The sequence below is a fragment of the Wolbachia endosymbiont of Drosophila mauritiana genome, assembly GCF_004795975.1.
In the GTDB taxonomy this organism is placed as follows: Bacteria; Pseudomonadota; Alphaproteobacteria; order Rickettsiales; family Anaplasmataceae; genus Wolbachia.
The window spans coordinates 576,432-691,774 of sequence record NZ_CP034335.1 but is presented as its reverse complement, the minus strand read 5'-3'; the positions used below and the strand labels follow the sequence as shown (position 1 = coordinate 691,774).

Below are 115,343 nucleotides of genomic sequence, written 5' to 3'. Positions count from 1 at the left end.
GTTTTAACCCCAAAATTATTGAATATCTCATAGATATTTTGAGATTCATCTGTTTGCAATAAACCAACAATTATATTATAATTTACTGCATTTTCTGCTGTCAAAGCAGATAATTCTTTGTTTACTTTTTCACTATAAGCGATATTACTTAATAGTAGAAATGTAATTAATAGTATATTAAATACTCTATTGTAACATTTATGCATTATTTCCTAAATAATTATATTAATATTGTAATATATTATAGAACATTAAGAAAAAGAATGTGGCCTGAGCAGGAATCGAACCAGCGACACAAGGATTTTCAGTCCTTTGCTCTACCAACTGAGCTATCAGGCCAACTACGTACTTTTATTTTTAGACAAAAAACGTTATTATGTCCATCAAAAGTTTTTGAAGTATAGAAACAAAAAATGAACATTAATAACAAAATAGGAATTTATCCTGGTACGTTTGATCCTATAACTTTTGGGCACCTTGACATAATAAAAAGAGCATGTAAGCTAGTCGATAAGTTGATAGTCGGTGTTGCAGAAAATGTTAACAAACATACTACCTTTAACATAAAGCTACGCACAAGCATGGCTGAAAATGAAGTTAAAGGAGCAGAAATTAATGCAGATGTTATATCTTTTAATGGGTTGCTCGTGAAGTTTGCCAAAGAGCAAAATGCCTCTGTTATTATCAGAGGACTGAGGGCAGTATCAGATTTTGATTATGAATTTCAAATGAGTTGGGTAAATTATAAGCTCTCCCATGAAATCGAAACCATATTTCTTCCTGCATCTGAAGACACTCAATTTATCTCATCAAGTTTTGTGAAAGAAATAGCGAGATTAGGAGAAGATGTTAGCAGCTTTGTATCACAAAATGTCCAAACCGAATTGATTAATCTAAATAGGGTAAAAAATGGAGAATAAATATTTGTTGTTTTCTCCACTTCAAAGCGGTTATGCTCGATGTACAAAATACTATAAAATAAAGGAGCAGTATGTCAGAAGTGAGGGATAATAATCTAATAGTTTGCTGCCGTGGTGATGAGAATGATGATGGTTCTGGTCATCCAGTAGTATATTTACATAAAGAAGGAGAAATGTATTGTCCTTATTGCAGTAAGCCCATGAGTGAAATAGTAAACTCCGAAGAATTTCAATCTGTTGAGGTGAAAGCAGTGAACAAAAAGGAAAGGACCAAAGGTTAATAGCACTTCATTCTTTAGCTTATGTAAATAGCAATAAAGGGGGCAGTAAAGATCAAACTGTCCATACGGTCAAGTACTCCTCCATGGCCAGGTATTATACCTCCACTATCTTTAACATTGTAAACTCTTTTTATGAGTGATTCAGTAAAATCTCCAAGTTGGGCTAGAATAGCAATTGTAAAGCCAATTATTGGGGAATAGAAAATTGGAAATAAACTCAAAAATATTGAACCAAAAATTGTACAAAATACTCCAGCTAAAACTGCACCTAAAAGCCCTGACCAAGTCTTTCCAGGACTAATAATTGGGCAAATTTTAGCACCACCAAAGTTTTTACCAAATAGGTAAGCGGTAATATCGATGCTCCAAATGGTTAAGATAAGCCATATTAATTCATATTTTCCCTGTGGTAGATTATATAAGTATATCAGCGATGCATTTGGTAGTGCAATGAGTAGTAATGCGAAAATGTATAAGATTCTATTGCCCTGAGTTAGATTATACCATTCAAAAGAAGATAAAACTGCAATTGAGAAAATTAGTAGATAAAACGATAAATCACTGAAATATGTGGCAAAAGAAAATATAAGTAATATGACTATTGAGGACAGTGTTCTCACCATAAAATTATTATCTACCATATTTTTTCTCTCTCTTTGTATAATCTGCTAATGCTTTACTCAAATCTTGACAAGAAAAATCAGGCCATAAAGTATCACAAAAATACAATTCAGCATAAGCTGCTTGCCATAGTAAAAAATTGCTTAACCTTTTCTCGCCACCAGTGCGAATTAATAAATCCAATTTTGGTAAATCTTTAGTATACAGAAATTTTTCAAATTCCTCTTCCAATACGCAATCAATATTTCCTTTTATGACGTTGTTGATAGCATGTATAATTTCCTGCTTTGCTCCATAACTAACTGCAACAGTGAGTAATAGACCATCGTTCTTATGTGTCACTTCTTCTGCTTTTTTGATTTGATCGAATATTTTACTGGGCAATAGACTTAAATTGCCAATAAAATTTAACTTAATGTTACAATTGTAAATGAATTTCATTTTATCTTCATTAATTAAAGTGGAGTAAAATAAATTAAATAGGTAGTCTGTTTCGTTTTCAGATCTGAGCCAATTTTCCATGGAAAATGCATACAAAGTTAAGTAAGATATGGCTAAGGTTGTGCAATGTTTAGCAATATCAAATGCAACTTCACTGCCTTTTCTATAACCATCAATTTTTACCATTCCTTGATTCTTTGCCCACCTACCATTACCATCCATAATAATTGCTAGATGTTTTGGTAGAGATTCTAGATTTAACATTTCAATTCAACCTGTTATTCGGTTTTACCAATATTACCCATATTAGGTTAGCTTAATTTCTATGTAAAACGTTCACTATATTCACCTGAACTACATTATTACTGAAAAATCATTGATAGTCTATACTCTACTCTATGAATAAAGTTTTCTGAACCTCGGTGTCAGCTACCAGTGATTTTACTAAGAAAATATGGCAAAAATGGTCTAAATTGAGCGTGTTTTCTTAATTTGATGCGTATGGTTTATTTAACACCCTCTTAAATTTATAAAGCAAAACCTTGGATACAAACACTTTTTAAGCTATGTCATGATATGTAACTGACTTGCATTTTTTCTTTCCGTGTCCCACTTAAGACATTACTAGGCCCATTTTTATCTTCTAGTAGTTTTATAATATCGCTAAGACTAGAATGACTACACATGGATTTTAACTCTTCAAAAGGAGTAAAACCGATTCTATTAACAACTTCCTGATTTCTTAGTAATTCTATTGTATCTACGTAGTTAAGATTATCACGATAAAATATGAGTCGAAATTTTTTAATGTTAAAAGAAATGATATTCTCAACAACCCCCTGATTTTTTAGTAGTCTTACAATATCGCTAAAGAGTAACTTATCATTACAAAGTATGAATTTAAGTTTTTCATAATCAATAAAATTGATGTGCTCAACAACTTGTTGATTTTCTAGCAACCTTATAATCTTGTAACTGCTACTAGTATAATTGCTACTATTAAACTTATCGCTATTATGAATGAGTTCAAATTTTTCATAATCAATAAAACAGAGGTATTCAACAACTTTTTGATTTCCTAATAACTCCATAATATTTTCACCACTAAACTTATTACTCTTGAGTATAAGTTGAAGCTTTTTATCACCAATAGAGTTAATTCGATCAATAGAACTCTGATCTTTTAGTAATTCTGTAACATTTTGCTCACTAAGCTTACCATCACTCTCAACTATCATCCATTGAATAAGACGGATATTCCTAATATCATTTTGATTTTTTGGTGGTATTTCCACATCTGCATCGTTGTAAAACTGAACATCATCAACACGTTTTTCATTAATTCCTTTATTTCCTAGTGCTTCTTTAGCAAAGTTATTCGGATCATTTTTTTCATCTTCCTCGTAATCAAAATTATCATAATATCCATAATCTTCTTCATTCTTTTCGTTACCACTACTTTCGAATTCATTATTGGTATTGCAAACCTCTTCACCTTTTAGTATTTCTAGAATATTGCGCTCCGAAGGTGCATCATTTAGCATGGAACTAAACATTTCATCATCGTAATCGTTGATGTGATTAACAATGCTCTCATCTGATAGTAATTCTTCAATACCTTTGTAACTAAACTTATTATTATACTTGCATAAGATTTCAAGTTTACTGTAATTCATTGAATTGATGCCATCAACAACTCTTTGACTTGATCGTAATCTTATGTCATAAGCCTTACATATCAGTTGAAGTTTTTTGTTATCTAAATCCTCTGCATTGTCTGCTTTATCAAAATCCATAATCTTATTTCAATTTACTTAGTATTTTAATTTTAAACATATAAAAAGAAATAATCAAGCATAAGGCCTAATGAATTTATTAGTTTATTACATGTCTCTTTTCATGTATAAATTTATAGAAAGTTTTATGTAGAAGTTATTTTATGAGCAAAATTATAGAAATAAGAGCGCCAAAAACTCTTGGTGGTGAATCGGTTACGGAGGGTATAGTAAAAATAAAGAAAAATATCGGTGAAGCAATAAAAGTAGATGACTTGATCTTTGAAATTGAGACTGACAAAACAGCACTCGAATTAACTGCAGAAGCTTCAGGACAAATAACCGAATTTTTTGTGAAAGAAGATGATGTAATTAGCCCTGATCAGTTACTGGCAAAACTTGCTGTAGGAGAAATAAAAGAAGAAGTGAAAGAAGAAAATAAGGGCGAAAGCGCTGCTAAAAAAGATGCCCCTTCAGCTCGTAAAATTATGGAAGAAAATGCAATCAGTGCAGAAAGTGTAAAAGGAACTGGCATGGGAGGCAGAGTAACCAAAGCAGATGTGATAGACCATATGAGTAAGGCTGAACAACCTGCGGTAAAACAATATGAATCGCCAAAAAGCGTAGCAAGTGGAGAGAGAAGAGAAGAACGAGTGAAAATGAGCAAAATAAGGCAAGTCATTGCTGCTCGTTTGAAGGCATCACAAAATACTGCTGCAATACTGACCACGTTCAATGAAATTGACATGAAAAATGTCATGGATCTCAGGGCAAAGTATAAAGAAACTTTCGAAAAGAAATACGGAATAAAACTTGGTTTTATGTCGTTTTTTATAAAGGCAGCAGTGCAAGCGCTGAAAGAAATTCGTGAGATTAACGCTGAAATTTCAGGTGATGAAATCATATATAAAAATTACTATGACATAGGCGTTGCTGTTGGCACTGACAAAGGTCTTGTTGTACCAGTTATTCGTGATGCTGATCAAATGTCATTTGCTAAAATTGAACTAACTTTAGTTGCCCTTGGCAAAAAAGCACGAGAAGGTAAGCTGCAAGTATCGGAAATGGAAGGTGCAACATTTACTATCTCAAACGGTGGCGTATACGGTTCACTTCTCTCTACTCCAATAATAAACCCTCCGCAATCTGGAATACTTGGCATGCATACTATACAAAACAGGCCAGTTGCTGTGAGTAGCTCAATTGAAATCAGACCTATGATGTACATTGCTCTCTCTTACGATCACAGAATAGTTGATGGTAAAGGGGCAGTTACTTTCCTTGTTAAAATCAAAAATTACATAGAAGATCCAAATAGATTAGTTTTAGAAATTTAAGCAGGTTAAAAGCGACAAGTAAGTTTTTCTGAAGTTTTCAAGGTGGGTGTTACAGTTGTACAAACATTTGCAAAGGTAACTTATACGAAAAATGGTCAGTGTTTACTGTACGGACATTGTAATCTATGCCGGCTTTGTTGCATGGCTACTAATGTGAAGGAGTGATGGAAGAGATTTATGAGATAAGTTCGAAAATAGGCATACCGATATCAGAAAATTTGTTAATCAAGTAGCATTGTAAGAGCATCTCTTGAGAGCGGTTTATCTCAGATTTATTCTTAAAACTAAATCCAAATGTTTTTTTGAGTCTAAAGAAAGAACTCTCAATACGTGACCGTATTCCATACCCTGTCTGCCTTTTCCATTGAGTTAAATTGCATCTTTTTCTTATATTAATGTTGTTATTTCTTTCCGAGAAGTGGTCTATATTGTCACAGATTTTTGCATTCTTTCTTGGCTTTATAATTGGTTTCAAATTATATTTATTGCATAATTGATATAAACTTGTTGTATCATAAGCTCCATCTGCACAAAGAGACTTAATCTTATAGATATCGCATCAACTATGTTTTTTAAAAATTTTTTATTTGTGTAATTCTGTAACTTTGTTCAATCATGTGGGCAATAAAAATCCGTGTGTCATAGAAATAAAATTTTATATCAAACAGCTGCCATAACAATTTCTGCTTAGCTAATGAATATGTGCTTTAAGTCTGTGTGGACGCACATATTCATTAGCCAATTTCAGTTACCATTGTGAAAGTATGCAAATTAATTGCTTCTTTAAGTCTTGCATTAGCAATTACTATAATTTTTCGCATTAGAGCTGTTATAGCTACCATTTTCTTCTTACCACTTTCAACAAGCTTGAAATAAAAGGCACCAAGTACAGATTTGGACCTTGCAGCAGACATGGCAGCTGTAAAAAGCTTTTTACGGACACTACTTCTACCACCTATAATCCTTCGATAACCAACAGCTTTACCACTTTCCCTAGGATTAGATGCAACTCCGTCAAGACTTGCTACTTCTCTTCTGTTTAAGTAACCAAGCTCCGGTATTAAACACAGAAAATCTTGTGATAACTTTTTACCTATTCCAGGAACTGTTTTAAGGATTTTTTGATGTTCTTGTAACTCATGGATTTCATCAATGATTTTTTGTATAGTATTATTGAGTTCATCTATTTGGCTATTAAAGAATTCAATAGTTTTTTGACAACTTTCTCTTATATGGTCGTTTTCAGGTGCTTCCAGTCTACATTTTTCCTGAGTTCTCATTTGCGTGATGTCATCACGACGTTGACAAAGTGCAACCAAGGTTGATTGTTTTTCAGAAGTAGGTACAAATAGAGAGAGTTCTATGGCATTCAAATCCATATTGAGCAAGAACTCTTGCATCTGATTTATCGGATTTTGCTAAAGTTCCGTGAGATAAAATAAAACTTTTTACTTTGCGGGTATTAGCTCGATGTACGGTGATATTCTTGTCAATAAGAAAATTCGACAAACCAAGCTCATATTTTCCTGTATTTTCTAAAGTCACTAAAGAATTAGGTAAGATATCTGAGAATTTTTGACACAATCGTTGCCAACCAGAAGTATTATTGTCAAATTCGACAGCATTCTTCTGCTTGTGAACTGCAACAATATTCTTGAATTTTCCGATGTCAATGCCAATAAAATTTTGATAAGATCTAACCATGATAACCTCGATAGTTTTATTAATTTAAGATTGTAAACGGGTGCATATATATGTCCCACACAACTATTCAAACGTATCGAGAGATGGGCTAGTGTACCTTGATGCGAACAGTTGTAATACCAACTTCCTCTCGGTCGCACACGCCCGTGATAACCCTATTCCTATAGTGAGTAGGGTTATCTTTCCCTCTTATCTCTTTTATATCACATTTTTAACTTACAATCTTCATCAGAATTAATAATGTATTCTACCTTTTTATCTAGTTGTTTTTGCATTTTAGCTTTTTCTTTGGCATTTTGAGCATCTAAACAAGAAGAAGTAATTGTTAGCTCTTTGCACTGCAGCTGAAAGCGCAAAAACTAGAGCAGAAAATACAGCACTACCAATAATAAATGGAAGGCCAACACTTAACGCTGCAACTGGAACTAAGAAACTAACATAAGGAGCTGCAGCAAACACTCCTGATGCTAACAAAGTTGCTATAGCTAAAGTACTACCCCTTTTTTACAGTAAAGGTAGCAAAAAAAGCTACAAATCTATGTAGTATTTAAACTCGCTTCTACTGGGACCTGAACCTAATCCACTACAACATATCAGAAAACATTATCTCTATTTTTTCTGATTACACACTGAATTTTTTCTCAGCATAATGATTATGAGATTGCTTTTTAGCTTGGTTTTACTCAACTAAAGCTAAGTTATTAGAAATTACCTGGTTTATTTGAGCGTTAGCAATATGAGTATCTTGTTGTTTACATTTAGTACAATACATAATAGATGCAGCTCCAATAGCAGCTCCAACACAAGCAGCTCCAGCAATTAAGGCAATTTGATTAAAGTCTTTGTTATAACCTTGGTTAAATCCTTCACTGTAGCCTTTTTTGTAGCCCTCCATATAACCATCTTCATAACTTTTTTGTTGTGCAAAAAACCCATAAGCGTATGTAAATAATGCTCCTCCTGCAGCGTAAAATATACCCTGTATTCCAGGTTTGATTATGTCTGGAACAAGCCTGACGCCATTCTTTATTTCTTGTACTATAGAAATTGTTGTTAAGTTCTTTATGTTAAAATCATTGATATTCATTGCTTTTTTGTAAAAAAATTAAGCTATATGCTTTATATCTTAACATTAATTTGGTTTTAAAACAAATTAATATTTTAATATAGGTTTTCTCTTTTGTAAGAATCTGCTTTTCCTTGTTTTGTATGAACTTAGAAAATTTTTATTAATAAATGACTTTAGGTTTAAAATTGAGGAAGTGGTTGCTATATATATCAGCAAATATGAGTTAAATTTATATTATGGACTTGAATAAATTTACTGAAAAAGGAAAAAGCCTAATTCAAAGTGCTCAAATGAAAGCATTGGGAGCTGGGCATCAGATTTTTATGCCTGAACATTTACTTAAAGTAATGCTTGAAGATGAATCAGGTTTTGTTCAGGATCTGATAGGCTCTTGCGATGGGAATGTACAGAATATTTCTGATGCTGCGAATAATGCAATTAAAAAATTCCCAGTAGTTGAAGGGCCAGGGAGTGGTGGCCTTCAGCTTTCAAGAGAGGTAGCAAAAGTTTTTGAGGATTCAATCGGTATTGCGAGGAGGAATAAAGATACATTTGTTACTGTTGAGCGTTTACTGCAGGGTCTTGCTGCACAAAAAGATGATACTGTAGGTAAAATTTTAGCAGAAGGTGGTGTCACACCATACAAATTGAACTCGGTTATTGCAGAAATGAGAAAAGGTAGCAGTGCAGACTCGCCAAATAGCGAGGAAAAATTAAATGCGGCAAAGAGATATACAAAAGATATTACAGAGCTTGCTATGCAAGGTAAGCTTGACCCTGTAATTGGTCGTGATGAGGAGATCAGAAGAACTATGCAGGTATCGCTAAGGCGAACAAAAAATAATCCAGTGCTGATCGGTGAGCCTGGTGTTGGAAAAACTGCAATAGTTGAGGGTTTGGCAAACAGAATTGTTGCAAATGACGTACCACTTGGTTTGCGTGATGCAAAAGTTTTAGCTTTGGATCTGGGTAGCTTAATTGCTGGAACAAAATTTAGAGGAGAGTTTGAAGAAAGGCTAAAAGCAGTGATTAATGAGATTTCAAAAGCAGAGGGAAAAGTTATTTTGTTTATAGATGAGCTTCATACTTTAGTGGGGGCAGGAGCGACAAGTGGTGCAATGGATGCTTCAAATTTGCTAAAACCAGCTCTTGCGCGTGGAGAAATTCGCTGTATAGGAGCTACAACTTTGGATGAGTATCGTCAGCATATAGAGAAAGACCCTGCACTTGCGAGGCGTTTTCAGCCTGTGTTTATTTCTCAACCAACTGAAACTGATACTATTTCAATACTGAGGGGCTTGAAGGAAAGATATGAGGTACACCACGGCATTAGGATCACAGATGGTGCAATAATCGCTGCTGCAACGCTCTCTAATAGATATATAACAGATAGATTTTTGCCTGATAAGGCAATTGATTTAATTGATGAGGCAGCAAGTAGGGTTAGAATTGAAATGGATAGCAAGCCTGAGGTTATTGATGAGCTTGAAAGAAAGATTATACAACTAAAAATTGAATCAGAAGCTTTAAAAAAAGAACGTGATGAAAACTCTAAGCAACGTTTAAAAAAGATAAATGAGGAAATTGAAAGTCTAAACAGTAAATTTGCTGACTTAAGCAGTAAATGGCAGATAGAGAAGAATAAAATAGCTAAAATACAAGAAACTGCTGAAAAATTGGATAGCGCGAGGAAAGAGCTGGAGTTAGCTCAGCGTAATGGAAATTTAGGAAGGGCAGGGGAGTTGATGTATGGTGTGATTCCTCAATTTGAAAATGAGTTAAAAAATCAGGAAAAAGTTACTGATAATTTCCTAAAGAAAGAAGTTACTGAGAGTGATATTGCAAATATTGTTTCAAAATGGACAGGCATTCCAGTTGATAACATGATGCATAGTGAAAAGGAAAAGCTCCTTAACATGGAAAATGAAATAGGAAAAAGAGTAATAGGGCAGAGAGATGCAATTGAAGCGATAAGTAATGCAGTAAGGCGCTCCCGTTCTGGTGTTCAGGATACTAATCGACCTTTTGGTTCATTTTTATTCTTAGGTCCAACCGGAGTTGGAAAAACAGAGTTAGCAAAATCTCTTGCCGAATTTTTGTTTAATGATCAATCAGCACTTCTACGCTTTGATATGTCAGAGTATATGGAAAAACACTCCGTTTCAAAGTTAATTGGTGCGCCTCCAGGATATGTTGGTTATGAACAAGGTGGCAGATTAACCGAAGCAGTAAGGAGAAGACCATATCAGGTAATTTTGTTTGATGAGATAGAAAAGGCAAATCCAGATATATTTAATATACTACTGCAGATTTTGGATGAAGGTAGACTCACCGATAGCCATGGCAAATTAATTGATTTTCGTAATACCATACTAATTTTAACTTCTAACCTTGGAGCTGAGATGATGCTAAGAGGAGCTACCGAATCTGTGAAAGATGAGGTGATGAAAATAGTTAAGTTAGCGTTTCGTCCAGAATTTTTAAATAGACTGGATGAAATTATTATATTCCACAGCTTAACCAAAGATGAAATTGATAAAATTATAGATGTTCAATTCTCTTATTTACAAAAGATGCTTGCTAAGCGTAAACTGAGTATTAGTTTATCGCAAGAAGCTAAAGAACTAATAGCACAAACTGGATATGACTCTGAATATGGAGCGCGGCCTCTGAAAAGGGTAATACAAGAATGCATTCAAAATAATCTAGCTAAGTTAGTTTTATCGGGGAAAATAGTAGAAGGAGATGAGCTAATAGTGTATACTTCTGGTAACGAAATCTTAGTTAAAAAGATCTAGATTCGCTGTGTATTTTTGTTTTGAAAAATGTGTATAAATCATAATGTTAATGTTGAGTCTTTATTTAAGCTAGTTGATCAAGGGAATAAAAAAGAGAAAGAAAAAATTAAAGAGTTTATACAGTACTTTTATAATTTTGTTTATAATAGTGACCTAAAAGTCAACGATAAATTTCTTTTATACATTGCAGAAGATGCATACAACTTCATTCTTAAAAAAGAAAAAGAAGAAAGTAAATTGGCAGTAAGTAATGTAAATGATATTTCAGGAATAGAAGGCAATTTCACTATAATTAAAATCACAAATTATGACATGCCCTTTTTAGTGGATTCTGTCATTTCCACTATTAAGTCACACGGTTTAACTATATGCTATTATAGTAACAGCATAATTAATGTTCAAAGAAAAAATAGCCTAATAGATAAAATTCATCTTTTGGAAGAAAGTAATGGAATCAAAGAGTCAGTAATATATGTAATTATTAAAGGCATAAGTGGTAGCTTTGTTGATACACTAGAAGAATCTCTACGAAAGACGCTAAAAGCAGTTAACTGCGTTGTAAAGGACTGGCAATTGATGCTCAAGAAGCTTCTTGAGCATCCGGCATTGGATGCTGGAGGCAGAGATTTTCTAGCTTGGTTGAAAAATAACAATTTTGTATTTTTAGGTTATCAAGAATACATTACTAATAAAGAAGGAAAGCTTGCTATAAGTGGTAAGGAGAGCCTCGGGTTAATGAGAGCAAGTGAAGAGTACCAAAATTCATCAAATTCTTCTGAAAGCTTGAATTCTTTATACATACTAAGATCAGACCTAATCTCAATAGTTCATCGGCGTACCTATATGAATTGTATAGGAGTGAAAGAATTTAATGATCAGGGTGATGTAATAAGGGAACAGCATTTTTTTGGGCTATTTACTTCTATAGCAGAAGTGCAAGATATTCGAACTATTCCGGTAATAAAGGATAAGGTTACAACAATAGAAAAAAAGGCAGGATTTGTTCCTGGTGGCCATAACAATAAAGCTTTAATTTCCATTTTACAGGCATTTTCTTGTGACGAATTATTCCAATCAAATGAAGACGAGTTATTTGAAGCTTGCACCTCGATCATGTCTCTTGCGATTAGACCAAGAGTCAAGTTATTTTTGAGAAAGCTAGGGAACTTTATTAGTTGCATAGTACTGATACCGATGCGTTATGCTAGCGCTAGGCTAATGTTTAAGATACGTGATATATTGAAGGATGAAACAAGTGCAGGAAGTTCAGATATTTATAGCAATCACATTATCAATGAATATGATCTGATGAAATTACATGTAGTACTAAAGGCCAAAAATGCTAGCGTTCTTGATGATGAGGTTTTGCATATCGAAAACAAATTAAGAAACATTACGGAAAAGTGGGAAGATCGTTTTATAGACAATTTATATAATACTTTTAGCACTGTTGAGGATGTATTCATCCGCTATTCCAATGCATTTCCGGTAAGCTATCAAGAGAATTTTGAACCTCATGATGCATATTACGACATGAAAAAATTGGAGATAGTAAGGAAGAAAGGAGTAAGTGAGGTTGATTTGAGACTTACTTGTGACAATCTTAACTATCAGTTAAAAGTTTACACTCCAAGCAATGGTGGTCTTGAATTATCAAAGATATTAAAAATTACTAAGAATTTAGGAGCAAAAATTCTATCTCATAATGGTTATTATATAGAAATCAATGGTGGAATATGGATACACCACTTTGTGTTGTCAAGAGTCGATGAGTTAATAAGTGACATTACTCTGAAAGAGCAATTTGAAATAACGCTTGCAAAAGTGTTCAACAAGGAAATTAAAAATGACTATTTCAACAGTTTGATCATTATTGCTGGGCTCAAATGGAAGGAAGTGCTTCTTATTAGGGTGTTAAGTGCCTATCTAAAGCAGACGTTATTTAACTATAACCCAGAATATATCCAAAAAGTGGTCTCAGAGTACCCAAAAATAGTGAAATATCTGATACAGCTATTTCGTGCAAGATTCAATCCTAATATAGATATTGATAGAGCAGAAACTACTAACATTTTCCAAGAAAAAATTGAAGAACTACTAAAAGAGATCAGCAACGTTTCACATGATTACGTTTTGCGTTCGATATTTAGCTTGATAATGGCAATTTTGAGAACCAGTTATTATCAAGATGATAAGCCATACTTATCTATCAAATTTGATTCAAATAAAATAAATGGGTTACCTGACCCGCGCCCATACCGTGAATTGTATGTTTATTCAAACCTTTTTGAGGGAATACATCTAAGAGGAGGGAGGTTAGCTCGTGGTGGTTTGAGATGGTCGGATAGAACGGAAGATTTTCGCACTGAAGTTTTGGGACTCATGAAAGCCCAGATGACAAAAAATGCGGTCATTGTACCTGTTGGCGCAAAGGGTGGGTTTGTAATAAAGCAAGTTTATAAAGACAAAAACATTTTAAGGGAGAAAGGTGTTGAATGCTATAAGAATTTCATCAGAGGAATGCTTGATATTACTGATAATGTAGTTGATGGCAAAATAACTCCACCAGAAAATGTGATTAGGTATGACGAAGATGATCCATATTTGGTAGTTGCAGCAGATAAAGGCACTGCTTCATTTTCTGATTATGCAAACGAAATATCCTCTGAATATAACTTTTGGCTCGAAGATGCATTTGCATCTGGTGGATCAGCAGGTTATGACCACAAAAAGATGGGTATTACAGCCAGAGGTGCATGGATTGCAGCGCAGAGGCATTTTTGGAAAATGAATAAGGATATTTACCAGGATGCAACTGTTATTGGAATTGGGGATATGGCTGGCGACTTATTTGGAAATGGTATGCTGCTTTCAAAAAATATACATTTAATCGGCGCATTTAACCATATGCATATTTTTATTGACCCAAACCCTGATGCAGAAAAGAGTTTCACAGAGCGTAAACGCCTCTTTGAGTTACCATTTTCAACTTGGATGGATTATAACAAAGATTTGATTTCTAAGGGTGGAGGAGTATTTGAGCGTAGTAGCAAACAAGTAGAAATTTCTCAAGAAATGAAAAAGTGCTTTGATATAACGGAAGATACATTATCTCCAAATGATTTGATTCGATATTTGCTCAAGGCAAAAGTGGATTTCATATGGAATGGAGGAATTGGCACCTTTGTTAAGGCAAAAAGTGAAAGCCATGGCATGGTTGGCGATAAAGCAAATGATGAATTAAGAGTAAACGGTCATGATATTAGAGCTTCTATGTTTATAGAGGGTGGCAACCTTGGTTGCACGCAGCTTGGAAGGGTAGAATACGCTAAAATAGGTGGGTATATCAATGCAGATTTTATTGATAATTCAGCAGGAGTAATATGTTCTGATCTTGAAGTTAACATCAAGATTGCTTTTGTTGCAATTATGAAAGAAGGGGGAATTTCCTTGGAAAAAAGGAATGAAATACTGGCTAGCATGATAGATGAAGTTGCATCTAAGGTACTTGAAACCCATAACAGGATTGAAACAAAAGCATTGCTTCTTGAGTGCTTGCAAGCTAAAGAAAAGTTGGAGCAGCACCATAAATTATTACTTAGTTTAGAAAAATCTGGGCTGTTAAACCGAAGCGTAGAATTTCTTCCAACTGAAGAAGAGATAGCAAGGATGTTAACTGGTGCAGAAGGTTTCAGTTCTCCTCAGCTCTCTGTTCTAATGTCTTATGCTAGAACAGCAATAAAAAATGAAATTATACATTCCGATCTGTCTGAAAAAGATCTTATATCTCATGACTACTTGCTAGGTTATTTTCCTAAAAAGATGGTAACAAAGTTTAAGGATTCCATATTGAAACACCAACTTTGCAGGGAAATTATTTCTACTTGCATTGCAAATGATGTAATAAATAAGATGGGCTGTATATTTATTAATAACTTGGTTGAGAGTACTGGAATTAGAGTACATGAAGCAGTTAACATATATATTGTTGTGAATCACCTATATAATTTAAATAGCCTTTGGCATGAAATTGATGAATTGGATGGCAAAATTGATGCCGATTTGTATTTACAAATAGTGAGAAATGTACAAAAATTTATTGGTAGAGTGTCATTTTGGTTAGTAAAAAATCTTGGTGAACTTAATCTTACAGAACTAGATGATGTTACAAAATTTAGGGGTACAATTGAAACTTTAGGCCATGATGTTTTAGATGATCGCCTGTTAAAGATCTATAATCATGAATTAATCTCTTTGGTAGAGCTTAACATAAATAAAGATCTAGCAAAAAAGGTTGCTGATTTACGTATTCTTATTTATGCGCTGGACGTTATATCTATTGCTGAACAGACATCTTTATCAATCTTTGAAGCTGGTAGAATATACTTTAAATTAAAGTCGCTGCTAAGGTTTGATATGATTAGAACAATTGCTGTCAAGATTAAAAGCCATTCTTCTTATTGGGATCGCAGCTTAGTTAATGATTTATTGGACGATTTAAGCAATTACCATCACAAGCTAGCTGTTAAAGTCATAAAAGCTACTGATAATCATGTAGATAAGGTTCAAACTTGGGTTCTTAATGATAAGGATGATATAGAACGTTACAATAGTTTTTTAGATGAGATGGTTGCTTCTAAACTTGATTTAAGTAAATTAATACTCATAATCAGGAGAGTTAAAGTACTTGCTTCATAGGAAAAATGTTTAATATAGGTCTTTCAGAAATTTTAGTTGTAGCTTTAGTGAGTATAATTGTTCTTGATAAAAGTAAAGTACCTGTATTTCTTAATCTTATTAAAAATATATATAGGTATTTCTGGGTTGTAAAATCAAGAGTTAGGAAATTGTTGAAGGATACCGGAATTAAAGAATTATATGAAGAGCATAACGTTGAAAAAGTCAATTACATAATTGGTGAAGATGGCAAGCTTTATCCTACTTACAATGTAGATAGTAAAAAAAATGACAGCAAAAATCCTAGTAGTAGATGATATACCATCTAATGTTAAGCTTTTGGAGGCTCAGCTAAAAGCAGAGTACTATACAGTTATTGTAGCTTATGATGGCGAGGAGGCGATAGATTTAGTAGCGGAACAGCAGCCAGATATTATCTTACTTGATGTCATGATGCCAAAAATGAGTGGTTTTGAGGTTTGTAAGAAGCTAAAGAATGATCCCTTAACGACTTATATTCCAATAATTATGGTAACTGCGCTGCATGACACTCATGATAGAGTGGAAGGAATTAATGCTGGTGCAGATGACTTTCTAACTAAGCCGATAGATGAAACTGCTTTATCTGCAAGAATTAAGTCTCTTGTGCGCTTAAAGATGATAATAGATGAGTTGTGCTTGAGAGGAGAAACTAATGCTGAGATTGGTGGAGTAGCAGAAAGCAGTATTATGGATTATTCTAATCAGATTTTTGATGCTAACATACTTGTTGTAGATGAGGACACCTTTCAAGCAGAGCAGATACACAATGTTCTAAAGCAACGCTTCAGATCAATTAAAATACTGCACGATCCAAAAGAAGCATTAAAGGTTGGTATTAAGGATAATTACGACCTGATTATTTCTGACATGCAGTTTTCAAAAACTGACGGCCTACGGTTGTGTTCTAAGTTTCGTAGTAAAGTAGAAACACGTTATACACCAATTCTGATCCTTTCTGAAGATTATGATAAAAGCAATTTAGTAAAGGCACTTGATGTAGGTGCTAATGATTATTTAACAGTACCTTTAGATGAGAGTGAATTAATAGCTAGGGTTAATTTGCAAGTGAAACGCAAAAGGTATCAAGATGCCTTGAGAATGAATTTATTTAATAATATGGAAATGTCTATAAAGGATCCATTAACTAACTGTTATAATAGAAGATATTTTGATGCACACTTAAGAAATATTGTTAAGGATTCTGTGGAAAAAGATAGAAGTTTATCTCTTATGATACTTGATATAGATTATTTTAAGATGGTGAATGATAACTTTGGGCATAATGCTGGAGATGAACTTTTAAAGGAAATACAGAAAAGAATTTCTGAAAATATCAGAGTGACAGATTTATTAGCTAGGTTTGGTGGTGAGGAATTTGTTGTTGTAATGCCAGATACCAATGTATCAGATGCGTATACTATCGCAGAGAGAATAAGGAAAATTATTGCCAAAGAACCTTTTATACTTGTGGGTAAAAATACAACCCATAATGTAACTGTGAGCATTGGAATTTCAGCAATGCAAAGATCTGACCTCGATGATGTTAAAAAATTTATAGTACGTGCTGACAAATATTTATATAAAGCAAAAAACAGTGGTAGAAATAGAGTGGTTACTGGTTGAAGTTCTTTCAAATAAGTAGTAACTAAGATTCAAATGATAGCATAAAATTTCTCAACTCCGGAAATTTCGCATTTAACTGCAGAAATAGATATTTATTTAAAAAATACCCTGTAATTTTTAACCCTAGTCTGAATTCTTGATATGAGTAGCTATTTTGTAGGTTGTTATTGTATACATCATGCAACATCTGTGGAAAAGGTAGTAATTTATCTGCATAACAGTCACCTACTTTTTTTGACACTGCTCTACCAGTTTTTGGAGAAATAAATTGTAGATTTTCTTTCACACCTGTTACAGCACATTTTGATAGGTCTAACTTAAATCCAAGTTGCGTAAGAAGCAGAAGCTCTAAGTTAAGGTAATGACTTTGCCAAAACTGGCTATTATGTTTTATTACATCGATGAAGTGTCTAAAATTATCATACAACTTGATGCAGGATTCACTTTCTGGAAGCACTTTTTCTAATATAGACGAGAAAGAAACAATAGCAATGCTTTTTAACCTATCTTGAAAGAAATGATGAAATGGAGATTCAATCAATTCGCACTTTAAAAAACCTAGATTTTCAGGTAGCTTAGCACTCCATTCTGCATGTAATAGATTACTTACTTGAAACTTATAATTGCTATTGTTTGTTAACCTAGTTAATCCTCTGCACTTTCCATGATTTTTTGTAAATAGAGAAAGAATTAAATTTTTATCACCGTATTTTTTAACAGCTATAATAACACCTTCATCTTTCCATCTCATTTAGAGTATATTGACCATATGATATTATAGAGATAATAAAATTAGTGTAGCAAATTTGAGTTTAAGTCAACTGAAATATATTGACTTTATGTGCAATATTAGCTTTAAACCAGTAAAACAAGCTGCTTAACATATGCGCCCTCTCTATTTTAATTATATTCTTTTTTTGTCTCTATGTTGTTTTTTGCTTTTTTCAATGAAAGCCCAAACGGATGATTCGTCAGTTATTCCTATACCACAAAGAAAAAAAGAATTAGTTGAGTTAGTACAACCGAGGCAAATTATTGAAATACAGGAATTTGATGAGGGTATTCCAATTCCCAAAAGAAAAAAGGGTGTAGAAAGAAAACTAAGAGAAGACATCAAAGAGGTGAAAAATGAAATAAGAGATAAGAAAAATATTGAGAACAAAGATGATGAATTGGCTGTAACAGAAATTATTAATTCTATAAGGGATAAACTGACAGAGTGTTGGAGCATTCCTGAGGGCATAGTTTATAAAGAAAATTTTAGTATAAAAATTAACTTATTATTATCCAGTAAAGGCGAGATCGTTGTAGCCAACGTAGCAGATAGTAGTTCTTATCAAAATAATCCTCTTTTTAGATCAGCAGCAGATAATGCAATGCGTGCAGTGTATAAATGTAGCCCGTTAATTGGCTTACCTGCTGAGCATCATCACATTTGGCGCGAAGTCACGTTAGATTTTATTCTAAATAGGTGAATTTACGTTACCTAAATTAGTTACTTGTGATAAAAAATAGATCAGCAAATTTTCAATCAACAACAGCTAAAGACCTTTCTGCAACGTTGATTTCTCTTATATCTGTAACTTCGTCATTCTGATTAAACGAAATTTGCAGAGACTTACTACTGTACTTCCTTTTTCCCAAGAAGTTAGCTTGTTTAATTTTATATGAGACATAGTACCAAACATTTTCGTCGAATTTTGATACTAATGTTGGCGATCCTAAAGTATGAACCACTTTTTCTCTATCATCACCTACTTTTATTTTGCTCCACAGTTCAACATTAATGCCAGGAACTCCGTGATTATGGATAGTGTGCATGCAGCCTACTGAAAACAGCAAAACAGAAAATATTAATACTCGCATTTTGTCAATTAATTATTTGAAATCATAATACACTGATAAACTATCTGTCGTCAAATTTCAAAAAAGTTAAATTGACTGATTCTCAATATCATTTAATATAATATTTACTTCAAAATAATTAGGTACCTTATGTCATTGCTAGAAGCAGATCCAATATACAAGCCTTTTAATTATCCTTGGGCATATGATGCATGGTTGCAGCAACAAAGGATACACTGGATACCTGAAGAAGTTCCGCTTGCTGATGATGTGAAAGATTGGAAGACTAAACTTTCGAATGTAGAGAAAAATTTATTGACCCAGATTTTTAGGTTTTTTACTCAAGCAGATATTGAAGTAAATAACTGCTATATGAGGCATTATTCAAATATATTTAAGCCAACAGAAATATGTATGATGCTTGCAAGCTTTTCCAATATGGAGACTATACACATTGCAGCCTATTCATACCTTCTAGATACGATTGGCATGCCAGAAAGTGAATATCAAGCATTCTTAAAATATGATGCTATGAGAAAGAAGTATGAATACATGTTAGAATTTGAGGAAAGTAAAAAGCACGATAAAAAACATGTTGCTAAAACTTTAGCAGTATTTGGTGCCTTCACTGAAGGATTGCAGTTATTTGCATCATTTGCAATTTTGCTCAATTTTCAACGATTTGGAAAAATGAAAGGTATGGGGCAAATAATTGCTTGGTCAGCACGTGACGAAACCTTGCACACCAATTCAATTATCAATTTGTTCAATACATTTATTAAAGAGAATAATGAAATTTGGAATGACGAGTTCAAAGAAGAATTATATTCTGCATGTCGCACTATTGTTGAACTTGAAGATGAATTTATAAGTCTTGCTTTTGATTTAGGAGATGTTGAAGGGCTATCTGCAGAGGAAGTGCGCAATTATATACGTTACATAGCAAACAGAAGGTTAACGCAATTAGGTCTTAAATCTATATATAATGTTAAAGATAACCCTATTCCGTGGCTTGATGAAATACTAAATGGCGTGGAACATACAAATTTCTTTGAAAATAGAGTAACAGAGTATAGCCGTGCAGCGACTCAAGGCACTTGGGAGGAAGCTTTTGCTAAAAACGATACAAAAAGTGAATAGCAGTAACTTCGGTTCTGTCGCATTTGTAGGGAAGTAGAAAGAAGAATGATATAATTGTCTAAAAATAAAGCAAAGATGTTTCGTATCAATCAAAAATTATTGCCATACTTCAAAGGATTTAGCTTTTCAGCGATGTTATCTGTATACATGAAATGTCGATTCTCTTTGAGCTATCGAGATTTGGAAGAAATTATGAGTATAAGGGGAGCAAAAATTGACCATGCTACGTTACAAAGTGGTTTATTACCACTGATAGATTAGGCAGTAAGGAAAAGAAAGAAGCAGGTTGGTAGTAGTTGGAGAGACCTACATTAAATTAAACGGTAAATGGGTTTATTTATATAGAGCACTATTGGTAATACTGTAGACTTCCTCTTGTGTGTTAGTAGAGACAAGTCTGCAGCACTTGCATTCTTTCGTAAAGCCTTCAGGAGTAACTATCTTCCTGAGAAAATTGTCATTGATAAAAGCGGCAGTAATACTGCTGCTCTTGATGATTTGAATGCAGAAATTTGAGCAATGTATAACTTCAAGGCGCAACACTGCTGATACACCATTTTTAGTGATTGGGCAGAGAATCTCTGTTTACGACATCTTTGGTTATTTGGATAAAAAGTCAGAGAGGCAGTTTGAAAAGATCATCATTCCAGCAGTGCTAGAAGATGGCACCAGCATTGATGAAAACAGACTGCCGATGGAGGAGCTAAGAATTAAGGAAAAGGCAGAGCCTTATGTCTATCAATCGCAATATATGCAGGATCCTCCAGAGCCTAAATGGCAAATATTTAATGAAAAATATTTTCAAAAGATTGATTTTGCTTATGAGAAGATTGGCGAAAAAGATCTGGTGGCGTTCATCGATCTCAACAGTGGTTCGCTTAAAACACTTGATAGAACAGCGGTAGGAGTGTTTCAGCCGTTCTTTACGAAAAGTGAGTTTCAGCCAAAAAGATGTGGAGTATGGGTGGATTTATTGGCAAGAAAGCTTGACCCGAGTACAGTTGAACACGATATTCATGAGTTTCTAAGTAAATACGAAGATAGGCTACATGGAGTAGTCGTGGAAGAACACGATATAGGGTTTAAGGTGATAGCAGATCTAAGGACGTTACTGCCAAACACACTCATTTTAGGCTCAAGAAGAACGAGGTCAAAGATGGAAGTGTTTCAATCTTGTAGTCAGTTTGTTGAGCAAGGTCATATCTTTCTTGAGAAAGCGGAAAGAGATTTTCATTATTTAATCTTCGACGAATTTGAAAAGATTCATACTGAAACTGAGTTTACCGATGATATAGCTGATGTCCTCAGTGAGTTCATCATGTGGTTCCCCGAAAAAAACCGTCTTGGGATACCTTGTCCTGATGACATGTATAATCATAAAGTGTTAAAGAACGACGCTGTCTCTGTGCGAGCAAAAGCACCTTTTTCTTGTTTGAGTGTTTGTGATACTTAGTTAGATTATTGACTTTATTATTAAAATATATAATAATTAAAGTATATTATTATTTTCAGTAGGAGAGAGTTTGATATGCCATTAACAGAAAAACAAATGGGAGATTTATTTTCAAAATTACATAAAAAATTCAGAGAGGCTGATGATGTTGATCAATCTTTAAGAGAAATAGAAAACGAAAAAGATTTTCTTCGTGTCCTTTCAAGATTTTATGTGAAAGATGGAGATACAATTCTTGGATCTTACGAATCATTAAAGGTAAAGCAAGTTCAAGCAGTTTTAAATCGTGCGAAAGAACTAGATATTTCTCTTGCAGAAATTTTAAATGCGCGAGTTTTTTTATTAAGTTTTAATAGTGAAAATAAAAAAAGAGAAAATATCTCACTATATCAATGCTTTCTTAGAAATGATTTTAAATTTCTGCCAGAAGTTTTAAAGGCAATTCATGAAAGTTACAAATTAGAATCACTTTGGAGAGATATAACCTTAGAGAATTGTGAAAAGATTAAAACTAAATTAGATGGAGATGAGCATAAAGACGTGCTAGGTAAAATCGATCGAATTGAAAATATCATGGCAGAAGAAGAACGATCTGAAACAAGTAGCTTATTTAGTAGTGATGGAAGTGATTTAATTCTCATAAATGATGATGATATGGAAGATAAAAATAAGCCAGTTAGTAAAGCAATTGTTGCTGGTGCTATTTGTGGTGTTATAGCTGGATTAGCAGTTGGTGGTGGGCTTTTTGCTGCTGGTGTTGCATTACTAATACTGGCTCTAATTGGCATAGCGGTAGCTGCTGCTCTAGTAACAGGACTTGTTGCTGGTGGTATTACATATGTAATATCTAGTAAGATAGAAAATCCTGACACATCAAGGTTGGAAAAAGAACAAGATTTGCAGCCAAATTAAGTAAAAGGAAGAAAAGACTTCTTCCTTTTCTCCAAATTTTTTAAGGTATCTAGATACCCTTAACAGGATTTTAGATACCTTATCTTACGATATATATAACCATAAACTCGCACAAAAGCACCTTTTGCTTGTTTTAGTTATTCACAGAATTGTTAATAACTAAGTTGATAACCTAGTAGAGTACATAATTTTACATTTCTGAGTACTTTGGAGATCTATAATAAATATGATCTCCAAGTACTAATATATATATAATTGAGAACAAAAAAACTGTGGATAACTCTGAAAAAGATCAAAAAAGGCATCAAAAAGAATATGATTAGATTGAAATATTTACAGAAAAACTTACCTAATTGGTAAATATCTCAATACTTTTTAAAAAAAGACAAATAAAGGGCTATGTTAGAACTAAAAATTGAAATTTTAAGTGTTTTTAAAGTAGCAGTTTAATCTTAAAGAGGTACTTTAATAGTTCCTTTTAAGTACTAATCCGGAGGTTCGACAGGTTGTTGTTTAAAAGATTGGTGAATGTTTTTATTAGTATTGAAAATTACATAATGTGTATTATGGAAAATATAAGAAACACACGCTTTCAGCAAGAGAAAATTCAATTTTTGCTCTTCTCAAACAGCATAAAAAAGTGCCTGTTGAACTCCCAGATTAGCATCCAAAAACACTCAAGTATTACTTTAAGAGTATTTAAAATCTTAACTTAAAGACCATTCCTTATCACAACTAAAAAAGATTAAAATTGATATAATTTTTTAGAGTTGTCCACTTTATTATGAATCTCCGAAGTACTCATAATGCGTAAAATATGTATTTCTCTGGGTTATCAACTGAGTTATTCACAATATTGTGGATAACTATCACAAACATTTAAACAAGAAAAAGGGGCTTTTACTCGAATAGATATTTTATAACGTCTTAATGCTAACTCCACCGACATATAAATTTGCGTGGCTTTTTCCAGTATTAAGCAATGCAAGTCCAATATTGTCGACACTAGAGCGTAGTTCTCCTACTTCTTCATTATGTTCACTGATTACTTTAGTGCCAATATTTGGAAGTGCATTTTTTCCCTCAACAAGGTAAAGTTTCCTTCTGAATTTTTCTTGTCTGCTCATTCGATTTACAACTTCCTGACCTATATAGCACCCTTTATTAAAGCTTATACCATTTATCTTATCGATTAAATATTGCAGCGGAAATGATGAATTTTGCACCATATCTTTTGCTCCATCTGGGACAAGGTTTTTAATTCTAACTTTTTCATACTGAATAAAATCTCCAACCGGTTCTTTTATTTCATCTTCATGTATGATCCTCATTCCTAGTAGCTTGTGCCTTGGATCTTGAAAAATAACTTGTGACTTACTACTACACTCCGCCAACTTAGCATCAAACAAAACTCCAACCTTATATAGTGCACTAATGTCTTTAATCTTCACTCTAAGGTAAGTTTTGAGCAAGTCTAATTTTTCAATTATTTGCTGTAGATGGGCATTTTCACACTCCAAATAAATATATTTATCATGCTCAATGAGGAAAAAATCGTACAGATATTTTCCCTGAGGGTTGAGTAATAAAGAGTAAATTGCCTGCTGGCTACTTAATTTATTAATATCATTTGTTATAACACCCTGAAGAAAATCTCTCGTATCTGGTCCGTATAAAGATATTAGACTACGGTTTGCTAGCGGTATGTAACCCATAAAACTTCTGTTCAAACCTTAAATTATACACTTTTACTAACTCCAACCCTTGAAATGTAACCTTTAGATGACTACATAGAATTGTAGGTTAATCTATTAATGAGGAAACATAAATGTCAAGTGTAAATTTAAATGTATTAGATGATAACGTGCTAATAAAGCCTATTACTGAAGAAAAACAAGGTGGAATTGTACTACCATCAAGTGCTGAAAAGAAGCCTACTAAAGGTGAAGTTATAGCAATTGGTGGTGGTTCACGCAACTCAAGCGGAGAGCGTATAGCTTTAACTGTAAAAACTGGTGATAAGGTTTTCTACAGGCAGTGGGCTGGAACAGAAGTAGAGCATGATAATGAAAAGTATGTCGTGATGAAGGAATCAGACCTACTTGCTGTTATCAAGTAGGTATTTCTATTTTACTAAACTAATGCGCTATATAGTGCATTATGTATTTTAATATTCTAAATTTTTTATTAATTTAAGGAGTGATAAAAATGGCTAACATAGTAGTATCAGGCGAACAGTTGCAAGGAGCCTTTCGTGAAGTTGCAGCAATGGTTGACTCAACGGTGGGAGCAACTGCAGGGCCTAGGGGAAATACAATAGGAATTAGCAAGCCATATGGTGGACCAGAGGTCACAAAGGATGGCTATAAGGTAATGAAAGGTATAAAGCCTGAAAAACCATTACACTCTGCGATAGTAAGCACCATTGCTCAAAGTGCTTCTCAGTGTAATGACAAAGTTGGTGATGGTACCACAACATGCTCAATACTGACTAGCAATATGATAATGGAAGCTTCAAAGTCAATTGCAGCTGGAAATGATCGTATTTGTATCAAAAATGGAATACAGAAGGCAAAAGATGTGATATTAAAGGAAATTACATCAATGTCTCGCACAATTTCTTTAGAGAAAATGGATGAAGTTGCACAAGTTGCAATAATTTCTGCAAATGGTGATAAAGATATTGGTAATAGCATTGCTGACGCTGTTAAAAAGGTTGGAAAAGAAGGCGTCATCACTGTTGAAGAGAGTAAGGGTTCAAAAGAATTAGAAGTTGAACTTACAACTGGTATGCAGTTTGACCGTGGTTATCTCTCTCCATACTTTGTTACAAATAATGAAAAGATGAGCGTGGAGCTTGATGATCCATATTTGCTGATTACAGAAAAAAAACTTAATATTATTCAACCTTTACTTCCTATTCTTGAGGCTATTTTTAAGTCTGGTAAACCTTTGTTTATCATTGCAGAAGATGTTGAAGGTGAAGCATTAAGCACTTTAGTGATCAACAAATTACGTGGTCTAAAAGTTGCTGCAGTAAAAGCTCCAGGTTTTGGTGATAGGAGAAAGGAGATGCTCGAAGATATAGCAGCTTTAACAGGTGCTAAGTATGTCATAAAAGATGAGCTTGGAATCAAGATGGAAGATTTGACTCTTGAAGATCTTGGTACTGCTAAAAATGTTAAAATCACTAAAGACAATACCACAATTGTTAGTGAAGACAATAACTATGACAAACAAAACAGAGTAAATGCTAGAATCAACCAAATTAAATCTCAGATTGAAACTTCAACCTCTGATTATGATAAAGAAAAGCTGAGAGAGCGTTTAGCGAAATTATCAGGCGGCGTTGCTGTGCTGAAAGTTGGTGGAGCAACCGAAGTAGAAGTAAAAGAACGCAGAGATAGAGTTGAAGATGCACTTCATGCAACAAGAGCTGCAATTGAAGAAGGGATAGTTCCAGGTGGAGGAGTTGCACTTCTTTACGCTGCATCTGCTCTTGATAAGCTAAAAGCTTCAAGCGATGAAGAGCAAATAGGTATCAACATTGTCAAAAAAGTTCTCAGTGCTCCAATCAAAAGATTGGTTAAAAATGCTGGTCTTGAATCTGCTGTTATAATTGACTATTTGATTAAGCAGAATGATAAAGAGCTTATATACAACGTTGAGGCTATGAACTACGCTAATGCATCAACAGCTGGTGTAATTGATCCGGCAAAAGTAGTTCGTATTGCTTTCGAAACGGCAGTTTCTGTAGCAAGCGCACTTATTACTACTGAATCTATGATAATTGATCTACCAAACAAAGAAGAAAATGCTTCATCACCTATGGGTGCAGGAGCAATGGGCGGAATGGGTGGATTCTAAGTAAACAAGAGCCTTGGAGCAACTTGCTCCAAGGTATCTTTCTAGTTCTAAAAAGTCTTACATTTATAAAGGAAATAAATTTGTGATTTTCTATGCAAAGCCACTACTATTTATATTTGTTACGTCTCTTTAATATTATAACTGCTTAAAAATAAAAAAATAATATATGAAAGTTATACTTGCTAGTATATTTGTATTAGCATAATATTATATTAACAAATGATTTATATAATATTTTTATTATAATAGATAGAACTTAAATTATTTTCTTCATAAATAGAGTATTTATGAAAATACGTATATACTCAATCCTACTTTTACTTTTTTCTTGCACTCAATTGTGCGCTGAAGAAGAAGTTGCAAAATTTGATCTGCTCATTGGTAAGGTAAATAAAGCAAACCTTACCATTGAAGGCGCAATAAAGGTTACAATAAAACCAAGTTGGCATATATATTACAAAGACCCTGGAGATTTCGGCCTTCCTACTTCCTTTGACTGTCAGGGTAACATATCAAATATAGATATTCATTGGCCTACTCCCAAGGAACATGAAGATAAAGTTGGGGAAGTTACATTTGTTAGTAACATATATGAAGATATGGTGTTATTTCCCCTTAAAACTAATATCATTCCAAATAAAGAATATGTTGATATTAACTTTCATATAAAGTACGCAATATGTAAAGATAGGTGTATCCCTAAAAATGCCGAGATAAAAACCAGTCGACCACTAAAGGATTTTATAGATCCCGATATCAATAAACTCATAAATGAGTGGTATGAAAAATAGGGTTCTCATGGGGTAGGTGTTATTCCAGTCTGGAATCTCATTTACTTTTTTGTTCACTATGTGAGGAACTTGGGCCTACAAGTATAATGGTTTCGCATAAAAAATTTAGATCCCAGTGTCACGCACTGGGATGACAAGAAAGGAGCGCTAGGATGACAGAAAGGGGTGCTAGAATGACGGAAACGAAGTCATACATAGAAAATAGGTTAGGTATTTTCAACTTTTGCTATATACTCGAGTAAAAATCTCTCTTTTACAGATGGATACAGTAAAGTTTGTTTTATTACTGCCAACAATACTACTCATACTAGTTGCTGGTGTTTACCTATCGGTTAAACTAAAATGGTTACAGGTGTTTAGACTACCGTATGCCGTTTCACTTATTGGAGCTAAAAGAGGAGAAAATAAATTTTCTTCTATAGCCGCCCTGTTTACAATCTTAGGAGGAAATTTAGGAGTAGGAAACGTTTCAGGCACTGCTGTTGCTCTAAAAACCGGAGGACCGGGCTCTATTTTATGGATGGCAATAATTATTGTTATCACTTCTGTAATAAAATATGTTACTTGTTACCTAAGTATAAAAGCTAGAAAAGAAAAAAATGGAAGGTTTATAGGTGGACCTGTAGCCTACATGACTGATGCATTTAACTCTAGAAAAGCTACAATTGTGTTTCTAGCGATTATGATCATGGCTTCAATAACAGTTGGTAACCTTGTTCAGGTAAACTCTCTATCAATACCACTCAGCATGGTAGATATACCTGTAGTCATCGGCGGCATTGTAATGGCCATAATATTTTTTGTTGTTGCAGCTCTTAGCTTAAAAAAAATTAAAATTTTTATATCGGCTATGATACCGATAATGACGGTAAGTTACCTTACACTTTGTGGTATCATATTATTTAAGTTTAGCGAAAATATTCTTCCTTCTCTAAAACTAATAACAAGCAGTTTTTTTACAACTAGTAGCTTTACATCTGGTTTATCTTTAGGTTTTATTTTAGAAATGTTGACTATTATTCAAGTAGGAACTTTGCGAGGTATTTTTGCAACAGATATAGGGCTTGGTCTTGAAGGGATTGTGCACTCTTCAATTGTTCCTAAGAAAAACAACAATAAATTTATCATTGAACAGAGCCTCATTACAATAATATCTCCTTTTATAGTTGCACTTATAGTGTTCATTACAACAATGGTACTGCTTGTCACGGATTCTTGGATTACTGATTTAGAGAGCACTAATATGTGCATTTTTGCTTTTAGAAAAGCTATGAATTGGCCCTATACTGACTATTTAATTATGGCTATAATGTTTTGTTTTGCCTTTACTACTATCTTTACTTGGTTTTTTTGTTCAAAACAAACAATACGCTATGTATCTATGGATAATAAATACACTAAAATCTGGACTGTAGTTTTTACCTTAATCATTCCACTTGGTGCAATCGGTGGAGTTAAGTTACTCTGGGATATCGCTGATATTTCAATTGCTGCTTTGCTGCTCATAAACATACTTGCTATACTCAAGCTCACTTCTCAAGATCCAGAAGTATTTACTATGAGTAGCAAATACTCGAAGTTGCAAAAACAGAGCTAAAGCAATATTTTAAGTTGTCATCCCAGTCTGTAATCCAGCCTTTCATGAACTTCATCAAAAATGTTATGTTTTAACATAATACTTTTATGCTCACTAACTGAGTGCCACTGGATCCCAGTGTCAGCTACTCAAATGACATACTTTTTGGTGAAAATTACTCTTATATTACAACGTTTGTAGTTATGAATTTGACTATAGGATCAAGTCTAGAAAAATCTAGATTCCAGACTGGGATGACAACTTAAATTGCTTGATGTGAACATAAAATAGCTCATGTCATCACGTTATCAATACAACTTCTTTAATAAAAACTAAATCAATTCCCGTAATAATTGTACTAGCTAAGGCTAAAAGGCAGAGGGTTATTAGTGAGGGAAAATATGAATACTCAAAGCACACAACAATATCATGAATTCATTCGAGGATTTTTTACCTTATTCGATGAAATAAAAAAGGAAGACGACCCAATTTATAATTCCAGAGTTGGTTTTAATGCAGTAAAGTTTCTAATAAAGCACCCTATCTGGAATTTGGAGACAGATGAAGACAAAAATAAAGCTTATGAAATTATTCTTCCAGAGCAGAACAAGATAAAGAAAGCTGAACAAAAGCTTGAAAGTGAAGTTAAAGCAAGGTTAAAAGAGTATGTTGATGATATCGTAGGAGTTTCAATATATGGCGATCACGCAAGTATTACACTGGTAGATGACAAAAAAGAGTTTAAAATCAGCGAGTTTTTAAATAGTGACTTTTGTCAGAAGAAAGGAATTTCGGGATTTTCAACGCTGCATAGTGATGGAAAGAGCGGAATGCACGGTTTTGTTGCCGAAGAAGGAGAAAAAAGAATAAGGCATTATGTTGTAACCGATGGTTCATATGAAATGACTTTGAATTGGTATGACAAAAATGGAAAAAAATGTACTATCAAAATCAAGATTGATAAAGATGGTATAGATCTCACTGAACGTAATGGTGTTACTGAGGAACAATTAAAAGCAAATACAGATGTAAAAATAGGTGGCTTATTCCTATATCAAATACAATTCAAGGAGAAAGGACAAGAACAAGAGAATCAACAATCATCTGAAACTTTCATAGAAAGTGATATTACTAAAGGTATTGGCGTTCAAGCTACTCAAGATCAAGAAGTTGAGTTTAAGCATGCAACGACTAGCACTACAAATTCTAATAACGCATCTGCTAAAAAGATTCCACCGTCACTGCCACCTAGAGCTAGTTCATTACCTAATAATCAGAAAAAAGATGAGTATCAGCCAATACGGATTAATAGTAGAAATAACTACAATTCTCCATATTCTGATGCTTCTTCAAGCAGTACTATTTTCACCAAGTCTGTAATCTACAATCAAGATAATATACAAGAGGATGAACGGTATGACAATCCTACATTTGCTACATTTGGACATGCTGTACCTGGAAGCCGAAAATCAGATGAAAGTGAGCAAATATCTAATAATCGACAAAAAGGTGCAATTTTTGATCCTACAGCTACTGAAAGCGCTGCACCAGCACAAGACGTTGCATTCAAAAAAGTTAAAGAATCACGCAATACTGGAAATAAGCAACCACTAAATGATGTAGCTTCGATTCTTGCATGGAAAGCAAAAAATGAGTTATTACGTAGTGAAAGTGAGTATGATGAAGAATTTTCTGACTTCGAAGATGGTTGGAGCGATAACGAAGATGAGTATATAACGCTTTCAAATCCTCAATCAGATTATAAACAAGAAAAAGATTATCTTAGCACTAAGGAAAACGAAGAAAGAGGAAACGATAAACAAAAAGAAACCGAACAAGAAAATGAATCTCTAGAATACAGCTCAACAGACATAAAAACAAACGATTCGGGCTATTCATCTCCAACTCACTCTAATCATGAAAAATCTCGAGTAAATTCTGGACAGTTAAAAGCGAGCCTAATGAATGTTGAACAAAGAGATGATACCCTACTTACGGAATTTACCAGTAAGTTGGGTAAAGAAACTCAGAAATTCCTGCTAAAACCAGTAAATCAAAAGAAAATGAGTGGGCAAACAAAAGAACATTTATTAGCAGCTGGATTGCTAAAAGACAATGCAGCGGAGAAAGAAATAAACGACTCAGGTTACTCATCTCCAACTTACACTAGCCACGATAATTTTCAGGTAAATCCTGAACAATTAGAGAGGAAATTAGAAACCATTGAACCAAAAGATACATTGGAAAAATTGAATAAAGGATTGAGAGAACCTTCACACCAGGCTACTAAAGATTTATTCTCAGAAAGTATGTTGAAAGAAATAAAAGAAGGTAAAAAATATGACCCTGTACGTAAGTTATTAGAAAGAAAAGTGGCAGAACAAGAAAATGATAATACTAATCTGACTATAGACAAAAATAGTGAACTATATAAATTGCTAGAAAAAGATGCAGTACAACTGAAAGCTGGAATAGTAGAAGAGGAAAGAAAAGATACTTTAACAGAACGCAATGATAGTCCTGATCGCAATAGAATTGCATTAGCAAACAAGAATAAAAAATTACTTTGGATTAAACGTATTGCTGAGCAACAGGAAAAAGATGATGGTATTTCAATATAGGCAAAAATAATTACTTAGCAAGCAATGGGTTTCATGTAATGGTAACCCTATTACAGAAGAGTATGAGCCACGTAAAAATAATACAAACATTCCTGCAAGACCTTGTATGTTGCACCCCCCTGCCCTGTTTTTCCACTCTTCTGATGCTAAATAATATTTAATTTCTTGTTCGCTGAGACGCTTAAATTTCACTATTGTAACTACAGTCCTAATATGCTGTTTAGATTGATCAGGAGTTAATAAACACACACTGGTGTATACTCTATGCCTTCTTCCTGATAACAAGCGAACGCATTTTTCTGCTTGCTCAACGTTTTCAGCTTTGAGCAGTATCCTTCTACCACAAGCAACAACTGTATCAACACCAAGCACAAAGTAATTTGGATTTGCACTTTGTATTTTCTCGGCTTTACTTTTTGCCATACGGATTGAGTAATCTTTTGGCAGCTCTTTCTTCAAAGGTGATTCATCTGTATCTGCTGGCAAAACCAAACCTGGCTTAATATTTATTTGTTTTAGTAAGGCTACTCGCCTTTCTGATGATGAAGCAAGAATAAGATTATCTAGAGATTGTTCTATCACTTGAGCCTTTTTATTATCCTACCCTTTCTTGCATTCCTATCATAAATACTCATCTCAACTAACACTCTATCGCCTATAATGATACGTATTTTACTTCTTCTCACTCTTCCTGATACATGACAGATAATCTCATGTTCATTGTCCAGCTTCACTCTAAATTCTGCTGCAGGTAGTAAAGCAGTTACTGCCCCTCCCACTTCAAAAATTGTTTTTGATTTGTCTTCTTTTATCATTGTCGTATTATAATTTAATAATCTTTTTCAGTCTACTATAGATTTTAAATTATTATCAATACAAGAGATTTTTATACTCTACTTGAGTATTGCTCTTGCAACTTAACTCCAATCATCTCCTTAACAATGCAAGAGGAAAGCGAGCTACCTACGCTTCTACTCTCTGCTACCTTCTCAATAGAACTTATGTTAGAAGATGAATCATTATCACAATTTTCCTCATCGCTATCAAGTCCACTATCAAAACTTGAAGATCTGGATAACTCTGTCTTCTTTTGTGAGGCACTATCAGGCTCACTAAAAACGTTTCCTGCTAGAGTATAAAATTGATGATTGAAGCTTCTTTGTTCAATAGAACTCATGTTAGAAGATAAACCATTATCACTACCATATCCGCCATCAGAGCTTGAAGATCTGAGTAACGTCATCTTTTCTTCCAGTGGAACACAAGACTCATTATTAGTCTCATTAAAAATATTTCTTGTTGGAGTATAAAATTGATTATTTAGGCTTCTTTGTTCATCAGCATGAATTTTTTCTTCCAGTCCATCAGCTATTTCTACAACTTTATCATCCCATTCATTCTCACACTCTAGCTTGCTTCTTAACTCTTCAACTTCCCATGCTAGTTTGCATATCCCTTGTTCATAAGATTCCAGTTGTGCTTTATGCTCATCTTTCAACTCTTGCACTTGAAGTTTTAAATTGCTTATATACTGCTCCTTTTCCTTCATTATGTGTGCTGCTTCTTTTAACTTGTCTTCTAACTCCTTCTTTTCTGTATTAACATCTTTTAGCTTACCCTCTAGCTTTCCTTTTGCTTCACATACATTTTTAAGTTCTTGTGCTTTCTCTTGTAACTCTGCTAACACACTTGCTAACTTTTCATCTTTTTGTGCCAGTTCAGTTTGCAATTCTGTGTTTTTTCGCTCTTCTTTTCCAAAACTGTTTTGTAAATCAGTTATTTGTTGTGAAGCAACTTCTGGTTTTTCAGTGTGCTGTAAATTGACTTCCAATGCATTGCTATTAATAGAAGGAGAAGAAGGAAGGCTATTATCAGCATCAACTTTATGATCTAACTTCCCCTCTGGTTCCTTACCTTGATAAGCCACCATAGATTCATTGTAAAAATTAATAGGAGTAGCCCTATCCTCTTCTAGTGATTCCATTACAGCATCATATAAGGAGAGGAGAGATGGTATGAATAAGTATTGCTTGGTTGTAAGCAAGAGAAGATAATAACTTCTCAGAGTGGACTAGGTGGCAGGTTGGATATTTTTCTGAAGCACTTTCTGCTCTTATATGAAGAATAGAAAGAAGACTTCGTAGGAGAGATTAACTGCCCCTGCCACCGAAAATCATCGTGAGGCTCACAAAATGTGATGTGATGACCTCGTATAGGAGTTTGGAACAACTGGCAATATTCTACTCTGATATATTGAAATATGCAATTGGAGGAAAAAATATGCGTCACATTGGAGTTGATTTACATACCAATAGTTTTACTGCTTGTTACTTACAGGAAGGGAAACCTGAGCATATTCAAACGTTTCGCTTAAAAGACTTGGATAATTTCACCAAAGATCTTCAAGAAACAGATGAAGTAGCCATAGAAGCAACAGGTAATAGCTGTTTCTTTTATGATGCAGTTTCACCTTACGTTAAATGCATAGTAATAATTGCTCCTGGGCAGTTTGAAGTTGTTCGTCGCTCTGTGAACAAAACAGATAAGCATGATGCACGAGCTATTGCTTTCTTTCTCAGCAAAGATATGTTGCCTGAGGCAAGGTGCAAAAACAAACAATGCCAGCAGTTAGCTTCTCTTCTTCAAACGAGAGATCAGTTAGTAAAGTCACGGGTATCTTTAATCAATAAAGTTCATGGTCTTTTTAATTACCATGGAATAAAAATTAAAAAAGAAGTACTTACAACTAAAGTAGGATTTGAACGTGCTACTCAAAAGCATAATTGGGATCCTTTAGAAAAAGTTGAAATTGAAGTGATTAGCTATCATTTAGAAGCTATCCGAGAAAGCCTTAAAAAGCTTGAAAAGGAAATTATAGCTTTCGCTAAACAACTTCCTGGGTTCAGCAATCTTATCAGCATAAAGGGAATAGGTCCAATTTCTGCAGCTGTTTTTATTGTAACAATTGGAGACATTAATGATTTCCGTAGACCTGAGAAACTTACTGCATATTTTGGAGTTGTACCAAGAGTTTCTCAATCTAATCAGCAATGTACAATTGGAAGAATTACCAAACGAGGGTCAAAAATAGCGCGTACTTCTTTAGTTCAATGTACTTGGATTGCTGTACGTTACAGTCCTTACTTGAAAAGCTTTTATGAACATATAAAAAAGAAGCGTGGTTCTGCTAAGGCTATAACTGCTACTGCTAGAAAATTTCTTATAACTATTTTCTACACTCTTAAAAATAACTGGGTTTTTAAAGATTTTACAAAATTTGAAATTTCTATTGGACAATAATCATAGGAGTTGAACATGACAAAGGAATTATGTGATGAGTTAAGAGATGAAATAGAAAAAGGAAAAAACAGTAATGTTGCTCCTATTCTTAAGAAAATTGAACAAGAAGGTGTATTAAAAGAAGTTCTTACCACTGCAAATATAATTAAAAAGTTCCAAAGTGGTAGTAAGTGGACTTTCACACCGCTTGGCTATGCTATAGATACTCAAAATCAGGAAAGCATTAGAGCTATTCTAGACGTAGCTGAAAAAGATAAAGAGGTGCTAAAAGAAGTTCTTACCACTGCAAATATAATTAAAAAGTTCCAAAGTGGTAGTAAGTGGACTTTCACACCGCTTGGCTATGCTATAGATACTCAAAATCAGGAAGGTACTAGAGCTATTCTAGACGTAGCTGAAAAAGATAAAGAGGTACTAAAAGAAGTTCTTACTACTGCAAATCTGATTGTAAAGTTATCCGGTTGTCTAGAATATATTCTAACACCGCTTGGCTATGCTATAGATAATATAAATAATGAAAATCAGGAAGGTACTAGAGCTATTCTAGACGTAGCTGAAAAAAATAATATATTAAAAGAAGTTTTTGTTGGTATAGAAGAAGAATATGATCATAAAAGACTTAAGGAGATTTTAGAAACATTAAAAAATCAAGAGCAGAATGAAGAGCAAAAAACTAAAATTGATGGTTGGCTAGAAATACTTGCAAAGAACGTACCTAGTAATCACAAAAGTGATAAACATCCTTTAGCGCCCGAAAGTAGCATACCTAAAGCTGAAGAAAATATAGCTAATAATGAAGGTATGTTTAAAATTGAAAGTAATATATCTAAAATAGAGAATAGTGATAAATATCCTCAGAAAGACACAGTAAAAACTATTAATAGATCAATAATGATTGGTAGTGTTTGTGGTGTTGTAGCTGCATTAGCAGCTGGTGGTGGATGTTTTGCTGCTGGTGTTGCATTACCAATATTGGCTTTAATTGGCATAGCTGTAGCAGCTGCGTTAGTAATAGGAGTTATTGCTGGTGGTATTACATATTCAGTATTAAAGCCTTGTAGTGAATTAGATAAGCCTAGTTCAGAAGCAGCTAGACAGCAAGTGGATGGAATTTGCTAACAAAAGCTCTAGTTAATCTTAAAAATCTTACTGAACTGCACTTGTGTGATAATGGAATCGGTGATGAAGGAGCGAAAGCTTTAGCTAATCTCATAAATCTTACTAGACTTAATTTAAGTGAGAACAACATTGGTGATGAATGAGCAAGAGCTTTAGCTAATCTTACCAATCTTGCTAAATTCTATTTGATGTCAAACAAAATTGGTAATGAAGGGATAAAAGCTTTAGCTAATTTTCAAATGCTATTTGCCTTTGTTTATGCGGTAACGATATTAGTGGTGAGGATATATATAGTAGAGGGAGCTATAGACCTGCTGCAAAAGGTGATTGAAAAAATGATGAGAGAGAGGTAAAAGAAGAATCAGCAGATTGAGTAAGGTAAAAAATGAGCTTTAGTTACTATAATATGAGGAAACACCCAAGAAACTTTCGTAATATAACAGGTTTAACTAAAGAGGAGTTTGAAAAAGTAGTGGAAAAAGTGAGGTCTGGATGGGAAAAACTTGAAAAACAGAAAAAGTGCCATGGTAGAAGATCAAAACTACCAACTCTGGAAGATAAGTTGTTTTGCGTAATTTTGTACTATCGCACTTACATAACACATAGATTTTTAGGATGCCTATTCAATGTGCACAACGCAAATGTATGTAGGTTACTTAAGAGAATAGAGCCATTACTCGCCAAAAAAGTTACTATAAAAAAAGATAGAAGTATGACACCAGAAAAAATACTGAAAATTCTGGCTGATGTTACAGAACAGCAAATACAGAGACCAGAAGATAGTAAAAAACGGAAGAAATCATATTCAGGAAAAAAAAGAACCAACACTATGAAAACTGAGATTATTATCGAAGAAGGAGGAAGAATTTTATCAGTGTCAAAGTCATATCGTGGTAGAATTAGTGATTTTCGCATAAGGAAACAAGGAAAATATCTACCACTCGATAGTATAAAATATGCCGATTCTGGATATCAAGGTTGGCAAAAATTGCAAAGTAATGTCATATAAAAAGTATCGTAAAAAGCCATTAACTCCAGAGCAGAAAGAGCATAATAGAAGATTAGCATCATTTAGAATGAGAGTAGAAAATAAGATCCGAGAGATAAAGATATTTAAGATTATGTCGAATGTTTATCGCAATTTTCAGAAAAAATATAACCTGAGGTTCAATATTATTGCTGGTATTGTGAATCTTAAGCACTCCTTTTAGTTAACCTTGATTTTACTCACCCTCCTTTCCTTTTTTTATCGCTTGATTCGCAGCAGGTCTTTAGATGGTTTGAGCAGTTTCTGACACCGATTTTGAAACCTGGACAAACTGTTATCCTTGATAATGCTACTTTTCATAAGTCTAATAAGATTACTGAACTTGCTAAAGGAGTTGGTGCTGAAATTTTGTATCTTCCTGCGTATTCCCCAGATTTCAATAAAATTGAGCATCATTGGTTTGCTATAAAAAATAGAGCTAGGAAAAACATCCCTCTATTCACATCTTTTCGTCATGCTGTTGATTCTGCTTTTCTATGAACTTTCCGGACTATTATGAAAAGAGCTATAGTATGGTCTTTTCATTAAATTTATCCTCTCAAAAAGACTGTGCTTTATCCATCTACTTTAATGGTATCATAATATTTTACACCTAAACCTATTCTATAAAAATTCACAATAGGAATTAGTAAACAAATTATGTTCAAATCAATTGAACTTATGACATACAGCACATACAATGTATTATCTGTTTATTTTAGTAGGGGGTATAGGTATGTTTAGTTTAAAGCAGGTAGTACAATATAATTTATTTGGTAGTAACGACCTTGAAGGTATTTCATCTTGTGAATTTGCACATTTTCCTGAAGAGGTATTTGAGATTAGCAGTGAAGAAAATCAAGCAATAGATAGTTTGAAAAGTAAAATAGAAAATCTACAACAAGAAAATTTTGATCTTAAAAAAAATGTAGAGTTACAAAAACACTATAAGAAAAGAGTAGAAGAGTATTACGAAGAAGTAAGTGAACTTACCAGAGAAATGCAAACCCTAGAAGGGAAAATTAAAAGGGTTGAAGTTGAATTACAAAGAAGGACGAGAAATTTAACTGAAAATGATCAAGACATCGAACAGCTAAAACAGAAAGTAGAAATGTTATTATTAGAAACTCAGAACAAAAGTGATGTAATTAAGAACTTAAATAACCAATTAAAAGAGGCAAAGAATGAAATTCAGTTAACAGACAAAATAAATGAAGAGTTACAGCAAAAACTGGTTTTGACTGAAGATGAGTTAAATAGAGTAAGAAAAGAAAGTACAGTGCTGATAAACAGTATAGAGGATTTGAAAGGTGATTATGAAAATCAAATATTAGAAAAAGAGAAGGAACTTAATGATGTAAGAGATCAATTTTGTATTTATTTATCAGGGTATAAAGAACTATTTGCAGAATTCAGTAGCCTGCAGAAGGAAAACGAGAGTTTAAAACAGAAAAATTTCTATATTAGTAATGAAGTGTCTCTTGCAGATGAAATAAACAAAGAAAACGTAAGAAAAGAAATAGCGAGACCTCAGTCTATACCTGAAGTAGAAATCAGGTGTATTAAAGATAATGATGATCAAGAACCAACCTTACCAGATAGAGAAGCAGAAAATTATCGAACAAGTGAAGATAAAAACCTTGAAAATACTGATTTCGAGATTGGAGTATGGAATGAAGCTGACGATGAAAGTAGCGATGACCAGAAATCAACCTGGCTATATGGAAAAACAGAAAATTGTCGAATAAGTGAAGATGAAAACCTTGAAAATAATGATTTCCCAATTGAAGTATGGAACGAAACGGATAGTGAAAGTGACGATGACAACAATGTTAGCCCTTGCCCTGATTATGATGAAAGTTTTGGTAAGCGTTACAGTCAACTATTCTATGATGAAGCCATAATTCATAAAGAAAAAGATACTTTTGTTTTAATTCGTCAAAAAGACTCTTTTTCTTTAGCGAAAGTAAAACCGAATACAAGAGAAGAAGAAAAGTATGAAAGTATTTGGCAAAAAATAAATAAGATCCATGATTATCTGGACATTTTAGGTTACTCTGGTAGCGAAGAAGATTATGAGAAGTGCGAAAAAGAACTTGATAAAGTTATAAACGAAGCACTGAAACAAGGAATAATGTTCACTTTTCCATATAAATCTGATATGTCCTTGATAGATCGTATAGCTGACACATTCCCAAAGCTATATTTATCTGCTGACACTACTCAAATTTATGAGTTTTTACACAAGAAAAAAATATTTCAGATAATATCAGAAGGTGCATCTTTAAACAGATTTAGCGATGAAGAGCATGGAGATGTAGTAAACGTAATTTATTCAGATAAAGATACCTTAGGTCAGCGAAAAGCAAACCTTTCAAAGCTGAAGGAGTTAGCACTTGAAAGTATTATAAGTAAAAGTGAGCAAATTGATAAACATGACTTTGAACTAGAAATAGATAATGGATATTTTTGTATAGATTACCCACAAAATAGTACTATTGAAGTTGCAAAGATATTCAATAATCAGAAAGCTAAAGATTTAAATCTAAATATTGGTGTACTTCAAGTTGGAAAAAGTATAATTAGAGTTGAAAATATAGGGGAAAGGAGAAATTATACGGACGTTTTAGAAGGCATCATTGAAATGTCTTTTTCTACTGAAATAGGAGAGATCAGTATATATCTATGCCCTAATGAGGAAGATAGTAATAAAATAGAGGTGAGGCTTATCGATGAAGTAAGGTTTAATAAGTTAGAGAATAAATCAAATTTAGGACAAAATTGTCTTTTAGGGGGAGAAAGTGTTTTGACAGCCATAGAAAATGGGTATTTCGAAAGAAATAGTAGTGCTTTTAAAGAGTTAGGTAAGACTATTAGAAAGTCAGATTGTACAATGGAAAATCCATCTAGCTTTGTAGAAGAAGTTAATAGAAATCAGCTACTAAAAGTAAATGCAAGAGCTTATGGTAGGGGATTATGATAGTTAATATATATTAAGATATAGAAACCAGGAGGGTTAAGATGCGTTTTAATTTAGAGCCGGGAGGTGCTTTTTGTGATGGTAAAAATAAGCTTGTAACTGTCAAAATAAATGATAAAGAAAGGATTAGCTTACCTACTAAAGCTTATTTTTCTTACGGTTATCGGGAACGTTCAATGATTTCATTATACGCTAAAATCATCTATATTGGCTTACTTCTGTTAAATTTACATACGAACTGATTTGCCCAAGTTTATGGAAACAATTTAAATCTTCTATTTTTACAACCCTATTTTTACACGGCTTGTTCTCACAAATATACGATCTTTTTTATGTTTCTTGAAAAAGTAAACATTCAAGATTTTTATGACGCTAATTTGTAGTATGTTTCTGAAGCTAAGGTGATTATTAATAACTTTACATAAAGTATAAAAATATATAAATCTTGATTTTTCTATTTAAATATTTAATAATTAAAGTATATTATTATTTTTAACACTAGGAGGTAATTATGAGTTTAGCAGATGAGCAGGTGCTAGAAGCTGAAAAACTTAAGAAGAAAAATAAGCTACTACATGACTTTTTAAACGAGAATAATATAGGTGCATTAGTTAGTATATGGGAAAAAAATGAAAATGTACGTGATAAGTTTAATAATCAAAAAAGCTTACAAAAGCAATATCCAGAATATGCTCGTATTCTAATTGATAAAGCTAATAAAGTGAAAAAAGAAATTTTCCTACATAACCACAAACCATTAATTAATGCTTCATCAATATATTATAATAGATATGATATTAAAGAAATGACATTTGATGATATGAAGAGATTTTTTGACAGCCACAGAAATGACTTTAGGGAAAAATTAGGAAATGGAGGAATAACTCTGAGTAACTTTATCGATTTTGAAGATGTTAATGAAAAACACATTCCTCAATTGAAAGTACTGGCATTTGTAGAAATCGATGAACCTTGTCTGAGACCACCAAGCACTTCTCTTACGGAGGTTACGATAATTCAACCTTCTCAGCATCAAAGCCTAGCGATAACTAGATGAACCTAACTTAGGAGCTAACCAACAAGTGAATGAAGATTTGCAGAAGTGTTAAATTTACGGTTCTGTCACATCTATAACTCCTATAATCCCAGCTTTAATGATCTTCTTTTCTATGGTTTATAAATGCGACAGAATCCATGAAAGTAGCTGACACTGGGATGACACCCTTAGCACAACGCTATAACATAAATCGTACTTTTGGTGGAACATACACCTGTACGAACATTGTGATACAACAGACCAAGGAAAATGTCATCCGAGTATAGGATTTTATCATCTTACTGAATGGATAATACAACAACCGCTTGATCATTTAAGTCTTGAAACCACTTAGGTTTACATTTACCTAAGATGTTTTCAATATTTATAAAAATTTTCAGTAGAGTTTAGAGAAGAAGTAAAAACCTTAACTTCATCCTAAACCGATAGCATTATCAAACTGAGTGCTTGTCACATCACTCAGTACTGCACTTGCTTTATATGAACAGTAGCACCCAATTGCAATGCAAACAGATGCAGCTACAGCAAATGAAATACATATTTCTAAATTCGATACTGTTAAACATGAACCAACAGCAAACGCTCCAGATAACACAAAAGAGGAAGAAGCATAATTACTTTGCCTTCTATTATAAATGCTTGCTTCTGAAAGTTTTCTGTTTTTGTTCTTTAAGTCTTGATTTTGAGCTTGAAGTTTTAATCTCTCTTGCCTTAAATCCCTTTCTAACTGTGAAATTTTGTCAGTGTCTCTTGTTCTTCCACTTACGACCCTATCCAGCTCTTGCTCTTTTTCTCTAAGTCGAATTTTTGTTCTTTCAAGTTCACTTCTAAGGTTTTCAAGTTGACTTTTTTCTCTAGTAAGTCGAGCTACTTGATCAGTGAAAGTGTGAATTCTTTCTTGATTATCCTGCCTTACTTGTCTCAACTCCCTTTCTAACTGTGAAATTTTGCTAGTATCTCTTGTTCTTTCGTTTACGACCTTATTCAGCTCTTGCTCTTTTTCTGCAAGTTGAGCCTTTGTTCTTTCAAGTTCACCTTCCAGGTTTTCAAGTCGCTGCAATTCTTGAGCAATAAGCTCATCGTTTATTTCCGGAGCAACATTATGTGCATTTGCTGAAGACTGTTCTACAGTTGCAGGAAATTTCTCAATTAGATAATTTTTAATAGATTCGATTAGATTATGAACATTCCTCAACGCAGCAGTAACAATTGCATGATTTATGAAACAGTTATCTTTCACTAATTCTTTCACACTATCCAAATCTTTTTTATCAATAGTATCAGTTAATCGCTCTTTAATAGTTCGTTCAATTATTTGCTTTACCCATTGATTTCGTTCTATAGCTGGTATTAGTTTTATTTGACTAAAATCTAGCTCCTTATGTTTTAAAAGTTTAGTCAATACTTCCTCGTTGTCTTGTGTTATTCCTTGTAAACATGATTTGATAATCAGGCTAAGTGGTGTTTCTATTTCTCCATTGAAATTTCTGTTCCAACAATTAGGGTTGAGATCTTGATTTAATAGTATTTTTGCTTGGTCAATCTTTCTACCAGAAAGAGCATTTAATAATTCTTTTCCTGTTTGTGCTTTTTGTATTTCTATTGTAAGATATGAAAATTTCTTTTTTTGTATTCGCCCTATTTTTTCAATATGTTCCTGAGGAGTATAAAAAAAACATTGTTGGTAAGATGGATTGTCTATAAAACCTGCTCTAAACCCATCATATCGAGGTTCAAGATATTCATCTTTCAGAAGAAGGACTCTATTTCTCACGTTTGTATCAATACTAGAATGTCTCAGTAAAATCTCTACAAAACTTCTATTTTCCATAAGAAAAGCTAGATGTAGAGCTGCATTGCGTTCTTTAGTTTCTTGAATATTAACATTTAAATTCTGGTGCTGTAAAAGCAAAGTCATCATTTTTAAGTTTGTAGGACTATCATCACCATTCACGATAATAGTCATTAATGATGTATATCCATTATCAAACGCATTAACATTTGCACCTTCTGCCAGAGCTTGCTTAAAATTTTCTAAATTTTCATCATCAATAGCTTTAAATAATTTTGCTGTTGATTGTCCTGAAGTTGTTTGATTTTGAGATCGTAATCCTACATCACTAACAACCCTTCTTCCAAAATCTACATTATTTTGCGAAAGCATACTAAATTCCCCCCAATCTATAATTCATTAACATAATTATCAAAAAACAAAGAAAATTGTAAGGAGTTTAATTAAAAATTTTAGAACTAATTATGATTCCAAAAATTTTTCTGCATCAAGTGCAGCCATGCACCCTGTACCTGCTGCAACTACTGCCTGACGATATACCTTATCTTGAACATCACCAGCGGCAAATACCCCTTCCCTACTGGTTAGAGTTGTTCCAGGTTTCGTAATTATATAACCTTGCTGGTCCATTTCAACAAAGCCCTTAAAAATACCTGTATTTGGTGCATGCCCAATTGCAATGAACACTCCATCTACTTTCAATTCCTGGGTTTTATTGATGTCTGTCGATTTAATTGTAATGCCAGTAACTTTTTTAGGATTTTCTTCTCCAAGAATCTGCTCTACGGTATGATTCCATATTACCTTTATCTTATCATTTTTAAAGAGCCTGTCTTGCATTACTTTCTCTGCTCTTAACTTATCACGCCTGTGTATCAGTATAACTTCTTTAGCAAATCGAGTTAAAAATATTGCCTCTTCAACTGCGGTATTTCCACCACCAATCACAGCTACAACTTTATTCCGAAAAAATGCGCCATCACAAGTTGCACATGCTGAAACCCCATAACCTTGAAATTTCTTTTCACTCTCCAGGCCAAGCCACTTCGCTTGCGCACCAGCTGCGATTATAATTGCATTCGAATAGTAGTCACTAACATTACCACAAGATCTAAATCTATACTCATTAGAATCCTCAAGTTGTTCAACGCTTTTTATTTCGTCATTTATTACCCTTGCCCCCACCTTCTCTGCATGCAACCTCTTTTGTTCCATGAGTTCTGGACCTTGTATAGAAACAAAACCTGGATAGTTTTCAACATCCGTAGTAATTGTAAGCTGACCACCAGGTTGCATTCCTGTGACTACAATTGGCTCTAAATTTGCACGTGCTGCATATATAGCAGCAGCATAACCCGCTGCTCCAGATCCAATAATAAGAACTTTTGTACTCAATTTACAATTCTGCACTGTGTGAGTTTAGATAATCAGCCACTCCTTCATCGCTTGCCTGCATCGCAGGCTTGCCTTTTTTCCACCCTGCTGGACATACTTCACCATGCTCTTCATTATGTTTTATTGCATCAATAATTCTAATAAACTCATCGACATTACGTCCTAAAGGAAAATCATTTATCGATTGATGACGCACAACAAATTTATCATCAATAACAAAAGTTGCTCTTAGTGCAATTGAGTCATCATATAAGACCCCATAGTCTCTTGATATAGACTTTTTGATATCAGACACTAAAGTGTAGCTAACCTCTCCAATACCACCATCATTAACTGGAGTGTTTCGCCATTTATAGTGTGAAAATTTTGAATCTATACTTATTCCTATCACTTCAACATTACGTTTTGAAAAATCTTCTATTTTGTTGCTAAATGATATCAACTCAGTTGGACAGACAAAAGTAAAATCAAGTGGATAGAAAAAAAGGACAGCATACTTATCCTTTATATGTTTACTTAAACAGAAATCATCAACTATTTTTCCATTAGCGAGAACAGCCGAAGCAGTAAAATCGATAGCGGATTTTGTTACAAGATTCATAACTAACCTATTCATTTTCAATATCTACAATTTTATACCTTGATACATTTACATGCAAGTTTTCTTTAGCCCCAATCCTATAAAAACTTCCTCTTATGGCTGTAAAAATGTTATGATAAGAGCTAATTTTCATGAATAGGGAAATACCAAAATATTACTATCTTCCATCTTTTCTGTTTTCAATTCGTGCAACCATTTCTTTTACACTTACATTCGTGGAAGGTAAATTTTTGCTGGCAAGATGGTTGATCGAAGATTTTTTATTCCCTACTGGAAATGAACGAGATTGTTTTCTCTTCACACTGATATCCGTTTGTGTTACTGAAGTAGTTTTGTTTTCAGCAGGCAACACGTTCTTTACTTGATTTCGCTCAAATCTTTCTTTTAATGCCTTTACTTTACTACTCTCGCGAGTCACTTCTTTTTTCATAGCAACTACTAGTACTTTTGGTCCATCAGCTTTTTTTGCTGATTCTTTACCATCTTGATTTTTAGATTTTAGTGGTAGTATAGGGTTACTCTCAGCTAATTTTTCTACTACTATTTTTTGCTCTGTGCTTACTTTTTCGCCTAAATCTTTAGGCTTTGGTGGTACTGCAGGTTTATCTTTTTTCGGTTCTTGTCTAATTTTTTGATTGGCAGTAAACATTTTCTCTGGTACTAGTGGTACTCTTGGTGGTTTTGGTGGTGCAAGAGATTGAAGTTGTTGTTTCTTCCTATGTTCTCTTTTTGCTTCTATATGTTCTTTAGAGATTGTTGCATAAATCGGCTCCTCTTTAATTGATTGTAGATTACGCAAATCTTTTGTTAAAGATTTACTTTTTTCCTCTTGATAATTTGATGTTTCTTCATACTCAGGATCTTCGTTTAATGAACCTCCATAACCTGAATCTTCTCGTTCATATAAGAGTATGTAATAAGAAGAATTAGTGAATTAAAGATTTTTCAAGTTGAAAGGGACATAGAAGTTGCTAGTCGTATAGTATGTAATTTGGTAAAAAGAGGTGCAGTATTTGAAACTCTAAGTAGTATAATTGTAATTGATAAACTAGAGAAGTTTAAAGACCACAAAGCTAATCTGAAAGAAGCACGTAAAAGCTATATACATTATTCTCTAAGATTTTTGGAAGCTGCAAAAAACGCAACTACTGGTAAGGTAAAAGAGGCAAAAATGGACAACTTCACTTTCTACTTGAAATACTCAAAGAATAGTATAGTCGAGGTTGCAAAAATCATAAATGGAACAGATGAAAGCACAGGATTTCGAAGAGACGTGATAGCAATCGGTGAAAGCGAGATAGAAATTTTAACGGAAGGTGGGGTAAGAAATTATACTGACCTTATAGGTAATATAGTACTGACTTTTCATACTGATTTGGGAAAAGTAGATGTTAGATTGTATCCTGATATGGAAGATAAAAACAAAATTATAGTAGAAGTGAGTAACAAGGAGAAAATATTGGAAAAGTTTAAAAATTATAAAGAAGAGTTAGGTGAGAACTGCTTGCTTGGTGGTTCTTCTGTCTACGACGCTATTAAGCAGGGATATTTTAAAAGGCCTGAGGAAGCTTTAGAAAAAGATTCCATATATCATGGAAGTTCTTCATTAGAAAATATATCTTTATTTTCTATTGTACAACAGAACACAGAGAAAATTCGCTCGCGAGGTTAGTGTTGCTTAGCTTAAGTTTAAATTGCCAAAAAATGCAAACTTTATGATACTGAAGGAACTACTTTTTTGCTAGAAGAAAAAGCAGCAAGTAGTGAACCAAAGGCGATGAGAAAAGATCCAAGCCAAATTATAGACATTCCTGGTTTATAGTGTACTTTGGCTGCGATTTTGCTCTTACTCTTATCAATCTCTCCAATTACAACATAAATATCAGAAAATAAATTGTGATAGATACTGCTTTCAACATTTTTCTGACCTTCCGCAAGGTAAAATCTATATTCAGGAGTTACATCACCTATTACCTTACTATTAAGCAAATTCCTGATATCCATTGTACCTCTTACTGCATGGAAGTTTTTTTCTTTTATAAATTCAATGTTTCGTAAAGTGACTTTGAATTTATTGACTGTTATGCTGTCTCCTATTCCCAAGTAGTTTTCTTTTTTTTCCTGCCAACCTACTGAGCAGGCTATACCAAGCACAAGGATTGCCACTCCAGCATGAGCAAGCATCATTGCATAGTAGGATTTAGAAACTCTTCTTGCTAATAAAATTGATTCGCTTTTAAATAAACGAATTCTTTTACTGTATGCTTCTAAAACAAAGATTAATAATGCTATGGAGATAGTAATTGATAGCACAATTATTAGCTCCATGTGAAAGATAAACGGCAAAATAGCTGCAGCACTGCAGAATGAAAATCTATATTCGTGAAATATTGGCAATAGACTATTTCCCTGCCAACTGAAGTATTGCCCTATCATGGTGAGCACTAGAATAGCTAGTGCAATAGAGTTAAATAAAGAATTGTAATATGGTGCTCCAACTGAAATTAATTCACCGGTTAAATACTCAAGCACTGTAGGGTATAAAGTGCCAACGAACACGATGAAAAAGGCAGTGATGAATAATAAATTGTTCATCAGCATCATCGTAAGGCGTGAAAAGAATCTTCTACCCTCTGTCACTTGAGTAGCAGATTTCTTTTCAGATTCCAATATCGAATACTGGAAAGATGTGTGATTCTTTCTCGTAAACACTACAAATATTACTAAGCTACTGACTGTAATTACACCAAGTAGCGCTAATATATATAGTCCATATCTTGGGTCATCTGCAAACGTGTGCACTGAGGTGAGTATTCCTGAGCGGACTAGAAATGTTCCAGTTACACTCAATATAAAAGTTGTAAGCGTAAGTAAAATAGCGAAATTCCTTAAAGTATTGAAATTTCTTACAACGAGCAACAAATGTGTCAGCGCCACTGCAATTAGCCACGGCATCAAAGAAACGTTTTCCACTGGATCCCAGAACCAAAATCCACCCCAACCGAGTTCACGATATGCCCACCAGCTACCCAAACTGATGCCCAAAGTGAGCAGCGACCAAGAAATAAGTACCCAAGGCCTGACAATTTTAGCCCAAACATTTCCTTCAGTATTTAAAATTAATCCAGCTATAGAGAGCGAAAAAGAAACGCTAAATCCAAGGTACCCCAAATATAATATCGGTGGATGAATAGCAAGGCCTATATCCTGCAATATCGGATTAAAACCAAGACCATCTGTTTCGATGCCTGGCATTTTAGTGAAGGGGTTTGATTCAAGTAAAGTAAACAGTAAAAAACAAAAGCAAATCAGCCCATGAGTGATAAGAGATATTTTTTTTAATTTACTACCACTAGTTCGTTCTGGTGTCATGCAAGTAGCTGACGCTGGAATCCAGTTTTTATTACACTGCCATTTGATGGACTCATTTGCAATTAAATTGTCTGGATCCCAGTTTCTGGGCACTGGGATGACAGAAGGTATATACATATCCATTAGTAATAAATACATGACAAGCACTAAGGTCCAAAGCAACATAGACCCTTCTTTATTTCCCCAAACACCACAAATCTTATAGATCAAAGGTTTTGTTGTGTGTGAGTGGTAATATACGTTTTCAAGTGAGAAATCATTTTTAATGTGGCAGTAGATCAAAATAGCCATTGATGCTGACACACAAAAAAATATGGCAGAGGAGACGAATCGGTAAGAACTAAACGGTAGAAACAAATACGTTAAAGATAACAAACAGGCTACCAATAACAATATATTCCCAAATTCAGGCATAAGATTCATATAATGATACTACTAATAATAAATTGGGAGTTAAAGTTTTAATATAGGAACAAAGTTAATCTTCAATTATATTAATAGTAAGTAAAAATTAAGCATTAAGCTTTTATACTTTATATTATATAACATTAATATTGTGAGGTAATATTATGGGCACAACTAAGATTAGTGAATTTCTATTCAATATAAAAGGTAAAGTGGCAAAACAACATGCTGAACCAATAATTGAAAAAAATCTCTATACTATTTTAGGATTCAAAGATGTAGAAGATTTAGAACATAAGACAAGTAAGTCCGTTAACAAAAAAATTTGGCAATCATTTGTTGACTGCTTTGCAAAAGAAATAGATTATGCAGCAACTAAGCAAGTTGTAAAAAACGTTGTTTGTAATATTGCCAAAAGTGCCCAAGGCAATGCTTTTACTGAAGCTGAAAGCTTAATCTTAAACGAAAAACAAGATAATAAAAAGAGAGAAAGAGCGATTAAAAAAGCTACTAGTATTTTAAAAAAAATCAATCCAGAAAAAGCCTTCAATGAACTTTCAGTAATAAAAAAACAAGCCGAAGATTTTTTACAAACCGATTTTTATAAGGCGCAGAGCAAACCACTGCCAGGATTTGCTACATCTGGTGCGCAGCTTTTTGCGGAAACTTTGAAATATATAGAAACACTAGAAAAATTATCAGAAGTTAAAAAGGAAGATTTAACTAAGAGTTTCCTATTAAATTATATTAGTTCACTGAACAAAAAGTATCCTAAATCACAAGGTAAAAGAGAAGATGCTATACGAATACTATCAAGCGATGAGTTGAAGAATTTTTATAATAAAGGTGTAGAGGAAGGAATACTACAACCGCTGGTATCATATAAAGAATGCAGAAATCTGTATGATAAAATGAGCCAAACAAAGAATGAATGTATAATCAAAAAAGAAGAACATGAGAAAGCAAGTAAGTCAATAACCAGTATAATTAGTGACATAAAAAAATGTAGAGAAGCAGTCCTTAATTGCAAAAATTTTCAGAGCTCCTACATAAAGGAAAAAGCAGAACACCCATTTAGAGGCACCTCATGTCAAAAAATGATTGATATATATCAAGAGAGAATTGCTGGATATCAGGAAAAAATTCGTCAAAACCTAAACCAAATAAGAGCAATATTAAAAGATACGCCGCAAGATGTGGAAGAATTTAAGGAAATAATCAATTGCGTGCATGAAGCAGAGCAGTATGATGAAATTTTTGATTCGGCTTTAATTTGTTTACCGAACATACAGAATAAGCTAGATATTCAACCAGAAAATCCCCTAACAGAACTCAGAGCTTCACAAATTAACGTTGAAATTGAGCTAACTAGGCTCTGTGAACAAAATATTAGAGTAAGCATGTGAGTGCTTCAACAAAATTCAAAAAACCAATAAAGACCTCATAAGTCTTATCAAAACAGGAGATTTCTAATAGTGGCAAATAACATGTATTTGCCACTATTACGCCATCTAAATCACACATTGTCTTCCAGAAGGAAAATTTTTGTTCCACTGGCAACCACCTCATGTATAGCTTTACTTCCATAATAAGAAAAATGGCAAAAGCAATTCTAGATCTACTCTAATAAAAGCCTATTTTCCTTGAAACTAAAATAGCTACTAAATGTGATAATAATATGATCTATTAATTCTATTCCTATGCTTTTGCAAGCTTCTGCAAGCTGTCTAGTGAGAAACATATCGCTACTTGAAGGCTGTATATCTCCACTTGGGTGATTGTGGGATATTACAATCGATGTTGAGCCAATCAAAAGAGCGCGTCTTATGATCTCTCTAACATAAATAGGAGTTTGATCTACTGTACCAAAGTTCTGCAGATCTTCCGCTATTAGACGATATCTTTTATTCATATAGATGACGCGAAAATTTTCTTTATTAAGGCTTCCTATACTTACTTTTAAATAATCAAGCAAATTTTCCCAGTTATTGATTATAGGTAGGTCCTTTATTTCTTCTCGTGCAGAACGAACAAAAGCCTGTTTAACACAAAAGATAGCAGATATAGCTGCATTACTAATTCCTTCGATATTCTGCAGTGCTTCTAAATCGGCATTAAAAACCTTATTCAAACTGCCGAAAATTTCTATCAAATTCTTTGCTACTGGCTTTACATCGATTCTACTATATGCTGAATATAAAATATGTTCTAAAATCTCATAATCAAGTAATGATTGTCCGTTATCTAAAATAATTCTCTCTCTTAGGCGCTTTCTATGACCTTTTTTGTAATCTTTCATTATTCATGAATTGCTTATCTCTTATAATAAGAAATTGAATTTTTAAGTAAAATATTTAATAAAACACATGAAGCATAATTGTAAATTTTTGAAGACAGCAAATGAAAGTAGCCCCTCTCTTGTCATCCCCTGCTCCCTCCTTCTTGTCATTCAAGTAGCCTCTATCCCAGTGTCCCTTCTATATATTATTCCAGTGCTCCTTCTATGCCATCCCAGTGCTTGACACTGGGATCCAGCCTTTCTTACCAACAAAAACCTAGCATAACTTTTGTGCTCAAAAAATTTCCAGCATCAAGTGCTGGAATGACATAGTAGAATGTCACGAAAATAGCCCCTTTGATGTCATTCCAGTGCTTGACACTGGAATCCAGACTTTAATTGTTATACTTGTAAATAACTCTGGTAAGAACAAATGTTCATCTCAAATGCAGTATTTTTGTTGAAATAGCTCAACTGGATCCCAGTGTCAAGCACTGGGATGGCACCTCAAATATTAATAAATTTACTAGTTATAAAAAAGGCAAAAAAACCCCCGTGTAACGAGTTTTGACCCTATAATAATGTAAATTGGCACTGTAATAATGTGCTAACGCTTAAAATAAGCGCGTTTTGGCTGAATGTAGAAAAAATAAAAAAGACATGCAGCCGCTATAATCTTTATGTAATTTGCCAATAAATATCTGAGTTTTTTACTGAATTTTTGTTGTTGAACCCGCGCGGATCGAAAACAAGGATAAATACTCTTATTATCATAATAAGGGAGCTGGCACAGTTTGTCAAGGAAGTTTTATGCAAGAGATCTATTGAAATACTCCTGCAAAATCATACTATTAATTAGTACATTATAAATTTAAAATTATAAATATGTTAAGCAAATTAGTAACTTTGCTATTAATTTTTATACTCCCTTTTAATTCGTACTCATATCAGTTTAGAACTAAAGCAAAGCAAGCAGTTGTTTTAGATTTAGCTTCAGACTCTTTCATTTTTGACCATAATTCCAGTGAAAAAATGGCCCCATCTTCAATGAGCAAGTTAATGACTTTATATGTAGCTTTTGATTATCTAAAAGCTGGAATAATAAATATGGAAGATAAATTTCGAGTAAGCAGAAAAGCGTGGGAAAGAAAAGGCTCTTCTATGTTTTTGAAAGAAGGTCAATTTGTTACGGTAAAAGAATTGCTTGAAGGAGTTACAATCGCCTCAGGTAATGATGCATGCATAGTGCTAGCTGAAGGTATTGCAGGATCAGAGGAGAATTTTGTTGCTGAAATGAATGAAGTTGCACAAGATCTAAATCTTAATGATAGTCATTTTGTTAACTCAAGTGGATGGCCAGATGAAGATCACTTTATGAGTGCAAAAGATTTGGTAATGCTGGCAAAAAGGATTTTTACCGATTTTCCTGAATACTATAATCTATTCTCTGAACAATATTTGACATATAACGATATTGTACAAAAAAATAAAAATCTTTTACTTTTCCATGATATTGGAGTTGATGGTCTAAAGACAGGTCATACGAGTGCTGGTGGTTATGGCATTATAGCATCTGCAAAACGGAACGATAGGAGAATTTTTGCTGTTGTGAATGGTTTGGACACCGAGAAAGAGCGAATAGAGGAAGCAAAAAGACTAATACAATATTCCTTAAATCATTTTAATACCAAGAAAATATTTGCTAAAGATAGCGTAGTTGAAGAAATAGATATTGTTTATGGAAGAGATAAAAAGGTGCCCGTTACAGTTGCAAACGATGTTATCATAACTTATAACCGCAGATTACATGATAAAATTAAAGTGCGTATTGAGTATAAAGATATGGTACCCGCACCAATTAAAAAAGGGCAAGAAGTGGGCAAAATCTTCGTAGAAATACCTGGTGCTGAGCAACAAACTATACCTGTTTATGCAGCAAATGATGTGCAGGAATTGAGCTATATAAAAAAAATTTTTAGAAAGTTGTTTTAACCAGCAAACATAAGCTAAGTAGATCTGAAATACTAATCTACTTTCAACCCCTCAGCATGTAAACTGCGTGGTAAAGATTCCAACTCTTTTGCAGCAGTGAGTTCTTTATTTTTTGCATGTATACCAAGCTTATTGAATTCTCGGGCAGCAGGAAACACTCTTGCCTCAAGCGAACCAGCAGTTTTATTGTAATGATCAACAGCACTTTTTAAGCTTCTGCGTAAATTATCAAAATTTTCGCCCATTGTGCAGATTCGCTCATATAAAATATGGCCTAGTTCACTTATTTTCTTTGCATTTTCAGCTATCATCTCTTGCTTCCATCCATAGGCTACTGCCCTAAGTAGCGCGATTAAAGTGATTGGTGTTGCAATAATTACTTTTTTTTCTATTCCAATTTCTATCAAAGCTGGTTCACATTCTAGTGCTGCACTGAAAACCCCTTCTCCTGTTAAAAAAAGTACCACAAGCTCTGGCGTATTTTCAAATTGGTTCCAATATTCCTTTCTGCCTAGATCATTTATATGTTTTTTTATTGCCAGAGAATGATTCTTCAATTTTTCCTTTTGTATCTGTAAATCATTTTGCGACATAGCATCCATGTAAGAATCAAGTGGTACTTTAGCATCTATTATTATTTGCTTTCCTGATGGCATTTTTATTATTAAATCAGGACGTAACAAATTGCCCTCATTTTTATCAATTACTGAGGATTGAGTAAAAAAATCGCAATATTCAATCATTCCCGCCATTTCTACCACTCTTTTGAGCTGCATTTCACCCCACTTGCCCCTAATGTGAGGTTTCCTCAGAGCATTGGCAAGGTTAGAGGTTTGGCTCATTAGCGCTCCAATTTGCTCTCTTAAACCTTCGTAAGCCCCTACCCTCTCTTTCTCTAGCTCACGTATTTCGCTGTCGAATTTTTCTAATTTTTCTTTTATTGGAGTGACAACTTCGTTGATCGTTGCTTGCCTTTTTTTGAAGTCACTTTCTGTTTCTTTTAGTTTACTATCGATTACTTCCTTCGCTAAATTCAGAAAATTATTATTGTTTACCTGCAAAGCATCAAGAGAGAGCGCTTTAAAAGTGTTTGTAAGCCTCTCCTCTGCTTTTGTCAGTAACTCCATCTCTTTTTTCTTTTCTTCACGTTCTTTTTGCAAAATTACTTCAAGTTCTGCGTTCCTTACTTTCAAATCAACTATTTCCTTATTTTTATCTACTAAAGCCTGTTTTGCCTCTTGAAGTTCATGTTCTACTTTAAGTAAATTCTTCTCAAGATTCTCACTAAATTTTCTGTTCTTTCTTACAACAATATAGAGAAATAGTAGTAAAAAAAGGAAATTCAATACAAAAGCTATAGAATTGAAAAGCATCAGAACACAGAAAAAACCGCACTCACAATACTATCTAATTTTTTTATATATAAAAAAGAAAAAAGAGCACCTGAAGAGATGCGCTTACTGAAGGGTTTGGTTTGCTAATTAATAACCGTTTTCTCCTACACTTAGATTAGTAACAGAATGTCTTTTTATTGAAAATCTTATGTAATAGTTATTTTTATAATATCAAATATATTAACAACTCAATTTTACTCCCATTATTACAATACTTGCATACCAGTTACTTCACTAAAAACTTAGCTTCAATCCGGCCAAAAGCACATACCCGGAGTTATTATCTTCCACTGCAGGCTCCTTAGTACTAAATCTTACAATATCAAAGTAATATGAAGTACCAACAGCTAATGGATATTCAAGACTGAAAGCCTGTGATGTTAATTCGTTTGTACCTTTGTCTGCAATATCCCTAACACTATTAAAATATGTTAAGCTCACTTTACGAGAATCAGAATGATAAGCAATACCTGCATTTATATAATACATATTATTTGTTTCATGACTACGCTTCTCACCAGATTTACCACCATTCCCGTACGATAAAATGCAATCAAGTTCAAAAAGTTTTAGTTTCACACCAAAATTCCAGTGTAGTAATTGATTATGACACTGAAGATCGCTAGAATTTTTGTTTGTACAGTCAGTTAAATTTTCCCTTGCAAATTCGCCAGTCAAAGCAGTAGTAAAATTTATTTCATCTGATAGGGCATTTTTATAAGAAAGACCAGCGGCTATTAAATTATTATATTGTAAATTATTTTTACCTGGAACATAACTGAATCCAAGTTGAAAGTTATGAATTTCAGGAGAAATATAGTTTATCATTGGTTGTTTTAACTTCAGCTCTAGTCCATTATAGTCGCTGTAAACATTGGGTTTTACCCAAAATACCTTGTCCTTATCATACCCAGAATCATCATCTTTTTTTCCATTACCGTGCAGATTTGCATAGTTTGTCCAATGACCATTTATTCCTCCAGCAGCTGTATAAATTTTTGAAGTGTTAATTAACATACTCTGACTAACTAAACTTCCTTTACCATATTCAAATGATCCAAACTCCTGATTCTTTATGATAAAATACCACTTCTCCATTTCTAACTTTTCTATGTCTAGTGCCTTTAAGTTTGCAATACCAGAAACTCCTGCCTTAACATCAAAACCCATTTTAGTATTTGGATAAACTTGCTGTAAATAAAGCAAGCGCAGGTCTGAATAACTTGAGGTCTTGTCTTTGGTAGAGCTAAAAGAATCTCTATTGAAAGCGTAGCCAAATCTTAAATCTACTTTTCCATCTAGTTCTACATAAAACATCTCCTTATCCAGAATCACCCTAGCGTTAGCACTTCCTCCCACAAGTAATGATAAAAATAGTGTGATTAGTAACCTCATAGGTAAGCTTAAATTCTTAATATAAGCTTAACAGAAATAAAAAACAATCCTTATATTATGTAGAACTTAGATACTACAAACCAATTAATGACAAAAGCGTTTAAGCATTCTTCACACTATGTTTTTGAATTATATTTCCATAAATAATTGATATGCTTGATAGTTTTCGCTTTAATAACTGCTTGTTAATGGAAGAATGTATACGATTAACTATTTTAGATGTGTTATTTGCATCACAGTTCATCAAAATAAAAAGTACCTTATTCTCATCAATACATCCCAAAAAATCATCACTACGGCAATTTTTATAAAAATGTTCTATGATAATTTTTAGTGCATCATTTTCCTTATTACAACTGCTGTTTAAACCTATTATTCCTATAACTGCATTAATTTGATATTCAAAGGCAAAATTTAATACAACATATAACTCAAAAATAGTGGACTCATTGTCTGGTATGTTAAACAAATTGTGGTTTTTATATTTTTTACCTATCAGATATTTATCCCTAAACATTCCTAGCTTATGAAACAGGCTAATGTCACGTATTAATAGCTCATAATTAATCTTGCTATTAGTAAATTGCGTTGTGCGAAAAACTTTCACCTTTGTTTTTATATCTTCTCCTTTAGCGTCGATTAGAGAAAAGCCTATCACTTTTGGCAATATATCGCGCAAATCGCACCCATCTTCAGTATACTCCAAATAGCTTTTCATATCTTCAGCTGCTCTTGCACTTAAAATATTGATTAACGGCTTATTAAGTAAATTCCTTTCTTCACATTTTAATAAATTCCTTGCTGCTTGATTGAGTCCCAAGATTAACACGTTTTTTTTCTCATTATCCTGAGAAACAGATATCACAGCATCATCTTTCCTTCTTGCCGTTATAAAATCTTCCATGCTTTCATTCTATAAAATGTATTTACCAGTATAATAAAGTTGTATTAAGATTTATTTACCTATTGATATACTTAATCAAGTATAGGCAAGCATAACATAACCAGCTATTTCTAAGTGATGATAAAGGAAGCAAAATTACAAATGTAATTTTGCTTGTTCTCTTTATACCTTCATCACAACAACTGATTTTGCTGTATTGGATTAGATGGTTAAATATAACCTAAACTACTGTGACACGATTCCTCGTATGAAGGTAGTAGTTCCTCAAGCGGTGCTGAAGGTTGTACTTTTTCATAATTGTCAGAAGGAAAATTGTCTGATTCTTTATTATTAGTTGCCTTATCCATACATTTTACTGGTTGCTCTATATAGTCTTGTATTTCTTTTGTAAAACTATGATTTAGATAACAACTTGTTAAGTAAGCTACACCTGCTACTGTTAGTTCTAATGATGCAAAAACTAAAGGTGAAGCTCCTATACACCTAAAAACCTTTACTTTATACATACTCATATGAGCAGGTGGGTCAATGGTTGTTGCTAAAAAAATAAAAAAACCAAGTGAAAAAAATATTAACAAGCAAATTCCACCCAATGAACAAGATCTTAACGCTACTTCTTTTAATGATTCTTCGTTTTTCTTTTTATTATTAAGGCTTCGATACATTTTATTAACGTTAGTATTGCTAATATAATCTTCTAGTTCTTTTAAAATTTGAGTCTTTAACTCTTCAATCTCATTATCTATTAACGAATAGTATTTTTTATACCGCTGCTTCAATTGAACGTCTAATACTGATTTACCACCATTGAGAAGATTTAAAATGTCTTTTTTGCATAACTCAATCTCCTGAGAAATTTTAGAATCGTTTTGTCCTTTTATATCTTGATCCATTTTATCCTGTAGTTTTTGACCAAAATCTTTAAATACAGTTCTGCAAGAAAGGTATTTTAATATAATAGGTAAAGCTAGCTCATTTCCCTTACTAAGCAAAGATAAAAGCTTCAAAGCGAAAGAATTAGGTACTGCCTCTCTTGGTAGAATTAAGGTGAAATCTTCCCATACTTGGCAAACTAATTTTATTGAAGAATCTTTAAACCCTTTTGTACCAAATTTTAATGAAGCAAAAAATTCTTCTAATTCTTCAAAAGGACAACTATTTTTCTCTAATTTTACTTTTATAATATTGCTTAACATTGTGACTCCACTAACCGTTTTATACATGTAGCTTAAGACTATTTTAATAATTTATCAAGAAAGTTTAATTATTAATTATTATATTTAATAAAATAAATATACTCTTTTACATTTCATCTGCAAGAATCTTTTCCTTAGTTTGTAAATAAAGATTTTCTGAATCTAATTGCCGCAGGTTACGTTTAGTAATATAATCTCATATTAAATAAAACTTTACCTAAGTTTATGCCAGACTCTACGTTAGTTTTAACAACTATTCTTATATTCTTTATCTTTACGTTGTCACTTTTTTTTACAAAAAGGATATTTGGATCAACAAACAAGAAGATAATAAAATCCTTCAGAAAAATTGCTCAGCAAATTAATGCGCTAGAGCAAGAAATGCAGAGCTTATCTGATGAGGATCTTGCTAGTAAAACTACGGAATTAAAACAAGAACTGAAAAATGGAAAAACACTAAATGACCTTCTCGTACCTGCATTTGCGGTTGTACGAGAAGCATCACGAAGATTCCTTAATATGAGGCATTTCGACGTTCAGCTAATTGGTGGAATGGTTCTCCATAATGGCATGATATCAGAAATGAAAACAGGAGAAGGAAAGACACTCGTCGCAACTTTAGCTGCATATCTAAATTCTTTAGAAGGAAAAGGTGTGCACGTCGTAACTGTTAACGACTATCTTGCAAAACGAGATACAGAGTGGATGAGTAAATTATATAATTCTCTTGGAGTTTCTGTTGCATTTATTACAAATAATTTGACAGACGACGAGAGAAAAAAGGCTTATAGCGCAGATATAGTATACTCAACAAATAATGAACTTGCCTTTGATTATCTACGAGATAATATGAAATTTTCTCAAGAAGATATGGTTCAAAGAGGCTTCAATTATGCAATAGTAGACGAAGTAGACTCCATACTGATTGATGAAGCGCGTACTCCGCTCATTATTTCTGGCCCACTTGAGGAAAATAATCAGATATATAAGCATATCAATAAAATAGTAATCAAATTAGTTGATTCTGACTATGAAGTCGATGAAAAGAGTAGAGCAGTGTTCCTCACTGAAAATGGCATTTCACGAGTGGAGGAATTACTAAAATCGTATAACATCATTCCTGAAAATTCCTCGCTCTATGATACTAGCAATATTATACTGACTCATTATATAGATCAAGCACTTCGTGCACATAAGCTGTTTACTGCTGATAAAGATTATATAGTGAAAAACGGTAAGGTGGTAATTATTGATGAGTTTACTGGGCGCATGATGGAAGGTAGGAGATATTCTGATGGTCTTCACCAGGCACTGGAGGCAAAGGAGAATCTTGAAATTCAGCATGAAAGTCAAACTTTAGCATCAGTCACATTTCAGAACTACTTTCGTATGTACAACAAACTTTCTGGTATGACAGGAACAGCAGTAACAGAGGCAGAGGAGTTTCATGATATATATAGATTAAATGTAGTAAAAATTCCAACTAATGTGTCTGTTAAAAGAATAGATGTTGACGATGAAATTTATGGCACAGAAAAAGAAAAATTTAGTGCTGTATTGAAATTCATAGAAGAATGCCACAAACGCCTACAACCAGTCCTTGTTGGTACGGTAAGTATTGAAAACTCTGAAAAACTTTCTGCGCTTTTGCAAAGCTATTCTCTTAAGCATTCAGTACTGAATGCTCGTTATCATGAACAAGAAGCGTATATAATAGCGCAAGCTGGAATACCAGGCAGCATTACTATAGCAACAAACATGGCAGGACGTGGAACTGATATTCAGCTTGGTGGAAATGTTGAAATGATTGCAAAAATAGAGCTCGAGAAAATAAAAAATGCTGATGAAAGAGAAAAAAAATATCAAGAAATAGTCGAAAGAGTAAAAAAAGATAAGGAAATTGCTATAAAAGCTGGTGGCTTATGTGTTATCGGAACCGAAAGGCATGAAAGCAGGAGAATAGATGATCAACTGCGTGGCCGTTCTGGTCGTCAGGGTGACCCTGGACTTTCTAAGTTCTTTCTATCACTTGAAGATGATTTAATGAGAATATTTGGCTCTGATAGAATGAGGAATTTTTTACAAAAAGTGGGACTAAAGAACAATGAGGCTATTCATCACCCATGGATTAATAAAGCACTTGAGAAAGCACAGAAGAAAGTTGAAGTTAGAAATTATGATGTGCGGAAGTCTTTGCTAAAGTTTGATGATGTAATTAACAATCAACGTAAGGTTATTTTTAAGCAGAGAAATCATATTTTAAACAATGAAATCAATGATTTAGTTAAAGTATATAGTGAAGTAAATGAGGATATAATAGAAGGTATAGTACAAAGTGGTTATTACGAAGATTATGTTGAAGATATTGCAAAAGAATTCCACATAAGATACGGGATAACGCTTAATCTAGCAGAGTTTTTGAATAAACAAGAAGCCTTGGATTATATAAATGACAAAATACAAGAATTTTTTACTGAGAAAGAAAAATATTTCAATAGTCAACAAACTACAGATTTGTGGAATACGATAGCGAAACAAGTGATGATCATGACACTTGATCATTTATGGAGGGAGCACCTTTCGGTCTTAGAGAGCCTAAGACAAAGCATAAATTTGCGTGCCATGGGGCAAAAAGACCCACTGAATGAATTTAAACGCGAAGCTTTCTTAATGTTTGAGTCGATGCTTGAAAAGTGGGGGGAGCTTACCATTCACCGCCTAGCGCACTTTAAGTTGCTAGACAATCAAGAAATAGGCAATAGGTCACGCTCTACTAAAAATAGCAGATTTCCAAAAGTTTCAAGAAATGACAAGTGCCCTTGTAACTCTGGAAAAAAATACAAAAACTGTCACGGTGCAGTTGTCATAGCGAATTAGTTGTTGCAAGCACATTATAGCTGCTATAGCTAACCCAAGAAAGGCTTAGCTGATTGCTGAAAAACAAAATCAATAGCCGAATTAATATTGGGCCAAAAGGTTTGTAGAGCCTTTTTTATGGCGTGCTTGATCAGAACTTCTCAATCGGATTTAAATCTGGCGAGTATGGAGGTAAGAACAAAATTTTACACCCAATATTTTCTATCAAATTTTTCGTCCTTGCAGATTTATAAAAGCTCGCATTGTCGAGAACAATAGTCTGTCCAGGTTTAAATACAGGAACAAGTACATTTTCTACATAAGCATCAAAAATCTCGCTGTTGCAGTAGCCATCAATTATCCATGGTGCTTTAACTTTTCCTTCATTTAGTGCTCCAATCATGCTTACCCTCTTTCTTTTAAACCCTGGGCAAATAACCTCTTGCCTCTTTGAGACCACCCATATTCATAAAATTCATTGTCCTCTATTCCAGACTCATCTATGTATATCAAGTTTTCTTTATTTATTTATTTCTTCTACTTTTTTTTATGAACTCTTTGCGTTTCTCTTTCTCGATAAAGAAAAGTTTTTTTTATATGTATAGTTTACTTTGCTAAGGTAGTTATATACTGTGTTTCTACACATATTACCAAATTCTTCAATTATCTTTTCAATTCTAATATCTTGATTTCCATCCAGAAATTTGATAAATCTATCCATATCTTTAATCTTATGGCCATATCCTTTGTGATAGCCTGAAGATGGTTTCTGTTTCTTTTTTCCTTTTCCTCCACAAATATATTGTTTTTATGCTCACTTTGAATATTTGACTGATTTTTTTATCGTCATTGTTTTTTTATCGACTCCTTTGAGAACACGTTCTTTCAGATCCTCACTATATGGACTTGGCATCTTCTTCTTTCTCATTACTTATTATACCATTCTAACCAATTTTGCCATATAGCTAAACCTCTCTTGGGTTAGCTATAGATGATAAAATATTTGATTCTAGTTTTTTATAGTCTACTAATCCGGTAGTTCTATTTGCTTGACTCATTTCAAACCTCCATTTTTTATATCACTTTATTACTTTTCTTTTCGGCTTGACACACTTTTTTGAACGTTCCCCACTTTTTCTATCACCTTTTCAAATTCTTCTACAGTTAAGCCTGTTATATTACGAAAATTTCTTGGGTGTTTCTTTATATTGTAGTAACTAAAGCTCATTTTTTTACCTTACTCTATCTGCTTATTCCTCTTCTACCTCTCTCCCATCATTTTATCATTACCTTTTGCAGCAGGTCTATTGATGCATGAGTCTGGAATCTAGGAATTCTGATTATATATTAAGTTAGTAAGTATAAAAGTTATGTAAAAATACAACGTTTTAGTGAGATTACGGAAAGCCAGCGTCACACGCTGGAATGACATCTTTCTTGGTGGACTCAAATCATAATGTTTGTACGGTTGTGGACTTATAACTAAAGCAATCTAGAAAATTAATGATATTTTATTCCCCGGCGAACGCTCTATTTTGTTTTCTAACTCTAGTTCCAAAAGAGCCATTAGAGCTATGTTAGTAGAAAGTCCGCTTGCTAATACAAGTTCATCTATATCAACAGGTACAGAGTTAATATGATCAACTATAACAGATTTTGCCTGTTGTAATTTTTCTTGTTTTTGGTTAATAGAACAGTGCTCAACATCAAATAGGCTTTTTTGCTGCGGAGGTAAACTAAACCTAATACTCTCTATTATGTCATCAGCAGCTTCAATAAGCTTAGCACCGTTCTTAATTAAATAATTACTACCACTACAGCGTGAATCTAGAGGAAAACCAGAAACTGCAAATACCTCTCTTCCTTGATTCAAAGCAAAATCTGCTGTTATGAGAGAACCAGAATTTTTTGATGCTTCAATTACCACAACACCCAGCGATAGACCAGATATAATTCGATTCCTTTGAGGAAAATACTGAGGCTTTGGTTTAGTAGCAAATGGAAGCTCAGTAATTACTAATCCGCCATTTTCAGTGATTCTTTTGTATAGATCAAGATTTTCTCTTGGGTATACTACGTCAATTCCGCTTGCTGTAACAGCAATAGTGGGATGATTTTTGTATATTACACTGTTTGCTGCAGTATCGATTCCTTTTGCAAGTGCAGAAACAATAACAAAACCAGCTTCGCTTAAATCAAGTGCCAACTTATTGGCAAAATTTCTTCCATTCATTGAAGAATTACGTCCACCGATTATTGCAATTATCTCACGGCTTAATAATGATACATCACCAAGTGTAGTTATTACAGGAGGACAACCAGAGATATTCCTTAAAATGTCAGGGTAATCTGGATTACATGTTGGTATTATTTTGGCTCCAATTTTTTCCGCATTCTTAATTTCTTCTTTTGCACTTTGAATTCCATAATCCTTGTTAGTCAACTTATTAAGATATTTTAGTACTTCATCTAGCGACCCACATGCTCTTAGTACACTAAAAAACTTTACTGGTCCCACAGTTCTAGCCAAGCTTAGCCATATTTCTAATTCTTCGTTATTCAATTTATTTATCTTCATAAAATGCTTGAATTTCTTATTAATTTAGTGTACCCAAGATAATGCAAATATACAGTATTTTATGACGCATTTTGTTACAGATAAATGCATAAAATGTAAATATACAGACTGTGTGGAAGTATGTCCCGTTGACTGCTTTTATGAAGGTAAAAACATGCTCGTGATTAACCCAGATGAGTGTATTGATTGTGGAGTGTGTATACCTGAATGTCCAGTAGATGCAATTGTAACTGATGATTCCATAAAAGATATTCTAGAGCTAGATGAAGACTTACTGAATAATGAACAAAAAATCTTTAAATCATTTTACAACATAAATGTAGAATATTCGCAAAAATGGCCAAACATTACAGCTAAAAAGCAACCCCTAGATACAGCAGAAGAGTATAAAGAAAAAAAGGATAAAACAGCTTACTTTGATGAAAATTTAGGGTAATAGAGTAAGTCTACTTTTGTATACTTACTCTTTTTTGATTAAATAGACATTGAATTGTAAGCATCTATTTCATCTGCCATAGACGATAATTGTGCACCTTCAAAACGGAGATTGTTTGCAATGTCTATTAATTTCTCACTAATTTGTGAACGAGGTTCAAGCACTGGAAAGAAAGCGTCACATCTAGCCTTGCATAGAGGTTCGTCTGTTTCATTGAACGCCTCTTCACAGTTTTTGTGGCAAATATGAGATAGATTGCGTGCCTGAAACGTTAATGAATTAGAGTCTTGTGTAGATATAACCATAATATATTCCTAAATTAAAAAACTAACACCACGGTAGCATTTATGTGTTAATAAAATTGTAATATTTATATCAGCATAATTACTTTCCAGATAAGTTTACTTTATTGAAAATTTCAGGAAAATATTGTACAATTACTCATGAACTTTGGTAAAACTTACGGCAAACGCTAATGTATCTTTCAGTAAAAAAACTTTACAGCATTTTGCTAAGCTAGTTGAGCTTACTAAGCAGCTCACTCAAGAATTAGCAGAAAGACTATTTAATAGATCATGAAATGGAACTATCTGTAGTTGCTGATCAATATGACATTGAAGGTGTAGAAACAGTTGATTACAAAGACGTAAAGTGGAAATCAAGTGGATTACAAAATTAAATTTTTAAAGAATATTACTGAAAAAGATCTTCCAGTTTTACTTGCAATCTGGTATCTGATCATCAAGGAATTAATTTGCATGACACCACCTGCAAGTTACAATATCTGTATAGCTATACATAGTATAGAATTTTTCAAAATGTTTTTTCTATTGAAGATAAAAGTATCTTTTATATATGATATATAGCAAGGTATAGAATGCTTATGATTCCAACTATAGCAATTTTAAGTGGTGGATTTTCTTGCGAAAGAGAAATATCACTTATGAGCGGAAAAGCAGTCAAGAAGGCGCTTGATAGCCTTTTATATAAGGCAATAGAAATAGATGTTGATAGCAACATTGCTCAAAAGCTTAAAAAAACTAATCCTGCTCTTGCTTTTATTGCTCTACATGGTCCTTATGGTGAAGATGGCTGTATTCAAGGTTTATTGGAAATCTTAGGTATAAAATATACACACTCTGGAGTTACAGCTTCGGCTGTTGCTATGAATAAAGTGATGTCAAAGCATATATTCCGATCCCTTAGTATCGACACTCCAAAAGGTTATGTAATTAGTCGAGAAGATCTGCTAAAAAATAATATTAAAATTGATTATCCGTACGTCTTAAAACCGATTAACGAAGGCTCAAGCATTGGAGTACACATGATTTTCTCGCATGAGGATTACTTAGAGCTGAAAAATAACAGTTCTACTATAATGGAAAAGATGATCATAGAAGAATACATACCGGGTATAGAGTTACATACTGCTGTATTACTGAATGAAGCAATTGGCACTATGGAAATACGACCGAAAAATAAATTCTATGATTATGAAGCAAAGTATACAGATGGATTTGCAGAACATATATTTCCTGCTGAAATTCCTAACAACATATATAGAATAACCTTGGAACACGCGTTAAAAGTTCATCAATTTTTAGGATGTAAAACTGTTTCCCGCTCAGACTTCCGTTATAATCCCCAAAATAACACTTTAAAAATGCTTGAGGTTAATACACATCCTGGCTTTACTGAATTGTCGTTAGTACCAGAAATTGCAAAATTGACAAGAGGAATTGATTTTAATGAATTAGTCAAAATTATTGTCGAAGACAGTTTACACCACAGGAATATTAGAGATCAAGCCGATGTTGAACAATGTTACTAGAAGCCAAAGAAGTTTTTTGCGCAAGTGCGCTCTTGTTATTATCACTGCACTTTTTCTCACATTAGTACTTTATAGTTCACTTGATAAAATAACAAATCGATTCAATTACTACTTTACTTGGTGTAACGATCGCTTATCGAGCTTATTAATTAGCAATGGATTTTCAATCGACAAAGTAACCGTTACTGGAAACAAATTTACAAATGAACAGGACATTCTAAGTTTAGTAGATAGAACACAACCTATCATGTATGTATCACTCTCAAAACTAACAGATAATATACAATCTGTAAGCGAATGGATAAAACATGTAAGAATTTATAGGATTTTACCCAACACCTTACGCATTGATGTAAATGAACACAAACCTTTTGCTCTTTGGAAAGATGATAACAGAACTTCAGTAATTGACTCTGAAGGTAAAGTAATCGTAGATGATTACCAGATAGATAACCTCGTTATAATCAAAGGACAAAATTCGTTATCAAGCCTAAAATTCATTAAATATATACTAGAGAGGAAAACTCAATTAAGTGATCATATTTCTTCTTGTGTTTATGTAGGCAATAGAAGATGGAATATCATACTCGATGACAGTGCCACAGTAAAATTGCCTGAAGATAATCCTTATAGCTCATGGGATTATTTAAGCCACTTGCAAAATACAACTGACTTTACTTTTAGCAATTGGAGCATAATTGATATGCGTGTTGCTGATAAGATCCTTGTGAAGAAGTGATCTGCTCGGTGCTCCTTTTCATGTCATGCAAGTAGCCCTTTCTCTGTCATCCGAGTAGCTTAAAACTGGAATCCAGATTGCAAGTAATCAATTAGGTTGGGTGAGTATGGGTTTTGAATTATAGAAGGAAGCATTAACCATTACTAAACAAAAAGCCTTGATCTGGAGTAGAATGTTTAAAAACAGAAACATCACAAAGATCTCTCTTAGACTGAGAGTTTTCTTTAGCATGTTTGAGTCGTTTAAATATTTCAGTGTCTTTACTTATATTCTTCTCAGCATAAGCATATAAAAGATGCAGTAACTTTCCACCAGCTTGAATAGCAATTTCAACAGTAGTATTTTCATCATTACCATCTGGAGAATAGTTTAAGCTTGGTTTGAAACCATGTTTATTTTTTGATTCCAGTAATTCTTCTATCTCTATGAGCAATTCATCTAGCTTACCTGTATCCTTTTGGTTTGCCACTTCTTTTACCTTATTAAACAACTCACCATCTTGAACTCTTTTTATAACACATTTTCTTTTACCTTCTCCATTTTTAACGGATTTGAGATCTATACAACCAACATTAATATTTGGATCAGCAAGAAGAAGATCAACTACCTTGGAATGGCCAATTTTGAGTGCAAATAACAAAGGAGTACTACCTTCCTCAGTCTTAGCATTAACATCAGCTTCATTCTCTAGAAGAAGTTTAACTATATCTGTATGACCATTTTGTGCTGCTACATGTAAAGGAGTAACATCTTCCTCATCCTTAGCCTCAACATCAGCTCCATTCTCTAGAAGAAGTTTAACTACTTCATAATAACCATTTTTTGCTGCTACATGTAAAGGAGTAACATCTTCCTTAACCTTAGCCTCAACATCAGCTCCATTCTCTAGAAGAAGTTTAACTATATCTACGTAACCATTTCCTGCTGCTATATGTAAAGAAGTCAAATTTTCCTGCTTTACACCAGCTAAAGCATGAACATCAGCTCCATAATCCAGAAGAAGTTTAACTACTTTATAACAACCACTTTCTGCTGCCCAATGTAAAGAAGTACCATTTACCTTATCTCTAGCATGAACATCAACTCCTTTCTTAATTAACCATTTAGCCCTTTGCAAATTACCATTTTTTAAAGCTAAAAATAATTCATTTGTATTTTTCTCTAATCTTTTTGATTCCTTTTCGTCATTTAAATCCTGTTTATACTTTTCATTTTGAGGCTTTTTGCTATTGTGTTTTCTATTAGTACTATCTTCTAAAGAAAGCTGTGGTTTTACCTCTTGAACTTGATGATATTTTTTAGCTTTCTTCTTTTTATTTTGATCATGTTTACCCTTTTTATTCTGAAGGTTGCTAATATCATCATCTTTCCCTTCATGTTCTGAGCTTTGTGAAGACCTAGAACTTATATCACTCTCTAACACTGAATTTGTATGCTTGTTCTTATCTAAGATCTGATCCTCTTCATGATACCTATTAGCTCTCAACGCATTCATAATCTCTTCAGCATATTCTTTTTTTCCTTCGTTTTGCAATTTCCTTGCTATAAGTTCTGCTTGCTCTATGTTTCCTTTCTCTATTAACTCTAGTGCCTTATTTCTCCATTCTTCAGGACTCGATTTTTCCTGCTCAATATTTACATTACCTTCTTCCCTTGGCTCTATTATTTTCAATAAATTACTCTCATCATCTATAATATATACACTATCAACAGCACGAGTAACTCCAACATACAGAGCGTTCATATAAAATTTATATTTCTCCAAAGACTTATCTTTCTTATCCTTATTTCTTGAAGTGTTAACTTCCCTTTCGTTATATGAATCACGAATTCTATTAATAGTATTATCTATCTCCCCCTCACTTTTATTCGGACATGCTATATTCCATATTTCATTGTAAGCTTTACATGATGTAAACTTGTAAAGAATCACGTTTTCAAATTCCAAGCCTTTGGCTTCATGTATATTAAACACAAGTGGAGTATCAAACAATTTACGAGCATCTTCTTTGCTTTCATCATCCAGAACTAAAACAGCACAATTTACAGATTCATTTATTTTTTTTGCTATTTCTTCTTTTTTATCATCAATAATAAAGCCAACGTTCCCTTTGTTCTTAGTCTCACTCTTCATTAGAAAAGCGTTGTCTACTGTTATTTTATCTTCTGAAGCAAAACAATAATTCTTAAGATGTAGTATACGGTTGGCAAGCTCAATGACTTGTTCACTATTACGATAATTCTTCTCAAGGGTATAAAAAACTTCTGACCCTTGATCCCTTATACATTGATTTTGACAGAGAAAAGATTTTAACTTGGATAGAGAGAAAAAACTAGGATGTATTACTTGATTAATATCACCGCATAACAAAAAATTATCCTTACTTTCATCTTTTAAACTTTTTAATGCTAAACTCAGTGTGCTCTCGGTCAAATCTTGTACTTCATCTACAACAATCGCACTATACATTCCTTCTGTAATGCACTCATACGCAACAAGATTAGGATCATAATACTCTGAATCTTTTTCTATAAACTTCCTGTACTCTTTAAAAAAATCATAAATACTGTTCCTTTCATCTACAGAAAACATAGATTGTCTGTTTCCTAATTTACCATATCTATCTTTTCCATCTTCTCCCAATAAGTCTCCTCCACCTATTACAGCTGTAAATTCTTCAAATATTTTATCTCCATCTTTTTTATACTCTTTAAATTTATCTTTCTTGCATATTCTGTTGAACCATGAAAAAAATTTACTTCTATCAATAGGCTTCTTTCCTTTTATATCTTCTGCTCGCTTTTCAAGAAACTCATGAAGAGATAAGAAATCAATTTCTTCCGGAGCAGCAATCTTGAACTCATTAGCAGTTTCATCATAGTATTCGTATTCAAGTAATTTTTTTGATTCTTTTATAAGATTTTCGGATTTGGTAATATATAGAATTTTTCCTCCCTCAAACTTCCCTTTTATCTTCTTTAGGCTCTCCAAAGCCACTGATGTTTTTCCACTACCAGCGGCCCCATTGATAACTAAAGGTAATTCAAGCTTTCCAACCCTTTCAACTATATCTTCCTGCTTTGCACTAAAAGTAATAAATTTACCGAGACAACTAACTTGTGGAACATCTTCAATCTCCACTGTATCAGGAACTTCTTCACTTGTTACTTCTATGTTTTTTATTTTCTCTCTTTGTTAAAAATCTAGACTTATGATAATCATGATTCAGAATTACTTCTAAAATAACAAAAGCATCTTTGTTTTTATGCTTTATACTTGTAAATAATAATCTGTCACTATCACTTAATTTAGCTCGAGAATATTCAATATTCCCATCACCTTTTATTAATTTTATATTCCCTTGGCTTGTACTGTTGTTCTCTTTTAAATCTTTAATTATTTCGTTGAACTTTTTTCTCAAAGAACTTTTATCATCACCTAAATCATGGTCATTAAACTTCTTATAAAACAATACAATACTCATAATTTCTCTTAATTACTTAATTATATTAAGAGTATAATAATATTGTTAATATGTCAATATTTCTATTATTATATTAACTTTTATTATTTATTAGTACGCAATTCTTATCTCATCATTAAATAAGTAATACTGCAAAGTTGTGGAATAAAAGTTAATGGATTTACTTTTTAGGCAGAGCTCTAATATTATAGATCTTTAATAGTATAATCTTCCCATTTGTCCACTCTGGGCCATGTACGATTAGTAGAAGGAAATAAATTTATACTCATTCAGTATTAAACAACCTAAGTAATTTGGTCACTTCCAGCACCCAAAACCAGTTAGTGTGAAAACATTTTTTTTAGAATCAATTGGTGTACCATATAAACTTTTCAATATAGTGATTTTGCTACACTATGAAATCATCTATATTGGCTTACTTTCACTAAATTTACATATGAACCAATTTGCCTAACTTTGCTGCAATGATTTTAAGCTTCCATTTTTACAACCATATTTTTATAGGCTTGTTTTCACAAAGGTAGGTACTTTTTTTGCGTTTTTGGAAAAATGAACATTAAAGATTTTTATGATTCTAATTTGCAGTATGTTTCTGAAACTAAAGTGAATATTAATAATCCTATATAAAATATAAAAAAATACACAATTCTTGATTTTCTCACAGATATAATTAACAATCAAGCTATATTATTCTAATAAAAAAGTTATGATTTTATGGTGGAAAAAGATATTAGCTGTAGAAAGTGATCCTAGACTTTTAATTGATATAGATAAACAAGCTAACTTAAAGAAAATGTTAGTTCTTTCTTTAAGGGAAGCTATAAATAAACCAGATGTTTCAATTGTTACAAACCTATACGAACATTTTACACAAAAACCTACTAGAAATAGGCGCTAGTACCCTGATTCACAATTCTCAATTATTCGGGAAATATATAAAAATGCCTTTATCCTTGTAAGCAATGATATTGCCAAGCTCAATGAAAAAAATCTTAATCAGATCATTAGTAGAAAAGTAGAGCAGATCGAAACAATTTTGGCTATAGTCTCATTAATTGATAATAAACGACTGATAAAAAAAAGAGCAGGGAGTGTTCAATTATATTAAATAAGAGTCTGATATTAGTTTTCAATTCTTCTATCAGTTAATTCATTCCCGTCAGATTAAGTTGTTTTTAGCACAATTTGTTCCACTGTTCTTCATCTAAAATTTCCACACCCAATTCCATTGCTTTTTTATATTTTGAACCTGGATCTTCTCCTGCAATTAAATAGTCAGTTTTAGTAGAAAGGCTTGAACTGATCTTTGCCCCTAAAACTTTAGCTCTTACTTTTGCCTCCCCTCTGCTCATAGCACGTAGCTTACCAGTAAACACTATAATTTTGTTATTCAAAAAAGAATCGCTAGAGTTGGAGCTCACGGGAAGAATTTGCAGATATGCAGTAAGATCATTTAACATTTTAATGTTACGTTCCTGAGAAAAAAACGATTTTAAAGATTCAGCTACTTTTTCTCCTATACCATCTATACCTACCAACTCAACATCATTTGATGACATCGAATTATACCAGTTATCATAAGATACATAATAATTTGCGAGCAATTCTGCTGCAACTTGGCCGATAAATCTGATACCCAAAGAAAATATGAACCTATCTAGAGTGATTACTCTTCTGTTTTGTATAGCACTTAATAGATTAGCTATTGACTTCTCGCCCCAACCATGATGCTCTTTTAAGGAAAACTCTTTTAATCTTTCCTCTAAAATAAAAATGTCTGGAATTTGTCTTATTAGGCTAAGATCATAAAAAAACTTTATTTGTTTTTCACCAAGGCCAACAATGTCAAATGCATCTTTTGACACAAAATGTTTTAGTTTTTCTACTATTTGAGCCTTGCAATTAAATTCTTCAGGACATCTTACTGCCACTCCTTCAATCTGCACTTTACTACCACATTCAGGACATATGTCAGGAAAAACAAATTCAGGCATATTTGTATGACGAGAACCTTCATCTACTTTGACAATTTGAGGAATTACATCTCCAGCTCTTTTAATTGTTACAACATCTCCTTCTCTTATATCTTTACGTTTTATCTCATCTTGGTTATGTAGACTTGCTCTGCTAACTAGCACTCCGCCAATATTGACTGGTACCAAATCTGCAACTGGAGTTAAAACCCCCGTTCTACCCACCTGTATAAATATTTTATTTAACTTTGTCTTCGCATAAATCGCAGAAAACTTATATGCAAGCGCTGAGCGTGGCGCTTTGTGTGTACTTCCCAGACGACTTTGTAGCACCAAATCATTCACTTTATAGACTATCCCATCGATATCATAATCCAAGTTATAACGACAATCATAGATCTCGTTATAGAACTTTAGCATTCCATTCAAACTACGTGTTAAGGAACGATGCTCATTTACGCAAAAACCAAATTTCTCAAGCTTTTCTAGTATCTCACTTTGACTTTTCTCTATTCCACCAATTAAAGAATAAGCAAAATATCTAAGAGGCCTTTTTGCTGTAATGTTCGCATTCAATTGCTTTAAAGAACCAGCAGCTGCATTTCGAGGATTAGCGAATTCATTATTTTCATTTAACTTTAAAAAGTCGCTGTTACTGATATATATTTCACCCCTTACTTCTAGTCTTCCTTGCACATCTTGTAAAAACTTAGGAAAGCCTTTTATTGTTGCAACATTGTGAGTTACATCCTCTCCTACAAAACCGTCACCTCGAGTTGCAGCTTTAACAAATTTCCCATCTTCATAAATTGCAGAAAATGACAATCCATCAATTTTTGGCTCACATAATATCTCTATTTCATCTGCAATTAAAAATCTCTTTATTTTAGACAAAAATTTTTCTACACCTTGTTCATCATAAGCATTCTCAAGAGAAAGCATAGGTTCTTGATGTTCCATCTTAGAAAATCTCTCATCAGGCGGAGCACCAACACTATCTTGTGTTGCATAAGCTTCTGGCTCTATTGCAGCTAACTTTTTTTTCAGTTCATCATATTCAGCATCACTTATCTCTGGCTTACTTTTTTGATAATATAAGATATTATGGTAATTAATTTGGTTCTGCAGTTTTTCTCTCATCTTTTCCAAGTTAGTCATGATACCAATATAATGCTCTTTATAACCAAGTCATGAATTTTTTTAAAAGGCGTTACAAATTTATACTACTAAACTGAAAATCAGTTATATTAATATTAATATTAATATAACGTTTATATTCACATGCTAATATTAGAATAATTTTTAAATCAAGGAGTATATTATATGGCAAAATATAGTAATAATTCGAACGATCAACCAAGCTATTATAATCTAAAATCACATCTTGACCTGCTCAATTCACTACCAAAAAATTCGGAAAGTCAATTGAGTTCTGAAACTTTAGCATATGGTGTGAGTGATACATTAGGAGGCTGGTTGGGCATAGATAAAGCAGCACAAAAAGCAGCAGAACAAGTAATATCTCAAATGGGTAACGATTTAAAACTAGAAGCTAGAAAAGCAGCTCAAGATGAAGTAAAAACAATAGAAGGAAAAATGCTAACTTTAGCTGAAGAGAAAGCTAATCAAATAGCTACCGAAAAAGCTAATCAAATAGAAAAAAAAATATCGACTTCAATTGATAACACAGTAAAGTCAGTAGAAGCAAATGCTGAAAAAGCAGCAAAAAATGCAGCTGAAAATGCAGTGAAAAAAGTAGGACCAGAAGTTGCAGATTTGCTAAAGCCAGAAATCAAAACTCAGGTAGAAGAAGAAGTAAAAAAATATACTGAAGAAAAAATTGAAAGCCTTATCAAACCTGAAATCACAAGCAAAATAGATTATATTGTCACTTCACAAAACAAAGAAGTAAGGAAGCTTTTAGAAGATGAAATGAATAAATTAATCGAAGATGCACATAAAAATTTGAATGGAAAAACAGATCAGATTACATGTGAACTCACAGAAGTAAAATCTGATCTCTTAGAAGCTAGTGCAAAAAGTTTCCTTGAGAGCGCAAAATTATTGTCTTTTGCTGCACAAGATGAAACATGTACAAACCAAGATCTAGTGTATTTCTAATCACAGCAGGGTTTTTATATTAAGGTTTTTATGGGTTGTCTAACCCATAAAAACCTGAGGATAAATGAAGAGAAAAGTATCTGTTAAGTTGCATGGCTACTGTGCAAAATATTGAAGCAAAAAGGTTTCATCCCAGTGCTTACTACCTTGTCATCCCAGTGCTCAAGCAACAAGGACAACATTGCAAATTTAGAGTTCAAAAGGGTTATTACTCGAGAACTACTGCGTCAGAAAGCTGGCGCTGAATTTGTATATAATGTTGATCTTGGAGGTTTTTATGAATAATAGTGAGAGAAAAGAGAAATTAGAAACTCGTATTCTATCAAGTAGAGGTAGGTCTTTACTTGACCATGAGCTACTGGAACGTAATCTATCCGCGTGTACAGAAGGAAGAGAAGTCGCCAAAAGGCTAATGGAGCTTTTTAGTAGTTTAGGAAGGGTAATTAATGCTGATTTTCATGAGCTAAAAAATGTTACAGGAATGAACGATGGAGCAATAGCAAGTATCTTTTGCCTGAAAGAGATTTTCGATAGGATATTGAAAGGTAAGTTAAAAAAGTTGTCGATTCTTGATAACAGAGAAGAGCTACTAAAATACTTTAAAACAGCAATAGGGCAGTCACGAAAGGAAAGCTTACGAGTGATATACTTAGATCGAAGTGGTCATTTAATATATGAGTATATTCAAGACTGTGGAACTATAGATAGAGTACCTCTGTATGTAAGGGAAATAATAAAGCAGGGGTTACTGATTGACGCAGCCTCCGTTGCAATTTCACATAATCATCCAAGCGGAGATATAGAATCATCAAAGGAGGATGAGGATAACACACTTACATTAGCTGCAACCTGTGAAAATGTAGGAATGAAATTGATAGATCATATAATCGTAACACAGAAGAGCCACTTTAGTTTTTATGATAGTGGTTTATTATAGTATGCTATAAATCAAAGAAGGAAAGTTCTCTAGCTTTCCTTCTTTTTTTTCCACTTTATGAATTAAGAAATTCACTGTAAGCTTGAACAGCTAAAATTAGTAATGAAAGGTGGAATTAGGCAAAAAAATAAAGGAACTGAGGTTATACTGTGGTTTAACACAAACTGAGTTAGGAAAGAGAATAGGCGTTTCGTATAGGCAGATACAAAGGTACGAGAATGGTTCAAATTACATTTTAGCCAGTAGACTATACGACTTAGCAAAAGCCCTATCGATTAATGTTGCTGATTTTTTTACTGATATGCATACCGACTCACATGAAAGTTACGATGAAGAAATACTAAAATTAGTCACAGGATATAACGAAATTAAGAGCAAAAGGTTGCGTAGTGTAGTTTATACGTTAGTAAAATCTTTTTCTCAAGGTTACAATGAGAGTTAGTATTGCTTTGATATATAAATTAAGATATTAACAAATGATTGTGCAAGCTGAACAACATCCTATCGATAAACAAATAGGGGAAAGAATAAGGAAAAGAAGGTTAATGTGTGGTTTTAGTCAAAGAGACTTAGGAAAGAAGCTTGGAATTTCATTTCAGCATATACAAGGATATGAAACTGGAGAGGTAAGGCTTGTAGTTGATAGATTGTATAATTTGGCAGAAGCTTTGTCAGTTGATATGTCATATTTTTTTACCAAAGCCTCTGAAGATTTGCATGATAAGGCCTTTCGTAGCGATGTGGGCAGCGAAGAAATATCCCGATTAGTAAGGGAATATAGAAAAATTAAGGATGAAGCATTGCGCGATATTGTTCATTTAGTGATTAAAGCTCTTGCTAACACAGGCTTCAAATGGGATGTTAAATGCACGTCAATCTCAGAGTAGAGAAGTTAAGGTATTGTTTCAGTATTCTTTCCTCAAGCCACCTAATCAGTTATTTGTACTTTTACTATAAAAAGACAGCAATTCCATTTTTTTAATTCTTTAACATGGATAGCGCTGTTTCGCGCAGGAAATTACTTTATTCCAGAAGACTGTATTCTATTTTGTAATTATTGAGTTTACTCTACTTTCCGGTCTTTTCTGTTTTCCTTTAATCCAAAACTTGCATTTTTAAAATAAATATTGCACTGTAAAATGTTTATACATAACCTATTAATGCAAAGAGCTTTTTGGTGAGGATTTTGTCAATTTTAGAGAGGGTTAGATGCCATCAGAGCAGTTTGAAAATATAAAACAAGCTATAAGAAATAATAATAACAGAAAAGTTGTAGAACTTATAAACGATAATGTGACTATTGCTGGGCATTCTGACGTAGATGGGTGGAATTTGCTACACTATACTGCTCAGTATGGCAACTTAAACGCTACAGAATTTTTAGCAAACTTAACAGATATAAACCTTATCGATGGTAAAACCAATGCTCAGCAGAAGCCTATACATATTGCTGCAGATAATGGACATACAAAAATCGTAGAGTTTTTTATTAATGAGAAAAAAATGGATGTTAATGATCCAGGAAAAGATTACGTGACGCCGCTTCACTATGCCGCTAAAAAAGGTGAACTTGAGATGGTAAAGTTTTTAGTAGGAAAAAACGCAACGATTGATGCTCTAGCTAATGGTGCTTGGACACCATTGCATTACGCTTCTGAAGAAGGTAAGTACTCAGTTGTGGTATTTCTCGTAGAAAATGGAGCAGATATTAGCAAAAAAAATCCTGATGGTAAAACATCATTACAGCTTGCTGAGGGAAAAGGGTATCAAACTATTAAGGACTTTTTAAAAAGTAAGGAATCAGAAAAGGAAAAGTTACGACAAAATAAAGCATTGCTTGATGCTGCAAAGGAAGGAAGTAGTAAAAAAGTTCAGGAATGTCTTAAAAAAGGAGAAATTGATTACAAAAATCAGAATGGTTGGACAGCCTTACATTATGCTTCTAATAGAACAGTAGATAATTTGGAATTTGTAAGGTTTTTAGTAGATAAAAATGCAGACATTAATTCTAGAAATTCTGATAATAATAAGCCTTTACACATTGCTGCAAGAAATGGACATGAAAATATCGTAAAGTTCTTTCTGGATGAAAAAAGATTAAGTGTTAATGACCCAGGAAAGGATAATTGGACACCCCTACATTATGCTGCTGAAAGTAATCGCGTTGATGTCGTTAGGTACTTGGTAGAGAAAAAGGAAGCAAATATCAATGCTAAAAATTATGGCAATGAAACTCCATTTGACCTCATTAAAGACAAGGACTATAAAAAAGTGAAAGAAATACTGCTAGGTAAGGCATTAATTGATGCCGTAAAGCAGAATGATATTACAGAAGTTGAAAATCTTATTCAGAGGAAAGCTAAAGTTAGCTATCTGTATGAAAGTAATAAGTGGACTCCATTACACTATGCTGCAAGCTTAGGTTATAAAGCTTCAGCAGAAGTGCTCATAGCAGAGGATTTAAGTGTTATTAATGCTAAAGACCATGAGAGAAATACGCCTTTACATATTGCTGCTGATCAAGGTCATAAAAATATTGTAGAGCTTCTTCTTGAAAAGGGAGCAAATATTGACGCTATAAATTCCGGTAACAAAACACCGTTACAATTAGCTAAAGAAAAAGACCATCAGGCAACAACACAGTTATTATTGAGTAAAGCATTGCTTAATTCAATAGAAGAAGGAAATATTAACAAGATCAGAAAATGCCTTGAGGAAGGAGCTGAAATTAACCGTGAAGATAATAACGGCTGGGCCCCGTTACACTATGCTGCTAATAAAAAAACAGAAGCTCAAGAGCTGGTGAGGTTACTAGTGGAAAGAGGAGCAAATGCTAATGCTACAACTAATGATGGAGATAAACCCTTACATATTGCGTCCAGCCATGCACATACAAAAGTTGTAAAATTCTTCATTGATGAGAAGGGACTAGATATTAATGATCAAGGAAAGGATAATTGGACACCGCTACATCATGCTGTTAATAAAGGTAGCAGCGATTTAGTAAAGTTTTTGATAAAAAAAGAAGCAGATATTTATGCTGAAAATTCTAATAGTGTAACTCCACTTGACCTTGCTCAACAGCTTTCCCAAGGTGAAAGCAATCGGCAAGAAGTTAAAGCAATGTTGCAGGGCAAGGCGTTGATTGATGCTATAAGGAAAAATGATGTATCAAAGGTCAGAAAATATATTCAAAATCTTAATTATTCATACGAGAAAAATGGATGGCAGCCGCTACATTACGCTGCTAGCTTAGGGTATAAAACGCTAGCAACAGAACTTATCAATAAAGATCCAAATGTTGTTAACGCTAAAGATTTTGACGGAAATACACCTTTACATCTTGCTGCTACTTATGGCAAAGGTGACGTGGTAGAGCTTTTTCTGAGTAAGCAAGCAAATATTGATGAAGTAGGAAAAAATAACTGGACACCGCTTCACTATGCCGTTTATGAAAATCGATTACCGGTAGTAAAATTTCTTATAGAAAAAGGAGCAAATATTGACGCTACGGGTTTAAGTGGAGAAACGCCATTGCAACTTGCTGTCGAAAAAGGAGATAGTCACAGGGAGGTGGCAAAGTTATTGCGGAGTAGAGAGCTATTCAACGCTGTAAAGGGAGATAACCTGGGTGATGACATTAATAAGATTAAAGGTCTTTTTGCAAATGAGATTGATGTTAACTATTCAGATCTAAATAACTGGACACCACTCCATCATGCTGCTCGCAACGGTTATACAAGAGCAGCAGAATTTCTGGTAGAAAAAAAAGCAAATGTAAATGCAAGAATAGATAGTAGGGAAAAACCTTTGCACATTGCTGCAAAAAATGGGCATAAAGATATTGTAGAGTTTTTTATCGATCAACAAGGATTAAGTGTTAATGAACAAGGGGAAAATAAGTGGACGCCCCTGCATTATGCTGCTGCAAGCAATAGCCTTAATGTTGTACAGTACTTGATTGAAGAAAAAGAAGCTACTATTGATAGCAAAGATAGAAATAATTGGACGGCTTTACATCATGCTTCTAAAGAAGGTCATATTGAGATTGTAAAGTTTCTTATAAAGAAAGGAGCGAATATTAATGCTCATAATTCTCAAGGAAAATTACCAGTAGATCTGGCAAGCGAGCCTGAAGTAATTCAATTCTTACTAAATGAAGGGTTGTCTGGCGCTGTAAAACAAAATAAAATATCGGAGGTGAGAAATTATCTCAACAAAGAAGTTAAAGGAATGAGGGTTAATACTGACTATAGGGATCAAAATGGCAGAATTTTCCTTCATCATGCTGCACGTCATGGTTACTCTGATGTAGTTGAGCTTTTAGTGCAAAGTTGGCCAGCTGTTAATGCAACTGATTTAAACAATTGGACTCCACTGCATTATGCATCTGAGGGCGGGCATCTAAAAATCGTAAAGTTTTTAACGAGAGAGCAGGCAGACATTAACATTAGAAATTCTGACGAGGACAAACCATTACACGTTGCAGCCAAAAGTGGGCATCAGCCAATAGTAAGATTTTTCATTGATAAGCGTGGAATGGATGTTAATGATTTAGGTAAGGATAACTGGACACCACTTCATTATGCTAGTGCAAACAACTATTCACAAACTGTAGATTTTCTTGTCAAAGAAGGTGCAGATATTACTATCCAGAATGCCCAAGGTAAAGCACCTTTAGAGCTTATAACTGGTAATCAGGAAATTGTCAGATCATTACAAAATGAGGCATTATTTGATGCTGTAGAACAAGGAGAGTATGCTCAAGTTCAAAGATATCTTGATAATGGAGCTGATCCTAACTCTCTGAGCGGTAATGATTGGACACTGTTGCATCGTGCAGCTGAAAAAGGTCATTTGCTAATAGCTTCGCTTCTAGTAGAAAGAGGGGCAAGCATTGATGCTGAAAATTTTGATGGGGACAAACCTTTGCATATTGCTTCACAATATGGCCACATAAACATTGTGAAGCTTCTACTCAACGGTAAAGTTAATGATAGAGGTAAAGATAATAAAACACCACTACACTATGCTGCTGAGAGCAATCACTTTGAAGTTGTTCGATATTTAGTAGGAGAAAAAGGTGCAGATATTAATCTTAAAGATGCTGATGGGGATAAACCTATGCATCTTGCTGTAAAGAATGGACATACGGATATAGTAAAGTTTTTTCTTGATAAAAAGCTCAGTGTTAACGATTTAGGTAAAGATAGCTGGACACCACTCCATTATGCTGCTGAGCAGGGCAGGTCGGAAGTTGTGGAGCTTTTGATAACAAGAGGTGCAAATATCAATGCAGAAAACTCTGGTGGCAAAACACCTCTACAACTTGCCCAGGATGAAGGAGTCAAGGAGTTATTGTTAAATAAAGCACTTTTTGATGCTGTGAAAGAAGAAAATTTAGTGAGAGTACAAGACTCTTTCAGAGATGGAGCTAATGTAAACTCTACTAACAGATGGGGATGGGGACTTTTACACGCTGCTTCTGTGAGAAATAATTTGCCATTGATCAGGTCTTTAGTGGAAGAGAAGGGAGCGAATATTAATGCTAAAAGTAGAGATGGGGATAAACCTTTGCATATTGCTGCCGAGAAAGGCTCTTTAGATGTTGTAAGATATTTTCTCAGTAGAAAAAATGGTGTGAATGAAGCAGATGCCAACATTAATGATAGGGGCAAAAATAATTGGACACCGCTTCATTATGCTGCCAAGTATAACCACCCTGAAGTTGCAGAGTTTCTCATAGAGAATGGTGCAGATATTAATGCAATTGACTATGATAATCTAACACCTCTGCAACTAGCTAATGAAGGGCCAATTAAAAGGTTATTACAAAATAAAACATTATTACATGCTGTAAAGCAGGGAAATTTAAATGATGTAGAAAGATACCTTGATAATGGAGCTAACGTTAATTATTCAGATAAGAATGGATGGACAGTATTACATGAAGCTGCAAGTAGAGGACATCTAAGAATTGCTCAGGCTCTAATATCAAGAGGGGCGAACATTAATACTAGAGATCAAAATGGCAACAAGCCTTTGCATATTGCTGCTGATTACGGTCGTAGAAACGTGGTAGAATTCTTTCTGAAAGAGGAAAGAGCTGGCCTTAGTGTTAATGATGCAAATAGAAATGGATGGACACCGCTTCACTATGCTGCAAGCAGAGGTGGTTTGGCAATTGTAGAACTTCTGATAACAAAGAGGGCGAATATTAATGCTCAAGATTCTAACGGAAATAAGCCTTTACATATTGCTGCAGATAACGGGCATAGAAGTATTATAGAATTTTTCCTCAGGTGGCATGGAGATGAGCTAAGTATTAACGATAAGGGTAATAATGATTGGACTATGCTGCACTATGCTGCTGATAAGGGGTATCCAGAGGTTGTAAAGTTTCTGATAGAAAAAAGAGCAGATATCGATGCTAAAAGTACTGACAACAAAACACCATTGCAACTAGCAAGTGGTAAAAATCATCAGGAAGCAGCAAGATTGTTACGTAATAAAGCATTATTCAATGCTGTAAAGCAAGGGGAGTTAAGTAAGGTTGAACAGTATCTTGCTGAAGGGGCTGACCCTAATTACAAAGATGAAAATGACTGGACACCGCTACACGATGCTGCTAGCAAAGGTTACATTGAAATCGTTAGGCTTCTGAAGGCGCAAGGAGCAAATGTTGATGCTAAATCTTATAATGCAAAGCCTTTGCATTATGCTGCTAGGAATGGATACGAAGACGTAGTAGCGTTTTTGATAGTAGGGAAAGAGAAAAGTGAGGGTGTTGACAGTCGTGGTAGGAATAATTGGGCACCATTACATTATGCTGCTAGACATGGACGCTTGGCAGTAGTAGAATTTCTGGTAGGAGAAGACGCGGATATCAACCTTAAGGATACTAACAGAAATAAGCCATTGCATGTTGCTGCTCAATATGGTCATACAAATGTGATGGAGTTTTTCCTAAGGAGAAACAGAGAAGGGTTGAGTATCGATGACAAAGGTGCAAGTGGAAAAACAGCTTTGCACCAAGCAGCTGAGAAAAGCCATTCAGCAGCTGTAGAATTTTTGATAGAGAAAGGCGCAGATATCAATATTCAAGATTCTGAAGAGAACACGCCATTGCAACTTGCAACTGACCATGAGATTATTAAATTGTTACAAGATAAGGCATTATTTAATGCCGTTAAGCAGGGAGATCGTGACCAGATTGGTGAATATCTTACTAGTGGAGCTGATGTTGATATGACTAATAAATGGGGATGGGGAATGTTGCATATTGCAGCAGAAAATGGCGACTTATCGATGATAAGGTTTTTACAAAGTAAAGGAGCGAGCCTAAACATAAAAAGCATTAGTGGTGAAAGCCCGTTACATGTTGCTACCAAAAATGGGTACAAAAATGTTGCTGAGTTCTTACTCGAACATGGAGTGAGTGCTAGTAAGCCAGACAAAAATAATAAAACGCCATTACATTATGCTGCAGAAGAAGGTTATTTTGAACTTGTCAAGTTACTAATAGAAAAAAGAGCAGACATCAACGCGAGGGATTCAGACGGTAAAACACCACTACAACTTGCTAAGGAAAAAGAGAATGGAGAAATTACTGAATTACTGTTAAATGAGGCTATGTTTCATTCTGTAGGAAGGAATGACATACAAAGAGTTAAAGATTATCTTAAAGAAGGAGCTGATGTTAATTATTCTAGTCACAATAACTGGACACCACTGCATTATGCCGCTTATAGAAACCACATAAAACTCATAAAACTTTTAGTAGAAGAAGGGGCAAATGTTAATGCTGGGTCTCATTACATAAAACCTTTACATATTGCTGCTCAATATGGCCATAAAGGCGTAGTGGAATTTTTGCTTAACAGCGGATCAAATATTAATGCTTCTGGTTGGAATAGCTGGACACCACTCCATTATGCTGCTGATTCTGGTCACTCAGAGGTTGTGAAGTTGCTTATAGAAAGAGAGGCGGATATTAATGTTCAAGATTTTCATGGCAAGACACCGTTACAACTTGCTACAGAAAAGCGCCACCTAGAAGTCGTAAAAACTCTTTCAAATGCAGGATTGTTTGATGCGATAAGTCAGAAAGATTTTAGAAAGGTTGAACATTATTTTAATATAGGTGCAGATGTTAACTCTAGAGATGATAATGACTTAACACCATTGCACAAAGCTGCTCAATGTGGTGATTTAGAGATTGTCAAGTTTCTTCTTAGAAAAAAGGCTTACACTAATGCTAGAAATAATAAAGATTACCTTACCCCGCTCCATGAAGCTGCTAAGAGTGGTAACTTAGAAGTTGTGAAACTACTTATTAACTTTAGATCAAATATTCATGATCAGACGATAAGTGGAGCAAAACCTTTGCATATTACTGCTGAGTATGGACATAAAGATATCGTAGAGTTTTTCCTCAATAGGGGATTAAGTGTCAATGATTTAGATAAGAATAAGTGGACGCCGTTACACTATGCTGCCAAGAGTGGTAACTTAGAAGTTATAAAGTTTCTCATCAGTAGAGGAGCAGATATCAATGCCAAAGATTCTAATAATTTAAAACCTTTGCATATTGCTGCTGAGTACGGTCATAAAGGTATTGTAGAGTTCTTTACTGTAGAAAAGCAATTAAGTGTTAGTGACCAAGATAAAAGTAGTAAAACATTGATGCACTATGCTGCTAAAAGTGGTAATTTGAGCGTTATTGAGTTTCTTGCAGGCAAAGGAGCAAATATTATTGCTTTTGATATTAACGGTGTGAGTCCTTTACATATTGCTGCTGAACATGGACACAAAAATGCTGTTGGGTTTTTCCTTAGCAGAGGATTGAATGTTAACTATCAAGATAAAGAGAGCCAAATACCACTACATTATGCTGCTAAAGGCGGTAATTTGGAAGTGATTAAACTTCTTGTAAGTAGAGGAGCAAATGTCAATGCTCAGGATTCTAGTAATGCAAAACCTTTGCATTATGCTGCTCAGTATGGTCATAAGGATATAGTAGAATTTTTTGTTGTCCAAAAGCAGCTAAGTGTTGATGACAAAGGCAAAGACAATTGGACACCTTTATATTATGCTGCTAAAGGCAGGAATAATAAACACATTGATGATGATAAACTTTTAGAGGTTATTAGGTTTCTTGTTCGTCAAGATAGAAACATCATCAATAATAAAGATGCTTACGGTGCTGGGCCTTTGCATATTGCTGCCCAGCATGGACACAAAGATGTCGTAGAATTTTTTATACAAAAAGAATTAAATGTTAATGATGCTGATTATCAGAAATTAACACCTTTGCATTATGCTGCCCTTCATGGTCGCTTGAGGGCTACTAAATCTCTAGTTGAAGAAGGTGCAGATATTAGAGCTGTAAGCAACGATGGAAAAAAACCTATACACTCTGCAGCTAGCAATGCACATAAAAATATTGTATTACTTTTTGTACAGCAGGGGCTAAGCATTAATGACCCAGATACTAATTTAATGTGGACGCCACTGCATTATGCTGCCCATTCTGGTAATTTGGATTTTGTCCAATCGCTTTTAGCTGAGGGAGCAAATTTTAATGCTGTAGATGCTGATAACGCAAAACCTTTACATATTGCTGCTGAACGTGGGTACCAAAGAGTTATAGAACTTTTAATAAACCAAGGAATGAATGTTAATGATTTAGGTCAGGACAATTGGACACCGCTGCATTATGCTGCAAGACATGGTCATCTGGAAACTGTAAGGTTTTTAGTAGAAGAGAAAGGAGCAAATTTTAATGCTGTTGATCTGAGTAGTAAAATGCCTCTACATGTTGCTGCTGAGAATGGACATAAAGACATTGTAAAATTTTTCCTTGATAAAGGAATAAGTGTTAATGCTGTAGGTGCAGATAATTGGACGCCTCTCCACTTTGCTGCTAGTAATGGTCATTTAGAAACCGTAAAATTTCTTGTGGAGGAGAAAGAGGCAAATATTGATTTTCTCAGTATTGATCATGAAAAACCACTTGATGTAGCTATTTCTGCAAACCATGTAAGTGTGGTAGAATACCTAAGGCAAGCTCTGGAAGAAAAAGAGCACAATTACGTTGCTAATATCAGGCATAGTCATCTTTTTGTAGACCAGCCTACTGTAGGTCAGTTTCAAAGTAGTGGGGCAAGCAGCAGGCATTCTTCGCTGATAGGTAGCTGGGTTTCTTGGGTAAAAGGTTGGATACCTAATACTGAACAGCCATTTTTACCAGGTAAGGTGGCCAGCTGTAAATCATCTACACCTATTATTCAAGAAAGGCTTAGGAATATTAGTAATGCAGACATGATGCTTTATTATGTATTATATAGCTGGTTCAATGGAAATAAATGCAACATGAAATGTAGAGCTTATGAAAGCAGTACTTTATCAAAAGAGGAGACAATAGGCTGTACTTTACGTATAGTGGAAAAGCTAGAGCAAGTAATGAAGCGAGCAGCTTGTAGCAGTGGTATAGCATGGAAATCAGTAAGAATTGATTTTTTAGAAGTACAAAAAACTATCACAGCAAAAATTACAAGTGGCAATTATGATACAATTGCTAGTCTTTTAGACTCATATGTAGAAAAGGCATTTTCACAAAATTTAAGTCAAAAGCAAATTGATGGATTTAAAAAAGCCTATAATGGTAAGAAAGATCGAATATTAAATAATGCTGATCTGCAAATCCAAGCTAGCATCCAAGTACCTACCTCTATACAAAGTGTTCTTATAGAAAAAGGTATCACAAATGAAAAAAGCAAAGAGACCTGCTACTCGTTATTAAAATAGCAGGTAGTAAGTTACCAGTTAATCGTTGCTTTATAGGGAATCATAATTATGATTTCCTCAAGTTTACTTATGTCTGCATTGTTGACTTGAATATTCCAGTCAGTGCCAATTGTAAGTGAAGGATTAACAACTCTTTGAGAATTACGCTCCCAATTATAGTTGTCTAATTTTATAGTTATTTTACTTATATCTGGTGTTGCAGGTATAATACAGATGTTATTTAAATCGATTTCTGGATCCTTTACATGAATAGGAAAGATTTCAGGAAGTAGCTTGAACTTTAACTCAGAGAATTGCCCACTTGCCTGTTTAAACTTGTTCCATTCTTCTGGGTAGACCGCACTTAGATTGACAATGAACGTGCCTTGATAATACTTTATTTGATCAAGATTTTTTACTTGACGACTTAAAACCTCACCTCCATTTAGAGCTGTATAGTCCAAATGAATTATCACATCAGAAATAGTACTAATATCAAACCTATTGGTTGCTTGAGGAAGGCTTAATTCCCAGGTAGAAACTGCACCTGTGCCTTCAAATGGTAAGTAACGTTCATCACCAAAACTAAGTTCAAATAACCCACTATCTTGATCAGCTTTTGAAATAGCAATTTCTTGATTTGGCTTCCAATTAACTCTTAAAAGATCAGTTTCAGGCTGTTCTTCTTCACTTGGGTTTACTAAGTATTTAATTGCGTTTATTGCACCATCGCTTTTTAACACTACTTGGTTACTTGTTTGTTGCAAACTTGCATGAACATTTTCATAAGGACCAACTACTGCTGGAACAGTAATCTTTATATCTTTAATCTTACGAGCATAGTGACCAGGGAAATCGAGGTCAAATAATTTTTCCGTGAAGGAGAATTTACAGCTTCCCTTAGTTTTAAGCTCATGAAGTGCTATAGGATCAAGAGATTTAAGTGAGATTACTTTAGTGATTTCTAACCTTCTTTCATTGGTATCATGGTACTCTTTGTCAAGTTGCTCAAGTTCAAACTTTAACTTTTGCCCTGAAAGTAGGCCTTCTTTTAAACTGTTCCAGTGTCCAGATTGAATGAATGTTTTATCATTATCAATCTCATACTGATAAGCCCATTCAGCTTGCCTTGCAACTTCTAGTGCAAGTCTATAAGTTTTAATATATAAGCTTTTAAGTTCTCCCTTCATCCAGCTATATAACTCTTGGTTAGTAAATTTACTTCTAAAGAACTCTTCTTTTTCTCTGATTTGCTTGATTGATTCCTTGTGGGCTCTAAGGTCTTGTGTAGCATTAGCTTGGTTTATTTTATTTGCTTCTATTTGATGGCCAATTTGCTCAACATCATGAGTTGCTATGATTTTTTGCAGATTCCAATCTTCAGCTCTTCTTTCATAACCTGCTGAAGTACTAAGGTTCTGTGAAAGAGCACCAGCCACGCTAGAAAATATTTCAAGTCCACGCGCTATTGAATCTGCAGAGCTACCAGGTTGAAACCCTCCACAAGAAAAGCCAAATATTGTAGGGATAAGGTGTATTGGTGCTGCGACTTGTCTAGCAATACCTGCTGCAGTTAATGTAATAGTTGAAGCTACAGATATGGCCATTGAAGAAATCTCAAGAGCAGACCACCCTTTATTAATTAATTTTTCATAATGAAATTTTCGGTCTTTTGCGCTACTCAAACTTACATTAAGTGCCTTAGCCTCTTCTTTTAATGTTTCAATGGCTTTTTCCTTAATGGTTGTCATTAAGTTAGCCATTGTAGCTTCTTGTTTGTTGTAAAGTAAATTAAGTGCCTCAGCATCTTTTTTCTCTAAAACGCTTAATAGCTCTGAACCAATTTGAGTAACGGTATCAGCAATTGATTTAGCATAAGTAATCATGTACTTAAAACGGTAATGAGACACTTGAGCTTTTGGCAGCATTACAGTACTTCCTCCAGCTGCAGCACTGATTAATTGCCTTGGGTCAATTGGTGGCTGGAATAGAGGAAGCTCTAAACGTTTACCTTTGATATCCAAGCAATGTCTTATTTTATAAAGACGATCCTCAATCCTATCCCATAAGGCAATAAAATCTTTATTTTCTGGAGTGCAAAAGTAGTTGCAATATACCGTCGTATCAATTGCTTTTGCCACAGTTCTAGACCTATTTTTTGTATTCTTCTTAGTGCTCTTTGGAACTGCTGCTTCCACCTGACATATACTAGTGTATTTGTCATTTGATAATTCACATATGTTTTTTGTTTCAACATCAAGCTGCTTTTTCTTTTCAGGTTTATTACCAAGAAGGCTCCAAGCTCTTATGTAAAGCATTGTTGCTTGATTAATTCCCTCCCACGAAGCTTGAGAGAATAACATATCTCCCCAGTCGATTAAGTTATCTACATATGAAACTATCACATACTTTTCAAACGAGTTCTTTTTCTTCTTTTCCGCTTCCATATATGGATCAAGTGATCCTTCAACGTCGCATTCCTCATCAGGATTCTCTGAGCTTTGACACTTACTTTTAAAAGGAATAAACTGCCACGCAGAACACCCTTCTTTGTTAGGATTGAAGATATATTGATACCACTTACGTGCTTCAGCAAATTTCTGTTCTTGATTATACAAATACGCGATTAGCGTTGGTATATGAAAGAAGATCTCCCATAAATACACTCCATAGAACCCATAAAAGCTTTCGTTAAAAGATTGTGCTGCTTCCAACAATTCTCTTATCTCTTTCTTATCATGTGCTAGATTTAATGGAGTTCTTCCTGCCTTGTTCTTAATACTAACAGCGCCACGACCTATAAGCTCTTTCACTTTATCTAACCTGCCAAGCTTCACTTCTTGGTGAAGAGAAGTATTACCATGCCTATCAGCAGCATTCACTTCTTGTCCAAATGTTAAAATAGCCTCTATGCCTTCTATGTAAGCTTCTTTATAGGATTTATCAACAAAATCGGCAACGATAGGCTCTTCTAATGAAACATTAGCAGTGTCTTTCTGATTAAATAAATTAGTTACTTCCTCTATATCTTTAGCTTTTTGCGCTTCTAATTCTTCTAGATATTTCTCTTTTTTTTGTGCTAAAATAGTTTCATTGTATTCTTGATCTCGCTTTTTCTCTAAAACTTCCTTTTCTTCTTCAAAACCTTTTATCTTTTCTATTTTTTCATCTATTTTTCCATTTAAATCGTCAATTTTTTTTCTCAGCTGATTTATTTTTTCTTCAATTTCATCTATAGTGCCATTTGCTTTTTCTAGTTCACTCTTCTTTCCTTCTAAAGCTTCTATAGTTTCTCCATTCAATAATTCATCGATTTCGCTTGCCAATTTAGCTACTTCTCTTTCTAACTTTATCAGCTCATTCTGTACTCTGCTTGCTTTACTTTCTACTATTTGCTTTGATTCTGCCAATCTATCTTTCAAATTATCTATTGCTTCCTGCAATCTCTCTTTATTACTGGTACTCTTGTAGATTATCTTTTATGGATTCCTTCTGCTGTAAATTATCCAACCGCCCTTTTAAATCCTCCACTTCTTTTAGCTTCTGATCTTCTTGATTTGCTGAATTTAAGGCTTTCACAGTATCTTCTAAGCTCTGTAATTGTACCTGTACTGATGTATTATCACTTCCAGCAATTTGTTTTGATTTTTCCAGTCTCTCTATTAAGTTATCTATTGCTTCCTGTAATTTCCACTTTTCCACCGATACGTGTGACAAGCCGTCTTCTATTGACTCTTTTTCCTGCAAATCATCAATCTGCTGTTTTAGCTTTACTACTGTATCATACAAATTATTTTCTCTGTCCGTTAATTTTGTAGTCTCAGTTTCTATATTGCTTAGCTCGCCCAGTACTTCTGCTTTCTTGCTTGCAACAACCTCTTTTGACTTTTTTAGTCTCTCTGTTAAGTTATCTGTTGCCTCTTTTAGCTTTCCTGGTTCTACCGGTGTTTGTGGTAAACCATCTTCTATTGACTCTTTTCTCTGTAAGTCATCCAATTGCTCCTTTAAACCCTCTACTTGTTTTTCTAATTCATCCTCTTTCTTTTTTCTTTCTGTTATCGAATCTATTACATCTTGAAGCTCCTTTCTTTGCCCTTCTTTTCCCTTCCTCTCATCCTCTTGTACTTTTCTATCGCCTTCTAGCTTTTCTTTTTCTTTGCCCAAACTTTCTATTCTTTCATCTTTCAATTTTATCTTGTCTTCTATGTCTTTTTTTTCGGCTTCAACCTTTTTATCATACTGCTCTTCTTGTATTTTGCATGAATCTTCTATACTCTTTCTTGCCTCTTCTAAGTTTTTTGACTTATGAGCAAGATATTCTGATTCTGTAAGTGAGTATTCCCCGTTATACATTGATTCAAGGTTACTCATCAAAATAAACTCACTATTTTGGAATCCTTTTTCCATAGACTTTATTAGTACTTCTTGCTCTTCGTTAAGAATTACATTAAGTTTTCCGTAAAATTTATAACTCTTTAATTCTTCAACTTTACCTTTTATTAAATCTTTATATCTTTTGATCTCGCTTTCACAATAAGCATTATTTTTGTCGTCTTCGCTTCTTCCCGCTATGTGTTTTTCATGCAAATCTATCCAATATAAATCTTGCCTTACTTCAGACTCAAATTCTTCACTTATCTTAACATCATATGGCAATTTTTGCTGAGCTGACCAACTACCATCTAACTTTTTAAACATGTATTTACACTTAAAGTAGAGTCAATAATTGACACATCTTCTATTTGCTTTTCCTTTTCGGTTTTTTGTAGCCAAAAAATAAATACTTTACCAAATGCGTGAATTACCCTTGCTATACTAACTGGCATTTTTGTATCAATTTTTTCCCAAGCTAGCCAATCTTGTGCCTGATCACTTTCAAAATTAGTAACACGATAATAGTAAATATAAGGTTCTGCCTGAGTTCGGCCTATTACATATAACTTTTTATCTTCTTTTGAAAAATACATATCAACTACTTGTAAGTTCACAAGCTGGGCAAAATCCTCAAAGTACTTAATATATGCAGAAGCTGCTGCTTCTTCCGTCATATTTCCTTGCATTAAAGTATTCTGTAATGCTTTATATTCTGCTGTTGCAGATTTACGTAGTGTAGGGTTGAGGTAATTTTCAGGGTATAATGCAATTTTCTTAGTTGCCTCCCATTCTCTATAATTATCTAATAAGTCCCACATTTCTTCAGTTAATTCAGAATTAACTGCTACTCCTTCTTCTAGCCCTAATATACAACGATGAATATATAGCTGAAGGCTATTTAGCCCTGCTTTAAGTGGGGAGATTTTTGAGCAGTCACTTATTTCAACATCAATCAATAAGAACGCATACAGACCTCGCATATTCTTATTTTTGACCTCAGAATATGTGTACAGCATATAGTTTGATAGGATATTGCGCTTCTGGTTTTCTAGATGTTCTTTCACTCCCTCTACATAACTTAGCGATTCCCGTAGTTTCCTTTCAATGTTATTGTACTTATTCCATCCAGTAGATGATGGCAAATTATGTAAGTCTTTTAGTTCTAGTAAAATTTGACCATCAATACCTGTTTGTTCTGCCATATCTACAAGAGACTTAATTTTTAGCAAAGAGTCTATAGGATGATTTTCTTTACTGAAACATTTTTTAAAAGCATCAATTTCTTTGATTTGATTTAGTAACTTTTTATCCCAATTAGCAAGCTGTGCTATTTTTTCTGTAACTTTGCTTTCATCATAACTGTCACGTAGCCATTCTGTGTATTGTGATAGAGTAAGTTCATTACCAGAAAAAGCATCCTGCAATGCTTTATGATTTGAAAGGGTTTTAATCTGCTTCTCTGTCCATGTTGCTTTTAGGCCATAAATGGCTGAATGACTTGTAATGCTTTTTATATCCTCTGCACTAAGCTTCAGTACTGTAAAGACTGCAACATTATTTAGAAGTTCTTCAATCATTGCATCGTAAGTTATAGATAAGTCTATTGAGTACGTTTCTTCATATGTTCTTCCAGATGAATCTTTGCAAGTTAAGATCGCTTTATTATTTCGAATGTCTATCGAAGTACATTCACTAGGCTTATAAACATCAACAGTCTTCCAAGTTTTAGCTATATTATCATAAATATCTATTTTTCCAGAGAACTTTGTACTATTTGTGATTTTTGCAAACAAACCGTCACGCATCTCGTTTTCTTTTGCAACACGTCTTGTCCAGTTTTTAGCTATAGAATTATTTACAGAATAACCAGTAGAGTCGTAAATATATACTTGGCCAGCAATTCTATTATTCATCTCCTTTGTAAAGAATATAGCCTTTGTACCAATTACAGCTACTGATACGTTGTTATGCGCTCTGCTAATCTCACCTGTAAACTTCCAGCTGTCAGTAGCGCCATCATAGACATCTATATATTTAGAATATTCTTGATCACCTTTATTTCCGCCAAAGAAAATAGCTTGTTTATTAACTATAGCAACTTGCACCATATCACGTGCTTCACTGGCAACGTGTTGAACTTCTATCCATTTCTCAGTTTTAGCATCATAAATATCTATTTTATTAGATCTCGTTTGACCTACTTTACCACCGAAGAAAATAGCTTTGCCATCAACCACAGCTACTGATGCATTTTCACGAGCTTCACTAACTGTATGCGTTGTCCATTTTTCAGCTTTACTATCATAGATATCAACCTTTGAAGAACATTGGTTATCACTCTTACTACCACCAAAGAAAATAACTTTCGTATCAATTATAGCTACTGATGCGTTTGATCGTGCTTCACTAGCTGTATCTGTGCGATTTACCCATTCTCCATTATTATATATATCTATCGCACTTGATCTTGTTTTATTAATTTTACCACCAAAGAAAATGGCTTTTTCACCAACTACAGCAACCGAAGCATTTGAGCGAGCTTCACTGGCTGTATGTTTTGTCCACACGCCATTATCATAGACGTCTACTTGTAATGAACATCGTCTATTATCTTTATTTCCACCAAGGAAAATAGCTTTGTTGCCAACAACAGCAACTGCAGCACTATCACGTGCCTCGCTGGCTGCCTTAGTTATCCAGCTTTTGGCTTCTTCATCGTAGATGTCTATTTTTTGTGAGTATTCATTTTCACTTTTCTTACCACAAAAGAAAATAGTCTTAGTGCCAATTGTTGCTACTGCTACGTTTTTTCGTGGCTCACCCATTGAAGACTCTACAGAATTTTTGCTGTGTACTTCACTCTTTCCAAGAAAAACGGCCTTATTGCCAATTATACCTACATCATGAACAATATTTTTATTTGGAGACTCAAGTCTTAATAACTGCAAATTTGTTGGCTGCTTTTCTGTAAATTGATGAGCTGCGGCTAATACGTCAGAGCTTATGTTAAAATGTTTACGTATTTCATTATGAAGATTCTCTCGTTCTTCTATTACCTCACTTATTCTTGTTTTGCATTTTTCAGAAAGTGTAGAATCATTGATTAATGCATCCAGCCTTTCCTTGCTTGTTAGTTTTTTGTTTTCCGTTTTTTCTATTATTTCTTTTATTTTATATTCTTCAGAAAGTGTAGAGTCATTAATTAGCGAATCTAATTTTTCTTTGCTTTTTAATTCTTCCAATATACCTTTTATTTTCGTTTTACAATCCACAGAAAGTGTAGAATTATTCATCAACGCATCTAATTTCTCTCTGTTTTTTAATTTTTTGATTTCTGATTCTTCCAGTATTTTTTCTATTTGTATTTTCCACTCACCAGCAAGCTCAGCGTGACTCACTAACGAGTCTAGCCTTTTTCTGATTTCTAATTCTTGATTCTTTTCTATTTCTTCCTCTATCTCATTTATCTCCTTCATATGCTGGTGAGAAAGTGCAGAAGAGTTGATCAATGTGTTTAATTGCTCAATGGTAATAGAATTGTTATTTAGCCAATTATTTAATTCAAAAATACGCTCTATATTATCTAGATTTAGATCAGTGATGTTTAGCTGCAGTAAAATTTGTACTATTTCTGCTGTTGATATATTCATCAACCTTGCTAGCAGGATTTGCTTATGTACTTCTGAGATTAATGATTTTCCAATTTTGTCAGAAACTTCATCGTTATAGTTGACCAAAGAAATGAGTTCGTTATCACTAATATTCCAAATTTTCTTTAGTATAGTACTATTATCTGTGTTTGTAACTAAATCCTTAAGCTTAAATTCACTTGGTAACTCTGCAATCATCGTGTTTAACTTACCAAATAACAATTTTAGTTGCCCAGCAAGCTGAGTAAAGTTGTGTAGAAACTTTTGCTCTTTAACACTAATTTTTTCTTGTTTCTTGGCTTTCTTGCTATGAGTAGTAGATTTATAGTTATCAAGCAGCCATTCCACTTCCTGACGTTTGATTCCAGTTCTTGCAATGAATTCATCAAAATTTTCTTCTTTAAATGGTTCAGAAGGTTCCTTTATACCATATGCTTTCTTTAGATCTGATTCTTTTACTCCTTGTAAAAAGAGTAAAGACTCTGCTGCATTGTTAGCATCTTCTTCACTCTTACTTCCTTCTATTGATATGGAAGCATTAGAATATAGCTTACATACTTCACTTAAAGGCTTTTTTAGCTTTTCCTGCAAGCTTTTGATTCTACTTATTTCCTTTAAAGAATTTGCATCAATTTCATTCTTATCAACCGCAAGCAATACATTACACAGTCCATCAAACGACCAATTAAGCTTATTTGCAAGACGAATAAAGCGATGTAGAAAGCCTAATGCCTGATCAATGTTATCTATAGTACCAGAATTGATACTTAGCTTATTGGTAGGATCAATTCTGTTATAGCAGTCAATTAGCTGCTTTAATTTATCAGAGTCTATATTAGTTTGAGCAATGAACTTCTCAACGTTTTTAAGCTCACTTTTACTTATACCATAAACTTCGCTTATGTCATGATTTGGAGTAGTAATAAGTTCGTACTCTTCTGGAGAAAGGCCTAAAGATTCTGCTATACTATCAGCTTTTGGTTCCAGTACCTTATATACATCAGCTAAATTTATACCCTGCTTTTCAAGATAAGCACATATGCTAACTAAAGGAAAATTTGCTGGTAGATTAAATGGATACTTAGCTTTAGCTAATTTTTCTAGAGCATTGCCACCTAGTTTCTTATTCAGATTATTCTCCATTATTTCATTAGCAATTTCCAGGTATAACTTTGTTTTGTTAGTGCTATTACAATCTAGTGGAAGCTCAAATAAGTCATGACGACGTTCTTTAAGTTTATGCCCTGGAATATACTTTTCAATAGTTTCAACCAACTTAACAAAATAAGCTGCTGGACTTAAAACTGACTGGCAATGGTCACATTCGTTATAACTTTCTTTAGTCTTAAATATAGTTTCAACTACGTTGCTATCTGTTGTCATATTATTCCCCTTGTAAACTGTGTATAATTGCATCGCACTTCTCTGCAGTATCATGGTCGATATTACAAACGCGTAGTGCTCTATAATGTGGTTCGGTCATTTCTCTGGCGTTTTCTATATAACGGGAGACAAATTCTCTCCTTGCTAAGGCCTTCTGATAAATATCCTTCGCTTCTTGCTCTGTGATTGTGTCTTTTACTTTTTCAATAAAGATATCCTCACATAAATCTGTAATTTTAAATGCTGAGTCATATAAATACTCATCATTTTCATTTTTAAAACTGAGTAATTTTTCAGCTTCTTCAACGCTTTCTATTCCCATCTTCTCTAAGAGAATTCGAGAACTGTTGGGTGTGTTTTTGTTGATCATGATTTTCTCCGTATAATTGCTGATTACATGCTCTTAATTAAGAACTCTATTGTCTAGCCAGAAAAAGGAGACTCCTTCTTTTTCAGCTGAAGACAAAAGCTACTGTTTAACTCTATCATTTTTGGTCTTCTATAATTTTCTAATTACTTTATGTTTAATAATGATTTTTTAGTATCTTTCTTTAATTTACTAATATTACTATGGATTAAGGCATATTCTATAACTTGATCTTGAATTGAGCGTGTCATGACCAATTTAGTCTACTTGCTTTTCTCCACCAAAATATGAACATTTTCTTATTTTTGGCTACGTCTGCGGTATCATCTGACGTCGATTGTTTGTGTTTATAATCAAACTTAGAAGAAAGATCTTCTTCATTATCCGATTCCGAGTCACTTAATACAGTCTCAAGATCCTCTATTCCTTCTGAAACTTTATAGAAATTATCTTTCGGCGATTTTTTGTATAGGCCATACAATCCTTTGAATATTTTTGCCTGATACATCTTAGGGTGAGGAACTGTTAGGGAGAGCTCTAGGTTTTGTGTATCCTTAATATCAAGGCGTGACGGTATTTTCAAAAAATCCTTAATTAATTGTTGAGTTGAGTATCCTGATGTTGCTCTAGGTACTCTAGGCATGTGAAAGTGTAATTGACTGCCTTCAGTTAGATAAGGTTCTAACTCTTTTATGGAATTACTATTCTCAGATATATTCATATCGTTTATTATAGTAACATCTTTTTCCAGAAGTTCACTTTTATTTCTATCGTAATCTGAGTACTGTTTCTTTGACTCAGCATCACTAAAATAAGTGGTAACTACCATTCTTTTAGCTAGAAGCTTACCACCTTCTTCTCCACTCTGTTTTATTCATGCTAAAGCTTCCGAGAGGTCTCCTGCAGAAATAAGTATTACATATTTTTTGCCCGCTCTTCTGACTGATCGTTATCAGCAAGCTTAATTTTTTTTTGCTCATGCGTATCGTCTAATAAGAGACCTTCCACAGCGCTTTCTATCTCATCTTTACCTTCTTTCTGTAATGTCTGAACATGTGGTCTCTTTTTGGAACTTAACTCTTCCTCTACCATTCCTCCAATATCAACACTATTAATGGGATTCCCCTTAACAAACTGATAAAGATTTAGCCCATCCACAGTCCCAGCAGGATCAGGATTAATCCACCTGAGAAGCCATGGTGCATAGTAACTTGCACCGTAATAGTATAGACCCGTTGAATCATCTTTCTCTTTCCCCGAATACCTATATTCTTTTTCCGTTACTTCACGAGCTGTTTTGCCTGCAATTAGCGCTGTGCCACCAAATGGCAGATATTCCTCGTAGGTTATAATTTCAGCATTATCATTTAATTCCAAAGCTACTGAATCTAAATGATTACTCAGCTGATAACGACTTTGACTATTTCTAGTTTCATCAAGTGTTCCACGAGTCCAGTAATGATGCAAAGCTACTCTACTTTTATCATCTGCAACATGAACAGTGTATTTTTCTTTACTTAAACTACTCTCTTGATAGGTTCTCATAACCTCAAGATCACCAAAGTAGATTTTTTCTACTCGAGTAGAGTTTTTTTCGTTATTCTGATAAGTTTCAGTAACTTTTCGTACCCGTTGTCCACTACTGTCATAAACATAGTATTCACTATCATTTTTACCACTTGGGCGAGTTATGATATCAACGTAAGCTATGTTATCTCGGTAATTCCAATGCAAATTTTGTGAACCATGAAACTTAAGTAAATTACCCCTTTCATCATAACTCTCATCTATATTGCTTTCATTGACAGATCTTCTATCTATTATTGGCAAACTACGATTGGATTTATTTGAGATGTAAAACTCTTTAGTGGAACGATTTTTCCCGTTATGCCTAATTTTCGTAATGTTACTTCCATAATCAAAGTCATAATATTCCGTGTAATTGCTAATCGCATTTTGGTTATTTAGATGCGGAATCGGTGTAATAATTTCTTCCTTTCCACTTAGCGCCGGATGTTCCTTTCCTGTTGCCTCAATCAGTCGATAAAGCGAATCATAATGATAATCGGACTTAGTATCTATGCTTTTGTTATTTGGAAAAATTATCTTATAAGACTCATCTTCCATTGTAGTAATGTTTCCTATTGGATCATATGTATAGTTGACACTTTGTAATTTTTTTTGTCCTTTTTGACTTTCTAACTTAGTGAGTCAAAAAGTTTTAGGATCATAGCTATAGCTGGTAACAACACCATTGCCATAGGTGATCGATGTACGCTGACCTTTAGGATTATAACTAATGTCTGAAACGTATTCTTTATTAATTGTTTCTTCTCTTTTTTTAAGCTTAATTTGTTTTACTCTGCCTGCAATATCGTAAACTGGAATATGAGCATTATTTTGCGAATCTGTTTTTTCAATTATTTCGCCTAAGACATTATACTGAGCGGTGGAATTAAACACTTCCTGCTCAAGATCTGCATGTACCGTAACAATACTTTCAACGTTTTGCCAATCTGCTTCTTGTTTATAATTCTTCCTCAGAATGTAGCTACTTTTTAATGTCTGACCTTTAAAATCATTTTCTTTAGCTTCAGTTAGTCCTGCTTGATCGTAATGGGCAATAAGCGTTCCATAACGATTGGTAGCCTTATCTTGAATGTCTTCAGAGTAAAAGAATTTTTCGACGACATTGCCATTTAAATTTAGGTCCTTGTCAGTAACTTTTACCTTTATTGGCCGTTGTAATTTATCATATTCTGTGTAAGTAAGTGATCCTTTGCCATCCCAATTGTATACGCTACTCCCTGCAACATTTGCTAGATTCCAGGTTTCTCCAGCATCAATACTGCTACTCTTTAACAGTCCAGATATCGAATAAACATGGCGAAAATTTTTTATTTTTTCAGTTTCTTCCTTACCCTGATTTTGCTCGTAAAATCTTGCATCAACACTTTCTAGTTCATTTCCTTGAATATCAAGTTTGACGTGGGATTTTAACTCTACATTGCTTTGTTCGTTATTGCTTAAAATCTCTATCTGTAAAAACTTTCTTCCTAAACTATCTAAATGCTCTATTGTTGGCGTATTGTAGTGTTTTTCCGCTTTGTCCAGTGCATCTTTTTCGTCTTTTAAAGCTGTTTTTTCTGCTGTACTTGCTCTATTCCATCTTTCATTGAATTCTTTGTAGTACGTTGAATCTTTCACCGTATCATTAAGATCAAAACTCCTTGTACTCCATGAATCAAATTCTACTTTGCTGAAAAAACCTTTTGCTGTATCAATACGAATGTTCCTCAGCAGAGGATCATAATAAAGAGTGTCAGATACTCCCTGATTACGCATGCTCTCTTCGAGGTCATAAAAAGGTGAGTTACTATAAAAAGGTTCATATTTTTTCACCTCCGTACCTTTATTGTTATATACAACTCTCCCTGATGCTAGCCACTTTTTACTCTCAGAATCAGTGAGCATTCTAGTCTCAAGGTTTCTACCAAATCCATCAATGTGAGTTACAATTTGCCTTATTCGAGTAGATGTGTCCTCTGAAACATGAGTTTCTCTCTGCAAATTAATCACATGCACAGGTTGGCCATTTTTTCTCCATGCTTCAAGATCGTAATAAAAGAAACTTGTCGCACTCTGTAAATAGTACTCAGGGCCATTTGCTCCTGCTGCTGTGCCTAAAACACCTTCAAAATTTGGATTCTTTCTCACTTGATATCCGAGTAGTGGTTTATCACCTTTCTTTTCCCCGTTTTCACTGCCATAAATAGAAGTAGCAATTACAACTCCTAGCGGATTTAAAATAATCTCTGAAACATTATCGTTATGATCAGTGAGCTTTATTGGCGTTAAGCGCTGATAATCATATTCTGCTGTCGTTTCATAACTTGAGCTTTCAGTTGCTTTTACTATCGTCTTTATTGGCAGTAAATTATACTGATCATAAATAACTGCTGTTTCGCTACCGAAAACATCAATTACTTTTTCAGGTAAATAGTATTTATCACTACCATAATAGTATTGTGTCGGACTTGGTGCCCACCAAAAGTCAGAAGTTTTTTTATAGCCAAGATCTTTTAGCATTTGATCAGATGCGATTTTTCCGGCAAATACTTCTTTTACTTGGCTATTTGAAAATGCCATAGCTTCAGTATGGTGGAGAAGTGCTTGCTGAGTTACTAAGCCAAGTACTAAGTTTTTAGTTTGTTCTTTATTCCAAAAGTAATTATGACTTTCACTTAAGAGTCTTACTTGTGGACTCGTATAATTTAAGTTCTCTTCAAATTTTATCGTATTTTGCAAGGACTGTGTTACGTGAGTCCTTAAGTCATTAATATTAGTATAACCACTAACTGCAACTCTTAGGCCACCAATCTCAAAAGCTTGTGATTTATAGAGAGCTCCAAGTAAGTAGAATTCTTTAGTATTATTAACGTAAAAGTTATATTCTAAAGTAGCATGTAGTTTTTGCTGTTCTGAATAATTGCCTGATTGGTTTCGTCGAGGGTAAGTAATACTTGCTGATTTAATGACATTACCATATTCATCTACTTCTAAAACAAAATCGTGCTGAATACGTGGATCACAGCAATTCCTTTCATAGTGATAACTGATAGTTTCTTGTAAATTCACAAAGAATATTCCGTATTTGAATACTTTATGAGAGCTGTTTGTACTAGATTGTAGCAATTTTACACAAGCACTGGACTCTGTTACCGAATATGGATGCTGATAAAGATCAGGATTTTCATCCAAACCATATACTTCTTGTCTTAGCACTTGCCCCTGAATAGCTCGGTATGCCTGTCTTTTGTCCTCTATTGAGATGATATTTTCATCAAATACCTGAGGAGTGATTCTTAAGGCTTTCTCATCCCCTTGGTAAAATTCTTTTCTATAACTTTCAACTAAATCTTTCGCCTTTTTATAAGCTCCAGTATGATACCAAGTCTTAGTGTAAATTGGCGCTACATAATGCTCTTTTTCGGTTTGATTGATCATGAAAAAATCTTCTGTATCCCAATTTTCTACAAAACCAAAACCTCGAAATTCTTTTTCTGTATAATCATAAAAACCATGATGATAGCGATATTTATTGGTAAGTTTACTTCCTACTATATTATCTATGGTTTCTATTTTTTCAATTACTTGTACTGGGAACGGCAGACTTGTTACCCACGGGCGGTTTTCTTTTCTATCCTCTAAATAAAACTTAGTAGAAGCTGCATAATGAAGACGGGTAATGTTACCCATATTATTATCTATTTGCTTCAGTAAGTGCGGTTTTACTCCATTGTAAAAATCATAGTATAAATGTTGTAACTTTAAGTTTTGATCAAGATAACTAATAAGCAAACAATTGGTACCATTCCCTAGAATGTCAGCAAACTCAATTCTACTAATATGATTATAATCAATAGGCAGCTTTAGATTAACTGGCTTGCTAAATGAATTGCCACTATTGTTGTAGTAAATATCTAAACTATTGTGATTTGCATAGACTAAGTCAGTAGTACCTGATCCATCAATGTCAGCAAAGTATAAACGTTTGACATTGAACCCATCCCTAAAATATGGAGCATTTTTAAATACAACTTTTTCACCAAATTTACCGTAGCCAAGATTTGGCCAACATTCTACTTTACCATTTTCTATTTTAACTAGATGGCTTTTGCCATCACCAAACATGTCAGCAAAGCGTACTAAAGTACTCTCTGAACTGGCACGTTGATTTGGTAGATCTTTTGGCACTTTACTGTAAATAGCTTTTTTGTATCCTTTTTTACCAGCAGATGGATATACTCTGACGCTTTCTCCTTCAAATACTACAACATCAGTTCTTCCATCTCCGGTGACGTCTATCATCTCTTGAATTTCACTACTTAGATTGACTACTTGCGATTCAAGAGGCTTAAATTCACTCCATTTACTATTACCATCAAAATCATGGTAACCCTGAAAACCACTTTCATTCACATAAAGCTGTAACTCACCGTTACCTTCTAAGCTCGTCAGTGAATAAGTAGTTTTACGAAGCAGCGATGGAAAACGCTCCAGTAGTTTAGCTTGAGCAAACTCTCCATCACCATTTGGTCTGAAATAAAGGATTGTGTTGCCATCGTTATATAATATTCCTTCAATACCTTCTTGATATAGATCTACCGATTGAAATCTTCGGTCATTTAGGTACCCAGCAAACCCTTGAATTTTTACCGGTTTAAAAGAGTTTCTATTATTTGAATTGTGAAGGTCTAAAAAATTTCCTTTTTCTTTTATGACAAGAGTTTTTTCACTGTCTTTGATTCTCCAATTTGAGTTTTCTTCAGAAATTTCTGCATTTTGTTCTGAAAAGACAAAATCTTGTTCTTTTAAAATCTGCAAAAGCTGTTTAGATGGTTTCTTGAGTGTTACCGATGAAACTGTTGAAATGTAGGTAGAATCATCGCTGGTATGAGAAAAAACTAGAATTGGCGTAGTCTTAGTAAATCTTTTTTCTCCTCTTTCATAATAGCCAACCTGCTTTACCGCTCTTAAATACGTAATTGTTGGTTTTTCGTCGTAATCAAAGTACGTTCCATTTACTAGCTTTGGTTCTTTACCAAGCTCGTCAAAACGGTGATAAATTCTTATAGCTCGACATAATAACTCAGTCCTTACTGCAAATCCTGTAGTGTGCAAGGTAAACGAATCTTGACGGAGAATTGCTTTTCTTTCTTCATTATATTTTTTATCGACTGGATTTGTAAAATCACTTTCGCCATAATCAAACAGAACTTCAAAATGGTTATGCTCTTGATTATATCCATAAGCAATGCGATCTATTACTCTGCCACCACCTTGTCTTTCTAAACTTGCTGTACTTGAGCGATAATAATAAAATATTTTATTTCCATATACATCGCTTAATTCCTCAAGTAACCATTCTGCTATGTGGCTATTACTTTTTGGATCATAAATTTGTGCTTGTTTATTTTTACCATAAATAGCAATGCTGCCATCTTTACTAGTGACTTGCCAATAAACCGTATTATCATTTTTACTTATCAAACGCTCTATTTTGGCAAACAATCCTTCAACACGTGGCTCATAGTAAGTAATATTATATTCACTATTACTCAACTCATTAACGAGTACTAAATCATCTGCTCCTGTAAGCACGAAAACATCTTTATTATCATAAGTTGGAATTTTTTTAGATGTTTTTCTGATAACACTTGCTATTGAAACGTTAAACCCAATACCGAACACTCCGTTACCACTCCCAGAGCTGTAATCAATACTTAAAGAAGGCGAAAAATTACGGCACGTTGGCAGTGGAACTGGTACTGAAAAAGATCCAGTACCAGTGAATGAATTGGCCTCAAAAGATTCACTAATTCCTTTTATAGCTCCACCACCTTTTGGCAGTTCAAGCTTTTTGGCCTCAATAGTAGACTTTTGTGAAGTATCTTTGTTATGTTCCATTTGATTTGATTGCGTGAAAACGCGCTTTTATGTTATATATATACAAGATTGGTAAAAAAAACGTCCAAATTATTTTTTAAAAGTTTTTTTTATCAAAAAAATCTTGTCTTTGAAGTTTGTAAATCTCTCATAAGAAAAAAAGTTTTTTTCTTGAGCTCATGTCATTTTAATAGCGCAAAAATCATCAATTACTTTTTGATTATTTTCTATCATTGCCTTTGCTTCTTGCTGCAAACATTTAATATTTTTAGATGTTATATCATCCATCTCAGCTGATGCTACTTGCAATTGTGATTGTATTCGTATATATCTACTACCTATTACTTGTTCTAGTTGATAATCAACGCAATCCAATCCAGAAGCGAACATCACATTCAGTAGTGGCTTGATCCACCCTATTTTGCCAAATTTCCTTGAGTTAGCATACTTTATACTTCTATCTGTTCCACCAGTGCCTATTGATAGCAGTATAATCTCGTCATTTGGAAATAATCTCTTGCCACTTGCATATGCACAAGCTGCTGGATTATTAGCAAACACTCCGCCATCTATCAACACTCTCTCTGTTTGGCTAATTTTCAGACGTTTTGGTGTAAAGTACGTTGGAGCAGCTGTTGTAGCTCTGAGTGCATCTTTCAACTTAATGTTTTCTTCTTTCCAACTTTTAAAGAAAAATTCACAACTATTGTGAATGTCATAACTGGTGAGTAGTAGATTACTTGCAACATCGGCCATAGTATTTTCACCAAAGTATTTGTTGAGAATAAATTCCATATTTCTATACGAGTACTGAGAACCACTCAGCCAAGAAGCAATTGATTTTCTCCAAAATGATGATTGAAAGATATATGCTCCATACTCTTGATAAAGTTCAACCAAATCATTGGCAGAGTATTGAAGTTTATTGCTTTTACAAAGTCCAGCAACAATAATCCCACCGGTTGAGGTGCCTGCCATTAAATCAAAAATCTGGGAAATTGGCTTTTTTGTCCTAGATTCAATTTCTGCTAGAATAATGGCAGGAATTATTCCTCTGATTCCACCTCCATCAACAGATAAAATATACTTTGCCACTTTTTTATTTTTGTCTCTGCTCAAGTTCATTAACTTCCTCAGCAAGGTTTTTGACCCTTTCTTCAAGGCGATAGATGATTTCTGTAGTCCTTTGATTTTGCTCTATAAATTTATCATGCATATGCACTCTTAAGTCGAGCTTAGCTAGCCACCAGATCAATGCTATTGTTTGTATCACCATAGTAGCAATTACTGCTACAGGGATCTTTCCTATGTTTGTCATCTTTTTTAAAGGAAAAGTTGTATATATACATATACAAGATTCATCAAAAATACGTCCAAAAAATCTTTTCTAAAATAAAGTTAATTAGTTGCACTAAACAAGCGATGTAAATAATATAATCAACATGAAATCTAGCCTTTTTTGGAAATTGTTAACAAGTTCAATAATACCGATAATATGCGTTATTGTTCTGTATCAGCACTTTAGTACAGACCAATTATCAAAAGATGTGCCAATAAAAAGTAAGGTAAGTGGCAATGATCTGGAAACATTATCTACTGCAGCTGAAAAATGTAATTTAGATACTGTAAGATCCTTAATAAAAAATGTAGTAGATATCAATGCTACTCGTCATTTTGGTGCAACATCATTACACTATGCTACAAGCGGAGGCTGTTTAGAAGTCGTAAAATTTCTAATTGAAGAAGGCATTGATGTAAATACTACTGATGCTTTTAGCTGGACAGCTCTGCACTATGCTGCACGAAAAGGACATCTGGAAATTGCTAAATTTCTACTGAAAAATGGAGCAAATCCTTCTGCTAGAAACAAAGATAAAAAAACTCCTTTAGATCTTGCTATAGAGAAGTTAAACAATAATAAAGAAGATATCTATGAGGAAATTATCAATTTACTTTCCAACTATCAATTATTCCCGTAACAATAGTACGATAGCCAAGGTTATCAATTACATGCTCAGCCCTATTTATTATCCATTTACCATAAACTCCTTTACGAAACCCCAAAAGATTAATCTTTGCTTCAGCAAATAATTCAGGACTCCCTGGCATTGTGACATTGAGTGTTGCTGCATTACTCATCAGCTGATTCAACTTCGCAGATGCTGCACTTTGTGCCAAATCACTACTTGCATAAATATCTCGCAAAATATAGCTTGGTTCTTGATCACCTACTTTTTCCGTTATTGTCTCTGCTTTTTCATAATCATACCAGTAAGCAATAACCGAGCCATATTGATTACGCTCATTAAATCTTACTTTCCAACTTGCAATATCTGCAGGTGTTAAAGTAATAGTGCTTAAAGTTTTTCCGGTAACCGATTTTGCTTTTCCTTTTGAAACAAAAAGTAAATACCCTCCAGCAGGTTTTGCTATTGCTCCATAAATTTGAGCAAGCCTGGTTAAAAAGTGCATATCACTTTCTGCAGTCTGATCAATATGTGATATCATGATATTTGCAAACTCCGCAGCAACTTTAGCTTGATAGCCATGTTTGTCTGCAATCTTTTTTACCAAATCATTCAAGGTGATTTGATGCCACTCATTAAACACTTGTTCCTTTAATGACTCTTTTAGATCGGCTGCATGACTTTTAATCTTTAGTGATTGTGGTGGGCCTTGTAGCGTAATTTCATTCACTATGTAATCTCCCATCGGCACAATACCAGTTTCCTTATACCCAAGTAAAATATTTAGCTTTGCCCCAGTTCTAGGAGTCTCAAATAATGAATCACGGTCATCAAGATGAATTACAGCAGTATCACTTATTATTCCAGCTTCATCAGTAATATGCATTGATACCAATCGACTTTTTATCAACTTAGTGATGGAAATGCCCTCTACTGAAATACTAAAGTCTGGTGTCATTTTAATCCCATAGTTTTACTACTTGCTTTTGTGTCTCTTTTTGAATAACAGGAAGTTTAATGATTAATCCTGCAGGAAGACTTTTATACTCTGCAAGTCCAGGATTAGCTCTTAACACAACCTCAACTGCTCCTGAGCTGAATCCATAGTAGCTCCAGCAGATTAAATCTAACATATCATTCTCCTTAGTTTTGTAATACATCATCAAGTTGTATATCATCAGCTGGATTATTTAGTGATCCGTCTGAAAACACGTTATCGTAGTGCTTCAAACTTAAATGAAACTCAATCTTTCTTGGTTCACCATTTGGAAAAAAATATTTCTGTGTTTCTTCTATTTTCATGATAACAAAATGGCCTAAAATGTTACCTTGGCCATCAATGAGTAAAAAAGGTTTAGATGAATTTCTCATATTATTTATTTGCTTCAATCCTCCCGAAAAATGCGAATAGATTACTCCCGCAAGCTCAATAATATCCTCTCCAGGACCAATACTTTGAAGTAATGGCTTTTCCCCAATACGCTCAAGTGCAGGCCAGCGATATTCATTCCTGCGTGTAAAGCCTCGCTCAGTTAATGAAAATCTATATGGACCGAGAGATAACATAATTTAATTTGTATCATAAAGTGCGCCACTAAATTGCTCTCTAATTCGCTCCATTACTTCATCAGCAATACTACGTACATCTTGTCCAGAGCTTGGGTGAATATTAATATTAAAGTGATTATTGTGTGTTTTATTCTCTATAGTCTTATTGTGCGCTGCAATTGGGTGCTTAAGGGCGTCGCTTATAATATTATTTACAGACCTAACTTCTAGTTTAGCCTCATTTCTTTTATTCCACAGATTACTGATTGTTTTAAAAGGCTGAGTAATATTATTCCAAAATTTTCCTACCCAATCAGAAAAAGACTTCCATACAATTTTCACTGATTCCCAGATAGTAACAAAAAAGTTCTTTACCACTTGCCATTTGGTAATTATCAAAGTTGCAGCAACAGCAAGACCGCCAATAACGAGTCCCATAGGATTACTCATTAAAGCAATTGTCAATGCTTTAAATCCAACAATAATTGCTGGAAAAACTGCAGAAAGACCTATTTTTACTAAAGTAATAACAGATCCAAACATTCTCCAAGTAGACAAAAAAGCGAATAAGGAACCTTTTACAAAAGTCCAAGCATAGCCAAGAGATATAGCTGCTATTTTAATGCTAATTAACGCTGCAATCGTACTTATTACCACTGTAGTCAGTACTCTATACTCCTTGGCATAAAATGCTACTTGTACAGTTACTGACCTCAGAAGATTAACAGTAAAATTTAAAGGTGGTAATAATACAGAACCAAGATTCATTCCCACTTCCGCTATTGAGTTTTTAAGTAACTGAAGGTTATTTGCTGTAGTATTTGCTCTATTTTCAAACTCCCTTTGCATTGAGCCCCGATATTCCCCGTTTATTAATCGTAAAGATTTTTTGTATTCATTAAGACTACCAATGAGTAGTGCTATATCGTCTTGATATTCAAGACCAAAGAGATCAAAGAGAACGCTAGAACGTTCTTGCTTACCTAGTTTTGCAACTGTTTCTAAAAACTTAACTAATGTGCCTTGTGCATTCTTGCCAATTGCTTTTTCAAATTCCTTAGCATTTATTTTTAGCTGCTGAAAAGCTTTTTGAAAATTGCCACCTTGTTTACTTGCAGTTTGTAGCTTACTGAGCATTGAATTGATTGCCGTACCTGCTTTTTCAGGAGTTTTACCTAGACTAATGAAGCTACTTGCTAAAGCTCCCGCTTCCACTGCAGTTAAACCAAATTGCCTTGCTGTACCACCGATTCTGTTTAATGCAGGAACAATGTCTTTAGCTTTTGCCGCAGTATTATCAGAAATATGATTTATGGCATCACCAATGTTTTTCATTTCACCAATTTTAATTTGATAAATGTTAGAAAGCTTAGCAATAGCGTTTCCTGCTTCTTCTGCTGACATATCAAATGCAGTTGCCATTTTGGCCACAGTGTCTGTAAAAACCGTAAGATCTTTAGCTTCAATACCAAGCTGACCACCACTTGCAGTAATTTGCGCAAGTTCTGCCGCAGATAGCGGAATTGTCCGCGACATTTCCTTTAATGTTTCCCCAAGTTTTGTGAAACCATTTACATCTTTATCTTCAAACTTTACGACTTTCTTTACATCAGCCATGGCGCTCTCAAAACTAATTGCAGCCTTAAGTGGTGCTGCAAGGGTGAGGCCAAGCGCTACAGCATCCATCATTTGAGCTCTAAAATTTGCTCTTTGCGCTAAAACTCCTTTACGTTTTTGCATTACGGAATTTAAAGCTGTATAGTTATTTTTAAGCTTTTGAATAGAAGAGCCAAGTTTAGCTTGATCTCCAATAAGAGATTTTATATCTCTACCACTTTTACTGAACTCCGTGCGTAAATGGTGGAGAGCACTTCTTTTTTGTAAATAAGCTGTTTTAGCTTTCAGTGCTGCAGTTTTAGACCTTGTAAACTCGTTTTGCAGGCTCTTACTTGGTGCTCCTGTATTTTTTATCTGCTGAGCAAGAGATTTTGTTTTTATTTCTAGTTCATTCCAAGAACGCCTAGCAAGCAGAGCATCGTGGCTTAATTGTTTAAACTTGAATACTGATTTACTTGATGATTCAAGTTGTTTTATCGTACTACCAATACGAGAAAGTTGCTTCGTGCTACCTGCTATCGTACTATTAAAACTGCTTTGCAGTGTTGCTCCAATTACTATAGAAATTGCCTTCATTTGTATAATTTTCCGCTACTTTCAAACCAAGTAATAAATTCTTCAATATCCATATCAAGCCACTGATTGATTCCACCACCAACCATTGAGCTAAGTGATAATATGCTCAACCTCAATTCTTCTGCTGAGACAAAAAACCTTGTAACGTTTCTTGAATCTTATTGTAGTCTGCTAAATCAAATTCTTCTACTGCTTCTCTTGAAATACTTGCAAGATTTGCAATCAGTGCTACTTCTTTCTCTGCATCGCTATTACCCATACGTTCAACAGCTAAACGATCTCGAACTTTTGGACGGCGTAGAGTTAGCTCTGAAACTAAAATTCCATCGATTTTTATTGGTTCAGTTAATTTAATTTTTTGCACTATTTTACCCTTTTAGTTAAATTCCTAAAGCTGTTCGCATAGAAGTCATTTGATCAACACCATCGATCTTGCGAATCATGTTTTCTGCATCAATTTCAATTAATTCTCTGCCATCAATAGTAAGCTTATAGTAGTTGGCAGCAATTGCACATTTTAATGTTGCTTTTTCAGCAGCTTTCCAGCTACCAAAATCAAGTTCTTTAAAGAGCCCTCTTAAGTTAATTACCACTGATTCTGCATCACTGCTTCCTTGTAATCCTCCCCTTAAAGTAAGAGATACAGCATTATTGTTTATCAAACCAAAAAGTCTAAACAACTCTGAGTCATATTCAGCAAAAGTGAGTTCTGCTTCGAGCTTTTCCATACCAATATCAATGCTGACTGGTATATCCATTCCACCTGCGCGATATTCTTCAGTTTTAATAGTAAGTTTTGGTAGGCTAATTTCATCAATACGACCTGCATAACCTCGGCCATCAACAAAGGCAGTAAAATTCTTTAGGATCTTTGGTAGCATCTCTCTTTCTCCTTTTACAATATTGCGCCATTCACAAGGTGTGACCTGAAAGTAATCTGTTCAGCTGGATATGGTGGCGTGAACTCAAAATCAAAAGACACTTTTCCGCTTGCAATATTTGTTGGTGTATTGAGCTCTGGAGTTGCATAACACTTTCCGCTAATAATCGCCCCTTGCGCTTTTAAATTTGCAAGATAAGAATTTACCCCCTCAATCACATCATCTATATAAGTTTTGGTAATATTGCGATCAACTGCCCATAAATGAGCTCGAAGTAGACTACCGTTGATTAAATCTGCAGTCCTTCTCACTGACAGAAAAGCCCATTTTGAGTCATTTGAACATGTTCTATTTCCCCAAAGCCTATAGCCATTTTGATAAATTATCGTTGTTACTTCATTTTCATTTAAGTGGTTTGCTCTACAATTTGTATTACCGAGCGTAAAATCAATAGGCCTGCTTGTGCCAACAATACCGTTTATTTCTTTATTTGAAGGTGAATGCCAAAATCCTTGTTCGCTATCTACTTTCGCTATTAAACCAGCTACAAATGGGCTAGACGGCAAAATTTCTTCTTTTCCTTCAATAAACACCTTAACCCATGGGTCAACAACGTAAACTCTTGAGCTACCTACACTTTTTCTCCATTTTATGGCTTCTTCATCATTGGTATTTGGTCCATCTGCAACTATTATTGCCCTTAGCTTTTCTGCTACTCCTATCAAAGCTGCTACTACTGGGTTTTTAGGATTTTCAGATTCAGGCAATTGATGAGTAAACTGAGGTGCAATTAGTATTCTTGGGGCAACGTGTATTATGCTTTCACTGCTGAGGAATGCTTGAATTCCCTGATATTTTCCAGTCTCTTCATCAACTCCACCAATTATATTTTGAATAGCTTCACTTTCTTCAACTCGAATAACTACTACTGTTGCACCAATTTGGGAAAATATTCCGTTTATTGCAGAAGGTAGTGTTCCACTTTTCCCAAGCTTTGCTGCTTCCTTTAAGCTTCCTGCTATTAATACTGGACTATTGAGTGGAAATTTTTGCTCATCAGCTTCAGGGGCAGTACCAATTACACCTATCACTGATGATTTAGCTGTACGTACTGATCTTGCTCCTGAGGTTACCTCAATAACCTTTACTCCGTGTAAAAATTCTTCTGGCATTTCTTCCCTTTTTAACTTTCTTGCATTTTTTTCCTGAAATCATCGAGCAAAGTCTGTAGCTCTTCTTCACTTTTGACTTCTTTAATTTTCTTCTTGGCGATGTCTTCCAATTCTTCACATTTCATTATTTCTTTTACTGCTTTTTTTGCCTTCTCTTGAATTATTTTTGCCATCTCTACTACTGAAATTCCTCTCACTCTTGCTAAAGGCTCTATAATTGCTGCATCTTTTTTATTTATAGATTCTGGTGCTGCTAGAATGTTTTTTGCGGCTTCTGCTTGAATCTCATAAGATTTAGCTTTTTGGTGAGAATTCCCTGCATATTGGTTAATATAGCTATCATAATAAAAACGCATACTATCAAATGCACAAAGCTTCGCATTATCCAGCAACTCCTTTTGTATATCTTCTCTAGTACACTGAGCAATTTCTCCTCCTTCTGTTAAACAATAACTTTTTTGCCAGTCGAAATTCTTTGGTGCTTCATACCAATCATTCCCAGTTGGCTTATTTTCAAGTACTGTTACTTCTATCTGTTTGTTATTTTCAAATCTAATATAAATTGGCATTCTTTGCTACCTCCAGAGCTCATAAGTTTCAGATAATCCTGGACATTGCCAAGCCTTTAGTGTTCTCTCTACATCCACCTCAAGCCCTGTGGTTAGAAAATTGCTACGTATGTTATGTATTCCCCACTGGATAAATTGACCATAGTTGTATACATAATTTGATGCAAGCATACCTTGACTGACTTGTGTTCTGGAACATAGGTAAGATGATGTGTAAAGTAATGTTGCAACTGTTTTTCCTGCTGGAATTTCCACATTACCAGATCCAGCTAACTTGCTATCAGAACTCGTGTATTGGTAAACATTTTTCCATATTATTCTTGAAATTCTTGATTTATTAGAATTGGTATTATCTGGTGTTCCCACAAATAGTCCTGCACCCCCATACTCCGTACTAGAGTATGATGATCCAACAAATTCTATTGTTTTATTTATGTTCACATTCGTTGTATTTTTTATAAATACTACTCCAAGTGCAGCATATGGGTAATAGTATATCTCATCATAACTACCCGAAAAACTTTTTGTGCATAACTCTCCGTAAATAAATGTTCCTTTACTTCCCTCTATAAAACTTAGTTGTCTTGGCCGATAAAAACTAACGTAATCTGTATCGTATGTATGGCTACCTGCTAGTAATTGCAACATATAGTCGGTTTTTGTTATATCACTACTCCACCTTCCAAGCTCTGTTGTAAAAGTTCCGTGGCCAAAGTAATTATTTTTTCTTCCAAGTACACCAAATAAGAAAGGTAATGACCCTGGTTCAACCATATTGCGCTTTCTTATTTCTTGTGTAAGCGACACTTTCAGCTCATCATCTCTAGTTTTTATCTCGTTTATAAGGGATGTTTTTAATTGGTTATCACGAGTTTCTATTTCCCTAATAATTGATGAGCCAGATGGTACATTATTAACAGCACGAAAATCTTCTACTAAACCTTTAAGACCATCTTTATGACTATTACTAATGCTATTTATTGCTGCAATATTGGCATTCTTTCTCGTATCAAGTAGCGATATATGTGAATCTGATGATGCTTTTAAAGTATTTAAGGAATTATCCCTAAGCTTGTTGATTTCATTAACAGACTCTGTTTTTACTGCAGTTATTGCTGATATTGAGTTTGTTTTATTGCTGTTTATATCATTTAGGTGTTTTTTTGCACTATCAAGAAGTTCTTTTAGCTTACCATCAGTCATCTGCACAATTTCAGAAACCGCACTTTTGTCGACTATTGATTCCAATGCTTTAGCAAGATATGCAAGCTGATCTGGTGTACTATTTGCTGCTAAATCCTTAAGTCTTTTTTGTAGTGCATCAATTATTCCTTTTACTTCAGTCATTTGCACAATGTCAGAAATAGCTTTTTTATCTGCTATCAATTCCAGTGATTTTGCAAGATATGCCAGTTGATCAGGTGTGCTACTTACTGCTAAATCCTTTATCCTTTGGTGTAATACTTCTATTGCTTCTTTCATTCCCAAAAATTTAAAAAAGTTTCAAAGTTAAACCGCTCAAAATTACTCTTAAGTTCATTTTCTCTCTCACTCATATCTTCATCTATTTTTTCTATCGCTTTGCGAATACGTACTACATCTTCCACTGCAATATTCTCTGGGTGTGGCAAAGGATATCCTCTGCTTGTTTTATCATCTGACATTCTGCTACGTGACAATGATTCGTAGATTTTTGACTTTTGGCCGATAGACAACTGTTCCACTTAAAACCAATTTTATCCTTGTCTCATTGGCGTTAAAGTTTGATAGCACATGAGTTCTCTCTACCCAATTTTCTCCAATTGGTTTTCCTGATGTTAAATTTACTAATTGCCATCCTTTGGCGCTTTGTTCTACATATGCTTTTACATCTGCAGTGCCAGGTATTAGCGCATCATACGTTATGGTAATTTTAGTGTTAGCTCCTGCTGTAATGCTTCTTGTAACATAATCTCCAGACTCTGAAAGATTACCTAGAACTAGCTGTAACCCAGGATAGAGAACAGGACTTCTTTCTTTTGACCCTTTTAAATTTGCCTTTACTGTTAACTCTCCAGATAGTCTTTCACGCAGCGCGAGCGGCAAGTTATCAGATAGAAAATTTTCTTTTCCCTCTTCATCTATTAAGATAAATTCTACATTGGTATCAAATGCTACTTTTTCGACGTTTGTCAAAACAATTAAATCTGAAGTATTGGTTGCTGTAACTTTGCCAAGATCAATAACGTAAGAATTTTCGCTAAATTTTGTAGCTAGTAGTCGAAACGTTAAATCTAAATTTTGATGTGGAGTCCAGGTGCTTGCATTGCTAGATGAAAGTAATACTCCTACTTGATATGGCTGACTTGTTACCCAACGGCTATTTACTGCATCATATTTGCCAAGCTCTGCTACCTTTATTTCAGTACAAGGATCATCAGTAAGCAGTACTATTGCATACTCTTGTCCTGCATGGCAAAACACTGGTGGCCATTCTATACGTGTTGCTGTGCCATCTACTTTTATATCTTTCGGCTCAATATAACTTTCAGCAATGACAGTCTGCGAGGGCATTCCCACTGCTGTTTCTCTAATCTGCACAACAACACGTTTTTTGCCTTTATTTACAAACCATAGCTCCACGCCTCCTATGTGCCTACTTTCATTTAGAGTAAATGTTTGCGCTAAAGGATCAACTCTTCTTGCTGCGATAACTCTTCTTCTTTCCTCTATGGTAATTGTTTTTTTACCAGTATACGTTGCTTCTCCATAGCTTCCTTTATCCCCGTAAAACTGTACTAATTTAGTACCTGCTGGAATATTTGCTGGGATTTTTATCTTTCCCTTTAATTTTCCCTGGTTGTTAGTTGTGAGCATATTTTTTTACCTCTTATGCAGTAGGCTGAATGACAACACCATCAAACTTTACCTCCTTAAGCCTTTCACCTGGCTCAAAACCTTCAATTTCAAAATTCTGTACTGCTTCTCTCATAAATTCAGCTTCGTATGAAGTACTTGACATCAGCTCTGTTGTTTCTTTAACATTAAATGCTCTGGTTATTGGACTTTTCCAATTCGTGGTAACCTCCGTCCAGTGGTCTATATTTTTATTGAGAGTAATTTGTGCCGGAACTGGATCAAAAGCTTGATACGGATTAATTCTTTCTCCTTTAGTCTGTAAGAGCTGTTCTAGTACCGGCTCAAGTTCATACGGCAACAAATGAGGTTCTTTACCTCTTTCAACATCAATAATTTCCACATCTATAGGTAAAATTAATTCCTTGTTTACTATTGCTGCAGTCTGAACAATTCCTTGATCACGCATATCATCATCAAAGAATGAATCAACAAATACTCCTTTTTTGGTGGTAGGTTCTCTTGAATTTGCATCATTGCGTAAACGCTCCTGTGCAACAAGTGCATAAAGATCATTTATTCCTTTTTTCATTGCTTCAAGCTCATTCATCGGTACAGCATGAATAGCATTATTCACTATTTTTACCCCTTCGCCTTTTTCCCACGTCTGATGAATGTAGCAGAGCAAAAGTTGTCCGCTAGGTGCTTTAGGCATCGATGGTCGCCAAGGGTGAGAAATTCCTTTTATTCTTCTTACCACTCCTTTGCTATCGATAGTAATTAAATCATAGCGGGGCATTTTCCAGGTGTAATCAATCAGAACCAAGCTGTTATCAACTGCTCCTTTTACTTTGCATCCCTGTTCACTTATATCTTCAGGGCTTACATGAGTACGACAGCGGTAAGTTATTTGATAACTACTTCCAGGAGCTGGTTCTTTACCTGGTAATGACCAATCAACGTTTCCTGCATTTAACTTATAGTCTATACTATTTTCATAAATAACATTGCCTTGTTTAATTTGAATAATCTCAAGTACCGCAGAGTCAGGTATTGGATCAACAGCTCCTGAGTATGAACCATGAGTAACGGTAATGGTTTTTTGAACAGTTATATCTACTTTTTTAATTTCACTTATTGGAAAATCATTAACTTTAAGTTCCATTACTCTTTGACTATTTGGCTGAAAAGTATGTGGTTCTGATTCAACTGATTTTATATCCGGATCTTCATCAAAAGAAACACGAATACTGTGAGGAAGTTCAATCTCATAGCCATCAACATGAGCTTTGCCCTCATTAATCACAAAAACTTGTTTTCCTCCTTCCCCCTCTTCCTTTTGCAGGAACATTACTTCAAGGCCATTTACAACGTAGGAACCATTTGCCTCTTTGTCATAACGAGCAAGCGCAGTAGTTACTATATTTGCTTGTGGTGGCGGTGAATGTTCTATCAATACTCCATTTTCAATGTTATAAATTGGATAAAATTCTCCTGAAGCATTAGTAGTC

88 protein-coding genes, 1 tRNA gene and 4 pseudogenes (2 of these 93 cut by a window edge) are annotated in these 115,343 nt (G+C 34.0%); 40 read left to right on the top strand and 53 right to left on the bottom strand.

The features are described 5' to 3' along the window. Positions 1 to 206, bottom strand: partial view of a gamma-glutamyl-gamma-aminobutyrate hydrolase family protein gene (locus EJB00_RS03400; protein WP_135352788.1) — the start only. 733 nt of this gene lie to the left of the window's left edge; 206 of the gene's 939 nt are visible here — the first part of the coding sequence; it begins with the start codon at positions 204 to 206; its stop codon lies off the left edge, out of view. A 60-nt stretch (positions 207 to 266) separates the two neighbouring features. After that, positions 267 to 339, bottom strand: a tRNA-Phe gene (locus EJB00_RS03395). 74 nt (positions 340 to 413) lie between these two features. Here EJB00_RS03395 and coaD point away from each other — a divergent pair. Together coaD and EJB00_RS03385 are read left to right on the top strand one after the other, a co-directional pair. Then, positions 414 to 920 carry a pantetheine-phosphate adenylyltransferase gene (gene coaD, locus EJB00_RS03390; RefSeq protein ID WP_015587724.1) on the top strand — a complete coding sequence of 169 codons (507 nt, stop codon included), beginning with the start codon at positions 414 to 416 and terminating at the stop codon, positions 918 to 920. A 71-nt stretch (positions 921 to 991) separates the two neighbouring features. After that, positions 992 to 1,201 (top strand): zinc-finger domain-containing protein, encoded by a 210-nt coding sequence (locus EJB00_RS03385; RefSeq protein ID WP_015587723.1) that lies wholly within the window; start codon positions 992 to 994, stop codon positions 1,199 to 1,201. Positions 1,202 to 1,215: 14 nt separating this feature from the next. On the opposite strand, the gene EJB00_RS03380 is transcribed toward EJB00_RS03385, so the two are convergent. From EJB00_RS03380 to EJB00_RS03370, 3 genes are all read right to left on the bottom strand, one after another. Next, the gene (locus EJB00_RS03380) at positions 1,216 to 1,842 is read right to left on the bottom strand and encodes a phosphatidate cytidylyltransferase (protein ID WP_015587722.1); all 627 of its coding nucleotides are present in this window, start codon (positions 1,840 to 1,842) and stop codon (positions 1,216 to 1,218) included. After that, positions 1,832 to 2,527 carry a polyprenyl diphosphate synthase gene (uppS, locus tag EJB00_RS03375; RefSeq protein WP_015587721.1) on the bottom strand — a complete coding sequence of 232 codons (696 nt, stop codon included), beginning with the start codon at positions 2,525 to 2,527 and terminating at the stop codon, positions 1,832 to 1,834. The genes EJB00_RS03380 and uppS overlap by 11 nt, the downstream gene beginning before the upstream one ends. Positions 2,528 to 2,832: 305 nt before the next feature. Then, the gene (locus tag EJB00_RS03370; RefSeq protein ID WP_135352787.1) at positions 2,833 to 4,059 is read right to left on the bottom strand and encodes a hypothetical protein; all 1,227 of its coding nucleotides are present in this window, start codon (positions 4,057 to 4,059) and stop codon (positions 2,833 to 2,835) included. Between the two features lie 143 nt (positions 4,060 to 4,202). On the opposite strand from EJB00_RS03370, the gene odhB reads away from it, so the two are divergent. Then, positions 4,203 to 5,375 carry a 2-oxoglutarate dehydrogenase complex dihydrolipoyllysine-residue succinyltransferase gene (gene odhB, locus EJB00_RS03365; RefSeq protein ID WP_135352786.1) on the top strand — a complete coding sequence of 391 codons (1,173 nt, stop codon included), beginning with the start codon at positions 4,203 to 4,205 and terminating at the stop codon, positions 5,373 to 5,375. Between the two features lie 175 nt (positions 5,376 to 5,550). Here odhB and EJB00_RS03360 read toward each other — a convergent pair whose 3' ends face one another. From EJB00_RS03360 to EJB00_RS03345, 4 genes and pseudogenes are all read right to left on the bottom strand, one after another. Continuing rightward, positions 5,551 to 5,919, bottom strand: coding sequence for a transposase (locus EJB00_RS03360; RefSeq protein ID WP_081600808.1), 369 nt, complete (start codon positions 5,917 to 5,919; stop codon positions 5,551 to 5,553). 190 nt (positions 5,920 to 6,109) lie between these two features. Then, positions 6,110 to 7,079, bottom strand: a pseudogene (locus EJB00_RS03355) (IS110 family RNA-guided transposase). Between the two features lie 276 nt (positions 7,080 to 7,355). Further along, positions 7,356 to 7,553, bottom strand: a complete 198-nt coding sequence (locus EJB00_RS03350) for a hypothetical protein (RefSeq protein ID WP_041581305.1) — start codon at positions 7,551 to 7,553, stop codon at positions 7,356 to 7,358. Between the two features lie 205 nt (positions 7,554 to 7,758). Continuing rightward, a complete protein-coding gene (locus EJB00_RS03345; RefSeq protein WP_015587718.1) occupies positions 7,759 to 8,166 on the bottom strand; it encodes a hypothetical protein in 408 nt (135 codons plus the stop codon). Positions 8,167 to 8,384: 218 nt separating this feature from the next. Between EJB00_RS03345 and clpB the strand changes: the two genes are divergently transcribed. The 4 genes from clpB to EJB00_RS03325 are packed head-to-tail and all read left to right on the top strand — an operon-like array spanning position 8,385 to position 17,288. After that, complete coding sequence (gene clpB / locus EJB00_RS03340; RefSeq protein ID WP_135352785.1) at positions 8,385 to 10,946, top strand: ATP-dependent chaperone ClpB; 2,562 nt, start codon at positions 8,385 to 8,387, stop codon at positions 10,944 to 10,946. A 27-nt stretch (positions 10,947 to 10,973) separates the two neighbouring features. Then, positions 10,974 to 15,644 (top strand): NAD-glutamate dehydrogenase, encoded by a 4,671-nt coding sequence (locus EJB00_RS03335; RefSeq protein ID WP_135352784.1) that lies wholly within the window; start codon positions 10,974 to 10,976, stop codon positions 15,642 to 15,644. Between the two features lie 5 nt (positions 15,645 to 15,649). Next, positions 15,650 to 15,940 (top strand): Sec-independent protein translocase subunit TatB, encoded by a 291-nt coding sequence (gene tatB / locus EJB00_RS03330; protein ID WP_015587715.1) that lies wholly within the window; start codon positions 15,650 to 15,652, stop codon positions 15,938 to 15,940. Further along, complete coding sequence (locus EJB00_RS03325; protein ID WP_135352783.1) at positions 15,912 to 17,288, top strand: PleD family two-component system response regulator; 1,377 nt, start codon at positions 15,912 to 15,914, stop codon at positions 17,286 to 17,288. Before tatB ends, EJB00_RS03325 begins: the two co-directional genes overlap by 29 nt. Before the next feature lie 22 nt (positions 17,289 to 17,310). Here EJB00_RS03325 and recO read toward each other — a convergent pair whose 3' ends face one another. After that, positions 17,311 to 18,039, bottom strand: a complete 729-nt coding sequence (recO, locus tag EJB00_RS03320) for a DNA repair protein RecO (RefSeq protein WP_015587713.1) — start codon at positions 18,037 to 18,039, stop codon at positions 17,311 to 17,313. 196 nt (positions 18,040 to 18,235) lie between these two features. On the opposite strand from recO, the gene EJB00_RS03315 reads away from it, so the two are divergent. Beyond that, positions 18,236 to 18,763, top strand: coding sequence for a hypothetical protein (locus EJB00_RS03315; protein WP_135352782.1), 528 nt, complete (start codon positions 18,236 to 18,238; stop codon positions 18,761 to 18,763). Positions 18,764 to 18,815: 52 nt separating this feature from the next. Here the strand turns inward: EJB00_RS03315 and EJB00_RS03310 are convergent, their stop codons facing one another. Next, complete coding sequence (locus EJB00_RS03310) at positions 18,816 to 19,154, bottom strand: outer membrane protein assembly factor BamE (protein WP_015587711.1); 339 nt, start codon at positions 19,152 to 19,154, stop codon at positions 18,816 to 18,818. A gap of 129 nt (positions 19,155 to 19,283) precedes the next feature. Between EJB00_RS03310 and EJB00_RS03305 the strand changes: the two genes are divergently transcribed. The 4 genes and pseudogenes from EJB00_RS03305 (at position 19,284) to EJB00_RS03290 (ending at position 22,638) form a co-directional block, all read left to right on the top strand. Beyond that, positions 19,284 to 20,273, top strand: coding sequence for a ribonucleotide-diphosphate reductase subunit beta (locus tag EJB00_RS03305; protein ID WP_006013958.1), 990 nt, complete (start codon positions 19,284 to 19,286; stop codon positions 20,271 to 20,273). A gap of 75 nt (positions 20,274 to 20,348) precedes the next feature. Next, positions 20,349 to 20,786, top strand: a pseudogene (locus EJB00_RS03300) (IS6 family transposase); the annotation flags it as partial. Further along, positions 20,776 to 21,726, top strand: coding sequence for a hypothetical protein (locus tag EJB00_RS03295; RefSeq protein ID WP_041581303.1), 951 nt, complete (start codon positions 20,776 to 20,778; stop codon positions 21,724 to 21,726). The pseudogene EJB00_RS03300 and the gene EJB00_RS03295, both read left to right, overlap by 11 nt. Positions 21,727 to 21,801: 75 nt before the next feature. Next, positions 21,802 to 22,638 carry an SLC41A family transporter gene (locus EJB00_RS03290; RefSeq protein ID WP_135353083.1) on the top strand — a complete coding sequence of 279 codons (837 nt, stop codon included), beginning with the start codon at positions 21,802 to 21,804 and terminating at the stop codon, positions 22,636 to 22,638. Positions 22,639 to 23,555: 917 nt separating this feature from the next. Here EJB00_RS03290 and ygfZ read toward each other — a convergent pair. Then, positions 23,556 to 24,353, bottom strand: a complete 798-nt coding sequence (ygfZ, locus tag EJB00_RS03280) for a CAF17-like 4Fe-4S cluster assembly/insertion protein YgfZ (RefSeq protein ID WP_135353082.1) — start codon at positions 24,351 to 24,353, stop codon at positions 23,556 to 23,558. A gap of 113 nt (positions 24,354 to 24,466) precedes the next feature. Between ygfZ and EJB00_RS03275 the strand changes: the two genes are divergently transcribed. From EJB00_RS03275 to EJB00_RS03255, 5 genes are all read left to right on the top strand, one after another. Beyond that, positions 24,467 to 24,757 (top strand): co-chaperone GroES, encoded by a 291-nt coding sequence (locus EJB00_RS03275; protein ID WP_006012576.1) that lies wholly within the window; start codon positions 24,467 to 24,469, stop codon positions 24,755 to 24,757. A gap of 89 nt (positions 24,758 to 24,846) precedes the next feature. Further along, on the top strand, positions 24,847 to 26,505 hold the full coding sequence (gene groL / locus EJB00_RS03270; protein ID WP_015587708.1) for a chaperonin GroEL: 1,659 nt from the start codon (positions 24,847 to 24,849) through the stop codon (positions 26,503 to 26,505). Positions 26,506 to 26,792: 287 nt separating this feature from the next. Further along, positions 26,793 to 27,296: a protein-disulfide reductase DsbD domain-containing protein gene (locus EJB00_RS03265; protein WP_135353081.1), complete on the top strand. Its 504-nt coding sequence runs from the start codon at positions 26,793 to 26,795 to the stop codon at positions 27,294 to 27,296. Between the two features lie 259 nt (positions 27,297 to 27,555). After that, the gene (locus tag EJB00_RS03260) at positions 27,556 to 28,893 is read left to right on the top strand and encodes an alanine:cation symporter family protein (RefSeq protein ID WP_015587706.1); all 1,338 of its coding nucleotides are present in this window, start codon (positions 27,556 to 27,558) and stop codon (positions 28,891 to 28,893) included. 380 nt (positions 28,894 to 29,273) lie between these two features. Next, the gene (locus EJB00_RS03255; protein ID WP_015587705.1) at positions 29,274 to 31,493 is read left to right on the top strand and encodes a hypothetical protein; all 2,220 of its coding nucleotides are present in this window, start codon (positions 29,274 to 29,276) and stop codon (positions 31,491 to 31,493) included. Here the strand turns inward: EJB00_RS03255 and EJB00_RS03250 are convergent. The 3 genes from EJB00_RS03250 to EJB00_RS03240 form a co-directional block, all read right to left on the bottom strand. Further along, positions 31,485 to 32,075 carry a Maf family nucleotide pyrophosphatase gene (locus EJB00_RS03250; protein ID WP_015587704.1) on the bottom strand — a complete coding sequence of 197 codons (591 nt, stop codon included), beginning with the start codon at positions 32,073 to 32,075 and terminating at the stop codon, positions 31,485 to 31,487. The two genes, EJB00_RS03255 and EJB00_RS03250, sit on opposite strands and share 9 nt — an antisense overlap. Further along, on the bottom strand, positions 32,072 to 32,308 hold the full coding sequence (infA, locus tag EJB00_RS03245; RefSeq protein ID WP_135353080.1) for a translation initiation factor IF-1: 237 nt from the start codon (positions 32,306 to 32,308) through the stop codon (positions 32,072 to 32,074). The genes EJB00_RS03250 and infA overlap by 4 nt, the downstream gene beginning before the upstream one ends. A 71-nt stretch (positions 32,309 to 32,379) precedes the next feature. Beyond that, positions 32,380 to 33,477, bottom strand: a complete 1,098-nt coding sequence (locus EJB00_RS03240) for a hypothetical protein (RefSeq protein WP_225416324.1) — start codon at positions 33,475 to 33,477, stop codon at positions 32,380 to 32,382. Between the two features lie 296 nt (positions 33,478 to 33,773). On the opposite strand from EJB00_RS03240, the gene EJB00_RS03235 reads away from it, so the two are divergent. From EJB00_RS03235 to EJB00_RS03200, 9 genes and pseudogenes are all read left to right on the top strand, one after another. Beyond that, complete coding sequence (locus tag EJB00_RS03235) at positions 33,774 to 34,793, top strand: IS110 family RNA-guided transposase (RefSeq protein WP_135352712.1); 1,020 nt, start codon at positions 33,774 to 33,776, stop codon at positions 34,791 to 34,793. A 15-nt stretch (positions 34,794 to 34,808) separates the two neighbouring features. Further along, entirely contained in the window at positions 34,809 to 35,912 is a 1,104-nt protein-coding gene (locus EJB00_RS03230) for a magnesium transporter (RefSeq protein ID WP_136132831.1), read from the top strand. Beyond that, positions 35,906 to 36,055, top strand: coding sequence for a leucine-rich repeat domain-containing protein (locus tag EJB00_RS03225; protein WP_135352834.1), 150 nt, complete (start codon positions 35,906 to 35,908; stop codon positions 36,053 to 36,055). The genes EJB00_RS03230 and EJB00_RS03225 overlap by 7 nt, the downstream gene beginning before the upstream one ends. Before the next feature lie 45 nt (positions 36,056 to 36,100). Beyond that, on the top strand, positions 36,101 to 36,265 hold the full coding sequence (locus EJB00_RS06145) for a hypothetical protein (protein ID WP_158673916.1): 165 nt from the start codon (positions 36,101 to 36,103) through the stop codon (positions 36,263 to 36,265). 32 nt (positions 36,266 to 36,297) lie between these two features. Next, positions 36,298 to 37,123 (top strand): annotated as a pseudogene (locus tag EJB00_RS03220) (transposase). 53 nt (positions 37,124 to 37,176) lie between these two features. Next, a pseudogene (locus EJB00_RS03215) lies at positions 37,177 to 37,440 on the top strand (transposase); the annotation flags it as partial. Positions 37,441 to 37,675: 235 nt separating this feature from the next. After that, positions 37,676 to 39,919 carry a coiled-coil domain-containing protein gene (locus EJB00_RS03210; protein ID WP_225416231.1) on the top strand — a complete coding sequence of 748 codons (2,244 nt, stop codon included), beginning with the start codon at positions 37,676 to 37,678 and terminating at the stop codon, positions 39,917 to 39,919. A gap of 41 nt (positions 39,920 to 39,960) precedes the next feature. Beyond that, the gene (locus EJB00_RS03205; protein WP_041581408.1) at positions 39,961 to 40,161 is read left to right on the top strand and encodes a hypothetical protein; all 201 of its coding nucleotides are present in this window, start codon (positions 39,961 to 39,963) and stop codon (positions 40,159 to 40,161) included. 269 nt (positions 40,162 to 40,430) lie between these two features. Then, positions 40,431 to 40,976 carry a hypothetical protein gene (locus tag EJB00_RS03200; protein ID WP_015588543.1) on the top strand — a complete coding sequence of 182 codons (546 nt, stop codon included), beginning with the start codon at positions 40,431 to 40,433 and terminating at the stop codon, positions 40,974 to 40,976. Positions 40,977 to 41,388: 412 nt separating this feature from the next. On the opposite strand, the gene EJB00_RS03195 is transcribed toward EJB00_RS03200, so the two are convergent. The 4 genes from EJB00_RS03195 to EJB00_RS03180 form a co-directional block, all read right to left on the bottom strand. Next, the gene (locus tag EJB00_RS03195; RefSeq protein ID WP_135352829.1) at positions 41,389 to 43,140 is read right to left on the bottom strand and encodes an ankyrin repeat domain-containing protein; all 1,752 of its coding nucleotides are present in this window, start codon (positions 43,138 to 43,140) and stop codon (positions 41,389 to 41,391) included. 90 nt (positions 43,141 to 43,230) lie between these two features. Beyond that, complete coding sequence (gene trxB, locus EJB00_RS03190) at positions 43,231 to 44,178, bottom strand: thioredoxin-disulfide reductase (RefSeq protein WP_135352830.1); 948 nt, start codon at positions 44,176 to 44,178, stop codon at positions 43,231 to 43,233. After that, positions 44,165 to 44,764 (bottom strand): peroxiredoxin, encoded by a 600-nt coding sequence (locus tag EJB00_RS03185; protein ID WP_015588541.1) that lies wholly within the window; start codon positions 44,762 to 44,764, stop codon positions 44,165 to 44,167. Before EJB00_RS03185 ends, trxB begins: the two co-directional genes overlap by 14 nt. 157 nt (positions 44,765 to 44,921) lie before the next feature. Further along, positions 44,922 to 45,563: a hypothetical protein gene (locus EJB00_RS03180; RefSeq protein ID WP_225416230.1), complete on the bottom strand. Its 642-nt coding sequence runs from the start codon at positions 45,561 to 45,563 to the stop codon at positions 44,922 to 44,924. 192 nt (positions 45,564 to 45,755) lie between these two features. On the opposite strand from EJB00_RS03180, the gene EJB00_RS03175 reads away from it, so the two are divergent. Continuing rightward, positions 45,756 to 46,436: a hypothetical protein gene (locus tag EJB00_RS03175; RefSeq protein ID WP_225416229.1), complete on the top strand. Its 681-nt coding sequence runs from the start codon at positions 45,756 to 45,758 to the stop codon at positions 46,434 to 46,436. 41 nt (positions 46,437 to 46,477) lie between these two features. Here the strand turns inward: EJB00_RS03175 and EJB00_RS03170 are convergent, their stop codons facing one another. Continuing rightward, positions 46,478 to 48,550, bottom strand: coding sequence for a cytochrome c-type biogenesis CcmF C-terminal domain-containing protein (locus EJB00_RS03170; RefSeq protein WP_413790123.1), 2,073 nt, complete (start codon positions 48,548 to 48,550; stop codon positions 46,478 to 46,480). A 155-nt stretch (positions 48,551 to 48,705) separates the two neighbouring features. On the opposite strand from EJB00_RS03170, the gene EJB00_RS03165 reads away from it, so the two are divergent. Then, positions 48,706 to 49,947, top strand: a complete 1,242-nt coding sequence (locus tag EJB00_RS03165; protein ID WP_015588538.1) for a hypothetical protein — start codon at positions 48,706 to 48,708, stop codon at positions 49,945 to 49,947. A 212-nt stretch (positions 49,948 to 50,159) separates the two neighbouring features. Here the strand turns inward: EJB00_RS03165 and radC are convergent, their stop codons facing one another. After that, positions 50,160 to 50,840: a RadC family protein gene (gene radC / locus EJB00_RS03160; protein ID WP_015588537.1), complete on the bottom strand. Its 681-nt coding sequence runs from the start codon at positions 50,838 to 50,840 to the stop codon at positions 50,160 to 50,162. Between the two features lie 864 nt (positions 50,841 to 51,704). Here radC and EJB00_RS03155 point away from each other — a divergent pair. Continuing rightward, complete coding sequence (locus EJB00_RS03155; protein ID WP_015588536.1) at positions 51,705 to 52,811, top strand: D-alanyl-D-alanine carboxypeptidase family protein; 1,107 nt, start codon at positions 51,705 to 51,707, stop codon at positions 52,809 to 52,811. A 32-nt stretch (positions 52,812 to 52,843) separates the two neighbouring features. Here EJB00_RS03155 and EJB00_RS03150 read toward each other — a convergent pair whose 3' ends face one another. The 4 genes from EJB00_RS03150 to EJB00_RS03135 form a co-directional block, all read right to left on the bottom strand. Next, positions 52,844 to 54,184: a DNA recombination protein RmuC gene (locus EJB00_RS03150; RefSeq protein ID WP_135352832.1), complete on the bottom strand. Its 1,341-nt coding sequence runs from the start codon at positions 54,182 to 54,184 to the stop codon at positions 52,844 to 52,846. 255 nt (positions 54,185 to 54,439) lie between these two features. Further along, on the bottom strand, positions 54,440 to 55,600 hold the full coding sequence (locus tag EJB00_RS03145) for a porin (protein WP_015588534.1): 1,161 nt from the start codon (positions 55,598 to 55,600) through the stop codon (positions 54,440 to 54,442). A gap of 100 nt (positions 55,601 to 55,700) precedes the next feature. Further along, positions 55,701 to 56,504: a hypothetical protein gene (locus tag EJB00_RS03140; RefSeq protein WP_015588533.1), complete on the bottom strand. Its 804-nt coding sequence runs from the start codon at positions 56,502 to 56,504 to the stop codon at positions 55,701 to 55,703. Between the two features lie 209 nt (positions 56,505 to 56,713). Further along, a complete protein-coding gene (locus tag EJB00_RS03135; RefSeq protein ID WP_015588532.1) occupies positions 56,714 to 57,700 on the bottom strand; it encodes a hypothetical protein in 987 nt (328 codons plus the stop codon). Between the two features lie 225 nt (positions 57,701 to 57,925). Here EJB00_RS03135 and secA point away from each other — a divergent pair, with 225 nt between their 5' ends. Continuing rightward, positions 57,926 to 60,577, top strand: coding sequence for a preprotein translocase subunit SecA (gene secA, locus EJB00_RS03130; protein ID WP_135352833.1), 2,652 nt, complete (start codon positions 57,926 to 57,928; stop codon positions 60,575 to 60,577). Between the two features lie 130 nt (positions 60,578 to 60,707). On the opposite strand, the gene EJB00_RS03125 is transcribed toward secA, so the two are convergent. From EJB00_RS03125 to dprA, 3 genes are all read right to left on the bottom strand, one after another. Continuing rightward, positions 60,708 to 61,016 (bottom strand): transposase, encoded by a 309-nt coding sequence (locus EJB00_RS03125; RefSeq protein WP_051063872.1) that lies wholly within the window; start codon positions 61,014 to 61,016, stop codon positions 60,708 to 60,710. Positions 61,017 to 61,643: 627 nt separating this feature from the next. Beyond that, a complete protein-coding gene (locus EJB00_RS06215; RefSeq protein ID WP_010405218.1) occupies positions 61,644 to 61,784 on the bottom strand; it encodes a hypothetical protein in 141 nt (46 codons plus the stop codon). A gap of 264 nt (positions 61,785 to 62,048) precedes the next feature. Continuing rightward, positions 62,049 to 63,134, bottom strand: a complete 1,086-nt coding sequence (dprA, locus tag EJB00_RS03115) for a DNA-processing protein DprA (RefSeq protein ID WP_135352729.1) — start codon at positions 63,132 to 63,134, stop codon at positions 62,049 to 62,051. A 61-nt stretch (positions 63,135 to 63,195) separates the two neighbouring features. On the opposite strand from dprA, the gene EJB00_RS03110 reads away from it, so the two are divergent. Then, complete coding sequence (locus EJB00_RS03110; protein ID WP_015588529.1) at positions 63,196 to 63,570, top strand: ferredoxin family protein; 375 nt, start codon at positions 63,196 to 63,198, stop codon at positions 63,568 to 63,570. Positions 63,571 to 63,608: 38 nt separating this feature from the next. Here EJB00_RS03110 and EJB00_RS03105 read toward each other — a convergent pair whose 3' ends face one another. Beyond that, positions 63,609 to 63,875, bottom strand: a complete 267-nt coding sequence (locus EJB00_RS03105; RefSeq protein ID WP_015588528.1) for a hypothetical protein — start codon at positions 63,873 to 63,875, stop codon at positions 63,609 to 63,611. 572 nt (positions 63,876 to 64,447) lie between these two features. On the opposite strand from EJB00_RS03105, the gene EJB00_RS03090 reads away from it, so the two are divergent. Then, on the top strand, positions 64,448 to 65,401 hold the full coding sequence (locus tag EJB00_RS03090) for a D-alanine--D-alanine ligase (protein ID WP_015588527.1): 954 nt from the start codon (positions 64,448 to 64,450) through the stop codon (positions 65,399 to 65,401). Further along, positions 65,382 to 66,140, top strand: coding sequence for a cell division protein FtsQ/DivIB (locus EJB00_RS03085; RefSeq protein WP_015588526.1), 759 nt, complete (start codon positions 65,382 to 65,384; stop codon positions 66,138 to 66,140). The genes EJB00_RS03090 and EJB00_RS03085 overlap by 20 nt, the downstream gene beginning before the upstream one ends. Positions 66,141 to 66,273: 133 nt before the next feature. Here EJB00_RS03085 and EJB00_RS03080 read toward each other — a convergent pair whose 3' ends face one another. From EJB00_RS03080 to ligA, 3 genes are all read right to left on the bottom strand, one after another. Further along, positions 66,274 to 69,282 carry an ankyrin repeat domain-containing protein gene (locus EJB00_RS03080; RefSeq protein WP_135352728.1) on the bottom strand — a complete coding sequence of 1,003 codons (3,009 nt, stop codon included), beginning with the start codon at positions 69,280 to 69,282 and terminating at the stop codon, positions 66,274 to 66,276. Positions 69,283 to 69,298: 16 nt separating this feature from the next. After that, positions 69,299 to 69,625 (bottom strand): hypothetical protein, encoded by a 327-nt coding sequence (locus EJB00_RS03075; protein ID WP_015588524.1) that lies wholly within the window; start codon positions 69,623 to 69,625, stop codon positions 69,299 to 69,301. A gap of 1,175 nt (positions 69,626 to 70,800) precedes the next feature. Further along, complete coding sequence (gene ligA, locus EJB00_RS03065) at positions 70,801 to 72,756, bottom strand: NAD-dependent DNA ligase LigA (RefSeq protein WP_015588523.1); 1,956 nt, start codon at positions 72,754 to 72,756, stop codon at positions 70,801 to 70,803. Positions 72,757 to 72,921: 165 nt separating this feature from the next. On the opposite strand from ligA, the gene EJB00_RS06390 reads away from it, so the two are divergent. The 6 genes from EJB00_RS06390 (at position 72,922) to EJB00_RS03035 (ending at position 85,465) form a co-directional block, all read left to right on the top strand. Beyond that, positions 72,922 to 73,719, top strand: a complete 798-nt coding sequence (locus EJB00_RS06390; protein ID WP_225416312.1) for a hypothetical protein — start codon at positions 72,922 to 72,924, stop codon at positions 73,717 to 73,719. Between the two features lie 111 nt (positions 73,720 to 73,830). Further along, entirely contained in the window at positions 73,831 to 74,004 is a 174-nt protein-coding gene (locus tag EJB00_RS06130) for a hypothetical protein (RefSeq protein ID WP_158675168.1), read from the top strand. Beyond that, on the top strand, positions 73,997 to 74,656 hold the full coding sequence (locus EJB00_RS03050; RefSeq protein WP_135352726.1) for a JAB domain-containing protein: 660 nt from the start codon (positions 73,997 to 73,999) through the stop codon (positions 74,654 to 74,656). The genes EJB00_RS06130 and EJB00_RS03050 overlap by 8 nt, the downstream gene beginning before the upstream one ends. A gap of 109 nt (positions 74,657 to 74,765) precedes the next feature. Further along, positions 74,766 to 75,098 carry a helix-turn-helix domain-containing protein gene (locus tag EJB00_RS03045; protein WP_015588521.1) on the top strand — a complete coding sequence of 111 codons (333 nt, stop codon included), beginning with the start codon at positions 74,766 to 74,768 and terminating at the stop codon, positions 75,096 to 75,098. A 34-nt stretch (positions 75,099 to 75,132) separates the two neighbouring features. Further along, positions 75,133 to 75,543: a helix-turn-helix domain-containing protein gene (locus EJB00_RS03040; protein ID WP_015588520.1), complete on the top strand. Its 411-nt coding sequence runs from the start codon at positions 75,133 to 75,135 to the stop codon at positions 75,541 to 75,543. Positions 75,544 to 75,865: 322 nt separating this feature from the next. Next, the gene (locus EJB00_RS03035) at positions 75,866 to 85,465 is read left to right on the top strand and encodes an ankyrin repeat domain-containing protein (protein WP_135352725.1); all 9,600 of its coding nucleotides are present in this window, start codon (positions 75,866 to 75,868) and stop codon (positions 85,463 to 85,465) included. An 11-nt stretch (positions 85,466 to 85,476) separates the two neighbouring features. Here the strand turns inward: EJB00_RS03035 and EJB00_RS03030 are convergent, their stop codons facing one another. The 9 genes from EJB00_RS03030 to EJB00_RS02990 form a co-directional block, all read right to left on the bottom strand. Further along, a complete protein-coding gene (locus tag EJB00_RS03030) occupies positions 85,477 to 88,887 on the bottom strand; it encodes a Tc toxin subunit A-related protein (protein ID WP_136132830.1) in 3,411 nt (1,136 codons plus the stop codon). Between the two features lie 10 nt (positions 88,888 to 88,897). Continuing rightward, on the bottom strand, positions 88,898 to 90,142 hold the full coding sequence (locus EJB00_RS03025; protein ID WP_136132829.1) for a coiled-coil domain-containing protein: 1,245 nt from the start codon (positions 90,140 to 90,142) through the stop codon (positions 88,898 to 88,900). After that, positions 90,127 to 94,851: a neuraminidase-like domain-containing protein gene (locus EJB00_RS03020; protein ID WP_158673914.1), complete on the bottom strand. Its 4,725-nt coding sequence runs from the start codon at positions 94,849 to 94,851 to the stop codon at positions 90,127 to 90,129. The genes EJB00_RS03025 and EJB00_RS03020 overlap by 16 nt, the downstream gene beginning before the upstream one ends. A 1-nt stretch (position 94,852) precedes the next feature. Further along, positions 94,853 to 95,221, bottom strand: coding sequence for a hypothetical protein (locus EJB00_RS03015; RefSeq protein WP_015588517.1), 369 nt, complete (start codon positions 95,219 to 95,221; stop codon positions 94,853 to 94,855). A gap of 244 nt (positions 95,222 to 95,465) precedes the next feature. Further along, entirely contained in the window at positions 95,466 to 96,047 is a 582-nt protein-coding gene (locus EJB00_RS03010) for a hypothetical protein (protein ID WP_135352723.1), read from the bottom strand. Positions 96,048 to 96,133: 86 nt separating this feature from the next. Then, positions 96,134 to 97,345: an RHS repeat-associated core domain-containing protein gene (locus EJB00_RS03005; protein WP_136132827.1), complete on the bottom strand. Its 1,212-nt coding sequence runs from the start codon at positions 97,343 to 97,345 to the stop codon at positions 96,134 to 96,136. Positions 97,346 to 97,429: 84 nt separating this feature from the next. Beyond that, complete coding sequence (locus EJB00_RS03000; protein WP_135352721.1) at positions 97,430 to 102,688, bottom strand: SpvB/TcaC N-terminal domain-containing protein; 5,259 nt, start codon at positions 102,686 to 102,688, stop codon at positions 97,430 to 97,432. 156 nt (positions 102,689 to 102,844) lie between these two features. After that, complete coding sequence (locus EJB00_RS02995; RefSeq protein WP_135352732.1) at positions 102,845 to 103,762, bottom strand: patatin-like phospholipase family protein; 918 nt, start codon at positions 103,760 to 103,762, stop codon at positions 102,845 to 102,847. A 4-nt stretch (positions 103,763 to 103,766) separates the two neighbouring features. Continuing rightward, positions 103,767 to 103,985 carry a hypothetical protein gene (locus EJB00_RS02990; protein WP_015588514.1) on the bottom strand — a complete coding sequence of 73 codons (219 nt, stop codon included), beginning with the start codon at positions 103,983 to 103,985 and terminating at the stop codon, positions 103,767 to 103,769. Between the two features lie 124 nt (positions 103,986 to 104,109). Here EJB00_RS02990 and EJB00_RS02985 point away from each other — a divergent pair, with 124 nt between their 5' ends. Beyond that, complete coding sequence (locus EJB00_RS02985) at positions 104,110 to 104,646, top strand: ankyrin repeat domain-containing protein (RefSeq protein WP_015588513.1); 537 nt, start codon at positions 104,110 to 104,112, stop codon at positions 104,644 to 104,646. Here EJB00_RS02985 and EJB00_RS02980 read toward each other — a convergent pair. The 12 genes from EJB00_RS02980 to EJB00_RS02925 form a co-directional block, all read right to left on the bottom strand. Continuing rightward, on the bottom strand, positions 104,612 to 105,592 hold the full coding sequence (locus EJB00_RS02980; RefSeq protein WP_015588512.1) for a phage late control D family protein: 981 nt from the start codon (positions 105,590 to 105,592) through the stop codon (positions 104,612 to 104,614). The genes EJB00_RS02985 and EJB00_RS02980 overlap by 35 nt on opposite strands. 1 nt (position 105,593) lies before the next feature. Continuing rightward, a complete protein-coding gene (locus EJB00_RS02975) occupies positions 105,594 to 105,800 on the bottom strand; it encodes a tail protein X (protein ID WP_015588511.1) in 207 nt (68 codons plus the stop codon). After that, complete coding sequence (locus tag EJB00_RS02970) at positions 105,778 to 106,200, bottom strand: phage tail protein (RefSeq protein ID WP_015588510.1); 423 nt, start codon at positions 106,198 to 106,200, stop codon at positions 105,778 to 105,780. Before EJB00_RS02970 ends, EJB00_RS02975 begins: the two co-directional genes overlap by 23 nt. Before the next feature lie 3 nt (positions 106,201 to 106,203). Continuing rightward, the gene (locus EJB00_RS02965; RefSeq protein ID WP_135352720.1) at positions 106,204 to 108,375 is read right to left on the bottom strand and encodes a phage tail tape measure protein; all 2,172 of its coding nucleotides are present in this window, start codon (positions 108,373 to 108,375) and stop codon (positions 106,204 to 106,206) included. Positions 108,376 to 108,487: 112 nt separating this feature from the next. Further along, on the bottom strand, positions 108,488 to 108,739 hold the full coding sequence (locus tag EJB00_RS02960) for a phage tail assembly protein (RefSeq protein WP_015588509.1): 252 nt from the start codon (positions 108,737 to 108,739) through the stop codon (positions 108,488 to 108,490). Between the two features lie 16 nt (positions 108,740 to 108,755). Next, positions 108,756 to 109,256, bottom strand: a complete 501-nt coding sequence (locus tag EJB00_RS02955; protein WP_135352719.1) for a phage major tail tube protein — start codon at positions 109,254 to 109,256, stop codon at positions 108,756 to 108,758. Between the two features lie 14 nt (positions 109,257 to 109,270). Beyond that, the gene (locus tag EJB00_RS02950) at positions 109,271 to 110,428 is read right to left on the bottom strand and encodes a phage tail sheath subtilisin-like domain-containing protein (protein WP_135352718.1); all 1,158 of its coding nucleotides are present in this window, start codon (positions 110,426 to 110,428) and stop codon (positions 109,271 to 109,273) included. A gap of 11 nt (positions 110,429 to 110,439) precedes the next feature. Further along, entirely contained in the window at positions 110,440 to 110,997 is a 558-nt protein-coding gene (locus EJB00_RS02945) for a hypothetical protein (RefSeq protein WP_015588506.1), read from the bottom strand. A 6-nt stretch (positions 110,998 to 111,003) separates the two neighbouring features. Next, positions 111,004 to 112,479 (bottom strand): hypothetical protein, encoded by a 1,476-nt coding sequence (locus tag EJB00_RS02940; protein ID WP_135352717.1) that lies wholly within the window; start codon positions 112,477 to 112,479, stop codon positions 111,004 to 111,006. Continuing rightward, positions 112,476 to 112,661: a hypothetical protein gene (locus EJB00_RS02935; RefSeq protein WP_015588504.1), complete on the bottom strand. Its 186-nt coding sequence runs from the start codon at positions 112,659 to 112,661 to the stop codon at positions 112,476 to 112,478. Before EJB00_RS02935 ends, EJB00_RS02940 begins: the two co-directional genes overlap by 4 nt. A 4-nt stretch (positions 112,662 to 112,665) precedes the next feature. Continuing rightward, complete coding sequence (locus EJB00_RS02930; RefSeq protein ID WP_015588503.1) at positions 112,666 to 113,853, bottom strand: hypothetical protein; 1,188 nt, start codon at positions 113,851 to 113,853, stop codon at positions 112,666 to 112,668. A gap of 13 nt (positions 113,854 to 113,866) precedes the next feature. Further along, positions 113,867 to 115,343: the 3' portion of a DUF4815 domain-containing protein gene (locus EJB00_RS02925; protein ID WP_135352716.1), read on the bottom strand. 449 nt of this gene lie beyond the right edge of the window; 1,477 of the gene's 1,926 nt are visible here — the last part of the coding sequence; its start codon lies off the right edge, out of view; its stop codon occupies positions 113,867 to 113,869.

What these genes read in the sequence shown, in the direction of transcription:
- coaD (WP_015587724.1), top strand. Translation starts at nt 414, where the DNA reads ATGAACATTAATAACAAAATAGGAATTTATCCTGGTACGTTTGATCCT.
- EJB00_RS03385 (WP_015587723.1), top strand. Translation starts at nt 992, where the DNA reads ATGTCAGAAGTGAGGGATAATAATCTAATAGTTTGCTGCCGTGGTGAT.
- EJB00_RS03380 (WP_015587722.1), bottom strand. Translation starts at nt 1,842, where the DNA reads ATGGTAGATAATAATTTTATGGTGAGAACACTGTCCTCAATAGTCATA.
- uppS (WP_015587721.1), bottom strand. Translation starts at nt 2,527, where the DNA reads ATGTTAAATCTAGAATCTCTACCAAAACATCTAGCAATTATTATGGAT.
- EJB00_RS03370 (WP_135352787.1), bottom strand. Translation starts at nt 4,059, where the DNA reads ATGGATTTTGATAAAGCAGACAATGCAGAGGATTTAGATAACAAAAAA.
- odhB (WP_135352786.1), top strand. Translation starts at nt 4,203, where the DNA reads ATGAGCAAAATTATAGAAATAAGAGCGCCAAAAACTCTTGGTGGTGAA.
- EJB00_RS03345 (WP_015587718.1), bottom strand. Translation starts at nt 8,166, where the DNA reads ATGAATATCAATGATTTTAACATAAAGAACTTAACAACAATTTCTATA.
- clpB (WP_135352785.1), top strand. Translation starts at nt 8,385, where the DNA reads ATGGACTTGAATAAATTTACTGAAAAAGGAAAAAGCCTAATTCAAAGT.
- EJB00_RS03335 (WP_135352784.1), top strand. Translation starts at nt 10,974, where the DNA reads ATGTGTATAAATCATAATGTTAATGTTGAGTCTTTATTTAAGCTAGTT.
- tatB (WP_015587715.1), top strand. Translation starts at nt 15,650, where the DNA reads ATGTTTAATATAGGTCTTTCAGAAATTTTAGTTGTAGCTTTAGTGAGT.
- EJB00_RS03325 (WP_135352783.1), top strand. Translation starts at nt 15,912, where the DNA reads ATGACAGCAAAAATCCTAGTAGTAGATGATATACCATCTAATGTTAAG.
- recO (WP_015587713.1), bottom strand. Translation starts at nt 18,039, where the DNA reads ATGAGATGGAAAGATGAAGGTGTTATTATAGCTGTTAAAAAATACGGT.
- EJB00_RS03315 (WP_135352782.1), top strand. Translation starts at nt 18,236, where the DNA reads ATGAAAGCCCAAACGGATGATTCGTCAGTTATTCCTATACCACAAAGA.
- EJB00_RS03310 (WP_015587711.1), bottom strand. Translation starts at nt 19,154, where the DNA reads ATGCGAGTATTAATATTTTCTGTTTTGCTGTTTTCAGTAGGCTGCATG.
- EJB00_RS03305 (WP_006013958.1), top strand. Translation starts at nt 19,284, where the DNA reads ATGTCATTGCTAGAAGCAGATCCAATATACAAGCCTTTTAATTATCCT.
- EJB00_RS03295 (WP_041581303.1), top strand. Translation starts at nt 20,776, where the DNA reads ATGCAGAAATTTGAGCAATGTATAACTTCAAGGCGCAACACTGCTGAT.
- EJB00_RS03290 (WP_135353083.1), top strand. Translation starts at nt 21,802, where the DNA reads ATGCCATTAACAGAAAAACAAATGGGAGATTTATTTTCAAAATTACAT.
- ygfZ (WP_135353082.1), bottom strand. Translation starts at nt 24,353, where the DNA reads ATGGGTTACATACCGCTAGCAAACCGTAGTCTAATATCTTTATACGGA.
- EJB00_RS03275 (WP_006012576.1), top strand. Translation starts at nt 24,467, where the DNA reads ATGTCAAGTGTAAATTTAAATGTATTAGATGATAACGTGCTAATAAAG.
- groL (WP_015587708.1), top strand. Translation starts at nt 24,847, where the DNA reads ATGGCTAACATAGTAGTATCAGGCGAACAGTTGCAAGGAGCCTTTCGT.
- EJB00_RS03265 (WP_135353081.1), top strand. Translation starts at nt 26,793, where the DNA reads ATGAAAATACGTATATACTCAATCCTACTTTTACTTTTTTCTTGCACT.
- EJB00_RS03260 (WP_015587706.1), top strand. Translation starts at nt 27,556, where the DNA reads ATGGATACAGTAAAGTTTGTTTTATTACTGCCAACAATACTACTCATA.
- EJB00_RS03255 (WP_015587705.1), top strand. Translation starts at nt 29,274, where the DNA reads ATGAATACTCAAAGCACACAACAATATCATGAATTCATTCGAGGATTT.
- infA (WP_135353080.1), bottom strand. Translation starts at nt 32,308, where the DNA reads ATGATAAAAGAAGACAAATCAAAAACAATTTTTGAAGTGGGAGGGGCA.
- EJB00_RS03240 (WP_225416324.1), bottom strand. Translation starts at nt 33,477, where the DNA reads ATGGAATCACTAGAAGAGGATAGGGCTACTCCTATTAATTTTTACAAT.
- EJB00_RS03235 (WP_135352712.1), top strand. Translation starts at nt 33,774, where the DNA reads ATGCGTCACATTGGAGTTGATTTACATACCAATAGTTTTACTGCTTGT.
- EJB00_RS03230 (WP_136132831.1), top strand. Translation starts at nt 34,809, where the DNA reads ATGACAAAGGAATTATGTGATGAGTTAAGAGATGAAATAGAAAAAGGA.
- EJB00_RS06145 (WP_158673916.1), top strand. Translation starts at nt 36,101, where the DNA reads ATGTCAAACAAAATTGGTAATGAAGGGATAAAAGCTTTAGCTAATTTT.
- EJB00_RS03210 (WP_225416231.1), top strand. Translation starts at nt 37,676, where the DNA reads ATGTTTAGTTTAAAGCAGGTAGTACAATATAATTTATTTGGTAGTAAC.
- EJB00_RS03205 (WP_041581408.1), top strand. Translation starts at nt 39,961, where the DNA reads ATGCGTTTTAATTTAGAGCCGGGAGGTGCTTTTTGTGATGGTAAAAAT.
- EJB00_RS03200 (WP_015588543.1), top strand. Translation starts at nt 40,431, where the DNA reads ATGAGTTTAGCAGATGAGCAGGTGCTAGAAGCTGAAAAACTTAAGAAG.
- EJB00_RS03195 (WP_135352829.1), bottom strand. Translation starts at nt 43,140, where the DNA reads ATGCTTTCGCAAAATAATGTAGATTTTGGAAGAAGGGTTGTTAGTGAT.
- EJB00_RS03185 (WP_015588541.1), bottom strand. Translation starts at nt 44,764, where the DNA reads ATGAATCTTGTAACAAAATCCGCTATCGATTTTACTGCTTCGGCTGTT.
- EJB00_RS03170 (WP_413790123.1), bottom strand. Translation starts at nt 48,550, where the DNA reads ATGCCTGAATTTGGGAATATATTGTTATTGGTAGCCTGTTTGTTATCT.
- EJB00_RS03165 (WP_015588538.1), top strand. Translation starts at nt 48,706, where the DNA reads ATGGGCACAACTAAGATTAGTGAATTTCTATTCAATATAAAAGGTAAA.
- radC (WP_015588537.1), bottom strand. Translation starts at nt 50,840, where the DNA reads ATGAAAGATTACAAAAAAGGTCATAGAAAGCGCCTAAGAGAGAGAATT.
- EJB00_RS03155 (WP_015588536.1), top strand. Translation starts at nt 51,705, where the DNA reads ATGTTAAGCAAATTAGTAACTTTGCTATTAATTTTTATACTCCCTTTT.
- EJB00_RS03150 (WP_135352832.1), bottom strand. Translation starts at nt 54,184, where the DNA reads ATGCTTTTCAATTCTATAGCTTTTGTATTGAATTTCCTTTTTTTACTA.
- EJB00_RS03145 (WP_015588534.1), bottom strand. Translation starts at nt 55,600, where the DNA reads ATGAGGTTACTAATCACACTATTTTTATCATTACTTGTGGGAGGAAGT.
- EJB00_RS03140 (WP_015588533.1), bottom strand. Translation starts at nt 56,504, where the DNA reads ATGGAAGATTTTATAACGGCAAGAAGGAAAGATGATGCTGTGATATCT.
- EJB00_RS03135 (WP_015588532.1), bottom strand. Translation starts at nt 57,700, where the DNA reads ATGTTAAGCAATATTATAAAAGTAAAATTAGAGAAAAATAGTTGTCCT.
- secA (WP_135352833.1), top strand. Translation starts at nt 57,926, where the DNA reads ATGCCAGACTCTACGTTAGTTTTAACAACTATTCTTATATTCTTTATC.
- EJB00_RS06215 (WP_010405218.1), bottom strand. Translation starts at nt 61,784, where the DNA reads ATGAGCTTTAGTTACTACAATATAAAGAAACACCCAAGAAATTTTCGT.
- dprA (WP_135352729.1), bottom strand. Translation starts at nt 63,134, where the DNA reads ATGAAGATAAATAAATTGAATAACGAAGAATTAGAAATATGGCTAAGC.
- EJB00_RS03110 (WP_015588529.1), top strand. Translation starts at nt 63,196, where the DNA reads ATGACGCATTTTGTTACAGATAAATGCATAAAATGTAAATATACAGAC.
- EJB00_RS03105 (WP_015588528.1), bottom strand. Translation starts at nt 63,875, where the DNA reads ATGGTTATATCTACACAAGACTCTAATTCATTAACGTTTCAGGCACGC.
- EJB00_RS03090 (WP_015588527.1), top strand. Translation starts at nt 64,448, where the DNA reads ATGCTTATGATTCCAACTATAGCAATTTTAAGTGGTGGATTTTCTTGC.
- EJB00_RS03085 (WP_015588526.1), top strand. Translation starts at nt 65,382, where the DNA reads ATGTTGAACAATGTTACTAGAAGCCAAAGAAGTTTTTTGCGCAAGTGC.
- EJB00_RS03075 (WP_015588524.1), bottom strand. Translation starts at nt 69,625, where the DNA reads ATGAGTATTGTATTGTTTTATAAGAAGTTTAATGACCATGATTTAGGT.
- ligA (WP_015588523.1), bottom strand. Translation starts at nt 72,756, where the DNA reads ATGACTAACTTGGAAAAGATGAGAGAAAAACTGCAGAACCAAATTAAT.
- EJB00_RS06390 (WP_225416312.1), top strand. Translation starts at nt 72,922, where the DNA reads ATGGCAAAATATAGTAATAATTCGAACGATCAACCAAGCTATTATAAT.
- EJB00_RS03050 (WP_135352726.1), top strand. Translation starts at nt 73,997, where the DNA reads ATGAATAATAGTGAGAGAAAAGAGAAATTAGAAACTCGTATTCTATCA.
- EJB00_RS03040 (WP_015588520.1), top strand. Translation starts at nt 75,133, where the DNA reads ATGATTGTGCAAGCTGAACAACATCCTATCGATAAACAAATAGGGGAA.
- EJB00_RS03035 (WP_135352725.1), top strand. Translation starts at nt 75,866, where the DNA reads ATGCCATCAGAGCAGTTTGAAAATATAAAACAAGCTATAAGAAATAAT.
- EJB00_RS03025 (WP_136132829.1), bottom strand. Translation starts at nt 90,142, where the DNA reads ATGTTTAAAAAGTTAGATGGTAGTTGGTCAGCTCAGCAAAAATTGCCA.
- EJB00_RS03020 (WP_158673914.1), bottom strand. Translation starts at nt 94,851, where the DNA reads ATGACAACAGATAGCAACGTAGTTGAAACTATATTTAAGACTAAAGAA.
- EJB00_RS03015 (WP_015588517.1), bottom strand. Translation starts at nt 95,221, where the DNA reads ATGATCAACAAAAACACACCCAACAGTTCTCGAATTCTCTTAGAGAAG.
- EJB00_RS03010 (WP_135352723.1), bottom strand. Translation starts at nt 96,047, where the DNA reads ATGGTAGTTACCACTTATTTTAGTGATGCTGAGTCAAAGAAACAGTAC.
- EJB00_RS03005 (WP_136132827.1), bottom strand. Translation starts at nt 97,345, where the DNA reads ATGGAAGATGAGTCTTATAAGATAATTTTTCCAAATAACAAAAGCATA.
- EJB00_RS03000 (WP_135352721.1), bottom strand. Translation starts at nt 102,688, where the DNA reads ATGGAACATAACAAAGATACTTCACAAAAGTCTACTATTGAGGCCAAA.
- EJB00_RS02990 (WP_015588514.1), bottom strand. Translation starts at nt 103,985, where the DNA reads ATGACAAACATAGGAAAGATCCCTGTAGCAGTAATTGCTACTATGGTG.
- EJB00_RS02985 (WP_015588513.1), top strand. Translation starts at nt 104,110, where the DNA reads ATGAAATCTAGCCTTTTTTGGAAATTGTTAACAAGTTCAATAATACCG.
- EJB00_RS02980 (WP_015588512.1), bottom strand. Translation starts at nt 105,592, where the DNA reads ATGACACCAGACTTTAGTATTTCAGTAGAGGGCATTTCCATCACTAAG.
- EJB00_RS02970 (WP_015588510.1), bottom strand. Translation starts at nt 106,200, where the DNA reads ATGTTATCTCTCGGTCCATATAGATTTTCATTAACTGAGCGAGGCTTT.
- EJB00_RS02965 (WP_135352720.1), bottom strand. Translation starts at nt 108,375, where the DNA reads ATGAAGGCAATTTCTATAGTAATTGGAGCAACACTGCAAAGCAGTTTT.
- EJB00_RS02955 (WP_135352719.1), bottom strand. Translation starts at nt 109,256, where the DNA reads ATGCTACCAAAGATCCTAAAGAATTTTACTGCCTTTGTTGATGGCCGA.
- EJB00_RS02950 (WP_135352718.1), bottom strand. Translation starts at nt 110,428, where the DNA reads ATGCCAGAAGAATTTTTACACGGAGTAAAGGTTATTGAGGTAACCTCA.
- EJB00_RS02945 (WP_015588506.1), bottom strand. Translation starts at nt 110,997, where the DNA reads ATGCCAATTTATATTAGATTTGAAAATAACAAACAGATAGAAGTAACA.
- EJB00_RS02940 (WP_135352717.1), bottom strand. Translation starts at nt 112,479, where the DNA reads ATGAAAGAAGCAATAGAAGTATTACACCAAAGGATAAAGGATTTAGCA.
- EJB00_RS02935 (WP_015588504.1), bottom strand. Translation starts at nt 112,661, where the DNA reads ATGTCAGATGATAAAACAAGCAGAGGATATCCTTTGCCACACCCAGAG.
- EJB00_RS02930 (WP_015588503.1), bottom strand. Translation starts at nt 113,853, where the DNA reads ATGCTCACAACTAACAACCAGGGAAAATTAAAGGGAAAGATAAAAATC.